General features: G+C 71.3%; 79 protein-coding genes, 1 tRNA gene, 2 rRNA genes, 1 other RNA gene and 2 pseudogenes (2 of these 85 running past the window's edge). 50 read left to right on the forward strand and 35 right to left on the reverse strand.

The annotated features are described in order from the left end of the window. Positions 1-525, forward strand: a 23S ribosomal RNA gene (locus LNW73_RS20210) (it extends 2,598 nt beyond the left edge of the window). Between the two features lie 78 nt (positions 526-603). After that, positions 604-719 (forward strand): 5S ribosomal RNA (rrf, locus tag LNW73_RS20215). A gap of 265 nt (positions 720-984) precedes the next feature. Here the strand turns inward: rrf and LNW73_RS20220 are convergent. The 5 genes from LNW73_RS20220 to LNW73_RS20240 are packed head-to-tail and all read right to left on the reverse strand — an operon-like array spanning position 985 to position 6,456. Beyond that, on the reverse strand, positions 985-2,295 hold the full coding sequence (locus tag LNW73_RS20220) for a DUF58 domain-containing protein (RefSeq protein WP_250990867.1): 1,311 nt from the start codon (positions 2,293-2,295) through the stop codon (positions 985-987). 17 nt (positions 2,296-2,312) lie between these two features. Continuing rightward, entirely contained in the window at positions 2,313-3,278 is a 966-nt protein-coding gene (locus LNW73_RS20225) for an AAA family ATPase (RefSeq protein ID WP_250976139.1), read from the reverse strand. Beyond that, positions 3,275-4,549, reverse strand: a complete 1,275-nt coding sequence (locus LNW73_RS20230; protein WP_250990868.1) for a DUF4350 domain-containing protein — start codon at positions 4,547-4,549, stop codon at positions 3,275-3,277. Before LNW73_RS20230 ends, LNW73_RS20225 begins: the two co-directional genes overlap by 4 nt. Continuing rightward, on the reverse strand, positions 4,546-5,187 hold the full coding sequence (locus LNW73_RS20235; RefSeq protein ID WP_250990869.1) for a DUF4129 domain-containing protein: 642 nt from the start codon (positions 5,185-5,187) through the stop codon (positions 4,546-4,548). Before LNW73_RS20235 ends, LNW73_RS20230 begins: the two co-directional genes overlap by 4 nt. 6 nt (positions 5,188-5,193) lie before the next feature. Next, positions 5,194-6,456 (reverse strand): DUF7544 domain-containing protein, encoded by a 1,263-nt coding sequence (locus LNW73_RS20240; protein ID WP_250990870.1) that lies wholly within the window; start codon positions 6,454-6,456, stop codon positions 5,194-5,196. A gap of 87 nt (positions 6,457-6,543) precedes the next feature. On the opposite strand from LNW73_RS20240, the gene mtnA reads away from it, so the two are divergent. The 7 genes from mtnA to LNW73_RS20275 all read left to right on the forward strand — a co-directional run bounded on the left by mtnA (position 6,544) and on the right by LNW73_RS20275 (position 15,002). Then, positions 6,544-7,611 (forward strand): S-methyl-5-thioribose-1-phosphate isomerase, encoded by a 1,068-nt coding sequence (mtnA, locus tag LNW73_RS20245; RefSeq protein WP_250990871.1) that lies wholly within the window; start codon positions 6,544-6,546, stop codon positions 7,609-7,611. 243 nt (positions 7,612-7,854) lie between these two features. Then, positions 7,855-8,532, forward strand: coding sequence for a two-component system response regulator MtrA (gene mtrA / locus LNW73_RS20250; protein WP_138358886.1), 678 nt, complete (start codon positions 7,855-7,857; stop codon positions 8,530-8,532). Position 8,533: 1 nt separating this feature from the next. Next, positions 8,534-10,438 carry an MtrAB system histidine kinase MtrB gene (gene mtrB / locus LNW73_RS20255; RefSeq protein WP_250990872.1) on the forward strand — a complete coding sequence of 635 codons (1,905 nt, stop codon included), beginning with the start codon at positions 8,534-8,536 and terminating at the stop codon, positions 10,436-10,438. Further along, a complete protein-coding gene (locus tag LNW73_RS20260) occupies positions 10,438-12,288 on the forward strand; it encodes an LpqB family beta-propeller domain-containing protein (RefSeq protein WP_250990873.1) in 1,851 nt (616 codons plus the stop codon). Before mtrB ends, LNW73_RS20260 begins: the two co-directional genes overlap by 1 nt. 169 nt (positions 12,289-12,457) lie before the next feature. Further along, complete coding sequence (locus LNW73_RS20265; RefSeq protein WP_250990874.1) at positions 12,458-13,171, forward strand: ComF family protein; 714 nt, start codon at positions 12,458-12,460, stop codon at positions 13,169-13,171. Positions 13,172-13,451: 280 nt separating this feature from the next. Next, on the forward strand, positions 13,452-14,129 hold the full coding sequence (hpf, locus tag LNW73_RS20270) for a ribosome hibernation-promoting factor, HPF/YfiA family (protein WP_250976131.1): 678 nt from the start codon (positions 13,452-13,454) through the stop codon (positions 14,127-14,129). A 132-nt stretch (positions 14,130-14,261) separates the two neighbouring features. Next, on the forward strand, positions 14,262-15,002 hold the full coding sequence (locus LNW73_RS20275; protein ID WP_138358878.1) for a response regulator: 741 nt from the start codon (positions 14,262-14,264) through the stop codon (positions 15,000-15,002). Positions 15,003-15,090: 88 nt separating this feature from the next. Here the strand turns inward: LNW73_RS20275 and LNW73_RS20280 are convergent, their stop codons facing one another. Both LNW73_RS20280 and LNW73_RS20285 read right to left on the reverse strand, forming a co-directional pair. Further along, positions 15,091-16,287 carry a winged helix-turn-helix domain-containing protein gene (locus LNW73_RS20280; RefSeq protein WP_250990875.1) on the reverse strand — a complete coding sequence of 399 codons (1,197 nt, stop codon included), beginning with the start codon at positions 16,285-16,287 and terminating at the stop codon, positions 15,091-15,093. Positions 16,288-16,445: 158 nt separating this feature from the next. Then, positions 16,446-17,036: a GNAT family N-acetyltransferase gene (locus LNW73_RS20285; RefSeq protein WP_250990876.1), complete on the reverse strand. Its 591-nt coding sequence runs from the start codon at positions 17,034-17,036 to the stop codon at positions 16,446-16,448. Between the two features lie 197 nt (positions 17,037-17,233). On the opposite strand from LNW73_RS20285, the gene secA reads away from it, so the two are divergent. Then, positions 17,234-20,011, forward strand: a complete 2,778-nt coding sequence (gene secA, locus LNW73_RS20290; RefSeq protein ID WP_250976127.1) for a preprotein translocase subunit SecA — start codon at positions 17,234-17,236, stop codon at positions 20,009-20,011. A gap of 107 nt (positions 20,012-20,118) precedes the next feature. Here the strand turns inward: secA and LNW73_RS20295 are convergent, their stop codons facing one another. Next, positions 20,119-20,583 (reverse strand): Rv3235 family protein, encoded by a 465-nt coding sequence (locus tag LNW73_RS20295; RefSeq protein WP_250990877.1) that lies wholly within the window; start codon positions 20,581-20,583, stop codon positions 20,119-20,121. Between the two features lie 210 nt (positions 20,584-20,793). Here LNW73_RS20295 and LNW73_RS20300 point away from each other — a divergent pair, with 210 nt between their 5' ends. The 3 genes from LNW73_RS20300 (at position 20,794) to LNW73_RS20310 (ending at position 27,281) form a co-directional block, all read left to right on the forward strand. Then, the gene (locus tag LNW73_RS20300; protein WP_250990878.1) at positions 20,794-21,300 is read left to right on the forward strand and encodes a DUF6912 family protein; all 507 of its coding nucleotides are present in this window, start codon (positions 20,794-20,796) and stop codon (positions 21,298-21,300) included. 40 nt (positions 21,301-21,340) lie between these two features. After that, positions 21,341-21,997, forward strand: a complete 657-nt coding sequence (locus LNW73_RS20305; RefSeq protein WP_250976124.1) for an HAD family hydrolase — start codon at positions 21,341-21,343, stop codon at positions 21,995-21,997. Between the two features lie 340 nt (positions 21,998-22,337). After that, a complete protein-coding gene (locus tag LNW73_RS20310) occupies positions 22,338-27,281 on the forward strand; it encodes an NAD-glutamate dehydrogenase (protein ID WP_250976123.1) in 4,944 nt (1,647 codons plus the stop codon). A gap of 98 nt (positions 27,282-27,379) precedes the next feature. Here the strand turns inward: LNW73_RS20310 and LNW73_RS20315 are convergent, their stop codons facing one another. The 10 genes from LNW73_RS20315 to LNW73_RS20360 form a co-directional block, all read right to left on the reverse strand. Next, a complete protein-coding gene (locus LNW73_RS20315; RefSeq protein WP_250990879.1) occupies positions 27,380-28,693 on the reverse strand; it encodes a serine/threonine-protein kinase in 1,314 nt (437 codons plus the stop codon). A gap of 177 nt (positions 28,694-28,870) precedes the next feature. Beyond that, entirely contained in the window at positions 28,871-29,488 is a 618-nt protein-coding gene (locus LNW73_RS20320; protein ID WP_250990880.1) for a class I SAM-dependent methyltransferase, read from the reverse strand. A 185-nt stretch (positions 29,489-29,673) separates the two neighbouring features. Further along, positions 29,674-31,233: a CDP-glycerol glycerophosphotransferase family protein gene (locus LNW73_RS20325; RefSeq protein ID WP_250990881.1), complete on the reverse strand. Its 1,560-nt coding sequence runs from the start codon at positions 31,231-31,233 to the stop codon at positions 29,674-29,676. 155 nt (positions 31,234-31,388) lie between these two features. After that, complete coding sequence (locus LNW73_RS20330; protein ID WP_250990882.1) at positions 31,389-33,245, reverse strand: glycosyltransferase family 2 protein; 1,857 nt, start codon at positions 33,243-33,245, stop codon at positions 31,389-31,391. 173 nt (positions 33,246-33,418) lie between these two features. Then, on the reverse strand, positions 33,419-34,342 hold the full coding sequence (locus tag LNW73_RS20335) for a class I SAM-dependent methyltransferase (protein WP_250976119.1): 924 nt from the start codon (positions 34,340-34,342) through the stop codon (positions 33,419-33,421). 11 nt (positions 34,343-34,353) lie between these two features. Then, positions 34,354-36,627 carry a bifunctional glycosyltransferase/CDP-glycerol:glycerophosphate glycerophosphotransferase gene (locus LNW73_RS20340; RefSeq protein ID WP_250990883.1) on the reverse strand — a complete coding sequence of 758 codons (2,274 nt, stop codon included), beginning with the start codon at positions 36,625-36,627 and terminating at the stop codon, positions 34,354-34,356. Between the two features lie 178 nt (positions 36,628-36,805). Next, on the reverse strand, positions 36,806-37,657 hold the full coding sequence (locus LNW73_RS20345; RefSeq protein WP_250976117.1) for a carbohydrate ABC transporter permease: 852 nt from the start codon (positions 37,655-37,657) through the stop codon (positions 36,806-36,808). Then, positions 37,654-38,937, reverse strand: a complete 1,284-nt coding sequence (locus LNW73_RS20350; protein WP_250992981.1) for a carbohydrate ABC transporter permease — start codon at positions 38,935-38,937, stop codon at positions 37,654-37,656. Before LNW73_RS20350 ends, LNW73_RS20345 begins: the two co-directional genes overlap by 4 nt. Positions 38,938-39,016: 79 nt before the next feature. Continuing rightward, entirely contained in the window at positions 39,017-40,399 is a 1,383-nt protein-coding gene (locus LNW73_RS20355; RefSeq protein WP_250990884.1) for an ABC transporter substrate-binding protein, read from the reverse strand. A 239-nt stretch (positions 40,400-40,638) separates the two neighbouring features. Next, positions 40,639-43,815 carry an FtsK/SpoIIIE domain-containing protein gene (locus LNW73_RS20360; protein ID WP_250990885.1) on the reverse strand — a complete coding sequence of 1,059 codons (3,177 nt, stop codon included), beginning with the start codon at positions 43,813-43,815 and terminating at the stop codon, positions 40,639-40,641. 425 nt (positions 43,816-44,240) lie between these two features. On the opposite strand from LNW73_RS20360, the gene LNW73_RS20365 reads away from it, so the two are divergent. The 4 genes and pseudogenes from LNW73_RS20365 to LNW73_RS20380 all read left to right on the forward strand — a co-directional run bounded on the left by LNW73_RS20365 (position 44,241) and on the right by LNW73_RS20380 (position 50,485). Next, positions 44,241-45,878, forward strand: coding sequence for a serine/threonine-protein kinase (locus LNW73_RS20365; protein WP_250990886.1), 1,638 nt, complete (start codon positions 44,241-44,243; stop codon positions 45,876-45,878). Positions 45,879-46,145: 267 nt separating this feature from the next. Continuing rightward, positions 46,146-47,420, forward strand: a pseudogene (locus tag LNW73_RS36405) (serine/threonine-protein kinase); the annotation flags it as partial. A gap of 1,098 nt (positions 47,421-48,518) precedes the next feature. After that, a complete protein-coding gene (gene prfB / locus LNW73_RS20375; RefSeq protein WP_250990888.1) occupies positions 48,519-49,640 on the forward strand; it encodes a peptide chain release factor 2 in 1,122 nt (373 codons plus the stop codon). A gap of 248 nt (positions 49,641-49,888) precedes the next feature. After that, positions 49,889-50,485: an LPXTG cell wall anchor domain-containing protein gene (locus LNW73_RS20380; protein WP_250990889.1), complete on the forward strand. Its 597-nt coding sequence runs from the start codon at positions 49,889-49,891 to the stop codon at positions 50,483-50,485. 84 nt (positions 50,486-50,569) lie between these two features. On the opposite strand, the gene LNW73_RS20385 is transcribed toward LNW73_RS20380, so the two are convergent. Further along, positions 50,570-54,559 (reverse strand): hypothetical protein, encoded by a 3,990-nt coding sequence (locus LNW73_RS20385; protein ID WP_250990890.1) that lies wholly within the window; start codon positions 54,557-54,559, stop codon positions 50,570-50,572. Positions 54,560-55,076: 517 nt separating this feature from the next. Here LNW73_RS20385 and LNW73_RS20390 point away from each other — a divergent pair. From LNW73_RS20390 to LNW73_RS20400, 3 genes are read left to right on the forward strand one after another with little or no spacing between them, the layout of a single operon-like run. Continuing rightward, complete coding sequence (locus LNW73_RS20390; protein ID WP_250990891.1) at positions 55,077-62,066, forward strand: RHS repeat-associated core domain-containing protein; 6,990 nt, start codon at positions 55,077-55,079, stop codon at positions 62,064-62,066. A gap of 15 nt (positions 62,067-62,081) precedes the next feature. After that, on the forward strand, positions 62,082-62,351 hold the full coding sequence (locus tag LNW73_RS20395; RefSeq protein WP_250990892.1) for a MafI family immunity protein: 270 nt from the start codon (positions 62,082-62,084) through the stop codon (positions 62,349-62,351). Positions 62,352-62,384: 33 nt separating this feature from the next. Next, positions 62,385-62,885 carry a hypothetical protein gene (locus LNW73_RS20400; RefSeq protein ID WP_250990893.1) on the forward strand — a complete coding sequence of 167 codons (501 nt, stop codon included), beginning with the start codon at positions 62,385-62,387 and terminating at the stop codon, positions 62,883-62,885. 95 nt (positions 62,886-62,980) lie between these two features. Here the strand turns inward: LNW73_RS20400 and LNW73_RS36410 are convergent. From LNW73_RS36410 to LNW73_RS20410, 3 genes and pseudogenes are all read right to left on the reverse strand, one after another. Continuing rightward, positions 62,981-63,451 (reverse strand): annotated as a pseudogene (locus tag LNW73_RS36410) (DUF5753 domain-containing protein); the annotation flags it as partial. Positions 63,452-63,466: 15 nt separating this feature from the next. Then, a complete protein-coding gene (locus tag LNW73_RS36415) occupies positions 63,467-64,165 on the reverse strand; it encodes a helix-turn-helix domain-containing protein (protein ID WP_308407695.1) in 699 nt (232 codons plus the stop codon). 344 nt (positions 64,166-64,509) lie between these two features. After that, on the reverse strand, positions 64,510-64,698 hold the full coding sequence (locus LNW73_RS20410; protein ID WP_164299236.1) for a hypothetical protein: 189 nt from the start codon (positions 64,696-64,698) through the stop codon (positions 64,510-64,512). 273 nt (positions 64,699-64,971) lie between these two features. Here LNW73_RS20410 and ftsE point away from each other — a divergent pair, with 273 nt between their 5' ends. The 5 genes from ftsE to ssrA all read left to right on the forward strand — a co-directional run bounded on the left by ftsE (position 64,972) and on the right by ssrA (position 68,942). Next, a complete protein-coding gene (gene ftsE, locus LNW73_RS20415; RefSeq protein ID WP_138357585.1) occupies positions 64,972-65,661 on the forward strand; it encodes a cell division ATP-binding protein FtsE in 690 nt (229 codons plus the stop codon). 54 nt (positions 65,662-65,715) lie between these two features. Then, positions 65,716-66,633 (forward strand): permease-like cell division protein FtsX, encoded by a 918-nt coding sequence (gene ftsX, locus LNW73_RS20420; protein ID WP_250990894.1) that lies wholly within the window; start codon positions 65,716-65,718, stop codon positions 66,631-66,633. A 67-nt stretch (positions 66,634-66,700) separates the two neighbouring features. Then, a complete protein-coding gene (locus tag LNW73_RS20425; protein ID WP_250990895.1) occupies positions 66,701-67,885 on the forward strand; it encodes a S41 family peptidase in 1,185 nt (394 codons plus the stop codon). A gap of 18 nt (positions 67,886-67,903) precedes the next feature. Then, positions 67,904-68,383 carry an SsrA-binding protein SmpB gene (gene smpB / locus LNW73_RS20430; RefSeq protein WP_138357582.1) on the forward strand — a complete coding sequence of 160 codons (480 nt, stop codon included), beginning with the start codon at positions 67,904-67,906 and terminating at the stop codon, positions 68,381-68,383. 169 nt (positions 68,384-68,552) lie between these two features. Then, positions 68,553-68,942, forward strand: a transfer-messenger RNA (tmRNA) gene (gene ssrA / locus LNW73_RS20435). Between the two features lie 47 nt (positions 68,943-68,989). On the opposite strand, the gene LNW73_RS20440 is transcribed toward ssrA, so the two are convergent. Continuing rightward, entirely contained in the window at positions 68,990-70,342 is a 1,353-nt protein-coding gene (locus LNW73_RS20440) for an MFS transporter (protein ID WP_250990896.1), read from the reverse strand. Between the two features lie 110 nt (positions 70,343-70,452). Between LNW73_RS20440 and LNW73_RS20445 the strand changes: the two genes are divergently transcribed. From LNW73_RS20445 to LNW73_RS20475, 7 genes are all read left to right on the forward strand, one after another. Beyond that, on the forward strand, positions 70,453-71,520 hold the full coding sequence (locus LNW73_RS20445; RefSeq protein WP_250990897.1) for a LysR family transcriptional regulator: 1,068 nt from the start codon (positions 70,453-70,455) through the stop codon (positions 71,518-71,520). A gap of 99 nt (positions 71,521-71,619) precedes the next feature. Further along, a complete protein-coding gene (locus LNW73_RS20450; protein ID WP_250990898.1) occupies positions 71,620-73,014 on the forward strand; it encodes a nitrate/nitrite transporter in 1,395 nt (464 codons plus the stop codon). A gap of 315 nt (positions 73,015-73,329) precedes the next feature. After that, on the forward strand, positions 73,330-74,472 hold the full coding sequence (locus tag LNW73_RS20455) for a uroporphyrinogen-III synthase (RefSeq protein WP_250992982.1): 1,143 nt from the start codon (positions 73,330-73,332) through the stop codon (positions 74,470-74,472). 138 nt (positions 74,473-74,610) lie between these two features. Next, positions 74,611-75,258, forward strand: a complete 648-nt coding sequence (locus LNW73_RS20460) for a CGNR zinc finger domain-containing protein (protein WP_250990899.1) — start codon at positions 74,611-74,613, stop codon at positions 75,256-75,258. Positions 75,259-75,491: 233 nt separating this feature from the next. Then, the gene (locus LNW73_RS20465) at positions 75,492-77,825 is read left to right on the forward strand and encodes a HelD family protein (protein WP_250990900.1); all 2,334 of its coding nucleotides are present in this window, start codon (positions 75,492-75,494) and stop codon (positions 77,823-77,825) included. Between the two features lie 390 nt (positions 77,826-78,215). Further along, positions 78,216-79,649, forward strand: a complete 1,434-nt coding sequence (locus LNW73_RS20470) for an NAD-dependent malic enzyme (protein WP_250976095.1) — start codon at positions 78,216-78,218, stop codon at positions 79,647-79,649. Positions 79,650-79,814: 165 nt separating this feature from the next. Continuing rightward, a complete protein-coding gene (locus tag LNW73_RS20475) occupies positions 79,815-80,096 on the forward strand; it encodes an HU family DNA-binding protein (protein WP_007264399.1) in 282 nt (93 codons plus the stop codon). Positions 80,097-80,207: 111 nt separating this feature from the next. Here LNW73_RS20475 and murA read toward each other — a convergent pair whose 3' ends face one another. After that, on the reverse strand, positions 80,208-81,548 hold the full coding sequence (gene murA / locus LNW73_RS20480) for a UDP-N-acetylglucosamine 1-carboxyvinyltransferase (RefSeq protein ID WP_250976094.1): 1,341 nt from the start codon (positions 81,546-81,548) through the stop codon (positions 80,208-80,210). Between the two features lie 277 nt (positions 81,549-81,825). Here murA and LNW73_RS20485 point away from each other — a divergent pair, with 277 nt between their 5' ends. From LNW73_RS20485 to LNW73_RS20510, 6 genes are all read left to right on the forward strand, one after another. Continuing rightward, positions 81,826-82,404 (forward strand): YqgE/AlgH family protein, encoded by a 579-nt coding sequence (locus LNW73_RS20485; protein WP_250976093.1) that lies wholly within the window; start codon positions 81,826-81,828, stop codon positions 82,402-82,404. A gap of 11 nt (positions 82,405-82,415) precedes the next feature. Then, complete coding sequence (locus tag LNW73_RS20490; RefSeq protein WP_138356570.1) at positions 82,416-82,700, forward strand: DUF3039 domain-containing protein; 285 nt, start codon at positions 82,416-82,418, stop codon at positions 82,698-82,700. A gap of 74 nt (positions 82,701-82,774) precedes the next feature. Next, positions 82,775-84,403: a beta-N-acetylhexosaminidase gene (locus LNW73_RS20495; protein WP_250990901.1), complete on the forward strand. Its 1,629-nt coding sequence runs from the start codon at positions 82,775-82,777 to the stop codon at positions 84,401-84,403. A 263-nt stretch (positions 84,404-84,666) separates the two neighbouring features. Next, a complete protein-coding gene (locus LNW73_RS20500) occupies positions 84,667-85,560 on the forward strand; it encodes an FAD binding domain-containing protein (protein ID WP_250976091.1) in 894 nt (297 codons plus the stop codon). Next, positions 85,557-86,924, forward strand: coding sequence for a 2Fe-2S iron-sulfur cluster-binding protein (locus LNW73_RS20505; RefSeq protein ID WP_250990902.1), 1,368 nt, complete (start codon positions 85,557-85,559; stop codon positions 86,922-86,924). Before LNW73_RS20500 ends, LNW73_RS20505 begins: the two co-directional genes overlap by 4 nt. A 94-nt stretch (positions 86,925-87,018) precedes the next feature. Next, entirely contained in the window at positions 87,019-89,340 is a 2,322-nt protein-coding gene (locus LNW73_RS20510) for a xanthine dehydrogenase family protein molybdopterin-binding subunit (RefSeq protein WP_250990903.1), read from the forward strand. Positions 89,341-89,427: 87 nt separating this feature from the next. Here LNW73_RS20510 and LNW73_RS20515 read toward each other — a convergent pair. Further along, positions 89,428-89,499, reverse strand: a tRNA-Cys gene (locus tag LNW73_RS20515). A gap of 212 nt (positions 89,500-89,711) precedes the next feature. On the opposite strand from LNW73_RS20515, the gene LNW73_RS20520 reads away from it, so the two are divergent. Then, entirely contained in the window at positions 89,712-91,163 is a 1,452-nt protein-coding gene (locus LNW73_RS20520) for an MFS transporter (RefSeq protein WP_250990904.1), read from the forward strand. Between the two features lie 168 nt (positions 91,164-91,331). Next, positions 91,332-93,122 (forward strand): DEAD/DEAH box helicase, encoded by a 1,791-nt coding sequence (locus LNW73_RS20525; protein WP_250976087.1) that lies wholly within the window; start codon positions 91,332-91,334, stop codon positions 93,120-93,122. A 65-nt stretch (positions 93,123-93,187) separates the two neighbouring features. Here the strand turns inward: LNW73_RS20525 and LNW73_RS20530 are convergent, their stop codons facing one another. Continuing rightward, on the reverse strand, positions 93,188-93,718 hold the full coding sequence (locus LNW73_RS20530; protein WP_250976086.1) for a hypothetical protein: 531 nt from the start codon (positions 93,716-93,718) through the stop codon (positions 93,188-93,190). A 448-nt stretch (positions 93,719-94,166) separates the two neighbouring features. Between LNW73_RS20530 and LNW73_RS20535 the strand changes: the two genes are divergently transcribed. From LNW73_RS20535 to LNW73_RS20550, 4 genes are all read left to right on the forward strand, one after another. Continuing rightward, positions 94,167-95,801 carry a WxL domain-containing protein gene (locus LNW73_RS20535; protein ID WP_250990905.1) on the forward strand — a complete coding sequence of 545 codons (1,635 nt, stop codon included), beginning with the start codon at positions 94,167-94,169 and terminating at the stop codon, positions 95,799-95,801. A 319-nt stretch (positions 95,802-96,120) separates the two neighbouring features. After that, on the forward strand, positions 96,121-98,031 hold the full coding sequence (locus tag LNW73_RS20540) for a hypothetical protein (protein ID WP_250990906.1): 1,911 nt from the start codon (positions 96,121-96,123) through the stop codon (positions 98,029-98,031). A 312-nt stretch (positions 98,032-98,343) separates the two neighbouring features. After that, positions 98,344-99,036, forward strand: a complete 693-nt coding sequence (locus LNW73_RS20545; protein ID WP_138356580.1) for an IclR family transcriptional regulator — start codon at positions 98,344-98,346, stop codon at positions 99,034-99,036. 100 nt (positions 99,037-99,136) lie between these two features. Then, positions 99,137-99,925, forward strand: a complete 789-nt coding sequence (locus tag LNW73_RS20550; RefSeq protein ID WP_250990907.1) for a S16 family serine protease — start codon at positions 99,137-99,139, stop codon at positions 99,923-99,925. Positions 99,926-99,957: 32 nt separating this feature from the next. Here the strand turns inward: LNW73_RS20550 and LNW73_RS20555 are convergent, their stop codons facing one another. The 5 genes from LNW73_RS20555 to LNW73_RS20575 are packed head-to-tail and all read right to left on the reverse strand — an operon-like array spanning position 99,958 to position 104,279. Next, entirely contained in the window at positions 99,958-100,938 is a 981-nt protein-coding gene (locus LNW73_RS20555; protein ID WP_250990908.1) for a glycine betaine ABC transporter substrate-binding protein, read from the reverse strand. Further along, a complete protein-coding gene (locus LNW73_RS20560; RefSeq protein ID WP_250990909.1) occupies positions 100,935-101,819 on the reverse strand; it encodes an ABC transporter permease in 885 nt (294 codons plus the stop codon). Before LNW73_RS20560 ends, LNW73_RS20555 begins: the two co-directional genes overlap by 4 nt. Further along, positions 101,816-103,105: a betaine/proline/choline family ABC transporter ATP-binding protein gene (locus tag LNW73_RS20565; protein ID WP_250990910.1), complete on the reverse strand. Its 1,290-nt coding sequence runs from the start codon at positions 103,103-103,105 to the stop codon at positions 101,816-101,818. The genes LNW73_RS20560 and LNW73_RS20565 overlap by 4 nt, the downstream gene beginning before the upstream one ends. Then, a complete protein-coding gene (locus tag LNW73_RS20570; RefSeq protein WP_250976079.1) occupies positions 103,098-103,745 on the reverse strand; it encodes an ABC transporter permease in 648 nt (215 codons plus the stop codon). Before LNW73_RS20570 ends, LNW73_RS20565 begins: the two co-directional genes overlap by 8 nt. A gap of 60 nt (positions 103,746-103,805) precedes the next feature. Next, the gene (locus LNW73_RS20575) at positions 103,806-104,279 is read right to left on the reverse strand and encodes an Lrp/AsnC family transcriptional regulator (RefSeq protein WP_250976078.1); all 474 of its coding nucleotides are present in this window, start codon (positions 104,277-104,279) and stop codon (positions 103,806-103,808) included. A 123-nt stretch (positions 104,280-104,402) separates the two neighbouring features. On the opposite strand from LNW73_RS20575, the gene hppD reads away from it, so the two are divergent. Together hppD and LNW73_RS20585 are read left to right on the forward strand one after the other, a co-directional pair. Continuing rightward, entirely contained in the window at positions 104,403-105,548 is a 1,146-nt protein-coding gene (hppD, locus tag LNW73_RS20580) for a 4-hydroxyphenylpyruvate dioxygenase (protein WP_250976077.1), read from the forward strand. 76 nt (positions 105,549-105,624) lie between these two features. Then, entirely contained in the window at positions 105,625-106,992 is a 1,368-nt protein-coding gene (locus tag LNW73_RS20585) for an FAD-binding oxidoreductase (protein ID WP_250990911.1), read from the forward strand. A gap of 22 nt (positions 106,993-107,014) precedes the next feature. On the opposite strand, the gene LNW73_RS20590 is transcribed toward LNW73_RS20585, so the two are convergent. Further along, positions 107,015-107,488, reverse strand: coding sequence for an SsgA family sporulation/cell division regulator (locus LNW73_RS20590; RefSeq protein WP_187145292.1), 474 nt, complete (start codon positions 107,486-107,488; stop codon positions 107,015-107,017). Between the two features lie 268 nt (positions 107,489-107,756). Between LNW73_RS20590 and LNW73_RS20595 the strand changes: the two genes are divergently transcribed. Together LNW73_RS20595 and LNW73_RS20600 are read left to right on the forward strand one after the other, a co-directional pair. Further along, on the forward strand, positions 107,757-109,148 hold the full coding sequence (locus LNW73_RS20595) for an RDD family protein (protein ID WP_250990912.1): 1,392 nt from the start codon (positions 107,757-107,759) through the stop codon (positions 109,146-109,148). Between the two features lie 85 nt (positions 109,149-109,233). Continuing rightward, entirely contained in the window at positions 109,234-109,941 is a 708-nt protein-coding gene (locus LNW73_RS20600) for an RDD family protein (RefSeq protein ID WP_250990913.1), read from the forward strand. A 95-nt stretch (positions 109,942-110,036) separates the two neighbouring features. On the opposite strand, the gene LNW73_RS20605 is transcribed toward LNW73_RS20600, so the two are convergent. After that, positions 110,037-110,261 (reverse strand): hypothetical protein, encoded by a 225-nt coding sequence (locus LNW73_RS20605; RefSeq protein ID WP_374118140.1) that lies wholly within the window; start codon positions 110,259-110,261, stop codon positions 110,037-110,039. A gap of 406 nt (positions 110,262-110,667) precedes the next feature. Between LNW73_RS20605 and LNW73_RS20610 the strand changes: the two genes are divergently transcribed. Continuing rightward, positions 110,668-113,040, forward strand: coding sequence for an immune inhibitor A domain-containing protein (locus LNW73_RS20610; RefSeq protein ID WP_374117273.1), 2,373 nt, complete (start codon positions 110,668-110,670; stop codon positions 113,038-113,040). Positions 113,041-113,108: 68 nt separating this feature from the next. Beyond that, positions 113,109-113,417 (forward strand): hypothetical protein, encoded by a 309-nt coding sequence (locus tag LNW73_RS20615; protein WP_138356592.1) that lies wholly within the window; start codon positions 113,109-113,111, stop codon positions 113,415-113,417. A gap of 81 nt (positions 113,418-113,498) precedes the next feature. Here the strand turns inward: LNW73_RS20615 and LNW73_RS20620 are convergent, their stop codons facing one another. Together LNW73_RS20620 and LNW73_RS20625 are read right to left on the reverse strand one after the other, a co-directional pair. Continuing rightward, a complete protein-coding gene (locus LNW73_RS20620; protein WP_250976073.1) occupies positions 113,499-114,089 on the reverse strand; it encodes an isochorismatase family protein in 591 nt (196 codons plus the stop codon). A 118-nt stretch (positions 114,090-114,207) separates the two neighbouring features. Further along, positions 114,208-115,343, reverse strand: the 3' portion of a protein-coding gene (locus LNW73_RS20625; RefSeq protein ID WP_250976072.1) for a nicotinate phosphoribosyltransferase. The gene runs 193 nt beyond the window's last position; only the last 1,136 of its 1,329 coding nucleotides appear in the window; its start codon lies beyond the right edge, outside the window; the stop codon is at positions 114,208-114,210.

Here is a 115,343-nt window from a genome sequence, read left to right on the forward strand (position 1 = left end):
AAGTCGGGACTAGTGATCCGGCGGTGGCTTGTGGAAGCGCCGTCGCTCAACGGATAAAAGGTACCCCGGGGATAACAGGCTGATCTTCCCCAAGAGTCCATATCGACGGGATGGTTTGGCACCTCGATGTCGGCTCGTCGCATCCTGGGGCTGGAGTCGGTCCCAAGGGTTGGGCTGTTCGCCCATTAAAGCGGTACGCGAGCTGGGTTTAGAACGTCGTGAGACAGTTCGGTCCCTATCCGCTGCGCGCGCAGGAATATTGAGAAGGGCTGTCCCTAGTACGAGAGGACCGGGACGGACGAACCTCTGGTGTGCCAGTTGTCCTGCCAAGGGCACGGCTGGTTGGCTACGTTCGGAAAGGATAACCGCTGAAAGCATCTAAGCGGGAAGCCTGCTTCGAGATGAGTATTCCCACCCCCTTTGAGGGGTTAAGGCTCCCAGTAGACGACTGGGTTGATAGGCCAGATGTGGAAGCCCGGTAACGGGTGTAGCTGACTGGTACTAATAGGCCGAGGGCTTGTCTAACTATTTTTGCTTCGCGTCCACTGTGTAGTTCTGAAGTAACGAACCGTGCCATTATCCGGTTGGTTAACTTCATAGTGTTTCGGTGGTCATAGCGTTAGGGAAACGCCCGGTTACATTCCGAACCCGGAAGCTAAGCCTTTCAGCGCCGATGGTACTGCAGGGGGACCCTGTGGGAGAGTAGGACGCCGCCGAACAATTTTTGAGAAGAAGCCCCCAGGCTATAGCCTGGGGGCTTCTTTGCGTTGTCGGGGCCGGTCCAGCGGTGCTGCCGGCAGGCGTATCGATCTCGTGCCGTTTGCAGCGGTTCAAAGTACGGGCCACCGGCGTGGGCGCTGAACCCGTCGACGTCGGCGTAGGCCTCGTTCAGGTAGAAGAGATCCGGGTTCTCCGCGTCTGCGGGGACCTTGAATCGCTGGGATCCGGGCTCCTACTGCCCGGCGAACCCAAGCGGTCACATCACTAGAGGCGGCCGGCGGCCTTCAGGGACAGGTACGCGTCCGCCAGGGCGGGGGCGATGTCCGTGGGTGGGGCGTCGACGACGGTGATGCCGTGGCGGGAGAGGCGCTGGCTGGTGCGGCGGCGTTCGGCGCGCGCCTGTTCCGCGGCCGCTGCCGCGTAGACGGCGTCCAGCGTGCCGCGGCCCCGGACCATTTCCTCGATGCGGGGGTCCGCCACGGACGCGATGAGGACCTCGTGCCGATGGGTGAGCTGGGGGAGAACGGGGAGCAGGCCCTCTTCCATGGGGGCCGCGTCGAGGCCCGTGAGCAGGACCACGAGGGATCGGCGTGGGGCGCGCTGCAGGATCGCGGCGGCCAGGCCCCTGGCGTCGGACTCGACCAGTTCGGGTTCGATCGGCGCCATCGCGTTGACGAGGGCCGGAAGCATGTCGGTGGTGCTGCGGCCCTGGACGGAGGCGCGGATGCGGCGGTCGTAGGCGAGGAGGTCCACGCGGTCGCCGGCCCGCCCGGCGAGGACGGCGAGCAGCAGCGCGGCATCCATGGCGGCGTCGAGGCGGGGAGCGTCGCCGACCCGGCCCGCCGAAGTGCGGCTGGTGTCGAGCACGATGAGGATGTGCCGGTCGCGTTCCGGTCGCCAGGTGCGTACGGCGACGGTCGTGCGGCGGGCGCTCGCGCGCCAGTCGATGGAGCGGGTGTCGTCGCCGGGGATGTATTCGCGCAGCGAGTCGAACTCGGTGCCCTGACCGCGGATCAGAAGTGAGGTGCGGCCGTCGAGTTCGCGGAGCCGTGCCAGCCGGGACGGCAGGTGCTTGCGGCTGGTGAAGGGCGGCAGGACGCGGACGGTCCACGGGATGCTGTGCGAGCCCTGGCGGGCGGCGAGGCCGAGCGGACCGTGCGAGCGCACGATGACGCGTTCGGCCTGCCGGTCGCCGCGGCGGGTCGGGTGCAGCACCGTTGTGACGCGGCGGCGTTCGCCCGGTGGGACCACCAACCGGTGCCGGGACGCGGCCACTTCGGTGCCCGGGTGCCAGCTGCTGGGCGGCCAGGAGTCGCGCAGCAGGGCGCGCAGCGGCCGGCGGCCGGGGTTGGTGACGGTCAGCGTGACGTTCGCGGTCTCACCGAGTCGAACGGATGTGTCACCGATTCGAGTGAAATGGAGCTTTCGCACTGGCGCGGCGAGCGCGAGATCGCACAGAATTCCGAGCAGAAGGACGCCTTCGACAGCGAGGATGCCGCTCCAGCCGGGGAGCAGCACACCGACGGCGAGGGCGCCGAGTGCGGCGAGAAGGGCGGTGCGTCCGGTGAGTGCCATGGGCTGTTCCTGCCGGCCTAGCGGGGCACGGGGACGTGGGCGAGGATCGCGGTGATGACCGAGTCGGCCGTCACGCCCTCCATCTCGGCCTCGGGCCGGAGCTGCACCCGGTGGCGGAGGGTGGGCAGGGCGAGGGCCTTGACGTCGTCGGGAGTGACGTAGTCCCGGCCGGTGAGCCAGGCCCAGGCACGGGAGGTCGCCAGCAGGGCGGTCGCACCGCGCGGTGACACTCCGAGGCTGAAGGAGGGGGATTCTCGGGTGGCTCTGCAGAGGTCGACGATGTAGCCGGTGATCTCGGGGGAGACGGACGTCTTGGCGACGGCGGAGCGGGCGGCTTCGAGGTCGTCGGGGCCCGCCACCGGCCGCAGGCCGGCGCCCGCGAGGTCCCGGGGGTTGAAGCCTTCCGCATGCCGGGTGAGGACGTCTATCTCGGTGGCGCGGGAGGGGAGCGGAAGGATCAGCTTCAGCAGGAATCGGTCGAGTTGGGCTTCGGGGAGGGGATAGGTGCCCTCGTACTCGACCGGGTTCTGGGTGGCTGCGACCAGGAACGGGTCGGGGAGGGGGCGCGGAGTGCCGTCGACCGATACCTGGCGTTCCTCCATCGCTTCGAGGAGGGAGGCCTGGGTCTTGGGCGGGGTGCGGTTGATCTCGTCCGCGATCAGGAGGTTGGTGAAGACCGGGCCGGGCTGGAAGGAGAACTCGGCGGTGCGGGCGTCGTAGACGAGGGAGCCGGTGACGTCGCCGGGCATGAGGTCGGGCGTGAACTGGACGCGCTTGGTCTCCAGTTGGAGCGAGGCTGCCAATGCGCGGACCAGGAGGGTCTTGGCGACTCCGGGGACGCCTTCCAGGAGGACATGGCCGCGGCACAGCAGCGCGACCACCAGGCCGGTGACTGCTGCGTCCTGGCCGACGACGGCCTTGGCGATTTCGGTGCGCAGGGCCTCGAGTGAGGTGCGGGCACTGTCGGCTGTCGGGGCGCTCACGGAGTTGCGTACCTCTCTGTGGAAGTGATGCGGCGCTCAAGGGCGTCGAGGTCGTCGGCCAGACGCAGCAGGGCCGCGTCGTCGGATGGGGGCGGGCCGTAGAGGAGCGTGCCCGGGTCGGGATCCGGGCCGGTGCCGGGGCCGCCGAGGAGGGCGGCGACGGCGGCGATGAGGGCCTCGGGGGCGGGTGCCGGGGAGATGCCGACGATCGGTGCGAGCCGGTCGCGGGTTGCCTGGCGCAGTGCTTCGGCGGCCCTGGCGCGGGCGTTGGCCCGGCGGTAGAGGCGGGCGCGTCCTTCGGTGGCTTCGGAGGCGTGCACGGCCACGGGGAGCCGTTCGGCGATGACGGGGCCGAGTCGGCGGGCTCTCCAGAGGGCGGTGACGACGGCGGCGATCAGCAGCTGGAGGAGGCCCCAGCTCCAGCCGCCGGGGATGAGGTCGAAGAAGCTCTTGCGCTCGCCGTCGAGTGCGGAGGCGTCGCTGAGGGAGGGGAGGTACCAGACCAGTTCGGGGTGCGCGCCGAGGAGTTGCAGGGCGAGGGAGGCGTTGCCCTGCTCGTCGAGGCGGTCGTTGGTGAGGAGTCCGGCGGAGCCGAGGACGACGGTGTCGCCGGTGCCGGTGCTGGTGGCAGGCAGTCGGATCAGGGTGGGGTTGCCGCCGCTGGGGTAGCAGCTGTTGGCGCCGGGGACGGAGGTCGTGTACTCGACGCCGCCGAGCTCGACGTCGCCGGCGCGGGTGGCGCTGGGCAGCGAGCACTGGGGGGCGAGGGTCCGGGTGTCGGTGGGCGCGAGTGCCTGGACGCCGGGAGCGAGCGCTTCGGCCGCGGAGGGGCCGGGGGAGACGAGAACGGTACGGCCGCCGGAGTGTTCGGCGGCACTGTGAAGGAGGGACTGCTGATGTGGGGTGAGCAGGTCGGGGACGGCCACGAGCAGCGTGGTGTCCGTGCCGAGCGCGGCGATGGCTTCGTCGGCAGTGGTCACGACGGTGGTGGTGACGCCCTGGGCCGCGAGGAGTTGGGCGACGGCTCTGCTGCCGGCGGGGTCGGCGGAGCGGGGGTCCAGTGCTCCGTGGCTTTCGCCGGAGCGCAGCGCGGCATAGCCGATCCCGAAGATGAGGACGGCGAGCGCGGCTGCCAGCAGGGCACGCGAGCGGGTCCACAGCTGGCGGGCGGTGGGAGAGACCGAGGTGCCAGCGGTGTTGTCGGCCGGATCGGCCGGATCGGCGGCGGAGGTGGCCGGCGGGGCGGGTGCCGGGGAGAAGGGAGTGGTCATGGGCGGACGTCCCCGGCGTCGGCGAACTGGGGTTTGGCGCGCTGCAGCCGGCCGTCGAGGTCGCGCAGGACCGCGTACGTCTGCTCGGTGCCGGTGCGGCCGCCGTAGGTGAGGTCGTCGAAGAGCCGGGCGGCGTCGCCCAGTTCGGTGGCCTGGTCGGGCAGGGCGCGGCCGGCGTCCGCGGCGGCTTCGTCGGCGGTACGGCCGGGACGCGGGTCCAGGACCGTCCGTTCCTCCAGGGCGCGGACGAGGGCGCGCATCCGTTCCTGGGACGCCTCGGTCCATCTGCGGGCGGCGGCGTGCTGTTCGGCGGCCGTTCGGTGTTCTGCGGCGGTGCGGGTGCGGTCGCCGAACAGGCCGGGCCCGCCGGTGGAGATCTGGCGTATTTTGCCGAGCCGCCAGCGCAGGGCGACCAGCAGCAGGACGACGGTGAGGACGATGGCCAGCAGCCCCACCCCGCCGCCCGGGGTGGCGCCGGAGGCCACGGTCAGCAGGTCGCCGACCTTCTCCCAGAACCAGTCGAGGGCGCGCTGGAACAGGCTCGGGTCGTGCTGGTGGTAGATCCCCTTGGACAGCTCGTGCTCGGCCGCTTCGCGGGCGGCGTCGCGCGGGGTGGTGACCGGTGCGTCCCCCGACACCTGGGGTCAGCTCTCGGAAGTGGTGCGGTCCGGGGTCCGGGTGTCGCCGTAGCCGGGGAGGCCTGCGGCGCGGGCCAGTTCGATGTCGAGGGCCTCGCGGCGGATGCGCTGGTCCATGTAGAGCAGGGCGGTGACGCCCGCGCTGATGGGGAGGGTGATGGCAGTGCCGATGACGCCGCCGATGGCGGTGACGATGAGGAAGGTCCAGCCGAGGTTCGCGTCCTGGGACATGAAGGAGTTCATGCCGTCTCCGCTGACGGCCCCGGCGATCAGGGTGAACGGAGTCTGGATGATCCCGGAGACGATGGTGACCAGGACCCAGGCGAGCAGCTGCACGCCGAGGATCCGCCACCAGGCGCCACGGACCAGTTTCATGGAGCGCTTCATGGACGTGATGACGCCCTGCTTCTCCAGCATGAGGGTGGGAGAGGCGAGGCTCCAGCGGACCCACAGCCAGATCGCGACGACGGAGGCGGCGAGGCCGCCGATCACGGCGAGGGCGATACCGCCGCCGGTGCCGCCCAGGGCGATGATCACGATGCCCGGCACGGTGCCCGCCGCGATGATCAGCAGGGCGATCAGGGGGAGCAGCAGGGTCAGTCCGAGCAGGCGCAGCAGCTGGGGACGGGAGTCCTGCCAGGCCTCGCCGGTGGTGACCGGTCGTCCGAGTACGGCGCGGCTGATGACCATGGTGAGCATCGCGGTCGCGAAGATCATGGCGAGCAGGCTGATCAGGGCCGCGATGCCGGAACCGGCGAGCGCGCCGCCGGCCGAGCGCAGGATCTCGCCGGATGTCGCGTTCGGGTCCTTCTGTACCTGGTTGAAGTCCGAGTTCTCGTTCAGGAACAGGCCCTGGAGGACGACGAGTACGGCCTGGGTGACCAGGGCGACGGCCAGCGAGATGCCCAGCACGACCCGCCAGTGGGCGCGCATGGTGGAGACCGCGCCGTCGAGGATCTCACCGACGCCCAGCGGGCGGAGCGGGATCACACCGGGCTTGGCCGCCGGGGGCCTGCCCCAGGACGCCGACTGCCAGCCGCCCGGGGCACCGCCCCAGCCGGGGCCGGGCTGCGGGGGCGGCGGAGGCGGGCTGCCCCAGCCGCCGCCGGCCGGCGCGGACCACTGGTTGGGCGGGGGCTGCTGCTTGGACCAGTTCGGAGCCGCGTCCTGCGGAGCCGGGGGTGGGGGTGGTGCCTGGGGAGTGTCGCCGCGCTCCGGCTCGTTGGAGTCGGAGGATCCGGGCGATGCCCAGCCCGGAGTGTCGTTCATCGCTGCTGCCCCTTCGCCTGTGTTCAGTGTGCTGGCCATCGTGCCATGGGCTGCCATCGGTGGGGCCCGGCAGGGCAGACTGGGCGGATGGGTGATCAGTTCTCGATACCGGCGGCCGTTGCCATTCCCGCGCTCCGATGGGAGGAGCCGCCGGAAGGACCGGTGCTGGTGCTCCTCGACCAGACCCGGCTGCCGGCCGAGGAGGTGGAGCTGGTCTGCACCGATGTGCAGGCGCTGGTGGTGGCGATCCGCGATCTCGCGGTGCGGGGCGCACCGCTTCTGGGGATCGCCGGGGCCTATGGAGTGGCCCTCGCCGCGGCGCGCGGCTATGACGTGGACGAGGCGGCGGACCTGCTCGCGGCTGCCCGGCCGACCGCCGTCAACCTGGGGTACGGGGTGCGCCGGGCCGTGGACGTGTACCGGGCCGCGCTGCCCGACGGCTTGGAGGCCGCGGCGACCGCGGTGCTCGCCGAGGCCCGTGCGGTGCATGCCGAGGACGCGGCGGCGAGTGCGTCCATGGCCCGCCGTGGTGCCGAGGTGCTGGCGGAGCTGGCGCCGGGCGGTGGCTATCGGATCCTGACGCACTGCAACACCGGGGCTCTGGTCTCCGGCGGCGAGGGCACGGCGCTCGCCGTCGTGCTGGCGGTGCACCGGGCCGGTGAGCTGCGCCGGCTGTGGGTCGACGAGACCCGTCCGCTGCTCCAGGGCGCCCGGCTGACCGCGTACGAGGCGGCTCGCGCCGGTATGCCGTACACCGTGCTCACCGACAACGCGGCCGGTTCGCTCTTCACCGCGGGCGAGGTGGACGCGGTGCTGATCGGCGCGGACCGTATCGCCGCCGACGGCTCGACGGCGAACAAGATCGGCAGTTATCCGCTGGCCGTGCTCGCCCGCTATCACAACGTGCCGTTCATCGTGGTGGCACCGTGCACGACCGTGGACCTGGCGACTCCGGACGGGGCCGCGATCGAGGTGGAGCAGCGTCCGGGCCATGAGGTGACGGATCTGGGGTCCCCGCTGGGCGCTCAGGCGTACAACCCCGCGTTCGATGTCACGCCGCCGGAGTTGATCACGGCCATCGTCACGGAGCGGGGCGTGGTTTCTCCCGTCACGGCGGACGCACTCAGGGTGATGTGCGCTCCCCGGGCGGAGTGACGGCCGGGTCGGTGGGCCGCTTGCGCTGCGTAACCTGTCCCCTGGCTCCGGCGCACGGTTGCACGGTCAGTGGCGAGATCATGCACTGGCGTCTGTGCGCAGTACCGGAGTGACGTATACGCCATTTTTCAACGGGGCGTGATACCGCAGGCCGACCGCTGACCTGCGCAGACACGCCCGTGGATGGGGTGACTATTAACACGCTGGTCGATCAAACGGTTACGACAATGGGATGATGATGCAATGAAGGGTCGAGTCCTGGTCGTCGATGACGACACCGCACTGTCCGAGATGCTCGGCATCGTGCTGCGTGGTGAAGGTTTTGAGCCGTCGTTCGTAGCAGACGGTGACAAGGCCCTTGCCGCTTTCCGGGAGACCAAGCCTGATCTGGTTCTCCTCGACCTCATGCTCCCGGGTCGGGACGGCATCGATGTATGCCGGCTGATCCGCGCGGAGTCCGGGGTACCTATCGTCATGCTCACCGCGAAGAGCGACACCGTCGACATCGTGGTGGGCCTGGAGTCCGGCGCCGACGACTACGTCGTCAAGCCGTTCAAGCCGAAGGAGCTGGTCGCACGCGTCCGGGCCCGGTTGCGGCGGGCGGAGGAGCCGACGCCCGAGCAGCTCGCGATCGGTGACCTCGTCATCGACGTGGCAGGGCACTCCGTCAAGCGGGAGGGCCAGCCGATCGCGCTGACCCCGCTGGAGTTCGACCTGCTGGTCGCGCTCGCCCGCAAGCCCTGGCAGGTGTTCACCCGCGAGGTGCTGCTGGAGCAGGTGTGGGGATACCGGCACGCGGCCGACACCCGGCTGGTCAACGTGCACGTCCAGCGGCTGCGCTCCAAGGTCGAGCAGGACCCCGAGCGTCCCGAGATCGTGGTGACCGTCCGCGGCGTCGGCTACAAGGCCGGTCCGGGCTGACATGTCGGCGTCGTACGAGCGTGAGCGCTTGGAGAGCCGGCATGCGGACCCGCTGAGCGGTCTGCTGCCGGTGCTGCGCTCGTGCGTGCGCTGGGCACGCCGTCCGCTGCTGCCCGCTGTCCGGCTGTGGCGGCGCAACATCCAGCTGCGGGTGGTGGCGGTGACGCTGCTGATGTCGCTGGGCGTCGTGCTGCTGCTGGGCGTGGTCGTCATCGGACAGGTGAAGAACGGCCTGCTCGACGCGAAGGAACAGGCGTCGCGCGGCCAGGCGAGCGGTGGGTTCTCCGTGGCGCAGGCGCAGGCCGACAAGGAGAAGGAGCGGGACGCCGTTCCGGTCGCGGGTGGTGGGACCACCCGCGGAATGATCGACTCCGGAACCTGGCTGAACAATCTGGTCGGCCAGCTCGCCAGTGGTGGCAAGGGCGTCTACTCGGTTGTCGCGCTCAGCCCCGGGACCGGCGACGGAGCCGATGCCCGCGGCCCGCGCACCTCGGGCCTGGTGCTGCCCGACGACAGCATTCCGCAGGATCTGCGCGACAGCGTGGAGACCCGTTCCGGGTCGCAGGAGACCTACGCGACGATCAAGCGGGAGAACGATCCGCAGCCGGAGAACGCGCTGGTCATCGGCAAGCGGATGAGCGATGTGAACGGCAAGCCGTACCAGCTCTACTACCTCTTCCCGTTCGATCAGGAGGAGACGACCCTCGGCCTGGTCAAGCGCACCCTGGCGACCGCGGGGATCTTCGTCGTGGTGCTGCTCGGGGCCATCGCCTGGCTGGTCACCCGCCAGGTCGTGACCCCCGTCAGGATGGCCGCCGGGATCTCCGAGCGGCTCGCCGCCGGCCGGCTCCAGGAGCGGATGAAGGTCTCGGGCGAGGACGACATCGCACGGCTCGGCGAGTCCTTCAACAAGATGGCGCAGACCCTGCAGATCAAGATCCAGCAGCTGGAGGAGTTGTCCCGGCTGCAGCGCCGCTTCGTCTCGGACGTCTCGCACGAGCTGCGCACACCGCTCACCACCGTCCGGATGGCCGCGGATGTCATCCATGACGCCCGCGAGGACTTCGATCCGGTGACCGCGCGCTCCGCGGAACTGCTCGGCAGTCAGCTCGACCGGTTCGAGGGGCTGCTGTCCGACCTGCTGGAGATCAGCCGGTTCGACGCGGGTGCCGCGGACCTGTCCGCCGAACCGATCGACCTGCGGGACGTGGTGCGGCGGGTGGTGGACGCCGCCGAGCCGCTGTCCGAACGCAAGGGCAGCCGGGTGATCGTCAGGGGCGACGAGCAGCCGGTGATAGCGGAGGCAGACCCGCGCCGGGTCGAGCGCGTCCTGCGCAACCTCGTGGTCAACGCCGTGGAGCACGGTGAGGGTCGCGATGTGGTGATCCGGCTGGCGACGGCCGACGGGGCGGTCGCGGTCGCGGTGCGGGACTACGGCGTGGGCCTCAAACCCGGTGAGGCGACCCGGGTGTTCAACCGATTCTGGCGCGCCGATCCGGCGCGGGCCCGTACCACCGGCGGAACGGGCCTCGGCCTGTCGATCGCGGTGGAGGACGCCCGGCTGCACGGCGGCTGGCTGCAGGCCTGGGGCGAGCCCGGCGGCGGCTCGCAGTTCCGCATGACGCTGCCGCGTACCGCGGGCGAGAGCCTGCGCGGCTCACCGATCGCGCTGGAGCCCGAGGACTCCCGGCGCAATCGCGGCCTGAACGCCTCCGGTGCGCCGCCGCGGCCGGACGCCCCGCCGATGCCCCGCACCTCCCCGCTGTCGCCCGCGCTGCCGCCCATGCCGTCGGCACCGGCGCGGCCGCCGTCCGCGAACCCCGCGGCGCTGCCCGGGAACGGGTCGCGGGTGGTGGGGCACGAGTCGGGTGCCCCAGGAGACTCTGCACGGGAGGACGAACGCTGATGCGGGCGATGGGGGAGCGGCGGACCCGCTGGGGCGGCCGGCAGGCCCGGGTGTGGGTGCCGGTGGTCTGCGCGGTGCTGCTCGCGGGATGCGCGTCGATGCCGGGCAGCGGCGAGGTGCACAGGGTCGCCGGCGAGCAGAGCGCCGACTCGGACCAGCAGGTGCAGGTGCTCGGGATCAAGCCGCAGCCCGGCGAGTACCCCGACCAGATCGTGCGCGGCTTCCTGGAGGCGACCACCAGTGACGAGGCCGAGTACGCGACGGCCAAGGAGTACCTGACGACGTCGATGGCCCAGCGCTGGGACCCGTTCGCGAAGATCACGGTCCTGTCGGGCGGCCCGTCGCCGGTCGAGGAGCAGGCCGGGACGGCGCGCAAGGAGGGTTTCCACACGTTCGGGCTGAGCGGTACGCAGGTCGCGGCGGTGGACGAGAAGCACGCCTACACCTCGGGTGACGGAACGACGTTCCACACCTCCTTCCAGCTGGTGAAGGAGAAGAACGAGTGGCGGATCGACTCGGTCGACAACGGCCTGGTGCTCACCGAGTCCGACTTCCAGCGGATCTACCACTCCGTCAACATGTACTACTTCGCCAACCTCGGGACCCCCGGTGCGGGCTCGCCGACGCTGGTGGCCGACCCGGTGTATCTGCGGCGGCGGATAAATTCGCTGGAGTCGGCGGTCTCGGCGATGCTCGGCGGCCCGACCGACTGGCTCGGTCCCGTGGTGCGCTCCGCGGCGCCCAAGGGCGTGGCGCTCTACAACAAGGACACGGACCACGGCGTCTCCCTCGATGACTCGCAGCATCTGCGGGTGCGGCTGAACGCGATGGCGGACCGGATGGACGCGGCGCAGTGCCAGCGGCTGGCCGCGCAGCTGCTGCCCACGGCGCAGAGCCAGTCGGCGACGAAGATCACCTCGGTGGAGGTGCAGCGCGCGAACGGCGATTCGGCGTGCACCCTTTCGGACGAACGGGCCAAGCCGTATCTGCCGGAGACGCTGAGCGGGGTGTCGCCCCGGCAGTTCTTCATCGACGACCACCAGCAGCTCGTCGCGCTGCCCGACGACAACAGTTCGTCGGCGGATACCGTGCCGGGCGTGCTCGGCGGGTCCACCGCGAAACTGGTGTCGGCCGCGGTGAAGCGGGACGAGCAGTACGCGGCCGGGGTCAGGACCGGCGGGCGCGAGCTGATCGTCGCGAACATCTCCAAGAGCTCCGTCGACCCCGGCCGGGTGGTGCTGACCAGCGCCGCGCACGCCGCGAACGACGGTCTGAGCGCACCCAGCTGGGACGGGTACGGCAACCTGTGGGTCGCCGACCGCGACGGACCGCGGTCCCGGCTGCTGATGCTGCGCGACGGCACGGGCGATCCCTACGAGGTGCCGGTGCCGGATCTCGGCGACGGGCGGATCCAGTCGCTGCGCGTGGCGCCGGACGGGACGCGGATCGCGATGCTGGTGAAGAAGGACGGCCGGACGGCGCTGAAGCTCGGCCGGATCGAGCGGGGCGGGACGGCGCAGACGCCCGTGATCACGGTGACGGCGCTGAAGGGCGTGACTCCGCAGCTGGAGGACGTCACCGCCGCGTCCTGGGCGGGCGGCAGCCGGCTGCTGGTGGTCGGGACCGAATCGGGTGGCCTGCAGCAGATCCAGTACATGAACACGGACGGCTCACTGCCGTCCACGCCCGCCCTGCCGGGCATCAGTGACGCGGCCTCGGTGGCGGCGTCGGAGGACCAGACGAAGCCGCTGCTGGCGGCGTACAAGGGCGGTATCTACCGGCTGTTGACGCTGGACGCGAGCTGGAAGCAGATCGCGGCGAAGGGCATCGGGCCGGTCTACCCGGGCTGACGTCCGGCGCGCCGCGGCACCTTCGCCGAGGGCCTTGTGCGACGCCCGGTGAGGGCTCCGGGCCCTGCCGGGCATCCCGTGCGGGCTCCGCCGCGGTCCGCCCGCGGGGTTTTCCACAGGCTGGGCGGGGGTCTGGTGGAGGGATCCCGCAGCGGGCACAGTGGTGGCCATGCGGGCGTGGTGGCGGGAGTTCACCGGACTGGTCCTGCCGGTCGACTGCGCGGGATGCGGTCGGCCGCGCACGGCACTGTGCGGTGCGTGCGGAGAGCTGCTGGGCTCGCCGGACGGGGCGGCCGTGCGGCGGGTGCTGCCGGATCCGGCGCCGGGCGGGCTGCCGGAGGTCCACGCCGCGGCGACGTATGCGGACGAGGTGCGGGCGGTGGTGCTCGCGCACAAGGAACGCGGCGCTCTGGGGCTGGCACGGCCCCTGGGCGCGGCATTGGCCGGTGCGGTGCTCAAGGTGGACACCGTGGGGCCGTTGCTGCTGGTGCCGGTGCCCTCGGCGCGGCGGACGGTCGCGGCCCGGGGGCATGACGCGACCCGGCGGATCGCGCGGTGCGCGGCCGGCGAACTGCGCCGGTCGGGGCGGCGGGCGCGGGTGGCCGCGGTGCTGCGCCAGCGGCGGGCGGTCGCCGACCAGGCGCGGCTGAGCGGGCGCGAGCGGCTGGAGAACCTGTCGGGTGCCGTGGTGGTCACCGGCAGTGGTCACAGGCTGCTGGAGGTGGCCCCTGTGGTGCTGGTGGACGACCTGATGACGACCGGGGCGTCGCTGGCCGCGGCGGCGCGGGCGGTGGAGGCGGCGGGCGGCCGGATCGCCGGTGCGGCGGTCGTCGCGGGGCCGGTGGAAACGGAACTTTGGCCTGAAACACATCGTTGCAGCTAGTACAGCCGGGCGTTCACCCGAACGGAGGTATACCGATGCTGGGGATGCCGACCTCCGCTCTCCAGGACTATGTTCGGTTGTGAGGCAAGGTGAACATCATGGGGTGTTGATCTTGCTGGTGGGGGAGAAGGAGGTGAAAGCGGCCGCTTCGGTGGCTCCGGGGAATTCCGGGGCAGGAGAAGCAGCAGCTGACGCAGCGCCGGACGGGACAGGTGCCCGCTCGGCCTAAGCGAATGGGATGCGCTCCGCGTGTTCGGAGCGATCCGGAACGGAGTTCTGAGTGGACATCGTCATCAAGGGCCGCAAGACCGACGTGCCTGATCGGTTCCGTAAGCACGTGACCGAGAAGCTGGACAAGATCCAGAAGCTCGATGGCAAGGTGATCAGCCTTGACGTCGAGGTGTCCAAAGAGCTCAACCCCCGCCAGTCGGACCGTTCCGACCGGGTGGAGATCACACTGAACACCCGCGGCCCCGTGGTGCGAGCCGAGGCCTCTGCGGCCGATCCGTATGCCGCGCTCGACCTCGCGGTGGCCAAGTTGGAGGCGCGGCTGCGCAAGGCGGCCGACAAGCGCCGGGTGCATCACGGCGGAGGGCGTACACCCCTCAGCGTCGCCCAGGCCACAGCCTCGCTGACCGGCGAGCTGAACGGCTCGGCGCCCGAACCGGCCGCGGAGAACACCGTACCGACGACCCGGATCGGGTCGCTCGAGGTACAGGGGGACGGCCCGCTGGTGGTGCGCGAGAAGACGCACGCCGCGGCGCCGATGGCGCTCGATCAGGCTCTCTACGAGATGGAGCTGGTCGGGCACGACTTCTATCTGTTCATCGACTCCGACACGGGCTCACCGAGTGTCGTCTACCGGCGGCACGGCTACGACTACGGAGTCCTTCACCTGAAGGCGGACCCGTCCGCCGAGGAGGCGCCCGCAGGCGCGGGCGGCGCGCTACGCCGCTGATTTCCAGCTGAAACGCATCATGGATGGCGTCGCCCCCGGGGGCTTTCCCGGGGGCGACGCCGCGCCCCGGACAGGCCCCAATCATGAAAGCATGGGTCAAGCTGCCAACTCTGGCCTGAGGGGGAGGATCTGATGCCGGACAGCTTCGAGCCCGCAGACATCAGCGACGAGGGGCACGCCCCTGCGCGAGACCACCTGGAGGCGCCCCGTAAGGAGCCCATCCGGGTACTGGTCGTCGACGACCACGCCCTGTTCCGGCGGGGGCTGGAGATCGTCCTCGCGCAGGAGGAGGACATCCAGGTCATCGGCGAGGCGGGGGACGGCGCCGAGGCGGTGGAGAAGGCCGCCGACCTGCTGCCGGACATCGTGCTGATGGACGTCCGGATGCCCAGGCGCGGCGGTATCGAGGCCTGCACCTCGATCAAGGAGGTCGCCCCCAGCGCCAAGATCATCATGTTGACGATAAGCGATGAAGAGGCCGACCTCTACGAAGCGATCAAGGCCGGCGCGACGGGATATCTGCTCAAGGAGATCTCCACGGACGAGGTCGCCACCGCCATCCGCGCGGTCGCCGACGGCCAGTCGCAGATCAGTCCTTCGATGGCGTCCAAGCTCCTCACCGAGTTCAAGTCGATGATCCAGCGGACCGACGAGCGGCGGCTGGTGCCCGCGCCGCGGCTCACCGACCGGGAGCTGGAAGTGCTCAAGCTCGTGGCGACCGGTCTGAACAACCGTGACATCGCCAAGCAGTTGTTCATCAGCGAGAACACCGTGAAGAACCACGTGCGCAACATCCTGGAGAAGCTGCAGTTGCACTCCAGGATGGAGGCCGTGGTCTACGCGATGCGCGAGAAGATCCTCGAAATCCGCTAGTCGAAGTCCGGTAGCGGAAGTCGGTAGCGGAAGCCGGTAGCCGGCAGGAGACGGCGCCGGCGCCGGGCCGGGGGTGACGGGCGCCGGGTCAGCGGCGGTCGTGGGTCCGGTTCAGGGCGTCCGCCAGGGGCTCCCGCAGCGTTTCCGGCAGCACCCGTTCCACCCGCGCCTCCACGCAGCCGACCCAGCCCGCCGCCTCGGCGATCGCCTCGGCCGCAGGCTGCACAGCCTTCGGGCCGTCGAGCGTCACCTGCCGGGCCACGAGGGTGCTGCCCTCGCGCGCCGGGTCCACCCGGCCCACCAGATTCCCGCCCGCCAGCAGCGGCATCGCGAAATAGCCGTGGACGCGCTTCGGCTTGGGGACGTACGCCTCCAGCCGGTGGGTGAAACCGAAGATCCGCTCGGTGCGCGGCCGGTCCCAGATCAGGGAGTCGAACGGGGACAGCAGGGTCGTACGGTGCCGGCCGCGCTTCGCGGCGGACTCGGCGTCCAGCACCAGCGGGTCGGCCCAGGCCGGCTTGCCCCAGCCCTCGACCTCCACCGGCACCAGCCCGGAGCCCTCGATCACCGCCATCACCTGTTCGCCCTTGAGCCGGTGGTAGTCCGCGAGGTCGGCGCGGGTGGCCACGCCCATCGCCGCCCCGGCCTGCGCCACGAGCCGCCGCATGCACTCCGCGTCATCGATGTCGTCGTGCAGCAGGGCGTCCGGGATGGCGCGCTCCGCCAGGTCGTAGACGCGCTTCCAGCCGCGCCGCTCGGTGCAGACCACCTGGCCGGTGTCGAGCAGCCACTCCACCGCGATCTTCGTCTCCGACCAGTCCCACCAGGGGCCGCCGTTCTTGGCGCCGCCCAGTTCGGTGGACGTGAGCGGCCCGTCGGCCTTGAGCCGGTCCAGCACGGCGCCGCACGAGCGGTCCGCGTCCTCCAGCACGTGCCAGCGGTGGCCGCGGTCCCGCCGGGCACGGCGCCGGAAGGCGAAGTGCGGCCATTCCTCGATGGGCAGGATGCAGGCGGCGTGCGACCAGTACTCGAAGGCGTGCGACTCGGTCCAGTACGCCTTCTCGATGGCGTCCCGGCCCACGGCGCCCAGCCGTGCGTACGGAATGAGCTCGTGCGACCGTGCCAGGACGGAGATCGTGTCGAGCTGGACCGCTCCCAGCCGGCGCAGCACACCGCGGACCCCGGCGCGCCGGTCCGGGACGCCCAGCAGGCCCTGCGCGCGCAGGGCGATCCGGCGGGCATCGTCCGCGGACAGGGTGGCTACGGGGCGGGGCAGCGGTGTCATGCCGGAGAGCCTAGAACGCGCCACTGACAATGCCCCGGGGCCACCGGCGACCCGCCCGCCCCCGGCCCGTGCGCCACGCCCCGAGCTCTCGCACCGCCCGCGACCCCTGCGCGGACCGCCCGCGGACCCGCGCGCCACCCGCCCGCCGCCGAGGAGCCCTACGCGCCCGGGAAGGGCAGGTAAGGCGTCGCCAGCGGAAGCCCCAGGTCCGAGGGGAGCAGCGAACCGGTCCAGCAGTCCCGCCGGGTGCCGTTGTGGACGATCTTGGCCCGCATGGTGCCCTCCATGACGAAGCCGATCCTGCGGGCGACCGCGCGCGACCCCTCGTTGCCCGCGTCCGCGAACCACTCCATCCGCTGCACGCCGAGGTCGGCGAACGCCCACCGGCACACCGCGAGGCCGGCCTCCGCGGTGTACCCGCGGCCGCGCTGCTCCTTGACCGCCCAGTAGCCGAGCTCGGCCTGGTGGTCGGGCGCGCCCAGCTTGCCGAGCCGCACCAGTCCGATGGAGCCGACCAGCGTCCCGCCGTCCCTGGTGAAGGCACCGAAGTTGTAGAGGATGTCGTCGGCCCACCCCTGGGCGCTCACCGGACCGGTGAAATCCGCCGCGTCCTGACGCGTGTACGGCGACGGGACGCTGGTCCAGCGCGGGATCTCGGGGTCCTGGCAGGCCTGGTACACCGCGTCGGCGTCGGCCGGCTCCAGCGTGCGCAGGACCAGGCGTTCGGTGGTGAGGGTGATCGGCTCCATGAGCGGAGTATCGCCGACCGCCGGGCCGGTTGAAAAAGCGATTTGTATCACTACGCGGGGTGACGGCGGACCGGTGTGCTGACGGACCTCCCGGCCCGCAGGTGTCCTCGCTTACGATGGCCGTTGCGGCGGAGTGCATCCCGCTGTGCCCAGCGCGAGATTACGTGCCAGGCCCGACCGGCAAGGAGCCAGCCTACGTGTCCGTCTTCAACAAGCTCATGCGTGCAGGCGAAGGCAAGATCCTGCGCAAGCTGCACCGCATCGCGGACCAGGTCAATTCCATTGAAGAGGACTTCGTCAATCTGACGGACGCCGAGCTTCGGGCCCTGACCGACGAGTACAAGGAGCGGTTCGAGGGCGGCGAGACCCTCGACGACCTGCTTCCCGAGGCGTTCGCCACGGTCCGCGAGGCCGCCAAGCGCGTGCTCGGCCAGCGTCACTACGACGTCCAGATGATGGGCGGCGCCGCTCTCCACCTCGGCTTCGTCGCAGAGATGCGCACCGGTGAGGGCAAGACCCTGGTCGGCACCCTGCCCGCGTACCTGAACGCGATCTCCGGCAAGGGCGTCCACCTCATCACCGTCAACGACTACCTCGCCGAGCGTGACTCGGAGTGGATGGGCCGGGTGCACAAATTCCTCGGCCTCGAGGTCGGCTGCATCCTGGCGAACATGTCGCCCGCGCAGCGCCGCGAGATGTACAACTGCGACATCACGTACGGCACCAACAACGAGTTCGGCTTCGACTACCTGCGCGACAACATGGCGTGGTCGAAGGACGAGCTGGTGCAGCGCGGCCACAACTTCGCGATCGTCGACGAGGTCGACTCGATCCTCGTGGACGAGGCCCGTACCCCGCTGATCATCTCCGGCCCCGCCGACCAGGCGACCAAGTGGTACGCCGACTTCGCGCGCCTGGTGAAGCGGCTGAACAAGGGCGAGGCCGGCAGCATCGGCGTCGAGGAGACCGGCGACTACGAGGTCGACGAGAAGAAGCGCACGGTCGCCATCCACGAGAGCGGCGTCGCCAAGGTCGAGGACTGGCTCGGCATCGACAACCTCTACGAGTCGGTGAACACCCCGCTCGTCGGTTACCTGAACAACGCGATCAAGGCCAAGGAGCTCTACAAGAACGACAAGGACTACGTCGTCATGGACGGCGAAGTCATGATCGTCGACGAGCACACCGGCCGTATCCTCGCGGGCCGCCGCTACAACGAGGGCATGCACCAGGCGATCGAGGCGAAGGAAGAGGTGGACATCAAGGACGAGAACCAGACCCTCGCCACGATCACCCTGCAGAACTTCTTCCGCCTCTACGACAAGCTCTCCGGCATGACCGGTACGGCCATGACCGAGGCCGCCGAGTTCCACCAGATCTACAAGCTCGGCGTCGTCCCGATCCCGACCAACCGCGACCTCGCGCGGCTGGACCGGGCGGACCTGATCTACCGCACCGAAGAGGCGAAGTTCGCGGCGGTCGTCGAGGACATCGCCGAGAAGCACGAGAAGGGCCAGCCGGTCCTGGTCGGCACCGTCTCGGTCGCGAAGTCCGAGTACCTGTCGGCGCAGCTGTCCAAGCGCGGCGTCCCGCACGAGGTGCTGAACGCCAAGCAGCACGACCGGGAGGCGTCCATCGTCGCCCAGGCCGGCCGCAAGGGCGCGGTCACCGTCGCCACGAACATGGCCGGCCGTGGCACCGACATCAAGCTCGGCGGCAACCCCGAGGACCTCGCCGAGGCCGAGCTGCGCCAGCGCGGCCTGGACCCGGTCGAGCACGTCGAGGAGTGGGCCGCGGACCTGCCGGCGGCGCTGGAGCGCGCCGAGGCGGCCGTGAAGGCCGAGTTCGAAGAGGTCAAGGAGCTCGGCGGCCTGTATGTGCTGGGCACCGAGCGCCACGAGTCCCGCCGGATCGACAACCAGCTGCGCGGCCGCTCCGGCCGTCAGGGCGACCCGGGCGAGTCCCGCTTCTACCTCTCCCTCGGTGACGACCTGATGCGCCTGTTCAAGGCGCAGATGGTCGAGCGCGTGATGTCGATGGCCAATGTGCCGGACGACGTCCCGATCGAGAACAAGATGGTGACGCGCGCGATCGCGTCCGCCCAGTCGCAGGTCGAGCAGCAGAACTTCGAGATCCGCAAGAACGTACTGAAGTACGACGAGGTGCTCAACCGGCAGCGCGAGGTCATCTACGGCGAGCGCCGCCGCGTCCTGGAGGGCGAGGACCTGCACGAGCAGGTGCGGCACTTCATGGACGACACGATCGAGGCGTACATCGAGGCCGAGACGAAGGACGGCTTCGCCGAGGACTGGGACCTGGACCGGCTGTGGAACGCCTTCGGGCAGCTCTACCCGATCAAGATCACCGTCGAGGACCTGGAGGACGCGGCCGGCGACCGGGCCGGCATCACCGCCGAGTTCATCGCCGAGACCGTCAAGGACGACATCACCGAGCAGTACGAGGAGCGCGAGGAGCAGCTCTCCGGTGACGTCATGCGCGAGCTGGAGCGGCGCGTGGTCCTGTCGGTGCTGGACCGCAAGTGGCGCGAGCACCTCTACGAGATGGACTACCTCCAGGAGGGCATCGGGCTGCGCGCCATGGCGCAGCGCGACCCGCTGGTCGAGTACCAGCGCGAGGGCTTCGACATGTTCACCGCCATGATGGAGGGCATCAAGGAGGAGTCCGTCGGCTACCTGTTCAACCTGGACGTCCAGGTCGAGCAGCAGGTCGAGGAGGTCCCGGTCGAGGACGCGGCGCCGTCGCTCGTCAAGGACGCCCGTCCGGAGATCCGTGCCAAGGGCCTGGAGGCCCCGAAGCGGGCGGACCGGCTGCACTTCTCCGCTCCTTCGGTGGACGGCGAGGGCGGTGTCGTCGAGGGCGACTTCGAGAGCGAGGGCGCCGGTTCCGACGGGGACGGCCAGACCCGCGCGGAGCGCCGCAAGGCCGCCAAGGGCGGAAAGCGCCGCAAGAAGTAGCGCGGGCGCACCGCACGGAGCAGCAACCGAAGCACCGGCCGGGGCCGGACTCCCATCGCGTGGGTCCGGCCCCGGCCGCGTTCCCACGAGGCCGCCGGGGCGGCGGGTCAGCGGGCCTCGACCGCGGTGCAGCGCCAGACGCCCCCGCCCGCCACGTCGGCCGCCCCGCCCGCCGGGCCGCGCTCCAGCCGGAAGGCGATGGCGCGGAAGGCGTCGTGGGCCAGGGAGACCACGGCCGTCACCTCCAGGGCGCCGTCGTGCTGCCGTGCGACCTGGCAGCTGTGGACGTAGGGTGCCTCCCCGCGGGCCCGGCGCTGCCAGTCGGCGCGGGAGGTCACCAGCTCCCAGAGCCGGTCGTAGGCGGGGCCGCGGACCCGGCCGGCGAGGCAGCTGATGGGCTGCCGCCCGGTGAGGACGGTGAGCAGCCGGCCGGCGAACCACAGGTGTGGCGGAACGGCGGCCGGCCGCCCCGCCCGGACCGGCGGCCGCCGGTGGTCGTGCCGGTTGGGCGGTCCGGAGCGGCGGGCGCGGGCCGGTCCCGGACGGGCGGACGCGGGTGAGGTGACGGCCATGCTGATACCCCCGTGGTGCGGTGCCGGCGGGATCCGCCGGATTCGGCCGGAATGTGGCCGGGCGTACCCGGACCACCGGTTTCTACCGTTCGGTAACCCGGTTGTACGCGGCACCCGTGGGCGGGGACAACGCGGTCCGCCGGCGTGGGGCGCGGGCGGCCGTTTCACCTATCCGCGTGGTCGAGCCGTTACGCACGTATGCTGACGGCCATGCGCGTCTACATCCCCACGACCCTGTCCGGCCTGGCCGAGGCCCACAAGGCGGGCGAACTGGGCCCCGCACCGCTGGACGCCTACGCGGTCACCCCCAGCCTTCGCGAGTGGTACGTCTCGGACGACATCGAGGAGCTGGAGTACGCGGCGCTGACCCGGGCCGCCCAGGCGTCGCTCCGGCAGCTCGCCGTGAACCCCGGCGCCCCGCGCCGCCGCATCGTGCTCGCGGTGGACGTGCCGGATGCGGCCGTCGCCTTCGACCCGGACCGCGGGCTGGACGCCGCCGCCCTCGGCGAGGTCCGGCTGGCCGCAGTGGTGTCCATGACCGACGCCGCCGCCGTACACCTGGACGCCACCGACGCGGAGCCGGACGTGACCGCGGCGGCGCTGGCGCTGGGCGCCGCGGACGCGGGCGACGACGACGCCCAGTTCACCGTCGACGGCGCGGAGGACCACGAGCTGCTCTGGTTCGCGACGCAGGAGATCCCCAACCTGATCGGCTGAGGCCGCCGGGCTGTCGTACCCGCCGGGTAACGTCGGGGGCGTGAACGCTCATCTGGTGTGGGACTGGAACGGGACCCTTTTCCACGACATCGACGCGGTGCTGGAGGCCACGAACGCCTCCTTCGCCGAGCTCGGCCTGTCCCCGATCACCCTGGACCGCTACCGCGAGCTGTACTGCGTACCGGTGCCGAAGTTCTACGAGCGGCTGATCGGCCGGCTGCCCACGGACGCGGAGTGGGTGGTGATGGACGAGGCGTTCCACCGGCACTACTGGGAGCGGGCGGGGAACTGCGGTCTCGCCGAGGGCGCGGCCGAGCTGCTGGCGGCCCAGCAGCACGCGGGGCTGACGCAGTCGCTCTGTTCGCTCGCCCCGCACGACCTGCTGATACCGATCGTGCGCACCCACGGCATCGAGCGGCACTTCGTCCGGATGGACGGGGCGACCGGGCCGTCCGGCGGCGGCAAGGCCGAGCAGATGGTCCGCCACCTCGCCGCCCTGGAGGGCGTCGCGCCCGACCGGGTCGTCGTCATCGGCGATGCGGTGGACGACGCGCTGGCGGCGGCTCACGCGGGCGCCCACGCCGTTCTGTACACCGGGGGATCGCACAGCCGGGCCAGCCTGGCGGCTGCCGGGGTGCCGGTGGTGGATTCGCTCGCGGAGGCGGTCGAGGCCGCCCGGCGGCTCACCGCGGGGTGACCGGTCCTGACGACCGGGCCTCGACGACGAGGCCTGATCGGCCGGGCCCGGGATGCCGGGAGCTGACCGGATCGGACACCCGGCTGTTTGCGTGCTGTCCATTTGGTCCAAGAATCCGGCCAGGTTTTGTACAGAGGCGTCCCCTGACAGCCCCCCGGGCCGGAGCGATAGCCTTACTGCGTGATCAGCGTTGATCCATGCAGGCGGGTCCGATCCGTGAACAACGGCACGGCGACCCTGTATCCCGGCATAGCGTCGTCCCGTAGCGGTCAACCCGCGCCCCGGGACGCCGCGCCATCACCCGACGTCACGCAACGGCGCGCGACAGGAGTCAGAGGACATGCAGACCAAGCTGGACGAAGCCAAGGCCGAGCTGCTCGCAAGGGCGGCCCGGGTAGCTGAGAACAGCCCGGCAGGGGGACACCCCGGCCAGGGCCTCGACGCAGAGGCGCTGACCGCGTTCCTCCAGCGCTACTACCTGCACAGTGCACCGGAGGACCTGCTCGACCGCGATCCGGTCGACGTGTTCGGCGCGGCACTGTCCCACTACCGGCTCGCAGAGGTACGCCCGCAGGGCACCGCGAATGTCCGGGTCCACACCCCGACGGTCGAAGAGAACGGCTGGGCCTGCAGCCACACCGTCGTCGAGGTCGTCACCGATGACATGCCCTTCCTCGTCGACTCGGTCACCAACGCCCTGTCGCAGGCCGACCGGGCGATCCACGTGGTGGTCCACCCGCAGATCGTGGTGCGCCGCGACGTAACGGGCAAGCTGCTGGAGATCATCGGCAACGGCTGCTCGCTGCACGACAACGGCGGCGACCCCGACAACCTCCCGCACGACGCGCTCACCGAGTCCTGGATCCACGTCGAGATCGACCGCGAGACCGACCGCGGCGATCTCAAGGAGATCACCGCGGAGCTGCGCGGTGCGCTGTCCGACGTCCGTGAGTCCGTCGAGGACTGGACGAAGATGCGCGAGGCCACGCTCCGGATCGCCGAGGAGCTCGCCGCGACGCCGCCGCCGCTGCCCGAGCAGGAGGTCGGCGAGGCCTGGGAGCTGATGAAGTGGCTCGCCGACGACCACTTCACCTTCCTCGGCTACCGCGAGTACGAGCTGACCACCGACGCGGGCCCGGACGGCAGCGGCGAGGACGTCCTGTCGGCGATCGCCGGCACCGGCCTGGGCATCCTGCGCTCCGACCCCCAGCACGGGGACGACGGCACGCACCCCGGCTCCCCGTCGTTCAACCGGCTGCCGGTCGACGCACGGGCCAAGGCCCGTGAGCACAAGCTGCTGATCCTCACCAAGGCCAACAGCCGCTCCACCGTCCACCGGCCCTCCTACCTCGACTACGTCGGGGTGAAGAAGTTCGACGCCGAGGGCAACGTCATCGGCGAGCGGCGCTTCCTGGGCCTGTTCTCCTCGGCCGCGTACACCGAGTCGGTGCGGCGCGTCCCGGTGATCCGCCGCAAGGTGGAGGAGGTGCTGGAGGGCGCCGGCTTCACCCCGGACAGCCACGACGGCCGCGACCTGCTCCAGATCCTGGAGACCTACCCGCGCGACGAGCTGTTCCAGACGCCGGCCGACGAGCTGCGCTCCATCGTCACCAGCGTGCTGTACCTCCAGGAGCGCCGCCGGCTGCGGCTGTTCCTGCGGCAGGACGAGTACGGCCGCTACTACTCCGCGCTGGTCTACCTGCCGCGCGACCGCTACACCACGGCGGTGCGGCTGCGGCTCACCAACATCCTCCAGGACGAGCTGAACGGCCACAGCGTCGACTTCACCGCCTGGAACACCGAATCGGTGCTCTCCCGGCTGCACTTCGTCGTGCGCGTGGCGCCCGGCACGGCCCTCAACGACCTCACCGAGGCCGAGATCGACCGGATCGAGGCCCGGCTCGTCGAGGCGGCCCGCTCCTGGGCCGACGGCTTCGCCGAGGCGCTCACCGCCGAATGCGGCGAGGAGCGGGCCGCCGAGCTGACCCGCAGCTACGCCCAGGCCTTCCCCGACGGCTACCGGGCCGACTTCACCCCCCGCTCGGCCGTCGCGGACCTGCAGCACATCGAACAGCTCAAGCCCGAGGGCGACTTCACCCTCAGTCTGTACGAGCCGGTCGGCGCGGCGCCCGGGGAGCGCCGCTTCAAGATCTACCGCACGGGTGCGCCCGTCTCGCTCTCCGCCGTTCTGCCGGTGCTGCAGAAGCTCGGCGTCGAGGTCGTGGACGAGCGCCCCTACGAGCTGCGCCGCACCGACCACACCCGCGCCTGGGTGTACGACTTCGGCCTGCGGCTCGACCCCTCCCTCGGCGATCTCGGCGATGACGCCCGCGAGCGCTTCCAGGAGACGTTCGCCGCCACCTGGACCGACGAGGCGGAGAACGACGGCTTCAACTCCCTGGTGCTGCGCGCCGGCCTCAACTGGCGCCAGGCCATGGTGCTGCGCGCCTACGCCAAGTACATGCGGCAGGCCGGCTCCACCTTCAGCCAGGACTACATGGAGGACACCCTCCGCAACAACGTCCACACCACCCGGCTGCTGGTGAACCTCTTCCAGGCCCGGATGTCCCCTGACCACCAGCGGGCCGGCAAGGAACTGACCGACGGGCTCCTGGAGGAGCTCGACGGCGCGCTCGACCAGGTCGCCTCGCTGGACGAGGACCGCATCCTGCGGTCCTTCCTCACCCTCATCAAGGCGACGCTGCGCACCAACTACTTCCAGCGCCGTGATGACGGGCAGCCGCACAGCTACCTGTCGATGAAGTTCGACCCGCAGGAGATCCCGGACCTGCCCGCACCGCGCCCGGCGTTCGAGATCTGGGTGTACTCACCGCGGGTCGAGGGCGTCCACCTGCGCTTCGGCAAGGTCGCCCGCGGCGGGCTGCGCTGGTCCGACCGGCGCGAGGACTTCCGTACCGAGGTGCTGGGCCTGGTCAAGGCGCAGATGGTGAAGAACACCGTGATCGTGCCGGTCGGCGCCAAGGGCGGCTTCGTCGGCAAGCGGCTGCCCGACCCGGCGGTGGACCGTGACGCGTGGCTGGCCGAGGGCATCGCCTCGTACAAGACCTTCATCTCCGGCCTGCTCGACATCACCGACAACCTGGTGGGCGGCGAGGTCGTCCCGCCGAACGGCGTGGTGCGGCACGACGAGGACGACACGTACCTGGTCGTCGCGGCGGACAAGGGCACCGCGTCCTTCTCCGACATCGCCAACGAGGTCGCCGTCAGCTACGGCTTCTGGCTGGGTGACGCGTTCGCCTCCGGCGGCTCGGTCGGCTACGACCACAAGAAGATGGGCATCACGGCCAAGGGCGCCTGGGAGTCCGTCAAGCGGCACTTCCGCGAGATGGGCCACAACACGCAGTCCGAGGACTTCACGGTCGTCGGCGTCGGCGACATGTCGGGCGACGTGTTCGGCAACGGGATGCTGCTCAGCGAGCACATCCAGCTGATCGCCGCCTTCGACCACCGGCACATCTTCCTGGACCCGACCCCGGACGCGGCGGTCTCCTACGCCGAGCGACGCCGGATGTTCGAGCTGCCGCGCTCCTCCTGGGCGGACTACGACAGCTCGCTGATCTCGGCGGGCGGCGGCATCCACCCCCGCAGCGCCAAGGCCATCCCGATCACCGCCCAGGTCCGCAAGGCGCTCGGCATCGACGGGAACGTCGCCAAGCTGACGCCCGCCGAACTGATGAAGGCGATCCTGCAGGCCCCCGTGGACCTGCTCTGGAACGGCGGCATCGGCACCTACGTCAAGGCCTCGACCGAATCGCACACCGACGTCGGTGACAAGGCCAACGACGCGATCCGCGTCGACGGCGTGGACCTGCGGGCGAAGGTCGTCGGCGAGGGCGGCAACCTGGGGCTGACGCAGCTCGGCCGTATCGAGTTCGCCCTCAACGGCGGCCGGATCAACACCGACGCGATCGACAACAGCGCCGGCGTGGACGCCTCGGACCACGAGGTCAACATCAAGATCCTGCTCAACAGCGTGGTCGCGGAGGGCGATCTGACCGTCAAGCAGCGCAACACGCTGCTCGCCGCGATGACCGACGAGGTCGGCAGCCTGGTGCTGCGCAACAACTACGCGCAGAACGTCGCGCTCGGCAACGGCATGGCGCAGGCCTCCAGCCTGCTCCACGCCCACCAGCGCTTCATGCGCAAGCTGGTGCGCGACGGCCGGCTCGACCGGGCGCTGGAGTTCCTCCCCACCGACCGGCAGATCCGCGAGCGGCTCGCCAACGGGCAGGGGCTGAGCCAGCCCGAGCTGTCCGTGCTGATGGCGTACACGAAGATCACCGTCGCGGAGGAGCTGATCCACACCGACCTCCCGGAGGATCCGTACCTGCGCACGCTGCTGCACGACTACTTCCCCAAGCCGCTGCGCGAGCGGTTCGAGACGCAGATCGAGAACCACGCGCTGCACCGTGAGATCGTCACGACGATGCTGGTCAACGACACCGTCAACACCGGTGGCACGACCTTCCTGCACCGTTTCCGCGAGGAGATCGGCGCGACCGGCGAGGAGATCGTCAGGGCGCACACCGCGGCCCGCGCGATCTTCGGACTCTCCGCGATCTGGGACGACGTCGAGGCGCTCGACAACGTCGTGGACGCCGATGTGCTGACCCGGATCCGGCTGCACTCGCGCCGCCTCGTCGAGCGCGCCACCCGCTGGCTGCTCAACAACCGGCCGCAGCCGCTGGAGATCGCCGGCACCATCGAGTTCTTCCGCGACGGGGTGGCCACCGTCTGGTCCCAGCTGCCGAAGCTGACGCGCGGCGCCGACCTGGAGTGGTACCAGAGCATCCATGACGAGCTGACCGGCGCGGGTGTCCCGGAGGAACTGGCCACCCGGGTCGCGGGCTTCTCCTCCGCCTTCCCGGCCCTCGACATCGTCGATGTCGCGGACCGCACCGGCAAGGACCCGCTCGAGGTCGCCGAGGTCTACTACGACCTCGCCGACCGGCTCCAGATCACCAAGCTGCTGGACCGCATCATCGAACTGCCGCGGGCCGACCGCTGGCAGTCGATGGCCCGTGCGGCCATCCGCGAGGACCTCTTCGCGGCGCACGCCTCGCTCACCGCCGACGTGCTGTCCGCGGGGAACGGCACCTCCAACCCGGAGCAGCGCTTCCAGGCGTGGGAGGAGCAGAACGCGGCGCTCATCGGCCGCGCCAGGACCACCCTCGAGGAGATCCAGGGCTCGGAGGAGTTCGACCTCGCGAACCTGTCGGTCGCGATGCGGACGTTCCGTACGCTGCTGCGCGCCCGCCGCTGAGGCGGGGGCCGGACAGGCCCCTCGCCGACGCAGGACCGTGAACGCCGGCCGGACCCCGTACACCGGGGCCCGGCCGGCGTTCCTGCGTCCGGGGCGCGTCAGCCGGGTGTTCCCGGCACGCTTGAGCTCGGTGTCGGCCCCCGGGGTGATACCGGCGTTCCGCAGCACCGCGAGGTGCCGGGCGCCGGTGCAGGGGTGGCCGGTGGCGGGTGGTCGCCGTCGCCGTTCCGTACGAAGGCGAACGTCAGGGTGACCGCGAGGAGCAGGGCGACGACGCTGCCGGCGATCGCGAGCAGCGTCTGCTGGCGGTACTTGCCGCCCACCGGCGGGATGTCGGGTGTGGCGGTCCCCCAGTTGGACCAGGTGGAGACGACCGGGCCGAAGAGGTTGCCGGCGGCCGGCTCGGCGGACGGGTCCGCTGCCGGGCCGCCGAATGTCATGGATTCCGGCTCGGGCGGCCGCTGGGCGGCGGCCGCGCGCCGGGCGATCTCCGCCGTCAGCGGTTCGGGCAGCCAGTCGGTGACGTCGCGCAGCGGCCGTCCGGCGGCCCGCTCGCACAGCCCGGCCAGTTCGGCGGGCTCGGGCCGGTCGGCGGGATCGGCGGCCAGACAGCGCTCCAGCACCGGCCGCAACAGGTCCGGGTAGCCGGACAGGTCCGGCGGGCGAAGGGCGGTGTTGGCGATCCGGGTGGCGAGGCTGATGGGGCCGCCGGGACCGCCGTCGCCGTACGGATGGCGGCCGGTCGCCGCCACCGCGGCGAGCAGGCCGAGCGAGAAGACGTCGGTCGCGGGGGTGAGGGCGTCCCCGTTGGCGTGCTCGGGCGACATGTACTGCGGGGTCGTGATGAGGCCGCGGCCACGCGTCAGGCGGCTGGATTCGGCGGCCCGGGCTATGCCGAAATCGGCCAGCCAGGGACCGTCGTCGCTCAGCAGGACGTTGCCCGGCTGGAGATCGCGGTGGACGATCCCGCCGGCGTGCACCGCACGCAGCCCCTCGGCCACACAGCCGGTCAGCTGCAGGGCGGCGGGCAGCGGCAGCGGCCCGAAGGCGGTGAGCGCGTCGTCGAGGGAGAGGCCGGGTATGTAGGCGGTGGCCAGCCAGGGCCGGTCCCCGGCGGAGTCATGGCCGACGATCGGGACGACGTGGTAGCCCCGTACGTCCCGTGCGGCCCGCACGTCCCGCTGGAAACGCCGGCGGAACTCCTTGTCCCGCGCGTACTCCCCGCGGATCACCTTCAGGGCCGCGGGCTGCCCGCCCGGGGTGTGCGACAGGTAGACGGTGCCCAGGCCGCCCTCGCCGATCCTGGCGAGCAGCCGGTACCCGGCGATCTCGCGGGGGTCCTCCGGACGCAGCGCGCCGAGAGAGCCGGGCGCGTCGCCGCTGTCGCTGTCGTTGCTGGCGATGTCCGGCACCCCCGATTGGCGATCGAGGGACGATGCTATCGGTCCGAACTCCTGTGCATGGCACGGGAATCCGGCCAGGAAACGGCTGCTTGACGGCCGCTTTCCGTCCGGTGGGAACGATCGCGCCCCCGCCCTCCCGGCGGACCGGGTGGGCGGGGGCGCGGCTGGTTCGCGGGGTGCGGCCGGTCAGGCCGCCGGAGCCGAGGAGACCAGGACGAACTCGTTGTAGGGGAAGACCTTCCCGGCGGCGCGGGGGAACGGGAAGGAGTACGTGCGCTGCGTGGTCAGACCCGCGTCGGCGGCGTAGGCCCGCAGTTCCTCGAAGCCGATGAAGCGCACATGCGTGGCGTCCGTGCGGTAGCCGGCCTCCTGCGGGGTGATCAGGACCACCGAGCCGCCGGGCTTCACATACGGCAGGTACTGGGCGAGCAGACCGGACGCGACGTCCTCGTCCAGGTGCTCCAGCACGTGCGCGCACAGCAGGCTGTCGAACGAACCGGGACCGCAGTCCGCTGCCTCGGCCAGCTCCTCCGGGGTGTACGCGGTCAGACCGCGCTCACGGGCGGTCGCCACCGACGTCGGGTTGTGGTCCACGCCCACGCTGTCCGGACCGCAGTTCTGCAGGTTGCGGCCCAGTCCGCAGCCGATGTCGAGCACCCGGCCCAGCTTCAGGCGGCGCAGGTTCCAGCGGTACGGGGCCTGCGTGGGAAGCAGCCGCTTGATGCCGGCCTTTTCCAGGGTCGCCAGACGCTCGGTGTAGTTGGCGTCTGCGGTGCTCTTACGGTCCTGCGAGGTGTCGGACATCAGCCGGAGTAGCTTTCTCTGGGATGAACGGGAAGAACGCTGGGTGACAAGAGGACGTCTCGGCCCGGAGACCGGCGATGGGCGGCCTTGTCCGAGCCGACCTGGACGGGAGGCACTCTCCGTGAACGCTAGCAGCGCGGAGAACGCAAACACCAGGGCCGACCGGCACGGTGGCCGACGGGCCCTCAGCTGTGATCGGAAAGCAGCAGGTCAGCGACTCGGGAGGCGGCCGAGCCGTCATCCAGGGGGCAGAAGGCGGTGCGGAAGCGGGCGTAGCTCTCCGCACTCCGCAGGGTGACGGAGTCCAGATCGCGCAGCGCGCCGATCAGATCGTCGGTGCTGCGCAGCAGCGGGCCGGGCGCCTGGGCCTCGAAATCGAGGTAGAAACCGCGCACGGTGTCCCGGTAGTGGTCCAGGTCCGGGGTGAGGAACAGCATGGGGCGCCCGGTGTTCGCGAAGTCGGTCATCACGGACGAGTAGTCGGTGACGAGCACGTCCGCGATCAGCAGCAGCTCCGCGAGATCCGGGTAACCGGACACGTCATGGGCGAAGCCGCCGCCGTTGACCGGCACCCGGTCCGCGACCAGTGGATGGGCGCGCACCAGGAGCACGTGGTCGGCGGCGAGCGCCGACTCGGCGGCGGCGAGGTCCAGGGCCAGGTCCAGCCGGTAGTGCCGGTCGTCGTACGCCCGGTCGTCGCGCTGGGTGGGGGCGTACAGGACGACCCGCTTGCCCGCCGGGAGGCAGAGCCGGGTGCGGACCTCCTCGGCGAGCTTGTCCCGGTCGTCGGCGAAGAGCAGATCGGTGCGCGGCAGCCCGGTCTCGACGACCTCACCGTCGTAACCGAGCGCCTGGCGCAGCAGCGGGGTGCTGTACGGGTTCGGGGAGAGCAGCACGTCCCACTGGTGGCCGCGCCGGGGCTGCGGCCACAGGTGGGCGAGGTCGGCGCACAGGGTGCCGGCCAGGTCCTGGCCGATCCGCTTGACGGGGGTGCCGTGCCAGGTCTGGACGACCCGCTGCCCCTCGCGCCGCTCGAACCAGGCGGGCAGATGGGTGTTGGTGACGAGGTGCCGGCTGCGGGCGAGCGCCTCGTGCCACGCCGCGCTGCCGTGGGTGACGGCGCGCGCCGTGGGCGGCAGCTGCACACGGGCGTCGCCGACCACCCACAGGTGGTCCAGGGCGGCGCCGCGGCGCACCAGCTCCTCGTGCACGGCACGCGGCGAGTCCGAGTACTGGCGCCCGTCGAAGCTGCTGTACAGCACGGTGTCGCGCAGCGTACGGGCGCGGGCCTGCGGATAGTGCCGCTCGCGCAGCAGCCGCCCGCGGTACGGGCCGCGGTCCTCCGGCGCCACGGCGGGACCGGCGTCCAGGAACAGCTGGTCGTGGCAGCGGCGGTCCAGCGTGAGGGCCCGGTCCGCGTCCGGCTGCCGCGTCGGGACCGGGAGCGGTAGCGGAAGGGACGGGAACGCGCAGGGAGCCACGTGGACGGGGGTCTCGCAGGTGACGTCGGCGCCGTCCGCGCTGCCGGTGCGCAGGTGGAGGTACCAGTGGCCCTCGGTCGGCGCGGCCTCCGCGGGCCGGACGGTCACGCTGAAGCGGTCCCCGTCCGAGGTGACCGGGAAGGCGGCTTCCGCCCGGTGCGTGCCGTGCCGCAGCACCAGCTCGGCTCCCGCGGGGGTCATGGCCGGCAGCTCGCCCTCGATGAGCAGCGAACCGTCCGCCCGCAGCCCCACCTGGTCGGCCACCGCCCGGAGCGTACGGTCCCGCAGCTCCAGGTCACCCGCGGCGGTGACGCCGAGGACCAGCTCACGGCGGAGCCCGCCGAGCAGCGGGTCGGTGCCGAGCGCGTACCGGCCGGGCGACAGCGACGGGCCGACGGCGATCCGGGTCGACCCGTCGGTCAGGGTGAAGGCGACGTCCCAGGTCGCGCTCGCCCCGGGGAGGCGCCCGGCGGGCCGTCGGTCCTGGCGCCGCTGCCGTCGGCGGGGGTCGGGGCGGGGGCGGTGGCGCGGGCGGTCGCCAGGTCCGCGAGGGAGAACCGGCTGGTGACGACGCTTCCGGGCCTTCCTGCGGTGCCGGCCGGGCGGCAGACGGCGGGGTATTCGAAGAACGTTCCGGAGGCGCGGTGGGTCAGCAGCAGGGTGCGCGGCTGCTCCCTGCCGCTGTTGACGGCGAGCACTTCGACGGTGTCGTCGTCCAGTGCGTGATGTCCGGTCAGCCGGACGTCGACCGGTTCGACCGACAGCCGCAGCCGGCCGTCCTCGAAGCAGGGGACGAGGCGCAGCCCGTCGCCCAGCGGATGCGGCACCGGTGAGGCGCCCGAGCCGGTGTCCCCAGCGTGCACCTCGGTGGTCCTGACGACGCCGGAGGTCGCCACGGTGACGCCCAGCCGCCACCGGCCCGCGGTCCACCGGCCGCCGCGCCGCAGCCGCTTGGGGTCGACGGTGATCTCGAAGCCGGACCAGTCGTAGCAGTGCTGCTCCTGCCGCGAGGCGTCCGTGGCCTCCGGGACCGGCACGGTACGCAGCGGTACCAGGAGTTTGCGGCGGCCCGACGTCAGGACCGCGGTCTTCAGCGACCTGCGCTTCGCGGAGACGTCGAGGTTCTGGATGTACGCATAGCCCCTGAGCACGAGCTTGCCGTCCTGCCAGCGCGTTTCCAGGAGGCGGGACCGTACGGAGAGGTCGGCCGCGGACAGCGCGGCCACGTCGTGCGGCAGCCGGATCGTGCCACCGGCGCCCGCGCCGTCGGGGATCTCGGCGCGCCTGCGGAGCGGGGGGCCCGCGACGGTGAAGCCGGCGTGGTTGCGCTCCTCGTGCGCCAGCACGGCGAGCAGGTCGTCGAGCCGGCCCTCGCGGATGAGGTGGCAGGTGATCCGCGGTCCTACCGGGAGTTCGCCCAGGAGGGCGGGGTCGACGCGGGTGAGGAAGTCGCGGGCGCGGTCCATGAAGACGTCGCGGTACTCGGGGCCGGCCATCGGCAGCGCGGCGGCGCGGTCCAGCAAGTCACCGGAGAGGACGGAACGGTCGTACTCCAGCTTGCCCGCCTCCCGCTGGTGCGTCGATGCCGACTTCTCCGCAAGGAAACGGCTGACGCCGTCGACGGCCGCGAAGTGGTCCCGCAGGTCCTGGACGTCGGTGCGGCGACGGGTCGCCGGGCCGGGGCCTGGGCGGTCGCGCACCCGCTCGGGCAGGACGTCGACGGCTTCGGCGAGGAAGTGCGCGGGGATCGTGACCGCGCCGTCCTCGTGGCGGACGTCTTCGGGGAACGTGAGGGCGTGGCGGTCCCAGAAGGCGCGGCGGAACACCTTGTTGGTCGCCGAACGGTCCGCGAGGAGGGTGAGGTCCCGGGTGATGTGGGTGGTGCCCGTGCCGGTGGCTCGGAAGGCGGTCGCGAGGTCCGCGCCCGAGCGGTCCAGCCGGGTCACCAGCTTCTCGTACGTGCGGGGCGGGAGGGTGTCGTCCCCGTCGAGGAAGGTCAGGTACGTGGTGCGGGGATCCGCCTGTCCTGCTCCCGTGTTGCGGGCGTGACCGAGGCCCCGCGGGTCCGGCCGCGCGGTGCGTACCAGCCGGAAGCGCCGGTCGTTCTCGGCGAACCGCCGCGCGATCTCCGGGGCGCGGTCCGCGTCCCCGTCCACCACGTCGACCATCACCACATCGAGTGCGTCCAGCGTCTGTTCCGCGACCGACCGGAGGCATGCCTCCAGGTGCTGCTCGACGTGGTGGACGGGGACGACGACGGTCAGTCGGGGCGTCATACGGCGGCTGGGGCCTTTCCGGGCGGGGTGCGGGTGCCGGGGACGGGCTCTCCGAGCCCGTCCCCTCCCGTCGCCGGGCCTGCTCGACCCGGCGTGGCGATCTGGTCGACATAGAGTAGCCGCTCAGTCGCCCAACGTAGTCGCCCGGAAAGTGGTGTTGCCCCGCCCGGTCGTCAGCCGCGGCGGCTCACCACCGCCTTCGTGATGAACGGCGGCAGCACGTTCACCGCGAAGCGCCGCAGCGGGGAGCGGCGGCGCTTCGCGGGCGCGGGCGCCGCGGGTGCCGGTGCCGGGATCGCCACCGGGGCGGCCTCGGCCGGGATGGTGCCCTGGTGGCGGGAGGCGGGCTGGGCGGGGAGGGCGGCCTTCCGTCCGTTGATCCGGATGAGCTGTTCGCCGGCGACGGTCTGCACCTCGTGCCAGAGGTCCTCGCGGGTCTCCAGCCAGGTCAGCAGCTCGGCGCGCACGGCCGCCGGGTCGCCCCAGGTGCCGTAGAGCTTCCGCTCGGTGATGCAGATGACGTGCAGCCCGCCGGTGGTCACGGCCTGCCAGGCCGCGGCGGCGACGCCGGGGCAGTGCTCGGCGCGGAAGTCGTCGAGGACGACCACGCCGTGCGCCTTCAGCAGGTCCCGGGCGTCGGTGATGTCCGCGTGGACGTGCTCGTAGAGGTGCGAGGCGTCGATGTGGACGAACCGGCAGCTGTCGGCGGTGACATGGTCGGGCACCACCGAGGACAGGCCCTGGACGACCGTCGGCAGCTCCTCGTGGAAGGAGAGGTAGTTCGCCTCGAACGCCCGCCGGGTGAGGGTGGAGTACGACCTGGCCATCTCGGCGCTGTTGTCGCTGTCCTCGGCGGGCGCGTCGAACAGGTCGCAGACCGTGAAGCGCTCTCCCTCGCGGCGGTAGGAGCCCGTGAAGATGGCGCTCTTGCCCATGTACACCCCCACTTCCAGCAGGTCGCCCGGCTCGGTGCGCTCCTGCTGCCGGCTGAGGAGCCAGTCGAAGAGCAGCTGGTCGGCCGGGAAGAACCAGCCCTTCACCTCGGCCAGTTCGGTGGGGGTGGGGAGCTGCTCGGTGGGCTTGGTGGGGGCTTCCATGGGTGTTCCGTTCAGCTGGGCGCGAGTGAGGCGGAGAGGGATCCGGTGTGCGGGCGGCTGGACAGCGCGCGCACATGGCCGGGGGCGGGCGCCGGGCGGCGGTCCTGGAGCGGGATCACCGACGGGAGGGTGTCGCCGCGGTTCTCCAGGAACAGCCGGCGGACGACGCGTTCCGCGGCGTATCCGTCGTCGTACGGGCAGAACCGTTCGCGGAACGCGGCGCGCAGCTGGGCCGAGCGGGGCCCGCGCCAGGCGTCGGTCGCGAGGATGTCGATCAACTCGTCCTCGCTGCGCGCGAGGAGGCCGGGCGGGTGCGCGGTGATGTCGAAGTAGGCTCCGCGCGAGGCACGGTAGACCTCCCAGTCCTCGGCATGGATGACGATGGGCCGGTCGAGATTGGCGTAGTCGAACATCAGCGACGAATAGTCGGTGAGCAGCACGTCCGAGGCCAGGCACAGCTGCTCGACGGACGGGTGCCGGGACACATCGAGGAAGACCGGCTGTCCGGCAGCGTGCTGGGCGCCGGTGTCGTAGAGGTGATGTGTGCGCATCAGGACCGTGAATCCGGGGCCAAGTTCGCGGGCGATCCGCTCCACATCGAGATCGGCGTGGAAACCGGCGCGGTAGTCGCGGTGGGTGGGTGCGTAGAGCACCGCCGTGGAGTCGCGCGGAATGCCCAGGTCGGCGCGGATGCGGAGCACGTCGTCGGTGGTGGCCCGCTGGTAGACGTCGTTGCGGGGCTGGCCGTACTCCAGGGTGGTGAAGCCGGAGGGGTAGGCGCGTTCCCAGGTGAGGCTGGAGTGCCGGCTGGACGACAGGTTGTAGTCCCAGAGGTCCGCCTGGGCGAGGACGTGTTCGCAGTCCGTCGACTTCGCGGCGGCCGGGAAGTCCCGCAGGTCCAGGCCCATGTGCTTGAGCGGGGTGCCGTGGTGCGTCTGGAGGGTGAGCTGGCCGGCGCGCTTGGTGTAGCGGGGGTGCAGGTCGTCGTTGGTGACCAGGTACTTGGCCCGGGCCATCGCCGTCCAGTACGCGGCCGAGCCCGGCTGCAGCCGGCGTACGCCCGGCGGCAGGGTGTGGGCGTGCTCGGGGGTGGTGACCCAGGCGGTGCGGATGTGCGGCGCCAGCTCGCGCAGCCGGGTCTCGATCGCGGCCGGGTTGCAGACGTAGCCGCGGTTCCCGTACGCGGCGAAGACCGTCAGGTCCTGGTCGAGGGCGCGGCGGCGCTGGAGGCGGTAGTGCAGCCGCAGCGCCGCCTCGCGGATCCGGCCGTACCGGGCGGCGACCCGGGCCTGGGCCCGCAGCCGCGTCCGGTGGACGCCGCCGAGCGCCTGGAAGGCGCGGCGGGCCCCGAGGCGCACCAGGAGGTAGCGCAGTCCGGCCTGGCCGAAGGGGGTGGGGGCGCGGAAGGCCCGCGGGCGGTGCCGTCGGTAGTAGGCGCGGCACCGTTTGAAGTAGTCGGCGCGCGAGGAACGCGGCAGCCGGTCGGGGGAGTTGTAGACGGTGGTGAGGTGGTCGAGCATCCGGCGGAAGAGGGCGGGCCGCCAGTGCTCCAGCCGGGGATGGCTGTCGAGGAAGGCGAAGACCCGGTCGTACTGCTTGAAGATGTCGAAGTGCCGGCGGCTGGTGGTGCCGAGGAGGGTGCCGCGGCGGCGCTGCCGGTAGCGGACGCACACCTGGTCCAGGACGGCGACGGTGCCGGCGGCCAGCAGCGCCGGGTACGTCCACGCGGTGGCCTCGTAGTAGCCGGGCGGGAAGGTGAGGTCCACCCGCTCGGTGAACTCCCGGCGGTAGGCCTTGTTCCAGACGACGGTGAGGAGCTGGAGCAGTTCCGGGCGGTCGCCGAGGGTGAACGTCTCCGGTCCGGTCTGGCTCAGGTGCCCGGCGAGGCCGTTGCGCCGGGCTTCGCCGTTCCAGTAGGTGCGCTCGTAGTCGAAGACGAGGATGTCGGGGCCGCCGGTCTCCTTGAGGCGGTCGGTGATCGCCAGCAGGGAGCCGGGGGCGAGGCTGTCGTCGCCGTCGAGGAAGAGCAGGTAGTCGCCGGTGGCGCGGATCAGCCCGGCGTTGCGGGCGTGGCCGGGGCCGACGTTCTCGGGGAGGTGGATGGCGGTGATCCGGCGGTCGCGGCCGGCGAACTCGTCGATGATGTCGCCGCTGCCGTCCGGTGAGCCGTCGTTCACCACGATCAGCTCGAAGTCGGTGAAGGACTGGGTCGTTACGGATTCCAGGCAGGCGTGCAGATAGGCCTGAACCTTGTAGGCGGGAACGATGACGCTGAACCGGGGCAAGGGACATCCAGGTGTTGACGCGGGCGCTGTGGACGGGCGCCCGCGTACACACGAGGATTGCTCGGTTATCGGATGAACAATGACGTACGCGGCCTGTGCCCGTTATATGGGGCGCAACGTCGCGGAGAGTGATCTGGTTACGGCGTCCAGGGGTGAGCTTCCCGCCGGTGGGCGCGGGCTACTTCACGGCGCCGGCCATCACCCCCGAGACGAACTGCCGCTGGAAGGCGAAGAACACCACGAGCGGGATGACCATGGACACGAACGCGCCCGGCGCGAGGATGTCGATGTTGCTGCCGAACTGCCGGACCTGCTGCTGCAGGGCGACGGTGATCGGCTGCGAGTCGCTGTCGGCGAAGATCAGCGCCACCAGCATGTCGTTCCACACCCACAGGAACTGGAAAATGCCCAGCGAGGCGATGGCGGGGCCGCCCAGCGGCATGATCACGGTGGTGAAGAGCCGCAGCTCACCGGCTCCGTCCAGCCGCGCCGCCTCCAGCAGTTCGCGCGGGATCTCGGCGAAGAAGTTCCGCAGCAGGAAGATCGCGAACGGCAGGCCGAAGGCGGTGTGGAAGAGCACGACGCCGGTGATGTCGCCGAAGATGCCGATCTTCCCGAAGAGCTGGGCGACCGGGATCAGCGCCACCTGGATGGGGACCACCAGCAGGCCCACCACGGCCAGGAACCACCAGTCGCGGCCCCGGAAGTCCATCCACGCGAACGCGTAGCCGGCCAGCGAGCCGATGACGACGACGAGCAGCGTGGTGGGGACGGTGATCAGGATGGTGTTGACCAGCGAGTTGACGACGGTGTCGTTGCTGAGCAGCGACTTGTAGTTGGAGACGGTGAGCTGGGACGGGGAGCTGAGGACCTTCCACCAGCCGGACGCCGCGATGTCCGTGGGGTCGCGCAGGGAGGACAGCAGCAGACCGATGGTCGGCAGCAGCCAGAAGAGCGCGACCACGATGAGGAAGACGCGTACCGCGCCTCCGCTGACCCAGGAGGCGAGTTTCGCCGCGATCGCGCTCATCGTCGTGCCTCTCTGCGCAGCCGCCGGATATTGAAGATCATCACGGGCAGGACGAGCAGCAGCAGAAGAACGCCGATCGCACTGCCGACGCCCTGGTCGTTGCCGCCGCCGAAGGACTTCAGATACAGCTGCAGGGCGAGCACGTTGGCGTCGCTCTGGGAGGCGCCCGGGGCGATGATGTAGACGAGGTCGAAGATCTTCAGCACGTTGATCATCAGCGTGATGAGGACCACCACCAGCACCGGTGCCAGCAGCGGCACGGTGATCTTCCGGAACACCTGCCACTCGTTCGCGCCGTCCACCCGTGCCTGCTCCAGCAGTTCACGCGGCACGCCCGCCAGGCCGGCCGCGATCAGCACCATCGCGAAGCCCGCCCACATCCAGATGTACGAGACGATGATCGACGGCGTGACCAGGCTCGGTCCGAGCCAGTCCACCCCGTTGTACTGGGTGGCGAAGTTGGACGAGGGCAGCCGCAGCTGGGCGCCGGCCGCCGCGGCCGGCAGCGAGAACGTGCCGTCGTCACCGGACTTCGCCGACGCGACGACCTTCCCGTCCTTCACCGCCTCGACCTTCACGCCGGGCAGTGCCTTCTCGCCCGGGTCGATCGCGCCGGTCGTGCCGCCGCCACCGGGCTTGAAGTCCAGCCACACCGTGCCCGAGACGCCGCCGTCCGCCGCGGGCGCGGCGGCCTTGGCGTCCTGTGCGTCGCCCGGAATCTTGTTCTGCGGGATGCCGATCAGCGGCAGCGCCGCCGCCGTGCCCGGCTGCGCCGGTGCCTTGGTGGTGAACGAGCCGCCCGCCGACGGCGCGAGATCGGCGTTGGGACGCGGTCTGGCGCCCGGATAGGCGGACGCCTCGGCGAAGGTGTCATGGATGCCGACCACGACCGCGTTGGCGACGCCGCGGTCCGGGTCGTTCTCGTAGACCAGCCGGAAGATGATGCCGGCCGCCAGCATCGAGATCGCCATCGGCATGAAGACGACGAGCTTGAAGGCCGTGCCCCAGGAGACCCGTTCGGTCAGCACCGCGAAGATCAGGCCCAGCGCGGTGGCCACCACCGGGGCGATGACCACCCAGATCGCGTTGTTCTTGACGGCCGTCAGATTGCTGTGGTCGGTGAAGACCTCGCCGAAGTTCTTCAGGCCGACGAACGCCGAGTTGTCCGCGTCGAAGAGGCTGCGCTGGATCGTGTACCCGATCGGGTACAGCACCAGCGAGCCGAGCAGCACCAGCGCGGGCAGCAGGAAGACCAGTGCCACCCAGGGGCGGGTGCCCATCAGGGACTTACGCTTCACGGGAGGCGGGCCGGCCGCGGCCGGCCCGCCTCCCGTGGTCACTGTCGAGGCCACCGGTGCCTCAGTTCTTGTACGCCTTGGCGGCGTCCGCTTCGAGTTTCGCCTGGGCGCCCGCCACGTCGGCCGGCTTCACCAGGAAGTCCTGCAGGTCCTTCCATTCGCCCTCGCCCTTGGTCCCGCCGAAGGCGGCGGGTGCCTGGTCGGACATGTCGAAGCGGAAGTCGTCGCCCGCCGAGATCAGCGCCTTGGCGATCGAGCGCGAGACCTCGTCGGGGTAGGCCGCCGGATCCAGCGACTTGTTCGGCGACACGTAACCGCCGGGCTTCGCCCACACCTGCGCCGCGTCGGTCGAGGCGAGGAAGGTCAGCAGCGCCTGGGCGCCCTTGCCGTCCTTCAGCACCACGGCGACGTCGCCGCCGCTGACCACGGGCGGCTTGCCACTGCCGACGGCCGGGAAGGGGAACACCTTGGCGTCGGTGCCGACCTTCGCCTTGGTGCTGGAGGAGATCACCGCGGCGGAGAAGTCGCCCTCGTAGACCATCGCGGCACCGGGCGGGGTGCCGGTGAACGTCTGACTGATCGACTTCGGGAAGTCGGTCTGCAGCGCGCCGCTCTGGCCGCCCGCTATCAGGTCCTTCTTGCCGAACAGCCCGGCCAGCGTGGTCAGCGCGTCCTTGACGGACGGGTCGGTCCACTTGATCTTGTGCTGCGCGAGCTGGTCGTACTTCTCGGGCCCCGCCTGGCTCAGATAGACGTTCTCGAACCAGTCGGTGAGGGTCCAGCCGTCCGCGCCGCCGACCGATACCGGGGGCGTGCCCGACTCGAAGACGGTCTCCGCGGCCTTCAGGAAGTCGTCCCACGTCTTCGGCTCGGTGACGCCCGCCTGCTGGAAGGCCGCGGTGTTGTACCAGATCAGCGACTTGTTGGCGGCCTTGGCGTAGACCCCGTACTGCTTGCCCTGATAGGCGCCGAGATCCTGCCAGCCCTTCGAGAAGTTCTTGGTCAGCTGCGCCTGGGCCTCGGGCCCGATCGGCTTGAGCCAGCCCTTGTCCGCGAACTGGTGCAGCACGCCGACCTGGGGAAGGAACGCCACATCCGGCGGCGCCCCGCCCTGGATCTTCGTCCCGAGGAAGGTGGAGGTGCTGTCGCCGGTCGGGACGAACGTCACCTTCGCGCCGGTGCGCTTCTCGAACTCGTCCAGCACACCCCGGAAGTTCTTCTGCTCGGCGCCGGTCCACACGGCGGCCACTTCGAGCTTCTGGCCCTTGAGATCCGGCAACTGGAGCCCCGACGACGAGGCCGAAGGAGCGCCCGAGGACGGCCCCGCGTCCTTCTTGTCGTCACTGCCGCAGCCGGCCGCGGTGAGCGCCAGTGCGGCGGCCGCCACAACGGCCAGCGCGGTTCGTGCCTGGTGGTTGTGCGCGCGCGTGCTGAATGTACGCATCTGCTCATCCCCTCGGTCCGGTCCGTCTGTCCTACGCCCGCGCCGATCGGCGACGCAAGGGCATGGGCGGGGTATAGGGGTTGATCGTGACCTTGACGTGATGCGGCGTCAGAGGGGTTTAATCACCGGAGAATTGGGCCCCCGCGCGATCCGCCGGGGCCGGCGGTCGCGCATCCGTCACACCGGTGGTCGGGCCGGGCCCCCGCCGTCACACCAGTGGTCGGGCCGTCGCGCAGCTGTCACACCAGCGGCTGGGCCGGGGCCGCCCCCGCGGATTCCGCGGCCCGTTGCAGCGCGCTGGCGAGCAGCGCCAGGTCCGTCGGCCCGTTGCCGAGCTCGCGCAGCGGCCGGCGGGTCGGCGGGTCGCCCATCCGTTCCCACTCCAGCGGTACGACCGTGGGCCGCAGCGTCGCCGTACGGGGGATGCGTCCGCTGACCCGGCCCGCCTGGAACGGCGCCACCGCGCCGCCGGGACGGCGCAGATAGCCGCGGCCGGGCACCTCCTCGTCCAGCCCCGCCGGGTCCTCGACATGGACCAGCAGGGCGGCCGACGCGGGGTCCTCGGTGCGCAGCGCGATCCGCAGCCGTGACCGTTCGTCCGCCTCGGTCCCCGAGGTGCGCTCCGGGCGCCCCGTCGACGCGATCAGGTGCACGCCGAGCCGCTCGCCCTCGCGGGCCACCGCCTCCAGCGCCCGCACGACGGAACCGGCCGCCGGGCGGCCGGTGCTGCCGAGCCCCGGCGCCACCAGCGCGTCGAAGTCGTCGACCACGACCACCAGCCGGGGGAGCGCGGAGTCGCTGCGGGTCTGGACGCGCAGCGCGCCCTGCTCGGACGGTTTGCGGCCGTCGCCCCGCCCGCCGTCGCCGCGCGCCGTCGACTGCCGGGGCACGGTCACCATCCGGTCCGCGTGCCACTCCCCGAAGCCCTGGCCGCCCAGCAGCTCCTCGCGGCGCTTGAGCTCCGCGCCGAGCGCCTGGGCGAACTCCCGCATGCGGGTCGGGTCGGAGGCCGCCAGATACGTCGAGACATGCGGCAGGTCCGTGACCGCGCGCAGTCCTTCGCCGCGCTCGGTGCCCGCGCCGTCGACCAGGACCAGCGCCAGCCGGTCCGGCCGTTCGGCGGCGGCGAGGGCCGAGGCGATCGAGCGCAGCAGCTCGGTCTTCCCCGAACCGGCGGCGCCGCCCACCATCAGATGCGGCCCCTCGGCCGCCAGGTCCACGACGACCCGGCCGCCGGAACCCGAGCCCAGCACCGCCAGGGCGCGGCCTCCGGCCCGGGCGTAACCGGTGAGGGCCGACTGGCCGCCGTCCCGCCCGGGCTCCTCGGCGCCCGCGTCGTCCGGGGCGCCGTCCCAGCGGGCGGTGATCTTCGCGGGGGTGGCCAGCGCCAGATCCAGCGCGTCCAGCAGCCGCACGGTGCGCGGCAGCGCGTTGCGGGCGCGCGGCGCCGTGGTGTCGGTCTCCCGCAGCGGTGCGAGGGCCCGCGCGAAACGCTCCGCCCACGCGGGCGAGACCGCGTCGACGACGACCTGCGCCGGCCCGTACGGATCCATCCGCAGGGTCGTCGCCACATCGCCCGACAGCTGGGCGACGGCGCCGCACTCCGTCGCGAGCCGGTCCGGCGACTCGGCCAGGCACAGCACATGCATCCCGACCGAGGGACCGGCGGCCGCTATCCGTCCGAGGGTGTCGCGCAGCGTCGCGGAATCGGGGTCGCCGTCCACGACGACCAGGGTGTACGGACCCTCACGGTGGGCCGCGGCCTCGGCGACGGCCTCCGGCGCGGCCCCGGCCCAGCCGGAGCCCAGCGGGCCCTCCTCCAGCCGGCGGGCCAGCTCCGTGACCCGCGCCGCGGCCTGGTCGCGGTCGAAGGCGAGCAGCAGCCGGCAGTCCTGGCCGTGCGCGGGACGCAGCTGCGGCAGCCAGTTGAGCCAGGACCACTCGTCGGCCCGCTGCTCGGCGCCGCGCGAGCGGTCGGCACTGATCAGGACGAGCTCCAGCGTGCTGGGGGCGTGCAGCGCGCAGGCCTGCGCCAGCACCGCGCGGGCCAGCCCGGCCAGCCGCGGCCGGGGCCCGGTGAGGCCGAGCGCGAAGGTGTGCGGATCGCGCAGGTCGACGGTGAAGGGGACGGTGCGCAGGGTGCCCGCGCCGTCCTCCGACGGCAGATCGGCCGTGCCCAGCCGCAGCGTCAGCGCGTCCGGGTGGTCGGGCCCGCGCTCCCACAGCCTGCGGCCGGGGCCCAGCGCGGTCAGCAGCACGGTGGCCGGGTCCGGCCAGCGCTCGCGCAGCGCGGCCGCCTCGGCGGCCAGCCGGGCGCCGTCCGCGCCCTGGCCCGCCGCACCGCTCCCGGTCCGGCCGGCCGCCAGCCGCCGTGCCCAGGCTCCTATGGTCCCGGCGACCCGTCCGGCGCCGGGCTGCGGCGGCTTCGGCACCCGCACCTGCACCGTGTCGTCCGGCCGGAGCCGTTCGCCGCGGCCGTACGTCGCGGTGTCGTCCGTCCCCTCGCTGTGGTCGGCGTAGCCGTGCGAACCGCTGCGCGGGGTGTCCAGCCGGCGTGAGGGGCCGGCGGCGGGCGGGACGGGGCCGGGCGGCGCGGACGGCCGCGGCGGCGGGGCGGCCGCCTCGGGACTCCGGTGGGCGGCGGGCGCGGACTCCGTACGGGGCGCGGACTCCGGGCGGGGGCCGGGGTACGTGGCGGAGCCGTGGCCACCGCCTGCGCGTGCCGCCCCGCCGGTCCGTCCGGTCGTGGACGCGTTCCCCGGGAGGAGGGTGACCCGCAGATGGCCCTCGCTGTCGGGCGCCGCCGGGACGGCCGCGTCCCGCGGGCCGGGTTCCAGGTGGAGGGTGGATTCACCGATCCGCAGCAGCGCGCCGGGGGAGAGCGCGACCGGCCGCTCCCCGACGGGGCGGTCGTCGACGGTGGTGCCGTTGGTCGAGCCGAGGTCGGCGACGGTGACCCGGCCGTCGGCCGCGACCGTCACGGCGCAGTGCAGCCGGGAGACGTCCGGGTCGTCCAGCGGGACATCGGCCTCGGCGGAGCGTCCGATCCTGACCTGGCCGCCCTGCAGCAGATGGACGCCGCCGGAGTCCGGACCGCCGATGACGCACAGCCGGGCCGGGGCGGACGCGCCCGACGGCGGCTCCGCGTGCTGCTCGGCGGGGGTGTGCAGCGACAGCACGGCGCCGTCCACCAGCGGTGGCATGCCGAGCAGCGCGCCCGGGTCGAGCCGCTCGGCGCCCGAGTAGAGCGCGACCGAGGAGCCGGAGGAGCGCGCGGGCTGGCCGGAGCCGGCTCCGGACGCGAGCGCTCCGGAAACCGCGCTCAGCGCGGTCCCCGCGGGCGCGGTGACCAGCACGTCGCAGGTGCGCCCCGCTCGGCCGCTGCGCGGCCCGAGGACGGTCAGCCGGATCTGCATCTCGTCCGCGGTCCCTTCTGCCCGGATGCCTGGCAGGAAGCCTCCCCACCGCGCACGGGCGCGTCGACACGTACAAGCACGAGCGGGCGGGCGTCTGTTGCCCCGTCACACCCGTACGGGATGCATCCTCCCACTTGCCACTGACAACCCGCCCCCGGTCCTGACAGGAGCGATCTTGAATGATCAGTTGTTGACCGGAAAGGTGCTGCTTGTCGCAATGGGGGCCGGTCGCGGAGCAACCAAGCGGTGGCCTGCCGCGTCCTACCCCCGAGCTCCGTTTTTTGTACATGCGGCCTGTGTATGCGGCTGTCAGCGGGCCGCCGCGGCCGTCCGCACTACAGTTGGCACGGTCGGCCCACAGGCCGCGGCTCAGCAGGGAACCTCGAAGTACCACGAAGCACCACCAAGACCAGGGAGCGCATGACGTGCGGCCGGTAGGCAGCAAGTACCTCCTCGAGGAGGTACTCGGACGCGGGGCCACGGGGACCGTCTGGCGCGCCCAGGTGCGCGACGAGGACGGCGTCGTGGCGATCAAGGTGCTCAAGGAAGAGCTCGCGAGCGACCCCGACATCGTGATGCGCTTCCTGCGCGAGCGCGCCGTACTCGTACGGCTGCGCCACCCGCACATCGTGCGGGTCAGGGACCTGGTGGTCGAGGGCGATCTGCTGGCCCTGGTGATGGACCTCGTCGACGGCCCGGACCTGCACCAGTACCTGCGCGACAACGGCCCGTTCTCGCCGGTCGGCGCCGCCCTGCTGACCGCCGCCGTCGCCGACGCGCTCGCCGCCAGCCACGCCGACGGCGTGGTGCACCGCGACCTCAAGCCCGCGAACGTGCTGCTCGCCACGACCTACGGCGAAGACGGCAGCCCGCGCATGCACCCGATGCTCACCGACTTCGGCATCGCCCGTCTGGCGGATTCGCCCGGCATCACCCGCACCCACGAGTTCGTCGGCACCCCGGCCTACGTCGCGCCGGAGTCCGCGCAGGGCAAGCCGCAGACGTCCGCCGTGGACCTGTACGGCGCGGGCATCCTGCTCTACGAGCTGGTCACCGGCCGTGCGCCGTTCCGCGGCGACAACGCGCTGGAGGTGCTGCACGCGCACCTGAGCCAGGAGCCGGTGCGCCCCGGCAACGTGCCGGAACCGCTGTGGACGGTCATCGAGCGCTGTCTGCGGAAGAACCCGGAGGAGCGGCCCAGCGCCGAGAACCTGGCCCGCGCGCTGCGCGTGGCCGCCGCCGGGATCGGCGTGCACGCGACTCCCGCCGAGGCGGAGGCGGCGCTCGGCGTCGCCGCGCTGCTCGGCCCCGACCTCGCGCCGACCACCGTCCCCGGGAGCGCCGACCCGACCCAGGTGCTGCCCGCGCACCGCTACGACCCGAACGGCGCGACCGGCGTGCTGCCGGTCGCCACCGCGTCCGGCGCCGACGGCACCCGCGTCCTGCCGCCGGTGCCCGACGGCCCGCCGCAGGGCCACGCGGATCAGCAGCAGGGCCCGCACCCCTGGCAGTCCCAGCTCAGCGCCGCCCGCCAGCGCGGCGAGCAGACGGAGCTGCAGTACCTCGACCCGGAGCAGGACCCGCTGCGGCGCAGGCCGCGACGGCAGCCCGGCGGCCAGCCGCAGGGCCGGGGCCGGCAGGACCAGTACCAGCAGGACCAGTACGGCCAGGGCCAGTACCAGCAGCAGGGGCAGCAGCAGCCGTACGCGCCGCAGCAGCCGTCCCAGCCCCAGCCGCGCTACCAGCAGCAGCCGCAGCAGCAGGTCCAGCCGCGCTACCAGCAGCCGCAGCCGCAGCGGTACGAGCCGCAGCGGCCGCCGGAGCCCGAGCCCCGGCGCGAGCCGCGGCCGCGCAGCGCCAACCCGATGAAGATTCCGGGTCTGGGCTGCCTCAAGGGCTGTCTGACGACGATTCTCGTGCTGATCGTCATCTTTGTGGTGGTCTGGTACACCACGCCGCTCCCGGAGTGGGTCGACAGCGGCCAGAACCTCTGGGACACCACGACGGGCTGGATCAGCACCGCCTGGGACAAGGTCAACGAGGTGACCGGGTCGGGCAACTGACCCCGGCCACGCTCACCGCCGACCTTCACACCGACGTTCACGCCGACCTTCATCACGCGGGCCGCCGAGCCTCGTCATGCCCGCCGTCGACCCCCATCACGCGCGCCATGCTGCCGACTTGTCGACACCTGGCGGGTGATTTCCCCCGCAGAACCACACGTCACCACACACCGGCCCCCCGAACGGCCGCCGGGCCGCGTAGTTTTGTCGCCAACGCGACAGCGCTGCATACGGCGCGACGGACCGTCGGAGGAGTCGGAGCAGGCCTTGGCAAGGAAGATCGGCAGCCGGTACACCGCCCACCAGGTGCTGGGGCGGGGATCCGCCGGCACGGTGTGGCTGGGTGAGGGCCCCGAGGGTCCGGTCGCCATCAAACTGCTGCGCGAGGATCTCGCCTCCGACCAGGACCTCGTGGGCCGCTTCGTGCAGGAGCGCACCGCGCTCCTCTCGCTGGACCATCCGCAGATCGTCGGGATCCGTGACCTCGTCGTGGACGGCACCGACCTCGCGCTGGTCATGGACCTGGTGCGGGGCACCGACCTGCGGTCCCGTTTGGAGCGCGAGCGCCGGCTCGCCCCCGAGGCCGCCGTCGCCATCGCCGCCGATGTCGCGGACGGCCTCGCCGCCGCGCACGCGGCCGGCGTCGTCCACCGCGACGTCAAGCCCGAGAACGTGCTGCTCGACTCCGCCGCCCCCACCGGACCCGGCGGCGCGCCCCCGGCGCTCCTGACCGACTTCGGCATCGCCCGTCTCGTCGACTCCCCGCGCCGTACCCGGGCCACCCGCATCATCGGCACCCCGGACTACCTCGCCCCCGAGATCATCGAGGGCCTCCCGCCGCGGGCCAGTGTCGACATTTACGCCCTGGCGACCGTGCTCTACGAGCTGCTGGCCGGTTTCACACCGTTCGGCGGCGGCCACCCCGGCGCCGTACTGCGCCGCCATGTGACCGAGGCCGTCGCACCGCTCCCGGACGTTCCCGACGAGCTGTGGCAGCTGCTCTCGCAGTGCCTCGCCAAGGCCCCCGCGTCCCGGCTCACCGCCGGTGAGCTGGGTGAACGCCTCCGGGATCAGCTGCCGCGGCTGGCCGGGCTGCCGCCGCTCGACGTGGACGCGCCGGACGAGCACCCGGCCGACTCCGACGACGACACCCCGTACGAGCCGGACATCGGGCTGTTCGAGCCGCCGAGCCACCGCGGCGCCGTGCCGCTGGTGCGCGGCGCGGCCCCCGACTCCAGCCGCGACACCCACACGAGCATGAAGCTGCCCACCGCCGAGGAGCTGGCCGCGTACGGCCGCGGCGCCCGCTCCGGCGGTGGTCCCGGCGGATCCGGTGGCAGCGGGTCGTCCGCCGGCCGCCCGGCGAGCCCGCGGCACCGCGCCGTCTCCGACGTCGTGCGCCGCCGCCGGGTGCGCGTCGGCGCGGCGGCGGCCGCCGCACTGGTCGTCGCGGGGCTGGGCGGCTGGGGCATCGCCTCGCTGGGCGGCGACTCCGGGCCGAAGGGCCCGGCGGACAACGACCACCCCACCACCGCCCCGCCCACCACGCACCCGACCGCGCCCACCGCCGGAGCCGCCTCCCCGCAGGGCTCCATCGGCACCCCGGTCGAGCTGCCGCGCTGGTCCGCGTTCAGCGCGGTCCCCGCGCCCCGCGTGAAGCTGGTCGGCGGCCCGCGCGCCATCACCGTCGCCGGGACCACGTACGTCTTCGCCCGCGGCGAGGACAACGACGTCTGGTACGTCACCCGGGGCGTCGGCGCCTCGGGCGCCTACAGCGCCTGGCAGCACCTGACGGGAATAGGAGTCGCCGACGACCCGGCGGTCGTCTCGGCCTCGCCGGGCCGCCTGGACCTGTTCGCCCTCGGCACCGACGGCCTGCTCTACCGGCGGACCATGATCAACGGAACCTGGAACCAGTGGTACCAGGTCGACGAGCGCACCCGGTTCGACGCCGCCCCGGCCGCCGCGTCCTCCGAGCCCGGCCGGATCGACCTCGTCGGCCGGTCCGGCGGCGACCTGGTCACCGCCTCCCTCGTCGGCACCCGCTGGAACGCCTGGTCGGTGGTCCCCACCCCGGGCCGCATCACCGCCGCCCCCGGGCTCGTCTCCCGTTCGAAGGGCACCCTGGACGCGTTCGTCGTCCGCAAGGCCGACGGCGCCGTGCTGCGCCTGCCGTACTCGGCGGGCGCCTGGCGGCCGACGGTCCTCCTGCGGGGCATGGACGCGGCCGGCCGCCCCGAGCCACTGGCCTCCGGCGACCGGGTCTACGCCTTCGCCCCCGCCCCGTCCGGCGGCCTCTCGCAGGCCGCGGGCCCGGTCGCGGGCGGCGCGGAGTGGTCCGTCGCCGCCCTGCCCGGCGCCACCGCGGCGACCACCCCGGCCGCCGTCACGTCGTCCGGCCGCGTCCTCGAGCTGTACGTCCGCACCCCGGCCGGATCCCTCACCCGGGCCACCGCGCAGGTCTGACGCGCGGCGTCCGGGCGGGTGCGAGACCGGCGTCCTGGCGGGTGCGAGTGCGGCTTCCCGGCGGGTCCGGCCGACGCCTCGGGCCGGGTCCGGCCCGGGGCCCGAAAGTGTCTCCCGTCACAGGACCGCCCCCGGGCGAGAACGTCCCGTTCGACCAGCCGGTAGTCTGGACCCGTGGCAGTCGTCGATGTATCCGAAGAGCTGAAGTCCCTCTCCTCGACCATGGGGTCGATCGAGGCCGTCCTGGACCTCGACGCGATGCGGGCCGATATCGTCGTTCTCGAGGAGCAGGCCGCGGCGCCGTCCCTCTGGGACGACCCGGAGGCGGCGCAGAAGATCACGAGCAAGCTCTCGCACCTCCAGGCCGAGCTGCGCAAGGCCGAGCAGCTCCGCAGCCGGATCGACGACCTGTCGTTGATGTTCGAGCTCGCCGAGGACGAGAGCGACGCCGATGCCCTCGCCGAGGCCGAGGAAGAGCTGGTCTCGGTCCGCAAGGCGCTCGACGAACTGGAGATCCGCACCCTCCTCTCCGGTGAGTACGACGCCCGCGAGGCCCTGGTCAACATCCGTGCCGAGGCCGGTGGCGTGGACGCCGCCGACTTCGCCGAGCAGCTCCAGCGCATGTACCTGCGCTGGGCCGAGCGGCACGGCTACCAGACGGAGGTCTACGAGACCTCCTACGCGGAAGAGGCCGGCATCAAGTCGACCACCTTCGCGGTGAAGGCCCCGTACGCGTACGGCACCCTCTCCGTCGAGCAGGGCACCCACCGCCTGGTGCGCATCTCGCCCTTCGACAACCAGGGCCGCCGCCAGACCTCCTTCGCCGGCGTCGAGGTGCTCCCCGTCGTGGAGAAGACCGACCACCTCGAGATCGACGAGTCCGAGCTGCGCGTCGACGTCTACCGCGCCTCGGGCCCCGGCGGCCAGGGCGTCAACACCACCGACTCGGCGGTGCGGTTGACCCACATCCCCACCGGCATCGTGGTCTCCTGCCAGAACGAGCGCTCCCAGATCCAGAACAAGGCCAGCGCCATGAACGTCCTCCAGGCCAAGCTCCTCGAGCGCCGCCGCCAGGAGGAGCAGGCCCTGATGGACTCCCTCGGCAAGAGCGACGGCGGGAACTCCTGGGGCAGCCAGATGCGTTCGTACGTCCTGCACCCGTACCAGATGGTCAAGGACCTGCGCACCGACTACGAGGTCGGCAACCCGCAGGGCGCCCTCGACGGTGACATCGACGGCTTCATCGAAGCGGGCATCCGCTGGCGCAAGGGCCAGCAGAAGGCCTCCCAGGACTAGCCCCTGACGCGTCCGCTTCTGTCGGCAACTGCCATCCATTGGATGGCAGTTGCCATTTTTATGTCACAGCCACCTACACAACTGACCGCCATATGACGCTAATTCCGGCATTCCGGTTGGAATGACCTTGACGCTGCCGGGAATTATGGGAAAGGTGTTGCGCGGCATGCGTATGACCGGGACGTGAGTTGCCGTCCTGTCCATAGCTGCTCCACATACGAAGATCCGCTACTGGGGGTAGTTACCAGATGAGCAAGAAGAACACTCGGCTGCGCGTGGCTCGCATAGCCGCCGCCGCAGTCATCGCTGCGGGCGCGTCCTTGACCGCCGTGGGTGTGGCTCAGGCCGTTACCGTCGATGTCACCGTGAACGCCACGGACGACCCGACGCAGCCGCCGACCGACCCTCCGACCACGGACCCGACGCAGCCGCCGACGGAGCCTCCGACCACGGAGCCGACGACGGAGCCGCCGACCACCACGCCGACGACCGAGCCGACGACGGAGCCGCCGACCACCACGCCGACGACCCCGCCGACCACCACGCCGACGACGAAGCCGTCCACCCACACGCCGTCGACGAGCCCCACCACGGGCGCCCCGTCCAGCAGCACCGGCGGCACCGGTGGCGCCTGCACCCTCACCGGTGACAGCGTCGACTGCAACAACACCGGCACCGACAACCACAACACCATCCCGGTGGCCCAGGGCGACACGAGCCAGGAGCTGGCCAAGACCGGTTCCGGCGAGACCACGTTCCTGCTGGTCGGTGCCGCGACGATGATCGCCGGTGGCGTCGGCTTCCGCATGATGCCGCGCCTCACCAACCGGCGCACGGCTGCCTGATCCGGCCGCCACTAGTTCAGATACTGCAGGAGGGGCCCGGAGCGCGCAGGCGGCGCGCTCCGGGCCCCTCTCGTGCGTGGTGGATCAGGATGCGCCGGGGTACCAGTCCGGTCTCAGCACGTTGAGATCGAAGGCGGAGGCCACCGCCTGGCAGCCGTCCTCGGTCAGATTGACGTGATCCCCGCTGTCATAGTCGGCGGGAGCCGCTCCGGCGCCGAGTTTGAGGGCCGGAGGGTCAAGGGTGCTGGTCCCGTCAGGGACGGCCACGGCCGACTCGGCGTCGACGTTGTCGACGTACGGGGCCGTGATCTCCATCTGTTCGGAGATCCAGCTGTTGGTGTCGAGACGGTTGGCGTCCACCGCGTCAGTACAACGGGCGTAGCCGCGGCAGGGAGTGAGTGTGGTGAAGACGGTCTTGATGCCCCATGCCTTGAGCTGCTCGCGCAGGGTCTGGTAGGCGGTGAGAAGCGTGGTGTCGTCGGTTCCCACCAGGATGTCCTCAAGACCGCTGTTGACGACCACTGTCTTGATGCCCGGCAAGGACAGGATGTCGCGGTCCAGGCGGCTGAGCAGCGCGGGATCCACCCCCGGTCCGTAGTCCACGGCGACCTGGCTGGTCTCCATGCCGGAGGCCACGACCCCGAATGCGGGAACCCCCTGGGTGTTCGTCCGGAGCGCGGTGGCGAGAGCGCCGGAGAGACGCTTGGTTCCGGCGTGCACGGCCGTGGTGCCGGTGAAGTTCGGGTCGACCAGGCCGTCGCCGGTGACCGCCACCGTCGGCTGGTTTCCCGCGGTCGTGACGTCGATTCCGGTGAGCACGTCGGTCCAGTAGCCCCACATCGTGCCCGTGCCCGTGAACGCCGTGTTCGTGGTGTCGGCGGTGTGGTCCCCCGCGCCGACGGCGCTGACGTACATGTACCCGGACGAGGCCCAGGCGTGTTCCGGCAGGTAGACGACCTCGTTGGCCAGATGGAAACTGACCATGACGTTCTTGCCGGCGGTGACGGCGGCGGTGACCGGATCGCTGTAGACCTCGCCCCCGACGGGGATGGTGACCGAGTGACTCCCGCCGTTGAAGGTGAGATCGCCGGGCACACCGTTCGGTACCGCGCCGGACGACTGCCCGGCGAGCGTGGTGTGGTCGATGGTCAGCGGGGTGAAGCCGAGGGCATTGGACAGCCGGACGCGCAGACCGGAGCCACTGACGCTCGGGGTGGCGGCGACCCGGAAGGTCATGTCCTTGAAGTTGCTGCTCGCGTAGTGGAACGAGCCCTCGGTGGGTGAACTCCAGGCCCCGGTCCAGGCGGCACCGTTGGGAGCCGTCGCGGTGTCACGTACGGCCATGCCGAAGATGTGCAGACCGGAGATCCGGCCGTTCGGCGCATCACTGACGTCGGGAAGCGAGACGGAGTCGATCGTCGCTCCGGGCCGCAGTGGGACGGCGAAGGCGTAGATCCTGACCGGTCCGTTCGTCTGGCCGCCCGGGGAGTTGAGGTGGGGGAGGGTGGCTGACGCGAGGAGCCCGGAGCCGAACTTCCAGTCCGGTGCGGAGAGGTAGTAGGGCGACGGGGTGGAGGAACCGCTGTAGGTGATGGATCCGGTGGGGGCCGTGCAGTCGGCCGGGAGGCCCCCGCCCTGCGCACAGTTGGTGCCGGCGATCGGGCTGCCGTCCGCGATGACGGGGCTCGTGTGATCCGCGGGATCCCGGTCGGCGGCCGTGTATCCATTCGTGGCGGTGGCCAGGAAGACCAGGGCCTGCCCGCCGGCGCCGTTCATCTGGATGGTCTGGTTCGCGGCCATGACGTTGTCCGGACTGCCGGAGCCGAAGGAGGGGAGGGTGAACGTGGCTCCGTCGACGGTGATCCTGCCGCCCGGTGTCCAGCCCACCGCCTGCAGATCCTGTGCGGACAGACTCTGGCCGCTGCCGTCGGCGTTGGCCGCGCCCGGGGTGGCGTCGTTGGAGACCGCCGTGTTGTTGAATGCGGCTTGCAGGCTCGCGAAGGCGCGCGGAGCGTGCCCCAGGGCGATGAACTCGTATGCGTACATCGCCGAGGCGTTGCCTGCCGCGTCGACCGCGTACGCCCACAGGATGTGGGTGCCGGGAGCGGGCGGGGTGACCTTGACGACAGCCGTGTTGCTGACCGCGCCCACGACCTGCTGGGCGGGCGGATTGCTGGTCGCCGGCTGGGCGTCGAGGGCGAAGACGAACTTCGCGGCGGTGTTGTTCGACGGCCCGGGGGTCACGCTGAGAGTGAAGGAGCCCTCGGTGCCCGCGGTGGCGCCCTGGGAGTGCTCAGGGTAGAGGCCATTGACCGACTTCACGGTCGGTACGTCCGGCTGGCGCTGATCGACGGTGAAGTGGCAGAGGGATCCGTTGCCGGTGGTGTCCCTGCCGTCGGTGGTGGTGACCTGCCAGTCGACGGTCGAACCGTCCTTGAGGCCCGCGATGAACGCCGCGGGCAGCTGGACGGGAGCCTTCTGACCGCTCGCCACGGTCGCGGAGGTGGCGGTGGCTTTGGTCGTGGCGCCGTTGACCCAGTAGGTGTAGGTGGCCGCCAGGGCGTCCCGGTCGGCGTCGCTGACGGTCGAGGTGAGCATCGGCGGGGTGGTCGCGACGGTCTTGCCGACAACCGGGTACGGCGTCCCGGTAGCGCACCCCAGAGCCATGGAGCCCACGTTCGCGGACAGTGCGCCCGGCACGTTCGGCACGTGGTTGTAGGTGATGCTCAGCGACGGATTCGGCGAGAAGCGCTTGAAGTACGTGCCGCTGGACTCGTCTCCGACCAGGGCGAACGTCCAGCTTCCCTGCGAGGCGGCGGCCGCTTTGGCGATCGACGCGGTGATCGGGTAGCCGTAGGAGGGCTGGCTGCTGCAGGCGGGCCCCCAGCTATGGGAGCCGAGGGTGCTGATACCTGCCGGCTTGCTGTTCCAGGTGGTGTTGGCGTTGAACGCGTTGCTCGACACGAGCGCCACGTTGGCGGAGGCGCTGCAACTCGACGAGGAGGCCTCCAGGACGTTCATCGTCGCGGACACGATATGGGTGCGCCAGACGCTCGACGGGATCGCGACCTGGAAGTACGAACGTTCCAGTCCGACGCAACCGGACCAGGTGTTGTTCCCTGCTCCCGGGTTGCCGTACTTGGTCGAGTCGTAGTTCTTCGCGGTCGGGCAACCCGACTGCACCTCGACGAAGTGCTGGCGGGAGCCGGAGGCCGGATGCGGATTCCAGGAGGGGTCGATGAAGAGCGGGTAGCGGGTGGTGGCGCCGGTCAGCAGTGTCCGGTCCGGTGTGAGGGCGATGGACGCGCCGCTCACCTTGGCGCCGATACGCGCTACTTGCGCGCCTCTGCCCGGTCCACGTGAACTGGACGCCTCGCTTCCGGGCGCAGGGTCCGCCGAGTTGGGTGCGGCGCCCTTCGGCCCCCCTGCACCGCTGCCCGAGGAGTCCCACATCTGCGGTTGGGGCGCGCTGAACAGCACCTGGCCGTCCGGTGCGATCGCCTGCAGGTTGTCGTGGCCGTCGTCGCCGACCGTTACGCCCTTCGTCCGGGTGGTCAGTTTCACCGAGGCCAGCCGCGGATCGGCGGCCGCTGTCGCGTTCTTGACGATCAGGACCTCGGTGAATCCACCGCGGGTGTCCGCGGTGAGCCGGAGGTCGACGCCGGGCAGCACCCCGGCGTACGTGATCTCGGATCCCGAGGTGGTGGGGGCCGGGAGCGCGGTCGGCCAGGACAGGGCCAGTTCGGCCGCGCCGTTCTGCATCGTGGCCAGCGGTCCCGTACCGCCTCCGGAGAAGGAGAGGGATCCGGACGCGGCGGACGGGCTGAACGATCCGTCGGTGTTCCGGGTCAGCCGACTGTCGACCGGGACCCATCCCTTGTTCTTCCGCACCCGTTCGGGCTGCGCGCTGGTGGTCCACGTGACGGTGCCGGAAGGGTTCGCGCTGACGGTGTCCGTCTCGCTGGTCAACGCGTCCACACCGACGGCCTTGCCGGTGGTCGCAGCCTGACGCTGAGCTACCTCGAGTGCCTTCTCCTGGGCCGTGCTGAGCCCCGAGCTCTGCTTCCGGACCATGCTGCCCAGCGGCTGGTCAGGGACCGGATCGGGGACGGCAGGCGCCGGTTTTCCCATCGATGTGGCGGCTCCGCGACTATCGGCGGAAGCCGTCGGAGCCGTCGCCAGGATTACTCCGGGTGATGCGGTGGCGATGAGCGCGGCGCATAGCAGTGTTGCTGTCCTGCGTCTGTGGAATGACGAACCGTGGTCCCGCATGCAGGCCCCCCATGGGCATGTCGGAATGGCGTTCTCGCTCCGGGACGGTAGCGATTCAATGCCGCGGGCAACAAGAGATTATTGGTAAAGATGCCGTCGCATCGAATAAGCACCCATGCCCCGGTTTTGCACTGTTGACAGCAGGTCAGGCGTCCCGTATGTAACTCGTCTTGGCGTTTTCTTTGCCATTGCTTAACTTCTTCAATAACTCAATAAACGTGTTCGCTGCTAGGTTCGCCGGGCTATCACTTCGAAGCGGGGGGTTTCGGTGATCAATCGGCCTTGGGCGCGCTCTGGATTCCGACGGCGCGGCAGAGCGATGATTTCCGCGGCATGGATCGTGTTCGCCTCCGCCCTGCTGCTTCTCGTCACCACCGCTGATCCGGCCACGGCCCTCGCATTCGATTCCGCAGGAAAGCGGAATTACGCCGTCACGCCGGACAAGGCGCATCCGGTGGACGTCACGCCGGTCGCGACACACCCCGTGAAGAGCCGGACGACACCGGCCTGGGACGCGGCGCACGCCAAGAAGTCCTGGCCGGTGGCCGCTTCGGCGGACGTTGTCCTGCCGGCGCCCGGATCGGCGTCCGCGTCGGCACCTTCCTCCGCAGCGGCCCCGACGGCTTCGGCATCGGCCGGCAGGACACCGGACCGGAGTTCCATCCAGGCCGGAGAACTGCCGGTGCGGGTATCGGCCCTCAAGGCTCCGGCCACCCCCGCAGGCAGTCCCACCGCACCCTCGGCCCGCTCCACCACTGCCGACCGGCCCGTCACCAAAGTGCGCGTGGCGATGGCCGGGCAGGACGCCGTCACCCGGGCCGGAATCGCCGGTGTCATGACGTCCGTGACCCGTACGGACGGCGGAACGGGCGGTTCGGTCCACCTCGCTCTCGACTACACGGCCTTCCGCGACGCGTACGGCGGCGACTGGGCCTCCCGCCTGCACTTGGTCCAGCTGCCCGGCTGTGCGTTGACCACCCCTGGTCTCGCGCAGTGCCGGACGCAGACCCCGCTGCGCTCCGCCAACGACGTCGGAACTGGCCAGGTCTCGGCGGACGTCGTGCTTCCCGCCGCGTCCGCCGGCGGATCCGCCGCTCCCGCGTTCCGTCCCGCCGCTCAGCCCGTCGTGCTGGCGGCCCTCGCGGGTGGCAGTGGCGGCGGCGGTACCTACGGCGCGACGTCCCTCTCCCCTTCGGGCCAGTGGTCGGCGGGAGGTTCGACCGGCGGGTTCTCCTGGTCGTACCCGATCGGACTGCCCGAGGTTCCGGGCGGCCTCAAGCCGTCCGTCGCCCTGAACTACGGGTCGCAGGGAGTGGACGGCCGGATCTCCTCCACCAACAGCCAGGCCTCCTGGATCGGTGACGGCTGGGACTACTCGCCCGGTTTCGTGGAGCGCGGCTACGTCTCCTGCGCCGACGACGCCGCGGGCGGCAGCCCCAAGACTTCCGACGAGTGCTGGTCGGAAGCCGCCGACTCGATCACCCTCTCGCTCAACGGCTCCTCCAACACCCTGGTCTACGACGACGCCAAGAAGACCTGGCACCCGCAGAGCGACAGCGGCGAGAAGATCTCGGTCCGGACGGACACCGTCAACGGCGACAACGACCACGAGTACTGGGTCGTGACCACGCAGGACGGCACCGACTACTACTTCGGCAAGAACCAGCTTCCCGGCTGGACCACCGGCAGCGCGGCGACCAACTCGGTCTGGACCGTCCCGGTCTTCGGCAACGACGCCAACGAGCCCTGCCACGCCGCGACGTTCGACGCCTCGTCCTGCCAGCAGGCGTACCGCTGGAACCTCGATTACGTCGTGGACAGCCACGGCAACGCGCTGAGCTACTGGTACACCCCGGAGACCGGCTACTACGGCAAGAACAACGCGACCACGCCCCCCACGTCGTACACCCGTAGCGGCTATCTGGCGAAGATCCAATATGGCCAGCGCGCCGGAAAGGTGTACGACGCCGCCTCGCCGGCCGCCGCCCAGGTGGTCTTCAGCACCGCCGAACGCTGCCTCCCCGTCACCGGTGTCTTCGACTGTGCCCCCGACAAGCTGACGGCCGCCAACGCGGCACGCTGGCCGGACGTGCCCTTCGACCAGAACTGCCCGTCCACCGGCAGCTGCGCCAACCACGGCCCGTCCTTCTGGACGACGAAGCGCCTGACCGGAATCCGCACCCAGGTGCTGGCCGGCACGAAACTGCTGGATGTGGACGCGTGGTCGCTCACCCACAGCTTCCCGGCCACCGGTGACACCACGACCCCGGCGCTGTGGCTGACCTCCATCACCCGCACCGGCCTGGCGGGCGGCGGCAGTGATCCACTGCCCCCGGTGACGTTCGAGAACCAGGTGTATGCCAACCGGGTCGACGGCAACGACGGCTACCAGCCCATCACCCGTCCGCGCATGACGACGATCAGGACCGAATCCGGTGAAGTGATCACCGTCAACTACAACGCGGCGCAGTGCCATCGCAAGGGCACGGTCGTCATGCCGGCGAGTCCGGCCACCAACACCCTGCGCTGCTATCCCTCGTACTGGACGCCACCGGGCCAGACCGCACCACAACTGGACTGGTTCAACAAGATCGTCGTCGGCTCCGTCACCGAGCAGGACCCGACGGGCGGCGGCCTTCCCAAGCAGGCGACGTACACCTACGGCACCGACGCCGCCTGGCACTTCAACGACGATCCGGGTACCGATCCCAAGTACCGCACCTACAACCAGTGGCGCGGCTACGGCCAGGTCGACGTGACCACGGGTACCGCACCCGAGAACATCACGCAGTCCCGGAGCACCTTCTTCCGTGGCATGGGCAAGAACCTGGGCAACAGCGCCAACTCCGACACGGTCAACGACGCGGACGCGCTGGCGGGCCAGACGTACGAGACGCTGAGCTACAACGGACAGGGCGGAGCCCTGCTCGCAGACACCGTCAACTACCCGTGGCTGGGGCCGGTGACGGCGACCCGGACACGCACCAAGGTCGGGCTCGACCCGTTGCAGGCGCGGCCCGCGGCGAACACCGCACGCACCCGCACCACCACGACCAAGGCGGATCACACAGCCCGCACCACGGAGACCGTCACCGACTTCGACGACGCCACCGGGCTGCCGGTCTCCGTCGACGACAAGGGCGACCTCTCGACCGCCGCCGACGACAAGTGCTCCCGCACCTGGTACGCCAAGGACGCCTCCGGAGGCACGCTGCCGCTGCCGCGCCGGGTCCAGACCGTCTCGGTCGGCTGCGCTGCCACCCCCACGTTCCCGCAGAACGCGGTCAGCGACGACCTGACCTTCTTCGACGGCTCCACCGACAACCTGGCCGTGCCCGGATTCGGTGACACCACCATGGTGCAGAAGGCCGACTCGGTGGCGGCCGACGGCACTCCGCACTACATCACGGCCCTGAAGTCGCACTACGACGCGTACGGCCGCCAGGACAGCGAGACCGACGCGCTCGGCCGCACCACCACGACCGTGTTCACGGCCGCCACCGACACCACCCCGCCCACCATCAAGGTCACCCGGCCCCAGGTCGCCGGGCAGTCAGCGGCGTTCACCACCACCACGACCCTGGACCCGGCCCGCGGCCTGGACGTGAAGACCACCGACGCCGCCGGCTACTCGACCACCAGCACGTACGACGCCCTCGGCCGGCTGACCGCCGTGTGGCAGCCCGGGTTCTCCACCAGCAACGGCCCCAACACCAAGTACGCCTACAACCTCAGGTCCACCGGGCCGTCGACGGTCACCACCCAGACCCTCAACGACCACGGCACCTACCGCACCTCGGTCGCGCTGGTCGACGCGCTGCTCCGGCCGCGCGAGACCCAGACCGAGACCGTCGACGGCGGCCGGGTCATCTCCGACACGGTGTACGACTCGCACGGCTGGCAGGTGAAGAGCGCCGGCCCGTACTACGCGACCGGTACACCGTCCGGCACCCTTGTCAGCGCCCCTGACAACCAGGTCCCGACCCAGACCGGCACCTTCTACGACGGCGCGGGCCGCGTCACCGTCTCCGCGGCGTACACCAAGGCATCCGAGACCTGGCGCACCACCACCGCCTATCCGGGCGCCGACCGCACCGATGTCACCCCGCCCGCCGGCGCCACTCCCACCTCGACGTACACCGACGCCCGTGGCAACACCAGCTCGCTGCTCCGCTACCACGGCGCCACGCCCAGCGGACCCGCCGACACCGCCACGTACACCTATGACGTGTCGGGCCGCCAGCTCACCCAGGACGACGGAGCCGGGCACACCTGGTCCAACACCTACGACCTGCTGGGCCGCCGGTACGCGCAGGACGACCCGGACACCGGTCACTCGACCTCCACGTACGACAACGGCGGACAACTGCTCTCCGCGACCGACGCGCGGGGCAAGAGCGTCAGCTACACGTACGACGAGCTGGGCCGCAAGACCGCTTCGTACGACACGACCGGCGGTGCGACCGCCTCGAGCGGCAACCAACTGGCCTCCTGGGCGTACGACTCCCTCAAGAAGGGGCTGCCGACCTCCTCGACCCGCTACGCCGCCGGCGCCGCCTACACCAGCAAGGTCGTCGGCTACGACTCGCACGGCTGGCCCACCGCGAGCGCGCTGATCGTGCCCTCCGAGGAAGGCGCCCTCGCCGGCACGTATGTCACACAGAACCAGTACAACCCGACCGGCACGCTGCTCTCCTACACCGACGCGAACCCTTCCACGAGCCTGCTGCCGCAGGAGACCGTGACCTACGGCTACGACGAGTTCGGCCGCCAGAAGAGCGCCGGCAGCACCACCCTGGCCGCCTCGCTGAGCTGGACGGAGTTCGACGAGCCGTATCAGTACACCCTGGGCGCCAGTGGCAACTTCACCCAGCAGACCTTCACCTACGACCAGCAGACGCACCGGGTGAAGGACTCGTTCGTGGTGACGGCCGCGGGCGCGAAGGTCGCCGACCAGACGACCTACGACTACCAGCCGTCCGGCAACGTCACCAGGATCCGCGACGGCCTCGGCGACGGCACCACCGACACCCAGTGCTTCACCTATGACTGGGCCCAGCGGCTCTCCTCCGCCTGGACCGCCACCGACGCCTGCGCGGCAGCGCCGGCGCCGGGTGCCGCCACCACGGTCGGCAGCCCCCTGGCCGCCCCGGCGTACTGGCAGTCCTGGACCTACGACGCCACCGGCAACCGGCGCTCCCAGACCGACCACGACCTGACGGGCGACGCCACCAAGGACTCCGTCTCCACCTACACCGAGGCCGCGGCGGGCAAGGGGCCGGCGCACGCCCTGTCCAATGTCAGCACGGCGGGTCCGGGCGGTCCGGCCGGCAACACCAGCACCGACTACACGTACGACAGCGCCGGAAACATCGCCACCCGCACCGCCCGCGCCGGCACGGACACCTTCACGTTCAACGACGAGGGCAAGCTGGCGGACCTGGCCAGGACCGGCACCGCCGGTTCCACCAAGTACCTCTACGACGCCGGCGGCTCGCTGCTCATCCGCCGCGACGCCGACTCGACGGTCCTCTTCACCGGCGACCAGGAGATCACCCTCAAGAACGGTGCCGCCAAGTCCGACGGCTCCCGCTACATCTCCCTCGGCGGCCAGACCGTCGCCGTCCACACCGCCGACTCCGCCGGCGAACGCGTCGCCTACTCCATCTCCGACCGGCAGGGCACCGCCCAGCTCCAGATCGACGCGGGCACCCAACAGGCCACCCGCCGCCAGTACAAGCCCTTCGGGGAGTCCCGCACCACCGCCGCGACCTGGCAGGGGACCCGCGGTTACGTAGGCGGCGAACAGGATGATGCCACCGGCCTGACCAACCTCGGCGCCCGCGAGTACGACTCCTCCGTCGGCCGCTTCCTCACCCCCGACCCGGTCCTGGTCCCCGGCGCCCCCGACTCGTGGAACGCCTACGCCTACGCCGGCAACAGCCCGGTCACCTCGTCCGATCCCTCGGGCCTGTGCCCGGCGGACCTGTGCGGAGTGGGTGTCCCGTACGCCGACGGATCGGGCCGCATCAACCAGAGCGGCCCGATCGATCCGGGCAACCCGGACGCCGGCTCCTGCCACAACGGCAAGTGCAGCCGCCCCGACGGCAATCCCGTCGGCAGCAACAAGGCCCGCGCCGCCGACGCGGCCCGCTCCCAGTCCGAATCCGCCGCCGCCGAGCGCGCCGCCGCCACCGCCCAGGCGGCAGCCACCGCCGCCCGCAAGTCGAAGCAGGGCCTGACCAGCCAGATCATCAACCTGGTCGGCGACCTCATCGGCTTCAACGACGCCAAGTCCTGCTTCACCGAGGGCGACGTCATGGGCTGCATCAACACGGCCCTCAACGCCGTCCCCTGGGGCAAGCTCTTCAAGGCGGTCAAGGTCGCCTTCAAGGCCTTCAAGGTCTGGCGCTCCCTGAAACGCGCAGAGACAGCCATCAAGGACGCCGAGGAAGCGGCCCGCGCGGCAGAAGACATCGTGAAGGCAGCGCACGCCCAGTCGGAAGCGCGCGAGGCGGTCGATGCGGTAGCGGAAGCCTGCTCCGTCCACAGTTTCACCGCCGGTACCGGCGTTCTCCTGGCGGACGGCAGCACCAAACCCATCGCCGAGGTCCAGCCGGGCGATGTGGTCAAAGCCACCGACCCGCAGACCGGCACGACCGCGTCGGAGCCGGTCCAGAAGCAGATCGTCACCACGGACGACACAGAGTTCACCGACGTGACGATCGCGGCGGCCCCCACAGGGCCGCCGTCCAACATCACCACCACCTGGCACCACCCCTTCTGGGACGCCACCCACCACCGCTGGACAGACGCGAAGAACCTGACCCCGGGCACCGAGCTGCAACAGCCGGACGGCACGACGCTTACGGTGCTGGCGGTCCGTAACTACCACTCGACGGACGTTACTTACGACCTCACGGTCGCGGACCTTCACACGTATTTTGTGCTGGTAGGGGTCGCTCCGGTCCTGGTGCACAATTGCGGGCCCGGGCGGGAATTGATCGGCGACGAGAGGTCGGACCATATTCTGGAAGGGCACGCGCATCCGGGCGCCCCTGGAAAGACTGTATTCCCTGAGAATTGGACTCACGACGACATACTCGATGCGGTAGCCGACGTGGCGACGAGTCCGAACAGTACGCGAGTATGGTCAAAGGGATCTGCGAAATTCGCTGAGAGAACCTTGCGGACCAGGAAGGGAGAGCCGGCGATTCAGGATGTCACGGGGGTTGTGAACGGCGTGAAGATCCTCGTGCGCTACGAGCCGCTCAACGATATCGTTCATACAGCTTTCCCGCTCTATTGAGGTGAGGTGCCGCTCGTGGGCCGACTGGACGACTTCTATGCTCGACGTTCGCTGGTGGTCCAGCTCTTGCGGGAATCTCCTATAACGTCCCCAAAGGTGCTTGCGAGCATCGATGTCCTGCTCGAGGCGGGCGAAGAGGTCGAAGCTTTCGACATGCTGTGTTCGTGGATCTATGAAGATGAACTTCCCATAGCCCGGGAGTACTATGCGCGAATCGTGGCCGCTGCTGACATGCTAGGGACTTCAGGTTCCGCGGAAAGACTTGAAGAGTTGCTCATCGATTGACGATTGTGGAATTCAGAATCTGCCGGGGACAAGGTGAGCACGCCGAAGGCGAGCGCCGGTCACGCGAAAGCAGACAAACTGGCGTGCCAGCCGTTCGCGGATCTGCTGAGTGTTTCGAGTGCGGTCGTGCCGCGGACGTTCGTGGATCGGAGCGTGGTGGAGGCGGGCAACCCCAAGGCGCCGGTCCGGTTGCGGCTCGTATCGTATGCGCCAGGGGACGCGGAGCGGGTGCTGGAGGCGATCACAACCGCGGTCGGTGCATGCGGGGGTGGGTTCAAGGCGTCGGACTCCGATGCCTCAACGCAGTTCACCGTGAAGGCGGATCCAATCGCCTATGGCGGCGAGGAGCCGCTGGGCGTGTGGCTCACTCCCGCCGTCGGCGGCGGAAAACTGCCTATCGACATCTGGGTGATCCGAACGAACGGGGTTCTCGCGTACTTCAGCACGGTTGATTTGCCCGAGGATCCGTATCGGGCCATGCCGACGGAGGTCGTCTCCGCCCAGGTCGGAAAGATGGCGGTCGCGGTCGGCTGACCGCGAAGTCCGCCGTTTCTTCTCGAGGCAGTCGCCGTGCTCCTGGGAGAAGGAGGACTTCTGCCATGCGATCGGGGCGGTCATCGAGGAACCCTTCAGAGTGTCCGGGCGACGGAGTGGATGAATTCCCGCGACGCGGCTTCGGTGAGTGCCAGCAATTCAACGGTGTCGAACAGAGTTCGGTAATGCTTGAGGTGAGCCGCGCGGTCGAGGAAGGTGACGCCGTGGGCGGCCTCGATCTGGACGGTGTCGAGTTGGGGGACCGGCCCGCCGGCGCAGAGCATCGCGTGACCTGAGCCGATGTGGCCTTCTGCGTCGAAGGAAATCACGAGCAGGGAGATGCCGGGTCGTTCGCCGAGCGTCAGCAGATATTCGAGCTGGGCGCGGGCGACTTTCCGGCCGCCGAAGCGCATTCGCAGAGCAGTTTCGTGGAGGATGGCCTCGTACGACTGGCCGGAGTCGCGCAGCAGGACCTCTCGGCGCTGCATTCGATGAGCGACCCGCGCTTCCAGTTCGGCCTGGGGGAGTTCGGGGATGCCGAAGCCGAAGATGGTGCGAGCGTAGTCCTCGGTCTGGAAGGCTCACGGGATGTGGGTGATCTGGATCGCCCGCAAGTAGTCGGTGTGGTACTCGAGCTCGGCCAGATCCAGAAGCGGCGCGGGAAGAACGCCCCGGTACTGCTCCCACCACCCCTGCCCGCGGTACTCGTTGGCGATCGAGACCAGTGAGTCGATGAGCGCGGTGTCGCCGCACGCGTAGAACGAGGCGAGACGACGGAGGCGCTCTTCGCTGACCCCGACGCGACCTGCCTCGATATGGCTCACCTTCGCCGGATCGGCGCCGAGCAGCCGGGCGGCGTCACGTGCCGTGACACCTGCGGCCTCGCGCATCGCGCGTAGCGCCGCACCAAGGGGCGCCTGGCGCGCCGTGGGGGTATTCCTCGGCGGCCAGGAACTCTCTCGCCCTGCCCGCACAGCGGAAGCGCACCCCGAGCTTCGCGAGGGGCAATGCCACCGCCGGGCAACGGCGTTCGCCCCCATCCCGTCCCCGCACGGAAGACGTGACGTTCCATGAATCCTCGGACCACTTCCGCCTGGCCGCCCGACGGCCGCGGCGACGTAACGCCGCACTCGTACTCGCTGTTCTGCCCGTCGCTGATCACCTCCCCAGCCATCGCCCGCGACTTCGTCGCCTCCGTGCTGCGGGCGCTCGGGTTGCACCGGATCGTCGACGCCGCCGTCGTGTGTGCGTCTGAGCCGATCACCAGTACCTATCGACATGCCAAGGACGCCGGGTCGTTGCTGTGGTTCGCCGTTAAGGCGGACTATGTCCGGATCGCGGTATGCGATGGGACCCCGGACCTGCCGGTCCTCGTCGCGGAGGGTGCGAGGAGGAGGGCGGCCGTGGCCCCTTGCTTGTCGCGGCGCTGGCGCACGGCTGGGGGGCGGTCGGCGGCGCACCGCTCGGGCCCGTGGCCGTGGAGGGCAAGGGCGTGTGGTTCACGCTCGCCCGGGCCGCGTAGCCGCACCGCGCCGTGCGGCGGAAATCGTGACTCCGGGGGACGAGAAAGGGGTCAGCGGTGTGTTCGCTGACCCCTATATACACGCCGGACGTGCCCGAACGGCTACGTGGCGTGTTCGACGACCAGGACGACGGCCAGCAGGGCCACCAGCAAGGCGATCAGGGCTGCCGGGGTCAGGGCGGACCAGGGGTTTTCCTGTTGGAGGCGGGCGCGGTTGGCGCGGCAGACCGCGCAGCGGCCCTCGCTGACGGGGCCGGCGCAGTTGGCGCACACCAGTCGGTCGGATGTCATGCCATCTCCTCCTCCGCCCGGTGAACGCGCCGGTAGGCCGTTCCGTTCCTCCACTGTGCCAGCTTCGGGCACAATCGGCGCGCCTAGCATGATTTCACGGGGTGACGTGCATGGCCCGATGCCTGGTTTGTCCCCCTGTGCCCTGTGCGTAAACACACGAACCCAGGACGCCGACTGCGCGGCCCTACGCCATTCGCGTATGGTCGCCCACACCAGGAGAGCCGCCCCTGCGGTTGTCCGCCCCCAATATCCGGCTACCTCACTGGTGCGAACGTGATCCGATTCGACAGCGTCACCAAGACCTACCCCAAGCAGAACCGTCCTGCACTCCGGGATGTCTCGCTGGAGATCGAGAAGGGCGAGTTCGTCTTCCTCGTCGGTTCGTCGGGGTCCGGAAAGTCGACCTTCCTCCGGTTGATCCTGCGCGAAGAGCGCACCGACACCGGCATGGTGCACGTCCTCGGCAAGGATCTGGCGAGGCTCTCCAACTGGAAGGTGCCGCAGATGCGGCGCCAGCTGGGCACGGTCTTCCAGGACTTCCGGCTGCTTCCGAACAAGACCGTCGCGGAGAACGTGGCGTTCGCGCTGGAAGTGATCGGCAAGCCGCGCGGGACGATCCGCAAGACCGTTCCCGAAGTGCTGGACCTGGTCGGCCTGGCCGGCAAGGAGGACCGCATGCCGGGTGAGCTGTCGGGTGGTGAGCAGCAGCGTGTGGCCATCGCCCGCGCGTTCGTCAACCGGCCGATGCTGCTGATCGCGGACGAACCGACGGGAAACCTCGACCCGCAGACCTCGGTCGGCATCATGCGGCTCCTGGACCGCATCAACCGCACCGGAACCACCGTGGTGATGGCCACCCACGACCAGAACATCGTCGACCAGATGCGCAAGCGCGTCATCGAGCTCGAGAAGGGGCGACTGGTGCGCGACCAGTCGCGCGGTGTCTACGGCTACCAGCACTGAACCGAACCGGGTTCTGCTCCGTAGTCATAGCCACCAGCCCCCTGAAAGGACATCATGCGCGCCCAGTTCGTCCTGTCGGAGATCGGCGTCGGTCTCCGGCGCAATCTCACCATGACCTTCGCGGTGATCATCTCCGTCGCGCTCTCGCTCGCCCTCGCCGGCGGATCCTGGCTCGCCAGCCAGCAGGTCGACGCCATGAAGGGGTACTGGTACGACAAGGTCCAGGTGTCCATCTTCCTGTGCAACAAGGCGGATGCGAAGAGCACCCCCTCGTGCTCCAAGGGCGCCGTGACGGACGAGCAGAAGAAGGCGATCAAAGCGGACCTGGAGAAGCTCCCGGTCGTCGAGACCGTCTTCTACGAGTCCTCGCAGGAGGCGTACAAGCACTACCAGGAGCAGTTCAAGGACTCGCCGGTCGCCGGGTCCCTCTCTCCTGACCAGTTGCAGGAGTCGTACCGCGTCAAGCTCAAGGACCCGACGAAGGTGCAGGTCGTCTCCAGCGCCTTCGCCGGCCGGCCGGGCGTCCAGGAGGTGCAGGACCAGCGCAAGCTGCTGAAGAACCTCTTCGACCTGCTCGGCGGTATGACGGCGGTGGCCTTCGGGACCATGGTCTTCATGGTGATCGTGGCGATGCTGCTGATCGTCAACACCGTGCGCGTCTCGGCGTTCAGCCGCCGGCGCGAGACCGGGATCATGCGCTTGGTGGGCGCGTCCGGCTTCTACATCCAGATGCCGTTCATCGCCGAGGCGGCCTTCGCCGGCCTGGTCGGCGGCGGCGTGGCCTGCGGCATGCTCATGACCGGCCGGTACTTCCTGATCGACCACGGGCTGAAGCTGCAGGACAAGATCCCGCTGGTGAACTTCCTCGGCTGGGGCGATGTCATCAAGGTGCTGCCGCTGGTGCTCGTGGTCAGCATGCTGATGCCGGCCCTCGCCGCCCTCGTCACGCTGCGTAAATACCTCAAGGTCTGAGTGCCGCTTCGGGTGGTCTGCGGTCAACTCTCCGTATGGCGCCCGTTTCTGGCCTAGACTTCCCGCCATGTCCGGCCGGTTGATGTTCGGGACGCCCCGCGGCTCACGCCGCGGGGTCGCCCTGACGATCGTTTTCGGGGCGGTGCTGGCCACCGGCGCGGCGGCCGGCACCCTGGCGGTTCCGGCCCGGTCCGCGTCGGCCGCGCAGAGCAGGATCCCGGCGGGCAACGTCGCCGACTCCGACGCGATCGCCAAGGCGATCGACGAGGGCAAGGTCGGCCCGGAGGCCGCCGAAGAGCTGGTCAGCCGCAGTGGCGACCGCTGGTCCTCGTTCTACACCGCCCAGGAGTACGCGGGCCTGCAACAGGCCCTGAACGGCCGGTACGTGGGCGTCGGGCTCTGGGTGCGGCGCACCGGCAGTGGCTGGATCCAGGTGGCCCGGGTACAGGACGGCAGCCCCGCGGCGCTCGCGCGGGTGCAGGTCGGCGACCGGCTCCAGTCGATCGACGGGGTGCGGGCGGACGGCAAGCCGGTCACCGAAGTCGTGGCGGAGCTGCGCGGCGACAACGCCGCGGGGTCCGTCGTCCGGCTCGGCCTGGACCACGCCGGCGGTAACCGCGACATCACGCTGCGTCGCGCGGTGCTGGCCACCGAGGCCGTCACCGTCGGGAAACTGGACGGGGACGTCACCTCCATCAAGATCGAGGCGTTCACCAAGGGCGTCGGCGGCCAGGTACGCGCCGCGGTACGTGCCGCGGTGCGCTCCGGGAGCCGGGGCGTGCTGCTCGATCTGCGCGGCAATTCCGGGGGTCTGGTCACCGAGGCCGTCACGGTCTCCTCGGTCTTCCTCGACGGCGGCCTGGTCGCCACCTATGACGTGCACGGCCGGCAGCGCGCCCTCTACGCCAGCGACGGCGGCGACACCGACACCCCGCTGGTGGCTGTGGTCGACGGCGGCACCATGAGCGCCGCGGAGCTGCTCGCGGGCGCGCTGCAGGACCGTGGCCGGGCGGTCGTGGTGGGGTCGCGGACCTTCGGCAAGGGCGCGGTGCAGATGCCCAGCGAACTGCCGGACGGCTCGGTCGCCGAGCTGACCGTCGGCCATTACAGCCTCCCCGACGGGCGGAACGTGGACGGCCGGGGCATCGAGCCGGATCTCACGGTGAGCGGCGGATCGGCCCCCGCGGGAGCCTCCGACAAGGCGGTCGCGGAGGCCAGGGAAGTATTGAGTGGCCTCAGACCCCCCTCCTAGTGCGAGAATGGCCGCGCTATGGCGAAAGAGACTGGTCACAAGCTGATCGCGCAGAACAAGAAGGCGCGCCACGATTACCTCATCCTGGACACCTTCGAGGCGGGCCTGGTGCTGACCGGCACCGAGGTCAAGTCGCTGCGCATGGGCCGTGCCTCGCTGGTGGACGGCTTCGCGCAGCTGGACGGCGGTGAGGCGTGGCTGCACAACGTCCACATCCCCGAGTACACGCAGGGGACGTGGACGAACCACGCGGCACGCAGGAAGCGCAAACTCCTGCTGCACAAGACCGAGATCGCGAAGCTGATCCACAAGACGCAGGAGTCGGGGCACACGATCATCCCGCTCCAGCTGTACTTCAAGGACGGCCGGGCGAAGGTCGAGATCGCGCTGGCCAAGGGCAAGAAGGAGTACGACAAGCGGCAGACCCTGCGCGAGAAGCAGGACACCCGCGAGTCGAACCGCGCGATCTCCGCGGTCCGCAGGCGCCAGCGCGCCTGACACCTGCGCGCCTGTGTGCCTGACACCGGCGCGCGAGGTGCCGTGCCCGGCCCGGGGCGCGCGGGAATGCAGTGGCCCGTCAAGGCGTTGGTCACGTACGATGGGTACAGCGCCACCGGATCTGTCGGGTTCGCCCGGCTGCGCCGGTGACACTTTGAAAAATCAACATGGGGATGATCGGTTTCGACTGGGGATGTCGAAGCAGGGGAAGCGAGCCGAGGAAGCGGCAATGATCTCGTTAACCATATGTCGCAAAACATAATCGCCAACACCAAGCGCGATGCCTCCGCTTTCTCCCTCGCTGCCTAATAAGTAGCTAGAGAGAAAGCTCTACGGAGTGTCAGCCCAGGAGCTGTTCCCGGCCTGGATCCTGGCATAATCAAGGGAACTAAACTTCTTGACCCGGTCACGGGGGCTTGAAGGAAACCAAACAGTGACTGAGCCCGTTGGCAACTTGTCCGCGTGATTGCCAGGGCTGAGAAAAGCACAGCGGACTGCGCTCGGAGAAGCCCTGATTCCGCACCACAGGACGCGGGTTCGATTCCCGCCATCTCCACCAACCCCATGTATGACGAAGGCCTCGCCGCTCACGCGGTGGGGCCTTTTTCATGTGCGCGTCCCGGTGGTCCCCTTCCGTACCCGCAGGGCCAGGACGGCGGCCGGCGCGCCCGCGGCGGCGGGGAGCCAGAAGCCGGCGCCCGGGGGAAGACGTTCGGCGGCGGTGCCGGCGAGGGCGGCGCCGGCGGAGATGCCGGCCAGGATGCCGGTGACGGCGAGCGTCATGCCCTCGTTGAGGCGGGCCGGCGGGGCGAGGCTCTGCACCAGGGTCATGCCGTTGACCATGGTGGGGGCGGTGGCGCAGCCGGCGAGGAAGAGACAGCAGGCGAGCGCCGGCAGCCCGCCGGCGAGCAGCGGCAGCGTCATCAGGGCGGCCATCGCCGCCACCGAGGCCGCGAAGCGGGTCGTGGCGGGTCCGGTGGGCCGGGACAGGCCGTAGAGCAGGCCCGCGGCGCCCGATCCGGCGGCCTGCAGGGCGAGGACGGCGCCGGCCGCCGACGCGTGTCCGCGGGCGTCGGCGAAGGCGATCGTGGTGACCTCCAGCGCGCCGAAGATCACCCCGGTGCAGAAGAACACCGCCAGCAGGGCCGGCAGGCCGGGTATCCGGAGCAGGGAGCCGCTACGGGCCGCGGAGCGTCCCGGGGCGGGCGGCTCCGTGCCGCGCTGGGCGGTGAAGAGCAGTACGCCGGTGAGCAGCAGCACGTTCGCGACCAGCATGCCCGCCTCGGGGAAGAGCGCCGTGCACAGGAACGCGGCCAGGACCGGGCCGAGCATGAAGCACAGCTCGTCGGCGACCTGCTCGAAGGAGTTGGCCACATGGCGGGCCGCGGGGTCGTCGCGGTAGAGGTGCGCCCAGCGGGCGCGGGCCATGCCGCCGGTGTTCGGGGACGTGGACCTCGCGATGTACGTGGCGAAGAGCGTCCAGGACGGGGCGTCGTAGCGCACGCACAGCAGCAGGACGAGGCAGGCCGCCACGGACCACACGGTGGCGGGCACGGCGATCCCGGCCTGCCCGTACCGGTCGGTGAGCCGGGCCACGACCGGGGCGAGGACGGCGGTCGCGGCCATGCCGGCGGCGGCCACGGCGCCCGCGAGGGCGTAGGAGCCGCGGGTCGTGGCGATCATGATGATCAGGCTGACGCCGAACATCCCCATCGGGGCGCGGGACAGCAGGCTGCCCACGGTGAAGGCGGTGGCGCCCGGAGCGGCGAAGATCCGCCGGTAGGCGCCGAAGCGGCCGGGCGGCCGCGGCGTACGGACGTGCCGGGGCGGGAACGTCCGGGGCGGGAGGGGCCGACGGGGCGGCCGGCCGGCGTCGGGGTGGTTGAGGGTGCGGTCGGCGGCGATGAGGGTGCCGCCGGAGGTCATGAGCAGCAGCGGCGGCGGTGCGGGACGGTGCATGTGATCAGCCTCGGGGCGGGCTCCCGGCGCGGTCCAACACCTGATCGGCGGCCATTGACGCATTCCTGTTGTCAATGGCCGTGGGTGAGGGGCCGGTGTTCAATGGCGGCGTGCCTCATGACCTGGAACCCCGCCTGCTGCGCGCATTCACCGCCGTCGCCGAGGAACTGCATTTCTCCCGTGCCGCGGCGGCGCTCTATGTGGCACAACAGGCCCTCAGCCGTGACATCCGGCGGCTGGAGCGGGAGTTGGGCGCGGAATTGTTCGTCCGCACCACCCGGCGCGTCGAACTCACCTCCGACGGGGAAAGGCTCCTTCCGCACGCGCGGCGGGTGCTCGCGGCGCACGACGAGCTGGCCGCGGCTTTCGCGGCGGCCGACCGGCCACTGCTCGTCGACGTCAGCGCGCCCGTCAGCACCGGGCGCCGCGTCCTGGACGAGGCGCGTGCGACGGCTCCCGGCAGTGAGCTGATCGCCCGCTTCCACAGCGGTCTCACCGGTGCCGCCGCCGACATCCTCGCCGGCCGGCTGGACGTCTCCTTCGGCCGTGTCGCCGGGCTGGCCCCGGCCACCCTGTCCCGGCTCGAGCACCGGCCGGTGCGCTACGAGCCGATGGCCGTCGTCCTGTCGCGGGAGCACCCGCTCGCGCGCCTGGAGCGGATCCCGCTGGACGCGCTCGCGGGGGAGACGCTGTACGCCGGGGCCGGGAACCCGACCACCGCCGAGTGGACCGATCTCGCCGAGCGGCTCTTCGCGGGCCGGGGGATCGCGGTGGCCGCGCCCTTCCCGCAGATCGAGGGCGAGGCGGAGTTCATCCGGCTGGTGGCGAAGCACCGCTGGCCGGTACTGGCCACCACCGAGTTCGTCGACATGCCCGGCGCGGTGCTGCGGCCGCTGGTGGACCCCGTCCCGCTCGCCCTGGTCTCGATGGTCTGGCGCCGCGGGCTACGCCACCCCGGGCTGACCGCCCTGCACGAGGCGGTGACCACGCTGGCGGCGGCCGGACGCTGGCTGCACCGGCCCGCCGGCAGCTGGCTCCCGGATCCCGACGCGCGTCTCGCGGCGCTCCCGGATCCCGACGCCCGTCTCGCGGCGCTCCCCGAATCCGGTGACGTCCGTCCCGCCGCGCAGCTCCACCCCGACGACGCGCGTCTCACAGTGCCCCCCGGCGCCGGGTGAGTGCATGGTTCCCCCCGCGTCACCTCGGGCCATCGGGCGGTAACGGGCCGTTCCTACTGTCGTGGACGACACCCGAAACCGGCAGGGCCTGGAGGCGTTATGCATGCCACCGCTACGGAACCGCGCGCTACGGAACCGCGCAAGGGGAGCCGCTGGATCGAGCGGTGGGACCCGGAGGACACCGAGTTCTGGGAGAACGGCGGACGCAGGACCGCCAACCGCAATCTGCTCTTCTCCGTCCTGTCCGAGCACGTCGGCTTCTCCGTGTGGACCCTGTGGTCGGTCCTGGTGCTCTTCATGGGCCCCCAGTACGGCATCGACCCGGCCGGAAAGTTCTTCCTGGTGGGCATGGCGACCGCCGTCGGCGCCTTCGTCCGGGTCCCGTACACGTTCGCCGTGGCGCGCTTCGGCGGCCGCAACTGGACGGTCTTCAGCGCGCTGATGCTGCTGCTCCCCACCATCGCGGCCGCGGTCGTGATGAAGCCCGGCACCTCGTACAGCACCTTCATGCTGGTCGCGGCGCTCACCGGGGTGGGCGGCGGCAACTTCGCCTCCTCCATGACCAACATCAACTCCTTCTTCCCGCTCCGGAAGAAGGGCTGGGCACTCGGCCTGAACGCGGGCGGCGGCAACATCGGCGTGCCCGTGGTCCAGCTCGTCGGGCTCCTCGTGATCGGAACGGCGGGCGCGTCGCACCCGCGGATCCTGCTCGGGGTGTACATCCCGCTGATCGTGATCGCGGCGACGCTGGCCGCGCTGCGGATGGACAACCTGGCACCGGTCAGGAACGACACCGGTGCGGCCCGCGAGGCGGTGCGGGACGCCCACACCTGGATCATGTCCTTCCTCTACATCGGCACCTTCGGCTCGTTCATCGGCTACAGCTTCGCCTTCGGCCTCGTGCTGCAGAACCAGTTCGCCCGCACCCCGCTGCAGGCCGCGTCGATCACGTTCATCGGGCCGCTGCTCGGCTCGCTGATCCGCCCGGTCGGCGGGCGCCTCGCCGACCGGTTCGGGGGAGCGCGCATCACGCTCTGGAACTTCCTCGGGATGGCCGGCGCGACGCTCGTCGTCGTGCTCGCCTCCGTGCAGAAGTCGCTGCCGGTCTTCACCACGGGATTCATCGCCCTGTTCGTGCTCACCGGGCTCGGCAACGGCTCGACGTACAAGATGATCCCCGGCATCTACCACGCCAAGGCGCTCGCCAAGGGCCTCAGCGGCGAGGCGGCCGCGGCGTACGGGCGCCGGCTCTCCGGGGCCTCGATGGGGCTGATCGGCGCGGTCGGCGCGCTCGGCGGCCTCGGCATCAACCTGGCGTTCCGCGAGTCCTTCCTCTCCGCGCACACCGGCACCCCGGCCTTCGTCTCCTTCCTGGCCTTCTACGCGGTGTGTTTCGCGCTCACCTGGGCCGTATACCTCCGCCGTCCCGCCACGCCGCCGGCGCTCTCCCCGGCGGCGGAACCGGCGCCGCAGCCGAGCTACGCGGAGGTGTGAGCGGGCCCGGCCGCGCCGGGGGCCCGGGATCCGGGCGTAACACCCGGGAAATCCTGGCGATCCCCGCCCGTCACCCCGCGTTGGCACGATGCGTCCGACCGGGCGATCGGCCGGACGTGAGCCATCAACCGGCGGCGGGGGCCACCAGGTACGTGTACCTCCAGCGGAGCGGGGCAAGCCATGCAGGTGCGGAAGACAGAACAGCGTACGGACGGTGCGCGGGCGCCCTCGGCCGCGCCCACCGGATCCACGGCACCGGTGACGGCATCGGTCACGGCACCGGTCACAGCGCCGGTCACGGCACCCGGCGAGCCCGTGGCGGGCCGCCCGGTGCTGCCGCTGGCCGGTTTCACGGTCGGGGTGACGGCGGCCCGGCGGGCCGATGAGCTGGCCGCGCTGCTGGAACGGCGCGGGGCGGCGGTGCTGCGGGCGCCCGCGCTGCGGATCGTGCCGCTGCTGGACGACGCGGAACTGCTGTCGGCGACCAAGGAACTGCTCGACAACGGCCCGGACATCGTGGTGGCCACCACCGCGATCGGGTTCCGCGGCTGGGTCGGCGCCGCCGACGGCTGGGGCCTCGGCGAGGCCCTGCTGGACCGGCTGAGCGGGGTGGAGGTGCTGGCCCGCGGCCCCAAGGTGAAGGGCGCGATCCGGGCGGCCGGGCTGACGGAGACCTGGTCGCCCGCCTCCGAGTCGATGGCCGAGGTGCTCGACCGGCTGCTGGAGCAGGGTGTGGCGGGCCGGCGGATCGCGGTCCAGCTGCACGGCGAGCCGCTGCCCGGCTTCATCGAGTCGCTGCGGGCGGCGGGCGCCGAGGTCGTCGGCGTGCCGGTGTACCGGTGGATGCCGCCGGAGGACATCGGCCCGGTCGACCGGCTCATCGACGCGGCGATCGCCCGGTCGCTCGACGCGGTGAGCTTCACCAGCGCCCCGGCGGCGGCCTCGCTGCTGGACCGTGCCGCCCGGCTCGGCCGGCTCGACAAGCTGGTCGACGCGCTGCGGCACGACGTCCTGCCGGCCTGCGTGGGCCCGGTCACCGCCCTCCCGCTGGAGGCCCACGACATCCCGACGTTCCAGCCGGACCGCTTCCGGCTCGGCCCGCTCGTCCAGCTGATCGCCGCCGAACTGCCGGGACGGGTACGGGCGTTGCCCGTCGCGGGCCGCCGGGTCGAGATCCGCGGCCAGGCGGCCGTCGTCGACGGCGAACTGCGGACCGTACCGCCCGCCGGCATGGCGCTGCTGCGCGCGCTGGCGCGGCGGCCGGGGTGGGTCGTCCCGCGCGCGGAACTGCTGAAGGCCCTGCCGGGCGCGGGCAGCGACGAGCACGCCGTCGAGACCGCGATGGCCCGGCTGCGGACGGCGCTGGGGGCGCCCAAACTCATCCAGACCGTCGTGAAGCGGGGCTACCGGCTGGCACTGGACCCGCTGACGGACGAGAAGTACGCGGGGGAGGAGTAGGCCCCGCCGCACCGCCTGGCCCGCCACCCCGCCCACCGGCCCGTCCTCCACCTGCCCACAGGCCCTGGCCCCTTTGGCCCCGGCGGGGCACTCTGGGGGCAGCGGGTGACGGGCGGCGGCTGGAAGGGTGACAGGCACATGACGGTTACAGCCTCCTCCGAGCTTCGATTCGACACCGGGCGGGTGAGCCTCGACCTGCTCGCGACGGTCACCGGACGGCTCTCCGAGGAGCCCGTCGACCGTCTCGACTCGCCGCGCCGCCTCACCGAATGGCTGTACGGCACCGGACTCGTCCCGAGCGGTACGGCGGTGGCCGCCGACGCGGCATGGCTCGGCCGCTTCCTGGTGCTGCGGGACGTGCTGCGGCGGGTCGTGGCGACCCAGCTGGCGACCCGGCCGGCCGACGCGCCGTCTCCTGCCGTTCCCGAGGAGCCGCCGCTGCCGACGACGCCCGCCGCCGCCGACGTCTCCCGGCTCAACGCCGCCGCCCTGGCCGCCCCGCCCGCGCCCAGCGCCCGGTCCGCGCCGGACGGCACCCTCGTCCGCACCCTGGCCGCGCAGCCCGACTGCGGGGCCCTGCTCGCGGCGGTCGCCAGGGACGCCGTCGAGCTGCTCACGGACCCCGCCGCGCGGGCCCAGCTGCGGCGGTGCGAGGGGGAGAGCTGCTCCCTGGTCTACCTCGACGCGTCGCGCGGGCGGCGGCGCCGCTGGTGCAGCAGTGAGGTCTGCGGCAACCGGGAACGCGTCGCCCGCCACCGCCGCCGCGCGGTGGCCGCCCAGGCCTGACCGCGCGGCGCTCCACCGTCCAGCCACCCTCCTCCCGCCCGGATCGGCTGGGAACGGCCGCGTACGGCCCTGCACGGCTGGGCCCGGCCGGGTATCGGCCGGGATGGGGAATCGCAAGCCCGTCGCAGGCGGAGTGGTGCGCAGGGGGGTGTGGGTCGCGTACGGTTGCAGGCTGCCCCGTGCGTGTAGCAGAACCCGCACGGAGCGCTCTCAACGCACAGGAGAAGGGGGTCTTGCGTGGCCGCGCAAACCGCAGCGCCCGGGGGGTCCGGGACGTGGAGATCGCCGTCGAACAGGCGCACCTGGACCGGGTGTACCGCCGGCTCGAGGAGAAGATCCACGAAGCCGAGTTCCTTATGGATGACGCCGCCAAGCGCGGTCAGGTGGGAACACCCGGCGCGCTCGCGGAGCGCGACGCGCAGGTGTTCCGCGCCGGTCTGCACCTCAACCGGCTCAACGCGGAGTTCGAGGACTTCCTCTTCGGACGGATCGACCTGCTGCAGGGCAAGGACGGGAAGCGCGGCGCCGACGGCGCGTTCACCTCGCTCGAACCGGCGGACGACGCCGTCGTCAACGACGCCGCGAAGATCGCGGAAGTGCTGCACATCGGCCGTATCGGCGTCCTGGACGCCGACTACGCGCCGCTGGTGATCGACTGGCGGGCGCCCGCGGCCGCGCCGTTCTACCGCTCCACACCGGTCGCCCCGGGCCGGGTGGTGCGCCGCCGCGTCATCCGTTCCAAGGGCCGCAGGGTGCTGGGGGTGGAGGACGACCTGCTGCGCCCGGAGCTGGAGACCGGGCTTCCGGTGGTCGGTGACGGCGCGCTGATGGCCGCCCTGGGGCAGGCCCGCAGCCACACGATGCGCGACATCGTGGCGAGCATCCAGGCCGAGCAGGACATGGTGATCAGGGCGCCCGCCGCGTCCGTCACCGAGGTCACCGGGGGCCCCGGCACCGGCAAGACGGCGGTCGCGCTGCACCGCGCCGCGTATCTGCTCTACCAGGACCGCCGGCGGTACGCGGGCGGCATCCTGGTCGTCAGCCCGACGCCGCTGCTGGTGGCGTACACCGAGGGCGTCCTGCCGTCGCTCGGCGAGGAGGGCCAGGTCGCGATCCGCGCCGTCGGCTCGCTCGTCGACGGTGCGGAGGCCGATACGTACGACGAGCCGGCGGTCGCCCGCATCAAGGGCTCGCTGCGGATGCTGAAGGTGCTGCGCAACGCCGCACGCGGCGCGCTGGAGGCACCGCAGGCCGTCAAGCCGCAGCAGCAGGCCGCCCTCTTCGAGGACGACGAGGAGGAGAACGAGGCCGGGCAGCGCGTCTCCCGCACCACGCTGCGCGTCGTCGCCTTCGGGCGGCGGCTGGAGCTGGGCGAGCAGGAGCTGTCGTCGATCCGGCACAACGTGCTGGGCGGCACCGCCCCGGTGAACCTGCTGCGCCCGCGCGCCCGCAGGCTGCTGCTGGACGCGCTGTGGCGGAAGGCCGGACGCCGCTTCGACGACCAGGAGCTGGCGGCCGAGGAGCGCCAGGGCTTCGACGAGGACATCTCGACGGAGCCGGAGTTCCTGGACTTCCTGCAGTCCTACTGGCCGATCCTCACCCCGCGCGGGGTGCTCGCGGCGCTGGCCGACGAGAAGCGGCTCGGCCGTTGGGCGCGCCGGGTGCTCACCCCGCCCGAGGTGCGCCGGGTGGCGCGTTCGCTGCGCCGCGACGGGGTGACCGTGCACGACGTGGCGCTGCTCGACGAGTTGGAGACGCTGCTGGGCCCGCCGCCGCGCCCGAAGAAGCGCGACGCGGACCCGCTGGACATGCTGACCGGTCTGGACGAGGTCACCACCTCGGCCGACCGGATGGGCGGCGGCCGCCGCAACCGGGCGGACCGGCTCGACGAGGAGCGGACCGAGTACGCGCACGTCATCGTCGACGAGGCGCAGGACCTGACGCCGATGCAGTGGCGGATGGTCGGCCGCCGCGGCAGGACCGCGACCTGGACCATCGTCGGTGACCCGGCGCAGAGTTCCTGGACGGATCCCGACGAGGCCGCCCAGGCGCGCGAGGAGGCGCTCGGCAGCCGGCCGCGCCGCCGCTTCACGCTGACGGTCAACTACCGCAACCCGTCGGAGATCGCCGATCTGGCGGCGAAGGTGCTGCAGCTGGCGATGCCCGGCATGGAGTCGCCGCGCGCGGTGCGCTCCACCGGTCTGGTGCCGCGCTTCGCGGTGGCCGGCGCCGATCTGGGCGCCGCGGTGCGCGCGGAGGCCGAGCTGCTGCTGGCCGACGTGGACGGCACCGTCGGCGTCGTGGTGGCCATGGGCCGCCGCGGGCAGGCCCGCAAGTGGCTGGCCGGGCTCGGCGAACGGGTGGTGGCGCTGGGCAGCCTGGAGGCCAAGGGCCTGGAGTACGACGCGACGATCGTGGTCTCCCCGGCGGAGATCGCCGACGAGTCGCCGGCCGGACTGCGGGTGCTCTACGTGGCGCTGACCCGCGCCACCCAGCGGCTCACGGTGCTCTCCGGCGAGCGCGACAGCCCGGACGAGTCCGGCGTCCCGGACCTGCTGCGGGACTGACCGGCGGTCAGGGAGCGGGCCGGACGGCCGGTGGAACGACGACGGGCGCCCCTCGTGAGAGGGGCGCCCGTCGGACGTTGGTGACACCGACCCGCCATGCTCGCCTCGCGGCAAGTGGGCGCTCGAAGCGCCTAAGGTTGGGCCCGGGGGCTTGGATCGAGTCGGTGCCGTACCCAGGCTAACAAACCGTCCCGTGGGTTGCTTCCCGCATCTGCCGACAACCCTGAATTTGCTCAAGGTCACAGTCCGGGCTTGAAAATTCAGCCCGTTTCTCGCATGGTGGAAGTATCTTTCCGTTGCCAAGGTCACGGTTACGCGTACCGGCCAGTAGGTGCAACGATCGAGCGGCAGAGCGTGTGAACCAGCAGGCAGCGGAAGAAGGTCGTCAGGATGGCAACGGCGCCAAGCGTCTCGTACTCGATCACGGTACGGCTGGAGGTCCCGGCGAGCGGGACCGCGGTCAGCCAGCTCACCACCGCGGTGGAGTCGTCGGGAGGGTCGGTGACCGGTCTTGACGTGACCGCCTCCGGCCACGAGAAGCTCCGGATCGACGTGACCATCGCGGCCACGTCCACCGCGCACGGCGACGAGATCGTCGAGAAGCTGCGCGGCATCGAGGGCGTCGTCCTCGGCAAGGTCTCCGACCGTACGTTCCTGATGCACCTCGGCGGCAAGATCGAGATGCAGTCGAAGCACCCCATCCGCAACCGTGACGACCTCTCGATGATCTACACCCCGGGCGTCGCCCGCGTGTGCATGGCCATCGCCGAGAACCCCGAGGACGCCCGCCGCCTCACCATCAAGCGCAACAGCGTCGCCGTCGTCACCGACGGCTCCGCGGTGCTCGGCCTGGGCAACATCGGCCCGATGGCCGCCCTGCCGGTCATGGAGGGCAAGGCGGCGCTCTTCAAGCGCTTCGCCGGCATCGACGCGTGGCCGATCTGCCTCGACACCCAGGACCCCGACGAGATCGTGGCGATCGTGAAGGCCATCGCGCCGGGCTTCGCGGGCATCAACCTGGAGGACATCTCCGCGCCGCGCTGCTTCGAGATCGAGGCCCGGCTGCGTGAGCTGCTCGACATCCCGGTCTTCCACGACGACCAGCACGGCACCGCCATCGTGGTGCTCGCCGCGCTCACCAACGCGCTGCGTGTCGTCGGCAAGGACATCGGCGACGTACGGGTCGTCATGTCGGGTGCGGGCGCGGCCGGTACGGCCATTCTCAAGCTGCTCATCGCCGCCGGGGTGAAGCACGCGGTCTCCGCCGACATCCACGGTGTCGTGCACGCGGGACGCCCCGACCTCGTCGACGCCGACCCCGAGTCGCCGCTGCGCTGGATCGCCGACAACACCAATCCCGAGGGCATCACGGGCACCCTCAAGGAGGCCGTGCGCGGCGCCGACGTCTTCATCGGCGTCTCCGCTCCCAACGTCCTGACCGGCGACGATGTCGCCGCGATGGCCCAGGGCGCGATCGTCTTCGCCCTCGCCAACCCCGACCCCGAGGTGGACCCGGCGGTGGCCCGGCAGACCGCCGCGGTGGTTGCCACCGGCCGCAGCGACTTCCCCAACCAGATCAACAACGTCCTGGTCTTCCCCGGTGTCTTCCGCGGCCTGCTGGACGCGCAGAGCCGTACGGTGAACACCGAGATGATGCTGGCCGCCGCGCACGCTCTCGCCGATGTCGTGGGCGAGGACGAGCTGAACGCGAACTACATCATTCCCAGCGTTTTCAACGACAAGGTGGCGGGCGCCGTCGCGGGAGCCGTTCAGAAGGCGGCAAAGGCGATGGGCGCGGCAACCGACTCGACGGCCACTGTGTGACGACACTGGGTCATCGCAACGCATCCGAGCCGCTTTTTCAGCGACCCGCTCGGGTGCCGGATTGGCTTTCCCCCCATATATGGGGGCAGGATGCAACTCGGGCAGTGAGGCAGCATCAGCTTCAAGCTCGCGCCCCCCTGGCAGAAAGAACACGGGAGTAAAGATATGAACCGCAGTGAGCTGGTGGCCGCTCTGTCCGAGCGCGCCGAGGTGACCCGTAAGGACGCCGACGCCGTTCTGGCCGCTCTCGCCGAGACCGTCGGCGAGATCGTCGCCAAGGGCGACGAGAAGGTCACCATTCCCGGCTTCCTGACCTTCGAGCGCACCCACCGTGCCGCTCGCACCGCGCGCAACCCGCAGACCGGCGACCCGATCCAGATCCCGGCCGGCTACAGCGTGAAGGTCTCCGCGGGCTCCAAGCTCAAGGAAGCCGCCAAGGGCAAGTAGTTCCCGACTGGCAAGGCGAAGGGCGGCCATCTCCCCGGGGGGATGGCCGCCCTTGCTGTGTCCGGGCTCCGGACGGGTCCGGACGGGCCCTCGGGCCCGTCCGGGGGAGTGCTAGACGCTCACGGGGTTCGGCAGCTCGACGTTGGCCCCCAGCTCCGCGAGCTTCGCCATGAAGTTCTCGTAGCCGCGGTTGATGAGGTCGATGCCGTGCACCCGGGAGGTGCCCTGGGCCGCCAGGGCGGCGATCAGGTACGAGAAGCCGCCGCGGAGGTCGGGGATGACCAGATCGGCGCCCTGGAGCTTGGTGGGGCCGGAGACGACCGCCGAGTGCAGGAAGTTGCGCTGGCCGAACCGGCACGCGGAGCCGCCCAGGCACTCGCGGTACAGCTGGATGTGCGCACCCATCTGGTTGAGCGCCGAGGTGAAGCCCAGCCGGGACTCGTAGACCGTCTCGTGGACGATCGACAGGCCGGACGCCTGCGTCAGCGCCACCACGAGCGGCTGCTGCCAGTCGGTCTGGAAGCCGGGGTGGACGTCCGTCTCCAGCGCGATGGCGTTGAGCGGGCCGCCCGGGTGCCAGAAGCGGATGCCCTCGTCGTCGATCTCGAAGGCGCCGCCGACCCGGCGGAAGGTGTTCAGGAACGTCATCATCGACCGCTGGTGGGCCCCGCGGACGTAGATGTTGCCCTCGGTGGCCAGCGCCGCGCTCGCCCAGGAGGCCGCCTCCAGGCGGTCCGGGAGCGCGCGGTGGTTGTAGCCGCCGAGCTTGTCGACACCGGTGATCCGGATCGTCCGGTCGGTGTCCATCGAGATGATCGCGCCCATTTTCTGCAGTACGCAGATCAGGTCCTCGATCTCCGGCTCGACCGCCGCGTTCGACAGCTCGGTGACGCCCTCGGCCAGCACGGCCGTCAGCAGCACCTGCTCGGTCGAGCCGACCGACGGGTACGGCAGCGTGATCTTGCAGCCGCGCAGCCGCTGCGGGGCTTCCAGGTACTGGCCGCCGGGCCGCTTCTCGATGGTCGCGCCGAACTGCCGCAGCACGTCGAAGTGGAAGTCGATCGGCCGGCCGCCGATGTCGCAGCCGCCCAGGCCCGGGATGAAGGCGTGCCCGAGGCGGTGCAGCAGCGGGCCGCAGAACAGGATCGGGATCCGGGAGGATCCGGCGTGCGCGTCGATGTCGGCGACGTTGGCGCTCTCGACGTGCGAGGGGTCGAGCACCAGCTCGCCCGGTTCCTCACCGGCCTGGACCGTCACGCCGTGCAGCTGGAGCAGCCCGCGCACGACGCGGACATCGCGGATGTCGGGCACGTTGCGCAGTCGGCTCGGCTCGCTGCCGAGGAGGGCGGCGACCATGGCCTTCGGCACGAGGTTCTTCGCGCCGCGGACACGGATCTCGCCCCGGAGCGGGGTTCCGCCATGGACAAGCAGTACGTCGGAAGCGTCGGTCATGGATCTCGCGTTCCTGGAGACAGTCATAAAAATGGGCGGGGTCCCCGCAGGCACCAAGAAGAAATGGTAATGCGCCTACAGGGGACTCCTGTAAGCCCAGGAGGCGCCAGCTGTGTCATGACTTCGCTACAGCCGCTCCGGCCCATCTGGTTACCAGCCGGTACAGGGCGCCCCGGGCCGGCGGGGCCCACCGCTCGACTGCCCGCACGCTGCGCGATTACGCCGGGGCCGGTCGTTGGCACCCCGCGACGGCCCGGGATGCGGGATCATGTTGACCATGACGGAGGTCACTTCGCTCACCGGCAGGCTGCTCGTGGCGACGCCGGCTCTGGCGGACCCGAATTTCGACCGTGCGGTGGTACTCCTTCTCGACCACGACGAGGCGGGGTCGCTCGGCGTTGTGCTGAACCGTCCGACCCCGATCGGGGTGGGGGATGTGCTCCAGCCGTGGGCGGTGCTCGCCGGGTCGCCTCCGGTGGTGTTCCAGGGCGGCCCCGTCTCGCTGGACTCCGCGCTGGGGCTGGCCGTGGTCCCCGGTGAGTCCTGGGACGACGGGGACGACGCCCCGCTGGGCTGGCGGCGGGTGCACGGCGCGATCGGCCTGGTCGACCTGGAGGCCCCGCCGGAACTGCTCGCGGCGGAGCTGGGATCCCTGCGGATCTTCGCCGGCTACTCCGGATGGGGGCCGGGGCAGCTGGAGGCGGAACTGGTCGACGGCGCCTGGTACGTCGTGGAGTCGGAACCGGGTGATGTGTCCTCGCCGGACCCGGAACGGCTGTGGCGCTCCGTGCTCAGACGGCAACGGAACGAATTGGCGATGGTGGCCACGTACCCGGACGACCCGTCGCTCAATTAGGCTTGACGGTTATGAGCACTCTTGAGCCCGAACGCGGGGCCGGTACTGGCACCCTCGTCGAGCCGACCCCGCAGGTGTCGCACGGCGATGGCGACCACGAGCGCTTCGCACACTATGTCCAGAAGGACAAGATCATGGAGAGTGCGCTCTCCGGATCTCCGGTGGTCGCGCTGTGCGGGAAGGTCTGGGTGCCGGGACGGGACCCGAAGAAGTACCCGGTCTGCCCGATGTGCAAAGAGATCTTCGAGACGATGCCCCTCGGTGGCGGCGACAAGGACAAGAGCGGCAAGAACTGACCGCAGGTCCCCGCCTGATTTTCTCCGCCTGATTGGTCTATGCCAATTCGGTGCCGGCGGGGCAGGATGGCGTCATGGATCTGATCCCCGCCCCGCGCCTGGTGACCGACTACACCGAGGACAACTGCTTCGTCCTCGGACCCGACACGGTGCTGGCCGCCGGGCCGGGCGCGGAGCGGGCGGAGAGATGGCTGCGCTCCGAACTCGGAGCGGCCACCGGTCACCGGCTCGCGCCGGGCGACGGCTCGGAGACCGACGCCATCAGGATCACGGTCGCCGAGGTGGTCGCCGACGATCTCGGCCCCGAGGGCTACCGGATCATGGTCTCGCCGACCGGTGTCCATCTCTACGGCGGCGGCCCGGCGGGCGTCTTCTGGGGCGCCCAGACGCTGCGTCAGCTGCTGGGCCCCGACGCCTTCCGGCGCGCACCGCTCGCGGCCCGCGAGTGGCGGATCCCGTTCTGCCACATCGAGGACTCCCCGCGCTTCGGCTGGCGCGGCTTCATGCTCGACGTGGCCCGGCACTTCCTGCCCAAGGACGCGGTGCTGCGCTATCTCGACCTGATGGCCGCGCACAAGCTCAACGTGCTGCACCTGCACCTCACCGACGACCAGGGCTGGCGCGTGGAGATCAAGCGCTACCCGCTGCTCACCGAGGTCGGGGCCTGGCGCGAACGCACCAAGGTGGGGCTGCGGGAGTCCCCGCTGTGGGACGAACGGCCGCACGGCGGCTACTACACCCAGGACGACATCCGCGAGATCGTCGCCTACGCGGCGCAGCGGCACATCACCGTGGTGCCGGAGATCGACATCCCCGGGCACTCGCAGGCCGCCATCGCCGCCTACCCCGAACTCGGCAACACCGACGTCGTCGACACCGGCGCGCTCTCCGTGCTGACCAGTTGGGGCGTCAACCCCAATGTGCTGGCCCCCGCCGACACCACCCTGCGCTTCTACGAGGGCGTCTTCACCGAGCTGCTGGACCTGTTCCCGTCCGAGTTCTTCCACATCGGCGGCGACGAGTGCCCCAAGGAGCAGTGGCGCGCCTCCGCCGCCGCCCAGGCGCGGATCAAGGAACTGGGGCTGGCCGGTGAGGACGAGCTGCAGAGCTGGATCATCCGGCACTTCGACGGCTGGCTCGCCGAGCGCGGCCGCCGGCTGATCGGCTGGGACGAGATCCTCGAAGGCGGGCTGGCGCCGGGCGCCGCCGTCTCCTCCTGGCGGGGCTACGAGGGCGGGGTCGCCGCCGCGAAGGCCGGCCACGACGTCGTGATGTGCCCGGAGTCGCATGTCTATCTGGACTGGCGGCAGTCGGACCGGGCCGACGAGCCGGTGCCGATCGCCAGGGTGCGCACCCTGGAGGACGTCTACCGGTTCGAGCCGGTGCCCGCGGAACTCACCGAGGAGCAGGCCGCGCACGTCATCGGGACCCAGGCCAACGCCTGGACCGAGGTGATGGACTCACCGCGGGTCGTGGACTACATGGTGTTCCCGCGGCTGGCGGCGGTCGCCGAGGTGGCCTGGTCGGAGCTGCCCGCGCCCGCCGAGCGGGACTGGCCGGACTTCGAGCGCCGAATGGAAGGCCACTACGCGCGACTTGACGCGCTCGGTGTGGAGTACCGCCCGCCGGGCGGTCCGCTGCCGTGGCAGCGGCGCCCCGGTGTACTCGGACGCCCGATCGACGGACCACCCCCGATCGTGTGAGCAATGCCGCAACATGTGTCCCCCGCAAGGGCGGGCCTGGCACGGTGGATTGGCGTATCTTCGCAACACCCTCGAAGAGCGCCAATCCCGACACTGGGGTGATACCCGACAGAACGGGGCATCCACTCCCGTGAAGGGCAGGCCCGCACTTCGCGGACCCTCGCGTTGACCATCGCGGAACATGTGCCAGAGTTGCCACGTCCGGGCTGTCAGCACGTACGGTACGGCTACCGCACGGCGGAGAGCCGGGAAGGGGCAGCTGCGTGAGCACGAATGCACAGCAGACGGCACGCAACGTCACGTTGCCGTCCTCGCTCGACGAGGCGGTGGCGGCGCTCGCCGCCGCGCCCAGCGCCGTGCCCGTGGCCGGTGGCACCGACCTGATGGCGGCCGTCAACTCCGGGCTGCTGCGCCCGGCCGGGCTCGTCGGTCTCGGCCGGATCAGCGAGATCCGCGGCTGGCAGTACGCCGACGGCCACGCCCTGCTCGGCGCCGGCCTCACCCACGCCCGGATGGGCCGCCCCGACTTCGCCGCGCTCATCCCGGCGCTCGCCGCCGCCGCCCGCGCGGCCGGACCACCGCAGATCCGCAACGCGGGCACCCTCGGCGGCAACATCGCCACCGCCGCGCCCACCGGTGACGCACTCCCGGTGCTGACCGCGCTGGAGGCGAGCGTCATCCTGGCCGGCCCCGGGGGCAACCGGGAACTGCCGGTCAGCCATCTGCTGACCGGGATGGACCCGCTGCGCCCCGGCGAACTCCTCGCTTTCGTGCGGGTTCCGCTGCTGCACGCGCCGCAGACCTTCCTCAAGGCCACCGGCCGCACCGGCCCCGGCCGGGCGCTGGCCTCGGTCGCCGTCGTCCTGGACCCCGCCCGGCGCGGTGTGCGCTGCGCGGTGGGCGCGGTGGCGCCCGTACCGCTGCGGCCGCTGGAGGCCGAGCGGTGGGTCGCCGGACTGATCGACTGGGACGGCGGACGGCTGCTCGCCCCCGAGGCGTGCACGGCCTTCGGCGAGTACGTCGCCGGAGCGTGCATCCCGGACCCCGTGCCGGGACCGGACGGGGCCGAGGCCGTCGAGCTGCCGCCCGCCGCCGTACAACTGCGCCGCACCGTGGCGGCGCTGGCCCGCCGAGCGCTCGGGAGGGCACTGGCATGACCGACCAGCCGCAGCCGCAGCCGGGCACCCCGCTCACCCCGGGCACCTGGCAGCCCGTGCCGGGCGGCGGGGACTACGACCCCGACCAGACCATGCACGTCTCCTTCGCCGCGATGCTGCCGCCGGTGGCCGACGCGGGCGACGCGGCGACCCAGTGGTCGATCCCGCTCGTCGCGGCCGACCCGGTGGAGGAGTCCGGCGAGTACCCCCTGGGCGCCGTCACGGACGGCTTCACCGCGCCGTGGGCCGGCCGGCACCCCGACGAGACGCACTCCCGGCCCGACGTACCCGCCCCGCGGCCGTTCAGCGCCGGGCAGTTCGGCCAGGGCGCGGCGGCGACCGCGGCGCGGCCGCCGGCCGGAATCGGGCACGACCTCGGCGCGCAGGCCGTCGGCGAGCACGGCGGCGAGCCGGCCGGACCGTACCCGCCGGCCGGCCACGGGTCCGGTGACGACGCGCGCCCGCCGGCCGCCCAGGACCCGGCGGCCCGGCACCCCTACTTCGCCGAACACCCGCCGTCCGCCACCGCCGGCGCGACGCCGCCCACCGACGGGACCGGGCACTGGAGCCTGCCGTTCGTCGCGGAGGACGCGTCGGACGAGTCCGGCGAGTACCCCGTGGGCGCCGTGGGGGCGATCCCCGGAGCCGAGTCCGTCGTGGTGACCGAGGACGGCCCGGAGGCGGCGGAGAGCCCCTCCGACGGGCCCGTCGAGCACGCGGAGCGGACGGAGCAGGCGGAGCAGGCCGAAGCGGCGGCGGACGACGAGGAGCCGGCGCCCGAAGAGGCGCACAGCGAACACCCGCTCGCCTCCTACGTGCTGCGCGTCAACGGCGCCGACCGGCCCGTGACCGACGCCTGGCTCGGCGAGTCCCTGCTGTACGTCCTGCGGGAGCGGCTCGGCCTGGCCGGTGCCAAGGACGGCTGCGAGCAGGGCGAGTGCGGAGCCTGCTCCGTACAGGTCGACGGCCGGCTCGTCGCCTCGTGCCTGGTGCCGGCCGCGACCGCCGCCGGCAGCGAGGTCCGCACCGTCGAGGGGCTGTCCGGTGACGGGCAGCCGTCCGACGTGCAGCGCGCGCTCGCCGAGTGCGGCGCCGTGCAGTGCGGCTTCTGCGTTCCCGGCCTCGCGATGACCGTGCACGACCTGCTGGAGGGCAACCACAAGCCCACCGAGCTGGAGACCCGCCAGGCCATCTGCGGCAACCTCTGCCGGTGCACCGGCTACCGGGGCGTGCTGGACGCCGTCCAGGACGTCGTGGCGTCCCGCGAGGCCAGCGCCGCGGAACACTCCGAGCACACTGCCGACGGGGCGCGGATCCCGCACCAGGGCGGGCCGCACGGCAGCCACCCGGGAGGCACCGCGTGACCCGCCGTACGATCCCGGGCCGACGGCCGGAGCCGCGGCACACGCGCCCGGCCGGCACGGGCGAACCCACCGGCAGCAGCGAGAGGGCAGCGGCATGACTGGATCCGACGCGGCCACGGCGGTGCCCGCCCAGGCCACCCAGACGCCCGCGGCGCCCGAACCGGTGCTGCACGGGCTGGGCGTCTCCGTGCGGCCCGTGGACACCCTCGCGAAGGCGCAGGGGACGTTCCCGTACGCGGCCGACCTGTGGGCCGAAGGACTGCTGTGGGCCTCGGTGCTGCGCTCCCCGTACCCGCACGCGCGCATCGTCCGCATCGACACGTCGGAAGCCACCTCGATGCCCGGCGTCCGGGCCGTCGTCACGCACGAGGACGTGCCGGGTGACGCCATGCACGGCCGCCGCGTCGCGGACCGGCCGGTCTTCGCCAAGGACATCGTCCGGCACCACGGCGAGCCGATCGCCGCCGTCGCCGCCGACCACCCCGACACCGCGCGGCTGGCCGCCGCGGCGATCCTCGTCGAGTACGAGGTGCTGGAGCCGGTCACCGATCCGGAGAAGGCGTTCGCCGCCGAGCCGCTGCACCCCGACGGCAACCTGATCCGCCACATCCCGCTGCGCTTCGGCGACCCCGACGTCATCGGCGAGGTCATCGTCGAGGGCCTGTACCGGATCGGCCGGCAGGACCCGGCGCCCATCGGCGCCGAGGCCGGGCTCGCCGTGCCGCGCCCGGACGGCGGCGTCGAGCTGTACGTGGCCTCCACCGACCCGCACACCGACCGGGACCTGGCCGCCGCCTGCTTCGGCCTGGAGGCCGACCGGGTCAAGGTCGTCGTCACCGGCGTGCCCGGCGCGATGGGCGACCGCGAGGACTCCGGCATCCAGCTGCCGCTCGGGCTGCTCGCGCTGAAGACCGGCTGCCCGGTGAAGTTCGTGGCCACCCGCGAGGAGTCCTTCCTCGGCCACTCCCACCGCCACCCCACCCTGCTGCGCTACCGGCACCACGCCGACGCCGAGGGCCGGCTGGTCAAGGTCGAGGCGCAGGTGCTGCTCGACGCGGGCGCGTACGCCGACCACTCCTCGGAGGCGCTGGCCGCCGCCGTGGCGTTCGCCGCCGGCCCCTACGTCGTGCCGCACGTGTTCGTCGAGGGCTGGGCCGTGCGCACCAACAACCCGCCGTCGGGACACGTCCGCGGCGAGGGCGCGCTCCAGGTCTGCGCCGGGTACGAGGGTCAGATGGACAAGCTCGCGGCGAAGCTGGGCCTGGACCCGGCCGAGCTGCGGATGCGCAACGTCATGGCCACCGGCGACCTGCTGCCCACCGGCCAGACCGTCACCTGCCCGGCGCCCGTCGGCGAGCTCCTCAAGGCGGTCCGCGACGCGGACCTGCCGCCGCTGCCCGTCGACGAGGAGGAGTCGCAGTGGCTGCTCCCCGGCGGCCCCGAGGGCGCCGGGGAGCCCGGCGCGGTCCGGCGCGGGGTCGGCTACGCGCTCGGCATGGTGCACATGCTCGGCGCGGAGGGCACCGACGAGGTCTCCACCGCCACCGTACGGATCCACGACGGCCGGGCCACCGTCATCTGCGCCGCCGTCGAGACCGGCCAGGGCTTCACGACCCTCGCCCGGCAGATCGTCCAGGACGTGCTCGGCGTCGAGGACGTCGGCGTGCTGGCCGCCGACACCGACCAGCCGCCGTCCGGGGCGGCCGCCCGCGGCCGGCACACGTGGGTGTCGGGCGGCGCGGTCGAGCGGGCCGCCAAGATGGTGCGCACGCAGCTGCTGCAGCCGCTGGCCGCCAAATTCGGGATGTCCGTCGAGCTGCTCACCATCGCCGACGGCAAGATCACCTCGTACGACGGGGTGCTCAGCACGACCGTCGGGGAGGCCATCGAGGGCAAGGAGCTGTGGGCCACCGCGCAGTGCCGCCCGCACCCCACCGACCGGCTGGACGACGACGGCCAGGGCGACGCGTTCGTCGGCCTGGCCTTCTGCGCGGTCCGCGCCGTCGTGGACGTGGACATCGAACTGGGCTCGGTACGTGTCGTGGAGATGGCCGTCGCGCAGGACGTCGGCCGGGTGCTGAACCCGCGCCAGGTCGCCGCCCGGATCGAGGCCGGCGTGACCCAGGGCGTCGGTCTCGCGCTCATGGAGGACCTGCGGGCCCCCCGCGGCATCATCAAGCGGCCGAACCTCACCGGCTACTCCCTGCCGACCGCGCTCGACGCCCCGGACGTGCGCATCGTCAAACTCGTCGAGGAGCGCGACGTGCTGGCGCCCTTCGGCGCGAAGGCGGTCAGCGCGGTCCCGGTGGTGGTCTCACCGGCCGCCGTCGCCGCCGCCGTGCGCGCCGCGACCGGCCGCCCCGTCAGCCGGCTGCCGATCCGCCCGCAGGCGGCGGTCGTCAAGCCGCAGTCCTGACCGGACGGCACCTGGGAACGGACAACGCCGCAGACAGCGGAAAGGCCCGGCAGCGATGCGCTGCCGGGCCTTTCGTCTTCCTCACGGAGGCCGTAGCGGGATTTGAACCCGCGTACCTCGCTTTGCAGGCGAGTCCCTGGGCCACTCGGGCATACGGCCGTGTTGGTGACATCACCGACGATAGGGCGCCGCCCCCGGGGTCGGTCAACGGTCCCGGCGGGTCCGCAACAGGACTGCCATACGGCGTCATACGCCGTTCATGAACGGAGCTGGGGGCCCGGGAACCGCGGCACGGCCTAGGACCAGCGGAGGAGGGGCAACTCGTCCACAGGAAGGGGGTGAAATATGCCTGAGCCCCTTACTCTTGCTCGGTGACCACCGTAGAAGCGCAGAGCAGCGAGCCGGCCGCCCCGCCGGAGCGGACCGGGAGTCCGGAGACCCCGGACGCCCCGGAGACCCCGGACGCCCCGGAGACCCCGGACACCGACGGGGTCCTCGGGCGGCGCTATCGCGCGCTCACCCTCGGCATTGTCTCCGTGGTGCTGCTGATCGCCTTCGAGGCGAGCGCCGTGAACACCGCGATGCCGGTCGCGGGCCGCGCTCTCGACGGGCTGTCGCTCTACGCGTTCGCGTTCTCCGGGTACTTCACGGCCAGCCTGCTGTCGATGGTGGTCTCCGGCGAGTGGTGCGACCGCAAGGGCCCGCTCGCCCCGCTCTTCACCGGCATCGCCGCCTTCGCGGCCGGATTGCTGATCTCCGGCTCCGCGCAGAACATGTGGACGTTCATCGCCGGCCGCGCGGTCCAGGGCCTCGGCGGCGGACTGGTGATCGTCGCGCTGTACGTCATCGTCGGCCGCGCCTACCCCGAGCGGCTGCGGCCCTCGGTCATGGCGTCGTTCTCCGCCGCCTGGGTGCTCCCGGTGATCATCGGCCCGGTGGTCGCCGGAGCCGTCACCGAACACCTGGGCTGGCGCTGGGTCTTCCTGGCCATCCCGGTGCTGGTGCTGCTGCCGCTGGCCGTGATGCTGCCCGCGCTGCGCGAGCTGACGCCGGGGGACCGGACCCCGGCCCTGAACCGGCGCCGCATCCTCCTGGCGCTGGCCGTCGCGACGGGTGCGGGCCTGCTGCAGTACGCGGGCCAGGACCTGTCGCCGGTCATGCTCGTACCCGCCGCCGTGGGCGCCGCGCTCCTGGTGCCCGGCGTCCTGCGGCTGCTGCCGCGCGGGACGTTCCGGGCCGCCCGCGGACTGCCCGCCGTGATCCTGCTGCGCGGGGTCGCCGCCGGATCGTTCATCGGCGCGGAGAGCTTCATCCCGCTGATGCTCGTCACCGAGCGCGGCTATTCGGCCACCCTGGCGGGGCTCTCGCTCACCGGCGGCGGCCTGACCTGGGCGCTGGGATCGTATGTGCAGAGCCGCCCGCGGCTGCAGCCGCACCGCGAGCGGCTGATCAGGATCGGCATGCTCCTGATGGCCGCCGCCGTCGCGGGACCGGCCCTCGCGCTCGACCTGTCCGTGCCCGCCTGGATCGTCACCGTCTCCTGGATCGTCGGCGGCTTCGGCATGGGCCTGGTCATCTCCAACGGCAGCGTCCTGCTCCTCAAGCTCTCCCGCCCCGACGAGGCCGGCAGCAACTCCGCCTCGCTGCAGGTCTCCGACGCCCTCGGCAACATCGTCCTCGTCGGCGCCTCAGGCGTCCTGTTCACCGCCCTGGGCGGCGGCTCCGGCCACCCCGGAGCCTTCGTGGCCGTCTTCCTCTCCATGGCGGGCGTCGCCCTCCTGGGCGTCCTGGTGGCGGGCCGGCTGACGCCCCGGGAGGCGTGATCCGCGCCGCCCGCCGACTGTGAGCTGGGTCGCACAGTCGGCGTACCCGACCGCGTTCTGCCGGGGAGGCCGGGGGGCCGCCGGTAGGCTGTGACGGTTTTCCTACCTAAGCCGCTCACGGACGGCGCCGACCGGCCGTTCCGTCCCGCCGACCCGCATCCGGAGACCGTGACTACTACCGCCGCCAGTGCCTCCCACCACCTTTCACCGGCCTTCCCGGGCCGTGCCCCCTGGGGCACCGCCGGGAAGCTGCGCGCCTGGCAGCAGGGGGCGCTCGACGAGTACATGCGGCTGCAGCCGCGCGACTTCCTGGCCGTGGCGACGCCCGGCGCCGGGAAGACCACGTTCGCGCTGACGCTCGCCTCGTATCTGCTGCACAACCACCTGGTGCAGCAGATCACGGTGGTCGCGCCGACCGAGCACCTCAAGAAGCAGTGGGCGGAGGCGGCGGCGCGGATAGGGATCAGGCTGGATCCGGACTACAGCGCGGGCCCGGTCAGCAAGGAGTACCACGGCGTCGCGGTGACCTACGCGGGCGTCGGGGTGCGGCCGATGCTGCACCGCAACCGCTGCGAGCAGCGCAAGACCCTGGTGATCCTGGACGAGATCCACCACGCCGGTGACTCCAAGTCCTGGGGCGAGGCGTGCTCCGAGGCGTTCGACCCGGCGACCCGGCGGCTCGCGCTGACCGGTACGCCGTTCCGCTCGGACACCAACCCGATCCCGTTCGTGGCGTACGAGGAGGGCAACGACGGGATCCGCCGCAGCTCCGCCGACTACACCTACGGCTACGGGAACGCGCTCGCGGACGGCGTCGTCCGGCCGGTGATATTCCTCTCCTACAGCGGCAACATGCGCTGGCGCACCAAGGCGGGCGACGAGATCGCCGCCCGGCTCGGCGAGCCGATGACCAGGGACGCGATCGGCCAGGCCTGGCGCACCGCGCTGGCGCCGACCGGTGAGTGGATCCCCGCCGTGCTGAAGGCGGCCGACCAGCGGCTCACCGAGGTGCGCAGGAGCATCCCGGACGCGGGCGGGCTGGTGATCGCGACCGACCAGGAGTCCGCGCGCGCCTACGCGAAGATCCTCAAGGACATCAGCGGCCACAAGGTGACCGTCGTGCTCTCCGACGAGAAGGCCGCGTCCAAGCGCATCGACGCCTTCACGCACTCCGAGGACCGCTGGATGGTCGCGGTGCGCATGGTGTCCGAGGGCGTGGACGTGCCGCGGCTGGCGGTGGGCGTCTACGCGACGACGATCTCGACCCCGCTGTTCTTCGCGCAGGCGGTGGGCCGTTTCGTCCGGTCCCGCAGGCGCGGCGAGACCGCGTCCGTCTTCGTGCCGACCATCCCGATGCTGCTCGACTTCGCCAACGAGATGGAGGTCGAGCGGGACCACGTCCTGGACAAGCCGAAGAAGGCCGGTGACGAGGAGAACCCCTTCGCCGAGGAGGACCAGCTGCTGGCCGACGCCGAGAAGCTGGAGGACGAGGAGACCGAGGAGCAGCTGCCCTTCGAGGCGCTGGAGTCCGACGCCGTCTTCGACCGGGTGCTGTACGACGGCGCCGAGTTCGGCATGCAGGCGCACCCGGGGAGCGAGGAGGAGCAGGACTACCTCGGCATCCCGGGACTGCTGGAGCCCGACCAGGTGCAGATGCTGCTGCAGAAGCGGCAGACCCGGCAGATCGCGCACAGCCGGCAGAAGCCCGCGGACCAGGCCGACCTCATCGAGCTGCCGGCCGAGCGGCGTCCCATCGTCACGCACAAGCAGCTGCTGGAGCTGCGCAAGTCGCTGAACACGCTGGTGTCGGCGTACACCCACCAGAGCGGCAAGCCGCACGGCGTCATCCACAACGAGCTGCGCCGGGTGTGCGGCGGGCCGCCGAGCGCCGAGGCGACGGCCGGGCAGCTGAACGAGCGGATCAAGAAGGTCCGGGAGTGGGCCACGAAGATGCGCTGAGCGCCACCGCGAACGGGTCCCCGGAAGGCGCCTTCCGGGGACCCGTTGCGTTCACCCGGCCGCTGTCACCAGGTGAAGGCCGACGACTGGACCGCCGTCGCCGTGCAGTAGACCGTCGCCACGGTGGGCGACGAGGTCACGATCTTCAGTGACCAGTTGGTGGCGCTCGGAGTCCCGGTCAGCACCAGGGAGTTGGTGGTGTTGCCGGTCGCGATGGTGCCGGAACTCAGCGACAGCGGGCCCAGGGTGATCGGGTTGCCGCCGGACATCGCCGGGTTGAGCTTCGCGGAGAACTGCACCTCGCTGGTGACGCCGCCGGCGGTCTTGTTGACCTTCAGCGTCGTCGTGATGCTGTTCGGGTTGGCGCTGGAGCCGACCGGCATCGTGATCGCGGTGGAGGTGAGCTTGATCTTCTTGACGCCGCCGGTGTCGGTGGCGGTCAGGGTGCCCAGTCCGCTGCCCCACGTACCGCAGTCGTAGGTGGCGGTCGCGGTGGCCGGGGCCACGGCGAACGACGAGGTGGACAGGGCGAGGGTCGCCGTGACCGCCCCGACCGTGCCGAGAACGGCCAGGCCGACAAGTCTGGAACGTGCCATGTGGTTGGTGCTCCTTCCGGTGGATGGAGCGCCGGGCGCATGCCGAATTCAAGGTTTCCCAACCAAAGAAGTATCGCCAGGGCATTACGTCCGTCGCTGTTCCGCCGCCCCTTCGACGGGGGCGTGCGGTGCCGGGCCCGGCATACTGAGTCGTAGTGAAACCATGATCTCCAGAACAGTCAACACATATGCGGGACAATTTTTCCATGGCGTAAAGCGGAGGCTTCTGCCGTGTTTCCCGGTGATCGGTTCGAGTACTTCTCGACCCGATCCTGAGATTCCCGTAGATCCCTTCCTTTGCTTCTCTTGACTTCTTTGGTCCTGGACCTCTCAATGTCCTGAATCATTCGACCGAGCCATCGCACTCCTACCACTCCGGCTCCTCCCGGCGTCATGCCGTGCCGCACCCGGTGAGGCCGGGGCGGTGGCCACCGTCACGAGGAGTCAGGTGTCCCGACAACGAAGATGCGTACCGCGCCGGTTGGCCGCGGGCGCGGCCGGCCTCGTCCTGGTGCTGACCGGCGGGGGAGCGGCCCAGGCCCTGATCGTTTCGCCCTCGGGAACGGTCAGCCCGGTCGTGCACTGTGTGCTGCCGCTCGGTCAGGGCGAGGCCACCGGGCCGCAGGACATGACCGTCGAACTCAGCCCGTCCACCGTGCTCCCCGGCGGCAAGGTGCACGCCAAGGTCACGCTCGGTCCCGGCCCCGCCCTCAGCCCGATCTCCATCACCCAGGTGCCGACCACGCCCAACCTCGACCTGACCCTGTCCGGCGGCGCCACCGGCACCGTCACCGTCACCGGCCCCGAGGTGCCGGTGGACGTCGAGGCCGGAAAGCCCACGGTCATCCCGCCGTTCGAGGGCGACTTCTTCGTCCCGCAGAACGCCGCGGGCCCGGTCGACTTCACCCCGCTGCGCAATCTGACCAGGACCAAGGTGCTCGGCGGGACCTACGAGACCCCCTGCGACGTGGTCAGCGGCAGCGGGAGCATCGGCACGGTCGACGTGCAGGGCTCCGGCGGCACGCCGGCTGTTCTGGTCGCGCCCACCGGGGCGGTCCGGCCCAACACCCCGGTCCCGCTGACCGGTTCGGACTGGACGCCGGGCGGCACGGCCGTCCCCTCGCTGTGCTCCGCCGCCGGCACCGGCTGCGACCCGGCGAAGTTCTCCGCCGGCGCGCTGACCATCGACGCCGCCGGCGCCTTGGCCGGGACGGCGACCCTGGCCCCGGCCACCGACGTCCCGGACGGCGACTACCTGGTCAAGGTCAACGACGGGACGAAGGAGGCCACCGCGCCGCTGACGGTCAAGGCCGTGGCGGCGGGCGAGCGGGAGTTCACGCTGTCGAGCAGCAGTGGACCGGTCGGCAGCGTCATCACCATCACCGGCAGGAACTACCGGCCGGACCAGTGGATCAACATCGTCGGTCTCAACGCCGACGGCGCGACCCTGGACGACACCGCCGTCTACCCGCAGAGCACTCCGGACGGCACGTTCTCCACCGAGTTCACGGTCAGCGACCCCACGCTGGTCGCCGTCCAGGCGGACGAGGGCGGCGACCCGGCGACCGTCAGGACGCAGCCGTTCACCGTCACCACCGGCGGCGGGGGCGACGGCACCACCGGCAGCCAGACGCTGCGGACCTCGGTGGTGCCGGGCCTGCTGTCGATGACCCAGGCGGGCGACACCGTCCAGTTCGGGTCGGTGCAGCTCGACGGTGACGCCCACACGTTGAACAGCGCGCTGAACAAGGTCACGGTGCACGACGCCCGCGGCGTCAACACCGGTTGGTCGCTGACCGGCACCATGACCGCCTTCACCAGCGGCTCCGGGGCCACCATCCCGGCCGACGCGGTCGGCTGGGTGCCGGTGTGCACGGCGCAGCCGGGCAGTGTCGGGACTCCGGTGGCGGGCTCGCCCGCGCAGCTGGGCAGCGCGGCCGCGACGCTGTGCGGTCTCGCGCCCGACGGGTCCCGCCAGTTCACCGGCGGGAACTTCGACGCCGGCGCCGGTCTCACGCTCCAGGTCCCGGGGACGGCCCGGCCGGGCGACTACAGCGCCACGCTCACGCTGACGCTGTTGTGAACCGGTGAACCGGTGAACGTGTGAACCTGTGCACCGAACTCTGAATTGATCGTTCCGCTGGGCTTCCGGCCGGTACCCGCAGCTTCGGGTACCGGCCGGAAGCGTATTCAGGAACGAAATCTGACGCGTCATCAGGTACTTTTCGAACACCTATTGACTTATGAGGGCCGCGCCTTCTCAATGTGCCGTGAATTAACGGAATGACATCCCCGATCTTGTTTCGAAGAATGGGAGTCACGTGTTCTTGCGACCAGGACCATTGGCACATCGACTGATGTCAGGCTCCGCGGCCCTCGCCCTCGCTCTGACCGGAGCCGGCTTGGCTCTCGCACCCGCCGCCCACGCCGGGACGATCACTCCCACGGTGCACTGTTCGCTGCCGGCCGGCCAGGGTGAGGCGACCGGCCCGCAGACCATGACCGTCGACCTCACCCCGTCCGTCGTCGACCCCGGCGGCAGCGTGCACGCCAAGGTCACGCTCGGCGGGAGCCCGGCCACCAGCGGCATCGCGTTGAGCAACGTGCCGACCACCCCCAGCATCGACCTCGCCATGTCCGGCGGCGCCACGGGTACCGTCACCGTCCGCGGCCCCGAGATCACCATGGACATCCCCGCCAACACGCCCATCCTGATCCCGCCCTACGAGGGCGACTTCCTCATCCCGGTCAACGCCGCCGGGCCGATCACGTTCAGCGTGGTCCGCACCCTGACCCAGACCAAGGTGCTCGGCGGTACCTACCAGACCCCCTGCGACGTCACCGCGAACGGCGGCAGCGTCGGCACGGTGACCGCCCAGGGCACCGCCGGCGTCCCGGCCACCCTCCACGCACCCGCCACGCCCGTCCGCCCCAGCACCCCGGTGGCGCTCACCGGTGACCTGTGGACCCCCGGTGGCACCCCCGTCGCGTCGCTGTGCGACAGCACGGGCGGCGGCTGCGACCCGGCGAAGTTCGCCTCCAGCACCCTGGCGATCGGCGGCAACAAACAGCTGACGGGCTCCGCGACGCTCTCCGACGCCAACTCGGTGCCGGACGGCGATTACCTGGTCAAGGTCAACGACGGGACCAAGGAGGCCACCGCGCCGCTGACGGTCAAGGCCTTCGTGCCCACCGGCCCACGGGCGTTCACGCTCTCGCAGAGCCAGGGCCCGGTCGGCAGTGTCATCACCGTCTCCGGCACCAACTACCGGCAGGACCAGTGGATCAACACCGTCGGCCTCGACGCCGGCGGACAGACCCTGGACGACACCGCCGTGTACGTGCAGACCACCGCCGACGGCACCTTCTCGGTGGACTTCACCGTCAGCGACCCGACACTGGCCGCCGTACGGACCGATGAGGCCGGCGACCCCGCCACCACGCTCACCCGGCCGTTCACCGTCGTGGCGGCCGCCGCCACGCTCGGCACGGGCACCGGCAAGGTCAAGCCCGGCGGGACCGTCGCCGTCTCCGGCACCGGCTGGCCGGCCGGCGCCGCCGCGACCGCCTCGCTGTGCGCCGCCGACGGCACCGGCTGCGCCGCGAACCGCATCGCCGCGAAGTCCCTGACGATCGCGGCCGACGGAACCCTGCACGGGACGGTCACCGTCGCGTCCTCGGTCGCCCCGGCCGCCTATCTGCTCAGGGTCGAGGCGGGCGGGGTCTCGCAGACCGGCGCGCTGACGGTGGCGAAGTACTTCATCGTCCTCAGCCCCTCCAGCGGCCCCAAGGGCACCCAGGTGACCGTCGTCGGCCAGGGCTTCGCCCCGGTCTGCACGGTGGTGATCTCCGGGCTGAAGGCGAACGGGTCGCAGACCTCCGACATCCCCAGGACCAAGGTCGTCGGCCTCGACGGCGCGTTCTCCCAGACCTTCACGGTCAAGGACGCCGGCACGGTCGCCCTCCAGGTCAAGGAGGTGCTGGTCAATCCGCGGGTCGCGCTGGCCGCCTTCACCGTCGACGACAGCATCCCGCCGCCCTCCGCGGGCTTCGCGCTCTCCCCGGACTCAGGCCCGCTCGGCACTGTGGTCCAGGTCACAGGCCGGGGCTTCGCGCCGGTCGCCACGGTGTCGGTGACCGGACGCCGGGCCGACGGGTCGCAGACGTCCGACGGATCCGTGCTCCGCGTGATCGGCCTGGACGGCAGCTACGCGCTCAACTTCACCGTGCACGACCCGACGACCGTCGCCCTCAAGGCCTGTGAGGTGCTCGTCGACGGCAGAACCGTGCAGCGCACCTTCACCGTGACCTGACGGGAGCGGCGCGGAGGAACGGCAGAACCGCAGGCGGCGCGGCCCCGGAACCGGGACCGCGCCGCCTTCGTCATAGACCCGTGAGCTTAAAGAGCGGGTCAGGAGTTTTCCTCGGTGTGACCGGATTGTGGACGACCCCTTCCGCTCAGCGGTACTCGGTCGCTACCGTGCCCGTCACGCACGCGCCGTGGCAGAGCAGCCGCGGAGCGCAGCCGGTACCACCGCGACCGGCGGCCTCTCCGCGCGCTGCCGCGGGACCGGCAGTGCGTCCCGCCGTGAGATGAGCCGCCACTCATATGAGGAGGGGGCGTCGTGACCGCGGAGACATCTCAGACGCTCGACAGAGGACTGCGGGTCCTCAAGCTATTGGCCGACACCGACCACGGGCTCACCGTCACCGAGCTCGCCACCAAGCTGGGGGTCAACCGCACCGTCGTCTACCGTCTGCTGGCCACCCTGGAGCAGCACGCACTGGTACGGCGTGACCTCGGCGGGCGGGCCCGCGTCGGGCTCGGCGTGCTGGGGCTGGCGCACCAGGTGCATCCGCTGCTGCGGGAGGCGGCACTGCCGGCCCTGAGGTCACTCGCCGAGGACATCGGTGCCACCGCGCACCTGACCCTCGTCGACGGCAGCGAGGCGCTGGCCGTGGCGGTGGTCGAACCGACCTGGACCGACTACCACGTCGCCTACCGCACCGGTTTCCGGCACCCGCTGGACCGGGGCGCGGCGGGCCGGGCCATCCTGGCCGGCCGCGGCGTCCTGCCGCACGCACCCGGGCAGGAACAGAACGGCGCGGAGCCGGGGGAGGGGCGCACCGAGCCGGTCCGCTACGTCCTCACCCACGGCGAACTGGAGGCCGGCGCCAGCGGCGCCGCCGCCCCGCTCATCGGGGTGACCGGAATAGAGGGCAGCGTGGGCGTGGTGATGCTCGCCGAGGCGGTGCCCGAGCGGGTCGGCCCCAGGGTGGTGGAAGCGGCCACGGAGGTCGCCGACGCGCTGCGCTAGGGAACTCGACGACACGACCCGGGCCCCGGCCCGCCGCGTGGCGGACGGGGCGCCCGGCCGGGGTGCCCCGTCCGTCACGGCGGTGGACTACATTCTCTGCATGCCCGCAGTCTCCCGCCGTGCCCGAGTCCTTGCCCTTTGCGCGACGCTGGTGGCAGCGCTGCTGGCCGTCGCGGCGCTCGCCCCGCTCCCGGTGTCGATCGTGGTGCCGGGGATGACGGCGGACGTTCTCGGCGCGGACAAGGGCCAGCAGGTGATCACCGTCACCGGCACCCCGACCCGGACCACCAGCGGGCAGCTGCGGATGACCACGATCGCCGCGACCCAGCCCGACGCGTCGGTGCACCTCCCCGACGTGCTCAGCGCCTGGTTCGCGACCGACCGGGCGGCGATGCCGCGCGGCGCGGTCTACCCCGGCGGCGGCTCGGTCCAGGAGATCGAGCAGCACAACGCGCAGGAGATGACCGACTCGCAGGACGCGGCGACCGGGGCGGCGCTCCAGCACCTCGGGCTGTCCCCCGCGAAGGTCAAGGTCGAGCTGCACCTCGCGGACGTGGGCGGACCGAGCGCCGGGCTGATGTTCAGCCTCGGCATCATCGACAAGATCGACGGGAACGGCCGCGGCGGTGACCTCACCGGTGGCCGCACCGTCGCCGGTACCGGCACCATCACCGCCGACGGCAAGGTCGGCGCGGTCGGCGGCGTACCGCTGAAGGAACGGGCCGCCAAGCGCGACGGCGCCACCGTCTTCCTGGTCCCCAAGGGCGAGTGCTCCGACGCCAGCGCCGAGCTGCCGGCCGGGCTCCGGCTGGTGCCGGTCACCGACCTGGAGGGCGCCCTGGCGGCCCTGGCCGCGATCAACACCGGCGGCAAGGTCCCCAGCTGCTGACCGCCGCCTGAACCGTGGGCCGGGGCGGCGGTTCAGCCCTCCTTGATGAAGCCCTCCTGGATCAGCCAGTCCTTGGCGACGTCGTGCGGGTCCTGGCCGTCCACGTCCACCAGCGCGTTCAGCTGCTGGGCGATCTGGGTCGTCAGCCGCTTGCTGATGGGGTCCAGCAGCCCGGCGATGGCCGGGTACTTGTGGAAGGCCTTGCTGTTGAGCTCGGGCGCCGCGTTGTAGTTCGGGAAGAAGTGCTTGTTGTCCGCCATCGTGTCCAGGTTCATGGCCTTGATCCGCCCGTCGGTGGTGAAGGCCTCACCGAGCAGGCAGGTGCCCTTGGCCACCTGGGTGTAGACGATGCCGGCGTCCATCTTCTGGATGTTGGAGGCGGGGATGTGCATCCCGTACGCCTTCTCCATGCCGAGCAGCCCGTCGTCGCGCGAGGCGAACTCGTTCTCCACGCACACCGTCACCGCCGACGGGTCGGAGTTGGAGAGGGCGGCCACGTCGGAGAGCGTCTTGAGGTGGTACTTGGCGTTGTTCGCCTGGTTGATGGCGAGCGTGTACGTGTTGTCGAGGGAGGACGGCGGCAGCCAGGTGACGCCGTTCTTCACGTCCTCGTCGCGCACCGCCCGCCACTGCGCCAGCGGGTCGGTGATCGGTTTGTCGTGGCCGAGATAGGTGATCCAGGCGGTGCCGGTGTACTCGTACATCGCGTCCGCCTCACCGGACTTGATGGCCTCGCGGGCACCGATCGACCCCTGGATGTTGGTGCGGTCCAGCACGTCCGCGCCCGCCGCCTTGAAGGCCAGGCCGATCATCGAGCCGAGGATGATCTGCTCGCTGAAGTTCTTCGAGGTGACGATGAGCGAGGCGCCCTTGAGCGGCAGGCCCTGGCCGATGGAACCCGGGACCACGTCGTCCACCAGGGGGCTGCCGCTCTTGAGGCCGCAGCCGCTGAGCGTGGCCACCGCGACGAGCAGCCCGCAGCCCGCCGTCGCCAGGGTGCGTCCGTACTTCATACCCCCACCTCCAGGCCGCGCGGCCGCATCAGCTGTTCGGCGACCGAGGCGATCCAGTCCACGGCCAGCGCCAGCAGCACCGTCAGGATGGAGCCGAGCACCAGCACCGGCATCCGCTGGGTCTGGATGCCGGTGGTGATCAGATCGCCGAGCCCGCCGCCACCGCCGAAGGTGGCCAGCGTGGACGTGCCGACGTTGAGGACCAGCGCGGTGCGCACCCCGGCCAGGATCAGCGGTACGGCCAGCGGCAGTTCCACCTTGGCCAGGACGCCGACCGCCGACATCCCGATGCCGCGCGCCGACTCGACGAGCGTCGGGTCGATGCTCCGCAGCCCGGCCATGGTGTTGGACAGCACCGGCAGCACGGCGTAGGCCACCATGCCGATGATCGCGGTGCGCGGACCGATGCCCAGCCAGATGACGAGCAGCGCCAGCAGGCCGATCGCCGGGGTCGCCTGGCCGATGTTGGCCAGCGCCGTGACGAACGGGGTGGCCTTGCGCAACTGCCGACGGGTCAGCGCGATGCCGACCGGGATGGCGATGATCAGCACCCAGAACGTGGAGTACGCGGTGAGCTTGACGCTCTGCCAGAACCGCAGCTGGACGGTGTCGCCGGCCAGCGCGTTGTGCGCGATCGAGTCGAGGTCGGCGTTGCTGATCCACAGATAGGTGGCGCCCAGCGCGGCGGCGAGCACCAGCGGGGTGACCACCAGCTTGGGCCAGCGCAGCCGGCGCTCGGGTGCCTCGTTCGCGTGCTGCCCGGTACGCGTCCCGACGACGTTGGTCACCCCGTCGTCCTCGGCCGCCTCCGGGTCGTCACGGAAGGCCAGCCCGCGCACCTCGTGCTCGCCCGGCGGGCGTTCCGGGCGGCGCGCGCTCATGTGTCCGCCCTCTTCGGTCCCTCCGGGGCGGGAGCGGCCTCCGCGCCCTCCTGCTCCAGCCGCGTCTGCTGCCTGCGCAGCTCCTCCAGCTCGTGCTGGTGCTCGATGGCGGTGAGCCGGTCGGCCTCCAGCATCTCGTGGACGGAGTTCATCAGCGTCTCCATGTCCACGACGCCGATGAACTCGCCGCGCCGGCCGGTCACCGCGACCCGGCCGCCGCTGTCGGTGAGCACCGCCTCCAGCGCGTCGCGCAGCGTCGCGTCCCGGGTCACCGTGTCGTGCACGAGGGTGCCGGCCCGCGCCAGGGAGCCCTTGGCGCGCATCAGGTCGCCGCGCCGCAGCCACTTGTACGGGCGGCCGCGCTGGTCCAGCAGCAGCAGTTCGTTGGTGGTGGCGTCGCGCAGCCGGTCGAAGATGGCCTGCAGCGGGTCGTCGACCGTCACGGTGGGGAACTCGGCGATCCCGACGTCCCGCACCCGGGTGAGGTTCAGCCGCTTGAGGGCCGCGCCCGCGCCGACGAAGCCGGAGACGAAGTCGTCCGTCGGGTTGGTGAGGATCGCCTCGGGGGTGTCGAACTGGGCGATGTGCGAGCGTTCGCGCAGCACCGCGATGCGGTCGCCGAGCTTGATGGCCTCGTCGAAGTCATGGGTGACGAAGACGATCGTCTTGTGCAGCTCGTGCTGCAGCCGGATCAGTTCGTCCTGCAGATGGTCGCGGGTGATCGGGTCGACGGCGCCGAACGGCTCGTCCATCAGCAGCACCGGCGGATCGGCCGCCAGGGCGCGCGCGACCCCGACCCGCTGCTGCTGCCCGCCGGACAGCTGGCGCGGATAGCGGCCGTGGAACTCGCGCGGGTCCAGGCCCACCAGGTCGAGCATCTCCTCGACGCGGTCCTTCACCCGGGACTTCGACCAGCCCACCATCTTGGGGACCAGCGCCACGTTCTCGGCGACCGTCATGTGCGGGAAGAGCCCGGAGGACTGGATCGCGTAGCCGATCTTGCGGCGCAGTTTGACCGGGTCCATGTCGGTGACGTCCTCGTCGCCGATCCGGATCCGCCCCGAGGTCGGCTCGATCAGCCGGTTGATCATCTTCAGGGTGGTCGACTTGCCGCAGCCGGACGGGCCGACGAACACCACGGTCTCGCCCGCCTTGATCTCCATGCTGACGCTGTCGACCGCCGGTTCCGCGCTGCCGGGATAGCGCTTGGTCAGGTTCTCCAGCTGGATGGTGGCACCCGCCACCGAGGCGCCGGACGCCGGTGACCGATCGGACGGTTCAGACACGGATCCCCCTCGGGATGGTCAGACGGCCCACGACGACGTACGCGGCGTCGAAGAGCAGCGCCAGGATGACGATGCCGAGCGTGCCGGCGAGCACCTGGTTGAGCGCGTTGGCACTGCCCAGCGACGCGATACCGCGGAAGATCTCGTTGCCCAGCCCGGGGCCGGAGGCGTACGCGGCGATCGCCGCGATGCCCATCAGCATCTGCGTGGAGACCCGGATGCCGGTCAGGATCGGCGGCCAGGCGAGCGGCAGTTCCACCTTGGCCAGCCGGGCGAAGCGCGACATCCCGATGCCCTTGGCCGCGTCCACCAGCGTGGGGTCGACGCCGCGCAGCCCGACGATGGCGTTGCGCACGATCGGCAGCAGCCCGTACAGCGTCAGCGCGGTGACGGTCGGCGGGACGCCGAGGCCCAGCACCGGGATCAGCAGACCGATCAGCGCCAGCGACGGGATGGTGAGAACGGTCGAGGTCGCGGTGACGGCCAGATTGCCCGCCCACTCGCTGCGGTATGTCAGGACGCCGAGCACGACGCCGATGACGGTGGCCAGCACCATGCACTGGAAGACGGCGCTGGCGTGCTGGAAGGCGTCGGTCAGCAACTGCTGGTGCCGGTTGCCGAGGTAGCTCCAGAAACTCACCGTCCGGCTCCCTCCTGCTCGTGCCGCGGGGTGCCGTCCGTCACCGCACGGGCGGTCCCGTCACGGGCGGTCCTCCGCTGCCTGTTCGACCAGCGGGATGATCCGGAGTGGCACCGGATTTTCCATGACGATCGCCGTGGAGGCCCGCATGATGCCATCAAAGCCCACAACCCGGTCGATCACCCGTTGAAGATCCGCGTTGGAACGGGCCACCAGCCGGCAGAGCATGTCGCCGTGACCGGTCGTGGTGTGCAGCTCCAGCACCTCGGGCACGCCCGCCAAGTGGGCGCGGACGTCCACGCCTTGGCCCTGCTTGATCTCCAGCGTGGCGAAAGCCGTCACCGGATAGCCGAGCGCGGCCGGATCCACCTGGGGCCCGAACCCCCGGATCACCCCATTGGCCCGCAGCCGGTCCAGCCGGGCCTGCGCCGTCCCGCGGGCCACACCCAGCCGCCTGGACGCCTCCAGCATCCCGATCCTCGGCTCATCGGCGAGCAGCTTGATCAGTTGCCCGTCCAGCACATCTATCCCCACGACTACCGCCTCCGATGGTCAGACTGCACAGATTGACCCGTCGTTCCCGGGATTCACTGTGCTCATTGTCCAGTGAAATCGGCAACTATTGCGCACTCTGGTTCGCAAGGCGACGCTTTTGACATGACTGAGACGACTGAGACGCAGCAGACCGCCGAAGCGCAGCAGAAGGACCTGTTCCCGGTGAAGGGCATGGACGCCGTCGTCTTCGCCGTGGGCAACGCCAAGCAGGCCGCGCACTACTACTCGACCGCCTTCGGGATGAAGCGCGTCGCGTACTCCGGCCCGGAGAACGGCAGCCGCGAGACCGCGTCGTACGTGCTGGAGTCCGGCGGCGCCCGCTTCGTCTTCACCTCGGTCGTCAGGACCGCCACCGAGCGCGGCAAGTTCCTCGAAGCGCATGTCGCCGAGCACGGCGACGGCGTCATCGACCTCGCCATCGAGGTCCCGGACGCCCGCGCCGCCTACGCCTACGCCGTCGAGCACGGCGCGACCGGCCTGGAGGAGCCGCACGAGCTGACGGACGAGCACGGCACCGTCGTCCTCGCCGCGATCGCCACCTACGGCCAGACCCGCCACACCCTCGTCGACCGCTCCGGCTACACCGGCCCGTACCTGCCGGGCTACGCGGCCGCCGACCCGATCGTCGAGCCGGGCACCCGCCGCTTCCAGGCCATCGACCACTGCGTCGGCAACGTCGAGCTCGGCAAGATGAACGAGTGGGTCGACTTCTACAACCGCGTCATGGGCTTCACCAACATGAAGGAGTTCGTGGGCGACGACATCGCCACCGAGTACTCCGCGCTCATGTCCAAGGTCGTCGCCGACGGCACCCGCAAGGTGAAGTTCCCGCTCAACGAGCCGGCCATCGCCAAGAAGAAGTCCCAGATCGACGAGTACCTGGAGTTCTACGGCGGCCCCGGCGTCCAGCACATCGCCCTCGCCACCAACGACATCGTCGCGACCGTACGGGCCATGCGCGCCGCCGGCGTCGAGTTCCTCAACACCCCGGACTCGTACTACGACACCCTCGGCGAGTGGGCCGGCGAGACCCGCGTCCCCGTCGAGACCCTCCGCGAGCTGAAGATCCTGGTCGACCGCGACGAGGACGGCTACCTGCTGCAGATCTTCACCAAGCCGGTGCAGGACCGGCCGACCGTCTTCTTCGAGATGATCGAGCGGCACGGCTCCATGGGCTTCGGCAAGGGCAACTTCAAGGCCCTGTTCGAGGCGATCGAGCGCGAGCAGGAGCTGCGCGGCAACCTCTGAGCAATCGGGTGGGCCGGCGGGCCGTGCCGGGGCGGCAGAGCTTCCCCGGCCACGGCCCGGGTGCCAGTCTGGAACCATGCGCGAATTGATCGAACGACTGCACGAGGGACTGCCGGCGGAGGCGGTCCTCACGGACCGGGACGTCACCGCCTCGTACGCCCATGACATGGCGAGCTTCTCCGAGGCGGGCACTCCGGCGGTGGTGGTGCTGCCCCGCACCGTCGAGCAGGTGCAGCACGTGATGCGCACCGCGACCGCGCTGCGGGTGCCGGTCGTCCCGCAGGGCGCGCGCACCGGTCTGTCGGGTGCGGCGAACGCGTCGGACGGCTGCATCGTGCTGTCGCTGGTCAAGATGGACCGGATCCTGGAGATCGACCCGGTCGACCGGGTCGCCGTCGTGGAACCCGGTGTCGTCAACGCCGTGCTGTCCCGCGCGGTCGCCGAGCAGGGCCTGTACTACCCGCCCGACCCGTCGAGCTGGGAGCAGTGCACCATCGGCGGCAACATCGGCACCGGCGCCGGCGGACTGTGCTGTGTGAAGTACGGCGTCACCGCCGAGTACGTGCTCGGCCTGGAGGTCGTCCTCGCCGACGGCCGCCTGCTGAACACCGGCCGCCGCACCGCCAAGGGCGTCGCGGGCTACGACCTGACCCGGCTCTTCGTCGGCGCCGAGGGCACGCTGGGCATCGTCGTGCGGGCGGTGCTCGCGCTGCGGCCCGCCCCGCCGCGGCAGCTCGTCCTCGCGGCGGAATTCCCGTCGGCGGCCGCCGCGTGCGCCGCGGTCTGCGAGATCATGGCCCGCGGCCACGCCCCCTCGCTGCTGGAACTGATGGACAGCACCACCATCCGGGCGGTCAACGACCTGGCCCACATGGGGCTGCCGGAGACCACCGAGGCGCTGCTGCTGGCCGCGTTCGACACCCCCGACCCCGCCGCGGACCTCGCGGCCGTCGGTGAGCTGTGCACGGCCGCCGGCGCCACCCAGGTCGTCCCGGCGGAGGACGCCGCCGAGTCCGAGCTGCTGCTGCAGGCCCGCCGGCTGGCCCTCGTCGCCCTGGAGCGGGTCGGCACGGCGACGATGATCGACGACGTGTGCGTGCCGCGCACCAAGCTCGCCCCGATGATCGAGGGCGTCGCCGCCATCGCCCAGAAGTACGAGCTGACCATCGGCCTGTGCGCGCACGCGGGCGACGGCAACACCCACCCCATCGTCTGCTTCGACGGAGCGGACGCGGACGAATCGGCGCGCGCCCGTGAGTCCTTCGACGAGATCATGGCGCTGGGCCTGTCCCTCGGCGGGACGATCACCGGTGAGCACGGCGTCGGCCTGCTGAAGAAGGACTGGCTGGCCCGGGAACTCGGCCCGGTGGGCGTGGAGTTGCAGCGCGGCGTACGGCAGGTCTTCGACCCGCTCGGCCTGCTCAACCCGGGCAAGCTCTTCTGAACCCCCGCGTTCCCCCGCGCCCTCACCCCTCGGGCGACTCGTCCGTCACCGTCCATGGATCGCGCAGCCACAACTCGTCCCGGGTCGTCGGGGCCAGCAGCTCGTTCAGCCCGTCGTCCATGCCGAGCTGCTCGTGCTCGGTCCCCGGTGGCACGGCGCGCAGGGTGCGCTCCAGCCAGGACGCCACCGGCGAGGACGGCGCCTCCAGCAGCGCGTTGCCGTCCGGCGAGCTCAGCGCCATACAGATGACGCTGCGCCCGTTGACCTTCGTCGGCCAGATGCGCACGTCCCCGTGCCCGCACGGCCGGAACACCCCTTCCACCAGCAGTTCGCGGGCGAACGTCCAGTTCACCGGGGCGTCCGAGCCCACATGGAAGGTGATGTGCACGGCAAAGGGATCATCTGTGCGATAGGCCAGCCGGGCCGGTACCGGAATGCTGCGCTCCGGCGACAGCACCAGGTTCAGTTCCAGTTCGCGTTCCACCACGGTCTGCATCAGGTCGTCGTCCTTTCCTTGGCGGGCGGCCCCTTGCGGTGTTGCGCAGCGGGTGCTGCGCGGGGCCCGCACCAGGAGAGAGCGCATACAACCCCAACCATTACGCGACTTCTCCGAATCGCGGTGAAAATTACGGAAGGCCCCGCGCGGGTCCCTCCCACCCGGTAAGGGTGTGTGGTGTGCGGTACCGCGGACCCGGCGGGTCCGCCTGTCTGGTAGATGTGGTCATTGCACTCCCCTGGCCGAATAGATACGGACCTCACGAACCATGAGCTCACCCTCCACTGGCTCCTCCGGTTCCTCCGGTTCCCCCGTTCCGGGGTACTACCCGGATCCGTCGATCCCGGGCTACATCCGGTACTGGAACGGTGGCGCCTGGGTGCCGGGCACCAGCCGCCCCGCGCCGCGGCCCGGCGAGGAGCTCGCCCCGCCGCCGGGGCAGGACGCCGGCGGCCGGGGAACGCCCGGCCCGGCGGCCTCCGCGCCGGCCTCCGGCCGCGGTACGAGCCTGCCCGCCGTCGAGGAGTCCGGCGTCATCTTCTTCGACGAGGACCCCGTGCGGGCCCAGGAGCCGGCGGCGTCCGACGGCCGCGGCGCGGCCGCCGCCCCGGTCTGGTCGGCGGCACCGGCCGTCGAGCCGCCCCGCACCACCTGGGGCGCCGCGGAGCCGCAGCCGCAGCCGGAGCGATCCGCCCCGGACGCCAACCTGCCCGCCACGCGCGGGGCTTCGGCCCCGGCCGGCACCGCGGCCACCGGCACCCCCGCCGCCGGGACCCCGTGGGGCACCGAGCCGCGCCGGTCGGCGCCGCAGCCGCAGCCGCCGGAACACCCGCAGCCGCACCTGCCGCGCCAGTCGCAACAGCAGCAGTTCCCGCAACAGCCGCAGACCCCGCAGCAGCAGTCCCCGCAGCAGCCGCAGCCCGCCGCGGGTGAGGGTACGGACGGGCGGCGCGCCGGTTCCGCGCCCCTCGCGCAGGCCGCGCCCGCGCCCTGGGCGCAGCAGGTGCACGAACTCGCCCGGCAGGGCCCGGGTGGCAGCGGTCCCGGTACCGGGACGGGCGGCGGCACGGCCGGCGGCGGTGTCGTCGCCGTGCCGGGGCAGCAGGGGGAGTCGGCCGGTGTGGTGCCGTGGCGGCCGCCGGTGAACGACCCGTTCGCGTCGATGGTGCAGGAGCAGGGCCGGCCGGCCGGGCTCGGCCGCCGCCTCGCCGCCCGGCTGCTCGACACGGCCATCGTCCTGGCGCTCACCGGCGCGGCCGCGGTACCGCTCGGCACGGCCGCGTACCACCACCTCAAGGACAAGGTGGACGAGGCGCGGCAGACCGGCGAGACCGTCACGGTCTGGCTGATCGACGGCACCACCGGCGTCCAGCTGGCCATCGTGGTCGGCGTCGCCCTGGTCGCCGGGCTGCTGTACGAGGTGCTGCCCACCGCCAAGTGGGGCCGGACGCTGGGCAAGAAGCTGTTCGGGCTGCGGGTGGTCGACATCGAGTCGCAGCTCGCCCCCGGCTTCGGCCCCTCGCTGCGCCGCTGGCTGACGCACACGGTGCTCGACGCGCTCGTCATCGGCGTCGTCGGTCTGGTGTGGTGCATGATCGACCGCCCGTGGCGGCAGTGCTGGCACGACAAGGCGGCCCGTACGTTCGTCGCCCGGCAGTAGCGGGCGGCGGTGCCGGTCCGTTCGGGGTACCCCGAACGGATCTTGCCGGAAGGCGCGTCCGCTTCCTGCGGGTTTCACTCGGTTCATGAGTACCGACCAGCCGACGCCCGGATCCCCTGACGATCCGTTCGCCAAGCCCCCCCAGGACAGTGGCCCCGGTACGCCCGGCGGCTCGCCCTACGGTCAGCAGCCGCCCTCCTACCCGCCGCCCCCGCAGGGAGGTGGCGGCAACGACCCGTACGGCGGCAACCCGTACGGCAACCCGCCGCCCGGTGGTACCCCGCCCGGCGGCGGCGCACCGCCGCCCTACGGCGGCGATCCCTACGGCGGTGGCGCTCCCGATCCGCTGGCCGGCATGCCGCCGCTCGGCGACGTCGGCAAGCGGCTGCTCGCGAGGATCATCGACTTCATCCTCATCTCCATCCCGGTCGGCCTGCTCGACTGGGCGTTCGGCACCTTCCAGACCGACACGGACGACATCAACTACGGCCGTTCGGTGCTGGGGTCCTGTGTGGCCGCGGTCCTCTACATCGGCTACGAGTGGTGGATGACCAGGGCGACGGGCCAGACCCTGGGCAAGAAGTGGCTGGGGGTGCGCGTCGCCATGCTGGACAACGGCGCCGCCCCCACCTCGTCGGCCGCGCTGATCCGCGCCTGTGTGTTCTGGCTGCCGACGCTGTTCTGCTGCCCGTGCCTGTGGATCGTGCTCATCGGGATCCTGCTGCTGCTCGACAAGCCGTACCGCCAGGGTCTGCACGACAAGGCGGCGAAGACCGTGGTCGTCGCAGCGTGACGGTCCGCCCCGGCGGGTCCCGTCGGCGTACCGGTCCCGCCGTCCGCACACGACGGCGGCCCCGGAGCAACCGCTCCGGGGCCGCCGCCGGCCGCTCAACGCCGCAGCGAGTGCTCGCTGACGCGGGACGGGCCGGAACTGTGCACCCGTGGGCGGGGGACCGTCGCGGGCGCGGTACGGACGGCCGTACGGCTGCGGGCCTTGGCACGGGCGGTCAGCGGGATCGTGGTCGTCACCGCGACCAGCACACCGAGCAGCAGCCCGGCCGCCGCGATGATGACGACGCTGACGCCGGAACGGGCCTCGGAGAGCAGCAGCATCGCAAGAGTGGACAGGACAACGGTCGCGGAACCGTAGGCAAGTTGCGCGGGGGTAGGACGCGGCATGGCGGGATCCGTCCTCGAATACGTCGGTTAAGTCGCAGTGTCGGAAGGGGCGGTGGAAATCTTCATGCGTGGGCGCCGGCAACTGACTCTACGGATCGGCATGCCCGATGGGAACGGTTGGTAAGCGTGACCTAACCCACGGTGGGGGAGCACAGGGGGGCGCACGGAATCTCGACCCGGTCCACCCGTCTCAACTGGCAGACGGTCCACCTGGGTTGATGTCCGTTATCCGGACCTCAAAAGCCGGTCAACGTACTGGTCTGCCATGAGCAAGTCAAGACCTGTCTTTTCTTCCGGCACTTAGATGCAATGGCATCTCCCAAGGGGAGGTCAAGACATCTTGAAGAATCTTCGCAGCAACATCAGACCCGCCACCCTCGCGGTGGCGCTCGTCGCACTCGGTGCGATGGCAATGCCCGCGACCTTGGCCGCAGCCGCTCCCGCGGCGGGCAACGAGGCGCAGGCGAGCCACGATCCGATGCAGGCGCCGACCGGCAAGGCGCCGGCCGGCACCAAGGCCAAGGTCGACGACGACCGTCTCGGCCCGCTCGGGCGCGAGCAGGCGGTACGCCGGCAGGACGCCCTGCAGAAGGTGATCGCGGGGGACCTCACGGTCCAGGACAGCGGCCGTTCCAAGGTTGCCAAACTCAGCGCGGGCAAATACGTCGAGCTGAGCCGCGAGAAGACCGACAAGATCTTCGTGATCCTCGCCGAGTTCGGCGACAAGGTCGACCCGCAGTACGGCGGCACCGTCGGACCGCTGCACAACCAGATAGCGGAACCCGACCGTTCCACGGACAACAGCACCGCCTGGCAGAAGGACTACAACGCGCAGTCCTTCCAGGACCTCTACTTCTCCCACGACCCCAAGAAGGAGTCGGTGGCGAAGTACTACGAGAAGCAGTCCTCCGGCCGCTACTCGGTCAACGGCGAGGTCTCCGACTGGGTCAAGGTCGACTACAACGAGGCCCGTTACGGCAACAACAAGTGCGGCGCCACCAACTGCGCCACCGTCGAGGACCTGGTCCGCGACGGCACCGCGCAGTGGGCCGCGGACCAGAAGGCCAAGGGCCGCACCGCCGCGCAGATCAAGACGGACCTGGCCCAGTACGACCAGTGGGACCGTTACGACTTCGACCACGACGGCAACTTCAACGAGCCCGACGGTTACATCGACCACTTCCAGATCGTGCACGCGGGCGAGGACGAGTCCGCGGGCGGCGGCGTCCAGGGCACCGACGCGCTGTGGGCCCACCGCGGCTACGCCTACCAGGGTGACGAGGGCTTCTCCGGCCCGGCCGGCAACCAGCTCGGCGGCACCCCGATCGGCGACACCGGCATCTGGGTCGGCGACTACACCATGCAGCCGGAGAACGGCGGCCTGGGCGTCTACGCCCACGAGTACGGCCACGACCTCGGCCTGCCCGACCTGTACGACACCACGTACATCGGCGAGAACGGCACCGCCTTCTGGTCGCTGATGTCGTCCGGCTCCTGGCTCTCCAACGGCACCACCGACATCGGGTCGCTGCCCGGTGACATGGACGCCTGGGACAAGATGCAGCTCGGCTGGCTGAAGTACGACACCGCCAAGGCCGCCAAGCTCTCCACGCACAAGCTCGGCGTCGCCGAGTACAACACCAAGGACCCGCAGGGCCTGGTCGTGACGCTGCCGTCGAAGAGCGTCACCACCGCGATCACCACGCCCTTCGCGGGCACCAAGCAGTGGTGGAGCGGCTCGGGCAACGACCTGCGCAACACCCTGACCCGCCACGTCGACCTCACCGGCAAGACGTCCGCCGCCCTGTCGTTCAAGGGCTGGTACGACACCGAGGACGGCTACGACTACCTCTACACCGAGGTGTCCACCAACGGCGGCGTCAACTGGGCCCCGATCGACGGCACCATCGACGGCCAGCCCATCACCCGCAACGGCAGTGGCCGCCCGGCCATGACCGGCACCACGGGTGGCTACAAGGACATGAACTACCCGCTCGACGCCTTCGCCGGAAAGCAGATCGAGCTGCGCTTCCGCTACCGCACCGACGGTGGTGTCGCGCAGAAGGGCTTCGCGGCCGACAACCTGACGATCACCGCCGACGGCGCGGCCGTCTTCACCGACGGTGCCGAGGGTGACGACAACGGCTGGACCGCGAACGGCTTCAGCCGCTCCGAGGCGTCCTTCACCAAGTCGTACCCGCAGTACTACATCGCGGAGAACCGCCAGTACGTCAGCTACGACAAGGTCCTGAAGACCGGTCCTTACAACTTCGGGTTCGGCACCGCCGCCCCGAAGAAGGTCGAGCACTACGCGTACCAGAACGGCCTGCTGATCTGGCTCTGGGACACCTCGCAGCTGGACAACAACGTCGGCGAGCACCCCGGCCACGGCCAGATCCTGCCGATCGACGCGCACGCCAAGCCCGACGCCTGGTCGGACGGCGCGCTGTTCCGCAACAAGATCCAGTCCGCGGACTCCACCTTCGGCTGGTACCCGACCGACGCCCTCACCGCGCACAAGAACGGCGTCGCCACGACGATCAAGTCCAAGCCGGGCGTCCCGGTCTTCGACGACCGCCACGGCACGTACTGGTACGACACCAACCCGTACGCGAGTGTCCAGGTGCCGAACACGAATACCCGCATTTCGATCCTGTTCGACTCCCCGAACGGACAGAACACGATCGTCGCTGTCAGCCCCGCAGGTCGCTGACCTGCGTTAACCCAGTGTTCGGCCCACGCCCTCTGGTGGGCGGGGGCCGATCACCGGATTATGTGGGCATGGCAGTCGGTGGATTCACCAAGCTTCCCAACGGCAACGTCGTCGTCGCTCTCAAGCTGCCCCACCCGGGCGGTGCGGAGGACAGCGTCCGCGTCATCGTGCACGCCCAGAACCGCCAGCGGGCGCTCACCCGGCTCCGGAATCTCGGCTTCCGGGCGGCCCGGCTCAGCGGTAACACCGAACCGCCGACGCCCGACGAGGTCACCGCCGTCCTGCACCACCCGGACGGCCTCGTCTGGCGCCACTCCGCGTCCGGCTCGGAAGAGCTCTGGCAGCCCTTCCGGGCCACCCACCGCCGCGCGGGCTGAGCGGGCGGGCGGCCCCGGCCTTCCGGGGCCGCCCGACCCGCCCGGAGCCGCTCAGGGCCGCCTGGGCCCCTCCGCCCCGCCTCAGGCCCCGACCGCGGGCTTTCCCGTCAGCCGGACGCCCGCGGCCAGCAGCTCGGCCAGCGCGCTCTCCGTGGTCGCCGGGGCGACACCCGCCGTCAGATCGAGCAGCACCTGCGTGACGAAGCCCTCCCGGGCCGCGTCCAGGGCCGTGGCCCGCACGCAGTGGTCGGTGGCGATCCCGACCACGTCCACCTCGGTGACGGCGCGCTCCCGCAGCCACTCGGTGAGCCCCAGGCCGTTCTCGTCCAGCCCCTCGAAGCCGCTGTAGGCGGCCGAGTACGCGCCCTTGTCGAAGACCGCGTCCACGGCGCCGGAGGCGACCGCCGGCGCGAAGTTCGGATGGAACCCGACGCCCTCGGTGCCCGCCACACAGTGCACGGGCCAGGACGTCACGAAGTCCGGCCGGTCCGAGAAGTGGTCCCCCGGATCGACGTGGTGGTCACGGGTGGCCACCACATGGCGGTAGCAGGCGGTGGCCTGCCCGACGAGATCGGTGATCGCGGCGGCCACGTCCGAGCCGCCGGCGACCGCGAGGCTGCCGCCCTCGCAGAAATCGTTCTGGACGTCCACGACGATCAGTGCGCGGTGCATTCGCGGTCCTCTTCGGTCGGCTGACCGCCGTGCGGGGACAGGCGGCACGCGTCGAGCGTAGGGACTCGGGCCCCGATCCGCGACAGTCCCGGCCCCGCCGTCCCCGGCGGCCGCCGCGTCACACCTGCTCCGTGGGGAGCACCGGCTCGCCGCGGGAGAGCTGCGAGGCGGACAGCGGCAGCCCCGCGCGTGCCTCGATGTGCCGGGTGCGGGCCGCCTCCAGCGGCTCGCGGCCGGTGATCTCCCCGCCGCGGACCAGCGGAACCAGCAGCTGCCGGTCCGCGAGCTCCGCCGGCACGGGCCCGGTGCCGACCACCTCGGCCTCCGCGACCCCGTCCTCGTCCAGCCGCCGGGCCGCCCACTTGCGGCCGCCGACGCTGCTCTTGGCGCCCATCGACTTCTTGGCGACGGCCACCATCGGCGCGTCCGGCTCGTTCGACGAGGCCCGGGAGACCAATTTGTAGACCATGGAGCAGGTCGGGTGGCCGCTGCCGGTCACCAGCGAGGTGCCGACGCCGTACGCGTCCACCGGCGCCGCCGCCAGCGAGGCGATGGCGTACTCGTCGAGATCGGAGGTCACCACGATCCGGGTGTCCTTGGCGCCGAGGTCGTCCAGTTGCTGCCGCACCCGGTGGGCGAGCAGCAGCAGGTCGCCGGAGTCGATGCGGACCGCGCCCAGCTCGGGCCCGGCGACCTCGACGGCGGTACGGACCGCCGACATCAGGTCGTAGGTGTCCACCAGCAGCGTCGTGCCCCGGCCCAGCGATTCCACCTGTGCGACGAAGGCGTCCCGCTCGGTGTCGTGCAGCAGGGTGAAGGCGTGCGCGGCCGTGCCGATCGTCGGCAGCCCGTAGCGGAAGCCGGCCGCCAGGTTCGAGGAGGACAGGAAGCCGCCGACGTACGCGGCCCGCGACGCGGCGACCGCCGCCAGTTCGTGCGCCCGCCGGGCGCCCATCTCCATCAGCGGACGGCCGCCGGCCGCGACCGCCATCCGCGACGCGGCCGCCGCGATCGCGGAGTCGTGGTTGAGGATCGACAGGATCACCGTCTCCAGGATCACCGCCTCGGCGAAGCTGCCCTCCACCCGCAGGATCGGCGAGCCGGGGAAGTACACCTCGCCCTCGGGGTAACCCCAGATGTCGCCGGTGAACCGGTACGTGGCCAGCCACTCCAACGTCGGCCCGTCCACCACGTTCTCGCGGGCGAGGAAGTCCAGCACATCGGCGTCGAAGCGGAAGTTCTCCACCGCGTCCA

This window comes from Streptomyces sp. RKAG337 (assembly GCF_023701715.1).
Lineage (GTDB): Bacteria > Actinomycetota > Actinomycetes > Streptomycetales > Streptomycetaceae > Actinacidiphila.

Bases quoted from the DNA above. Each gene is read 5' to 3' on its own strand.
- LNW73_RS20320 (WP_250990880.1), bottom strand. From the start codon at position 29,488: ATGTCCGACACCTCGCAGGACCGTAAGAGCACCGCAGACGCCAACTAC.
- LNW73_RS20220 (WP_250990867.1), bottom strand. From the start codon at position 2,295: ATGGCACTCACCGGACGCACCGCCCTTCTCGCCGCACTCGGCGCCCTC.
- LNW73_RS20585 (WP_250990911.1), top strand. From the start codon at position 105,625: ATGCGCGAATTGATCGAACGACTGCACGAGGGACTGCCGGCGGAGGCG.
- LNW73_RS20355 (WP_250990884.1), bottom strand. From the start codon at position 40,399: ATGCGTACATTCAGCACGCGCGCGCACAACCACCAGGCACGAACCGCG.
- LNW73_RS20595 (WP_250990912.1), top strand. From the start codon at position 107,757: ATGAGCTCACCCTCCACTGGCTCCTCCGGTTCCTCCGGTTCCCCCGTT.
- LNW73_RS36415 (WP_308407695.1), bottom strand. From the start codon at position 64,165: ATGTCGATAGGTACTGGTGATCGGCTCAGACGCACACACGACGGCGGC.
- LNW73_RS20350 (WP_250992981.1), bottom strand. From the start codon at position 38,937: ATGGGCACCCGCCCCTGGGTGGCACTGGTCTTCCTGCTGCCCGCGCTG.
- LNW73_RS20615 (WP_138356592.1), top strand. From the start codon at position 113,109: ATGGCAGTCGGTGGATTCACCAAGCTTCCCAACGGCAACGTCGTCGTC.
- mtrB (WP_250990872.1), top strand. From the start codon at position 8,534: ATGTCGGCGTCGTACGAGCGTGAGCGCTTGGAGAGCCGGCATGCGGAC.
- LNW73_RS20410 (WP_164299236.1), bottom strand. From the start codon at position 64,698: ATGACATCCGACCGACTGGTGTGCGCCAACTGCGCCGGCCCCGTCAGC.
- LNW73_RS20470 (WP_250976095.1), top strand. From the start codon at position 78,216: ATGGCAACGGCGCCAAGCGTCTCGTACTCGATCACGGTACGGCTGGAG.
- LNW73_RS20440 (WP_250990896.1), bottom strand. From the start codon at position 70,342: ATGCACCGTCCCGCACCGCCGCCGCTGCTGCTCATGACCTCCGGCGGC.
- hppD (WP_250976077.1), top strand. From the start codon at position 104,403: ATGACTGAGACGACTGAGACGCAGCAGACCGCCGAAGCGCAGCAGAAG.
- LNW73_RS20495 (WP_250990901.1), top strand. From the start codon at position 82,775: ATGGATCTGATCCCCGCCCCGCGCCTGGTGACCGACTACACCGAGGAC.
- smpB (WP_138357582.1), top strand. From the start codon at position 67,904: ATGGCGAAAGAGACTGGTCACAAGCTGATCGCGCAGAACAAGAAGGCG.
- LNW73_RS20390 (WP_250990891.1), top strand. From the start codon at position 55,077: ATGATTTCCGCGGCATGGATCGTGTTCGCCTCCGCCCTGCTGCTTCTC.
- LNW73_RS20330 (WP_250990882.1), bottom strand. From the start codon at position 33,245: ATGACGCCCCGACTGACCGTCGTCGTCCCCGTCCACCACGTCGAGCAG.
- LNW73_RS20310 (WP_250976123.1), top strand. From the start codon at position 22,338: ATGCAGACCAAGCTGGACGAAGCCAAGGCCGAGCTGCTCGCAAGGGCG.
- LNW73_RS20425 (WP_250990895.1), top strand. From the start codon at position 66,701: ATGTCCGGCCGGTTGATGTTCGGGACGCCCCGCGGCTCACGCCGCGGG.
- mtrA (WP_138358886.1), top strand. From the start codon at position 7,855: ATGAAGGGTCGAGTCCTGGTCGTCGATGACGACACCGCACTGTCCGAG.
- LNW73_RS20300 (WP_250990878.1), top strand. From the start codon at position 20,794: ATGCGCGTCTACATCCCCACGACCCTGTCCGGCCTGGCCGAGGCCCAC.
- LNW73_RS20590 (WP_187145292.1), bottom strand. From the start codon at position 107,488: ATGCAGACCGTGGTGGAACGCGAACTGGAACTGAACCTGGTGCTGTCG.
- murA (WP_250976094.1), bottom strand. From the start codon at position 81,548: ATGACCGACGCTTCCGACGTACTGCTTGTCCATGGCGGAACCCCGCTC.
- LNW73_RS20510 (WP_250990903.1), top strand. From the start codon at position 87,019: ATGACTGGATCCGACGCGGCCACGGCGGTGCCCGCCCAGGCCACCCAG.
- LNW73_RS20475 (WP_007264399.1), top strand. From the start codon at position 79,815: ATGAACCGCAGTGAGCTGGTGGCCGCTCTGTCCGAGCGCGCCGAGGTG.
- mtnA (WP_250990871.1), top strand. From the start codon at position 6,544: ATGGGTGATCAGTTCTCGATACCGGCGGCCGTTGCCATTCCCGCGCTC.
- LNW73_RS20385 (WP_250990890.1), bottom strand. From the start codon at position 54,559: ATGGTCCGGAAGCAGAGCTCGGGGCTCAGCACGGCCCAGGAGAAGGCA.
- LNW73_RS20335 (WP_250976119.1), bottom strand. From the start codon at position 34,342: ATGGAAGCCCCCACCAAGCCCACCGAGCAGCTCCCCACCCCCACCGAA.
- LNW73_RS20605 (WP_374118140.1), bottom strand. From the start codon at position 110,261: ATGCTGCTGCTCTCCGAGGCCCGTTCCGGCGTCAGCGTCGTCATCATC.
- LNW73_RS20280 (WP_250990875.1), bottom strand. From the start codon at position 16,287: ATGACACCGCTGCCCCGCCCCGTAGCCACCCTGTCCGCGGACGATGCC.
- LNW73_RS20485 (WP_250976093.1), top strand. From the start codon at position 81,826: ATGACGGAGGTCACTTCGCTCACCGGCAGGCTGCTCGTGGCGACGCCG.
- LNW73_RS20450 (WP_250990898.1), top strand. From the start codon at position 71,620: ATGCATGCCACCGCTACGGAACCGCGCGCTACGGAACCGCGCAAGGGG.
- LNW73_RS20230 (WP_250990868.1), bottom strand. From the start codon at position 4,549: ATGACCACTCCCTTCTCCCCGGCACCCGCCCCGCCGGCCACCTCCGCC.
- LNW73_RS20555 (WP_250990908.1), bottom strand. From the start codon at position 100,938: ATGAAGTACGGACGCACCCTGGCGACGGCGGGCTGCGGGCTGCTCGTC.
- LNW73_RS20295 (WP_250990877.1), bottom strand. From the start codon at position 20,583: ATGGCCGTCACCTCACCCGCGTCCGCCCGTCCGGGACCGGCCCGCGCC.
- LNW73_RS20490 (WP_138356570.1), top strand. From the start codon at position 82,416: ATGAGCACTCTTGAGCCCGAACGCGGGGCCGGTACTGGCACCCTCGTC.
- LNW73_RS20600 (WP_250990913.1), top strand. From the start codon at position 109,234: ATGAGTACCGACCAGCCGACGCCCGGATCCCCTGACGATCCGTTCGCC.
- LNW73_RS20285 (WP_250990876.1), bottom strand. From the start codon at position 17,036: ATGGAGCCGATCACCCTCACCACCGAACGCCTGGTCCTGCGCACGCTG.
- LNW73_RS20265 (WP_250990874.1), top strand. From the start codon at position 12,458: ATGCGGGCGTGGTGGCGGGAGTTCACCGGACTGGTCCTGCCGGTCGAC.
- LNW73_RS20275 (WP_138358878.1), top strand. From the start codon at position 14,262: ATGCCGGACAGCTTCGAGCCCGCAGACATCAGCGACGAGGGGCACGCC.
- ftsX (WP_250990894.1), top strand. From the start codon at position 65,716: ATGCGCGCCCAGTTCGTCCTGTCGGAGATCGGCGTCGGTCTCCGGCGC.
- LNW73_RS20240 (WP_250990870.1), bottom strand. From the start codon at position 6,456: ATGAACGACACTCCGGGCTGGGCATCGCCCGGATCCTCCGACTCCAAC.
- LNW73_RS20260 (WP_250990873.1), top strand. From the start codon at position 10,438: ATGCGGGCGATGGGGGAGCGGCGGACCCGCTGGGGCGGCCGGCAGGCC.
- LNW73_RS20550 (WP_250990907.1), top strand. From the start codon at position 99,137: ATGCCCGCAGTCTCCCGCCGTGCCCGAGTCCTTGCCCTTTGCGCGACG.
- LNW73_RS20360 (WP_250990885.1), bottom strand. From the start codon at position 43,815: ATGCAGATCCGGCTGACCGTCCTCGGGCCGCGCAGCGGCCGAGCGGGG.
- LNW73_RS20505 (WP_250990902.1), top strand. From the start codon at position 85,557: ATGACCGACCAGCCGCAGCCGCAGCCGGGCACCCCGCTCACCCCGGGC.
- LNW73_RS20460 (WP_250990899.1), top strand. From the start codon at position 74,611: ATGACGGTTACAGCCTCCTCCGAGCTTCGATTCGACACCGGGCGGGTG.
- LNW73_RS20560 (WP_250990909.1), bottom strand. From the start codon at position 101,819: ATGAGCGCGCGCCGCCCGGAACGCCCGCCGGGCGAGCACGAGGTGCGC.
- LNW73_RS20345 (WP_250976117.1), bottom strand. From the start codon at position 37,657: ATGAGCGCGATCGCGGCGAAACTCGCCTCCTGGGTCAGCGGAGGCGCG.
- LNW73_RS20620 (WP_250976073.1), bottom strand. From the start codon at position 114,089: ATGCACCGCGCACTGATCGTCGTGGACGTCCAGAACGATTTCTGCGAG.
- LNW73_RS20380 (WP_250990889.1), top strand. From the start codon at position 49,889: ATGAGCAAGAAGAACACTCGGCTGCGCGTGGCTCGCATAGCCGCCGCC.
- LNW73_RS20530 (WP_250976086.1), bottom strand. From the start codon at position 93,718: ATGGCACGTTCCAGACTTGTCGGCCTGGCCGTTCTCGGCACGGTCGGG.